This window comes from Streptomyces sp. NPDC020379, assembly GCF_044387105.1.
In the GTDB taxonomy this organism is placed as follows: domain Bacteria; phylum Actinomycetota; class Actinomycetes; order Streptomycetales; family Streptomycetaceae; genus Streptomyces.
Genome location: NZ_JBIRVR010000012.1, coordinates 113532 through 226793, shown reverse-complemented (window position 1 = coordinate 226793; position 113262 = coordinate 113532). Strand labels below are relative to the sequence as shown.

General features: G+C 72.3%; 101 protein-coding genes, 1 pseudogene and 1 riboswitch (2 of these 103 running past the window's edge). Of the genes and pseudogenes, 50 read left to right on the top strand and 52 right to left on the bottom strand.

Translation table 11 applies throughout. The features are described 5' to 3' along the window. Both ACH427_RS18250 and ACH427_RS18245 read right to left on the bottom strand, forming a co-directional pair. Window positions 1–409, bottom strand: partial view of a polysaccharide deacetylase family protein gene (locus ACH427_RS18250; RefSeq protein ID WP_398870489.1) — the 5' portion only. It extends 398 nt beyond the left edge of the window; 409 of the gene's 807 nt are visible here — the first part of the coding sequence; it begins with the start codon at window positions 407–409; the stop codon falls past the left edge of the window. Window positions 410–559: 150 nt separating this feature from the next. Continuing rightward, complete coding sequence (locus ACH427_RS18245) at window positions 560–1693, bottom strand: ferritin-like domain-containing protein (protein ID WP_398870488.1); 1134 nt, start codon at window positions 1691–1693, stop codon at window positions 560–562. Between the two features lie 211 nt (window positions 1694–1904). Between ACH427_RS18245 and ACH427_RS18240 the strand changes: the two genes are divergently transcribed. The 5 genes from ACH427_RS18240 to ACH427_RS18220 all read left to right on the top strand — a co-directional run bounded on the left by ACH427_RS18240 (window position 1905) and on the right by ACH427_RS18220 (window position 6071). Continuing rightward, entirely contained in the window at window positions 1905–2840 is a 936-nt protein-coding gene (locus ACH427_RS18240) for a diiron oxygenase (protein WP_398870487.1), read from the top strand. A gap of 45 nt (window positions 2841–2885) precedes the next feature. Then, a complete protein-coding gene (locus ACH427_RS18235) occupies window positions 2886–3665 on the top strand; it encodes a TetR/AcrR family transcriptional regulator (RefSeq protein WP_398870486.1) in 780 nt (259 codons plus the stop codon). Window positions 3666–3675: 10 nt separating this feature from the next. Then, complete coding sequence (locus ACH427_RS18230) at window positions 3676–4431, top strand: AAA family ATPase (protein WP_398870485.1); 756 nt, start codon at window positions 3676–3678, stop codon at window positions 4429–4431. 59 nt (window positions 4432–4490) lie between these two features. Beyond that, window positions 4491–4760, top strand: a complete 270-nt coding sequence (locus ACH427_RS18225) for a hypothetical protein (protein WP_398870484.1) — start codon at window positions 4491–4493, stop codon at window positions 4758–4760. 165 nt (window positions 4761–4925) lie between these two features. Beyond that, the gene (locus tag ACH427_RS18220; RefSeq protein WP_398870483.1) at window positions 4926–6071 is read left to right on the top strand and encodes an NlpC/P60 family protein; all 1146 of its coding nucleotides are present in this window, start codon (window positions 4926–4928) and stop codon (window positions 6069–6071) included. A gap of 196 nt (window positions 6072–6267) precedes the next feature. On the opposite strand, the gene ACH427_RS18215 is transcribed toward ACH427_RS18220, so the two are convergent. From ACH427_RS18215 to ACH427_RS18195, 5 genes are read right to left on the bottom strand one after another with little or no spacing between them, the layout of a single operon-like run. Beyond that, window positions 6268–7551, bottom strand: coding sequence for a styrene monooxygenase/indole monooxygenase family protein (locus ACH427_RS18215; protein ID WP_398870482.1), 1284 nt, complete (start codon window positions 7549–7551; stop codon window positions 6268–6270). Window positions 7552–7608: 57 nt separating this feature from the next. Then, entirely contained in the window at window positions 7609–8235 is a 627-nt protein-coding gene (locus tag ACH427_RS18210) for a GTP-binding protein (protein ID WP_398870509.1), read from the bottom strand. A gap of 28 nt (window positions 8236–8263) precedes the next feature. Continuing rightward, window positions 8264–8704 carry a DUF742 domain-containing protein gene (locus tag ACH427_RS18205; protein ID WP_398870481.1) on the bottom strand — a complete coding sequence of 147 codons (441 nt, stop codon included), beginning with the start codon at window positions 8702–8704 and terminating at the stop codon, window positions 8264–8266. Beyond that, the gene (locus tag ACH427_RS18200) at window positions 8701–9216 is read right to left on the bottom strand and encodes a roadblock/LC7 domain-containing protein (protein WP_398870480.1); all 516 of its coding nucleotides are present in this window, start codon (window positions 9214–9216) and stop codon (window positions 8701–8703) included. Before ACH427_RS18200 ends, ACH427_RS18205 begins: the two co-directional genes overlap by 4 nt. Beyond that, window positions 9213–11858, bottom strand: a complete 2646-nt coding sequence (locus ACH427_RS18195; protein WP_398870479.1) for a nitrate- and nitrite sensing domain-containing protein — start codon at window positions 11856–11858, stop codon at window positions 9213–9215. Before ACH427_RS18195 ends, ACH427_RS18200 begins: the two co-directional genes overlap by 4 nt. A 235-nt stretch (window positions 11859–12093) precedes the next feature. Between ACH427_RS18195 and ACH427_RS18190 the strand changes: the two genes are divergently transcribed. Beyond that, complete coding sequence (locus ACH427_RS18190) at window positions 12094–12864, top strand: hypothetical protein (RefSeq protein ID WP_398870478.1); 771 nt, start codon at window positions 12094–12096, stop codon at window positions 12862–12864. Window positions 12865–13144: 280 nt separating this feature from the next. Here the strand turns inward: ACH427_RS18190 and ACH427_RS18185 are convergent, their stop codons facing one another. Further along, window positions 13145–13618, bottom strand: a complete 474-nt coding sequence (locus ACH427_RS18185; RefSeq protein WP_398870477.1) for a MarR family winged helix-turn-helix transcriptional regulator — start codon at window positions 13616–13618, stop codon at window positions 13145–13147. A gap of 215 nt (window positions 13619–13833) precedes the next feature. On the opposite strand from ACH427_RS18185, the gene ACH427_RS18180 reads away from it, so the two are divergent. Further along, window positions 13834–14703 (top strand): lysozyme, encoded by an 870-nt coding sequence (locus ACH427_RS18180; RefSeq protein WP_398870476.1) that lies wholly within the window; start codon window positions 13834–13836, stop codon window positions 14701–14703. Window positions 14704–14785: 82 nt separating this feature from the next. On the opposite strand, the gene ACH427_RS18175 is transcribed toward ACH427_RS18180, so the two are convergent. From ACH427_RS18175 to ACH427_RS18160, 4 genes and pseudogenes are all read right to left on the bottom strand, one after another. Next, window positions 14786–17554 carry a M4 family metallopeptidase gene (locus ACH427_RS18175; protein WP_398870475.1) on the bottom strand — a complete coding sequence of 923 codons (2769 nt, stop codon included), beginning with the start codon at window positions 17552–17554 and terminating at the stop codon, window positions 14786–14788. Between the two features lie 196 nt (window positions 17555–17750). Next, window positions 17751–18164, bottom strand: a pseudogene (locus ACH427_RS18170) (Uma2 family endonuclease); the annotation flags it as partial. Window positions 18165–18881: 717 nt separating this feature from the next. Beyond that, window positions 18882–21323, bottom strand: a complete 2442-nt coding sequence (lon, locus tag ACH427_RS18165) for an endopeptidase La (RefSeq protein WP_398870474.1) — start codon at window positions 21321–21323, stop codon at window positions 18882–18884. 850 nt (window positions 21324–22173) lie between these two features. After that, the gene (locus ACH427_RS18160) at window positions 22174–22950 is read right to left on the bottom strand and encodes a rhomboid-like protein (protein WP_398870473.1); all 777 of its coding nucleotides are present in this window, start codon (window positions 22948–22950) and stop codon (window positions 22174–22176) included. 196 nt (window positions 22951–23146) lie between these two features. Here ACH427_RS18160 and ACH427_RS18155 point away from each other — a divergent pair, with 196 nt between their 5' ends. The 4 genes from ACH427_RS18155 to ACH427_RS18140 all read left to right on the top strand — a co-directional run bounded on the left by ACH427_RS18155 (window position 23147) and on the right by ACH427_RS18140 (window position 29844). Then, on the top strand, window positions 23147–23836 hold the full coding sequence (locus ACH427_RS18155; RefSeq protein ID WP_398870472.1) for a spermidine synthase: 690 nt from the start codon (window positions 23147–23149) through the stop codon (window positions 23834–23836). 90 nt (window positions 23837–23926) lie between these two features. Beyond that, a complete protein-coding gene (locus ACH427_RS18150; RefSeq protein WP_398870471.1) occupies window positions 23927–24664 on the top strand; it encodes a response regulator transcription factor in 738 nt (245 codons plus the stop codon). Next, window positions 24661–25836 (top strand): ATP-binding protein, encoded by a 1176-nt coding sequence (locus ACH427_RS18145; RefSeq protein ID WP_398870470.1) that lies wholly within the window; start codon window positions 24661–24663, stop codon window positions 25834–25836. Before ACH427_RS18150 ends, ACH427_RS18145 begins: the two co-directional genes overlap by 4 nt. A gap of 240 nt (window positions 25837–26076) precedes the next feature. Continuing rightward, the gene (locus ACH427_RS18140; RefSeq protein ID WP_398870469.1) at window positions 26077–29844 is read left to right on the top strand and encodes a multifunctional oxoglutarate decarboxylase/oxoglutarate dehydrogenase thiamine pyrophosphate-binding subunit/dihydrolipoyllysine-residue succinyltransferase subunit; all 3768 of its coding nucleotides are present in this window, start codon (window positions 26077–26079) and stop codon (window positions 29842–29844) included. Window positions 29845–29929: 85 nt separating this feature from the next. Here the strand turns inward: ACH427_RS18140 and fxsT are convergent, their stop codons facing one another. The 7 genes from fxsT to ACH427_RS18105 form a co-directional block, all read right to left on the bottom strand. Then, complete coding sequence (gene fxsT, locus ACH427_RS18135; protein WP_398870468.1) at window positions 29930–32956, bottom strand: FxSxx-COOH system tetratricopeptide repeat protein; 3027 nt, start codon at window positions 32954–32956, stop codon at window positions 29930–29932. A gap of 60 nt (window positions 32957–33016) precedes the next feature. Then, the gene (locus ACH427_RS18130; RefSeq protein WP_398870467.1) at window positions 33017–34348 is read right to left on the bottom strand and encodes an aKG-HExxH-type peptide beta-hydroxylase; all 1332 of its coding nucleotides are present in this window, start codon (window positions 34346–34348) and stop codon (window positions 33017–33019) included. Window positions 34349–34392: 44 nt separating this feature from the next. Further along, the gene (locus ACH427_RS18125; protein ID WP_398870466.1) at window positions 34393–34620 is read right to left on the bottom strand and encodes a hypothetical protein; all 228 of its coding nucleotides are present in this window, start codon (window positions 34618–34620) and stop codon (window positions 34393–34395) included. 102 nt (window positions 34621–34722) lie between these two features. Then, window positions 34723–37767 carry an SAV_2336 N-terminal domain-related protein gene (locus ACH427_RS18120; RefSeq protein ID WP_398870464.1) on the bottom strand — a complete coding sequence of 1015 codons (3045 nt, stop codon included), beginning with the start codon at window positions 37765–37767 and terminating at the stop codon, window positions 34723–34725. Window positions 37768–37773: 6 nt separating this feature from the next. After that, window positions 37774–38790, bottom strand: coding sequence for an AAA family ATPase (locus ACH427_RS18115; protein ID WP_398870463.1), 1017 nt, complete (start codon window positions 38788–38790; stop codon window positions 37774–37776). 148 nt (window positions 38791–38938) lie between these two features. Further along, window positions 38939–41071, bottom strand: a complete 2133-nt coding sequence (locus tag ACH427_RS18110; protein WP_398870462.1) for a trypsin-like peptidase domain-containing protein — start codon at window positions 41069–41071, stop codon at window positions 38939–38941. Continuing rightward, on the bottom strand, window positions 41068–41466 hold the full coding sequence (locus ACH427_RS18105; RefSeq protein ID WP_398870460.1) for a CU044_2847 family protein: 399 nt from the start codon (window positions 41464–41466) through the stop codon (window positions 41068–41070). The genes ACH427_RS18110 and ACH427_RS18105 overlap by 4 nt, the downstream gene beginning before the upstream one ends. Before the next feature lie 171 nt (window positions 41467–41637). On the opposite strand from ACH427_RS18105, the gene ACH427_RS18100 reads away from it, so the two are divergent. Further along, the gene (locus ACH427_RS18100) at window positions 41638–41823 is read left to right on the top strand and encodes a DUF6104 family protein (RefSeq protein ID WP_301892376.1); all 186 of its coding nucleotides are present in this window, start codon (window positions 41638–41640) and stop codon (window positions 41821–41823) included. Between the two features lie 30 nt (window positions 41824–41853). Here ACH427_RS18100 and ACH427_RS18095 read toward each other — a convergent pair whose 3' ends face one another. Next, window positions 41854–42666: a hypothetical protein gene (locus tag ACH427_RS18095; RefSeq protein WP_398870459.1), complete on the bottom strand. Its 813-nt coding sequence runs from the start codon at window positions 42664–42666 to the stop codon at window positions 41854–41856. Between the two features lie 187 nt (window positions 42667–42853). Here ACH427_RS18095 and ACH427_RS18090 point away from each other — a divergent pair, with 187 nt between their 5' ends. Together ACH427_RS18090 and ACH427_RS18085 are read left to right on the top strand one after the other, a co-directional pair. Further along, window positions 42854–43711 (top strand): DUF4097 family beta strand repeat-containing protein, encoded by an 858-nt coding sequence (locus ACH427_RS18090; protein ID WP_398870458.1) that lies wholly within the window; start codon window positions 42854–42856, stop codon window positions 43709–43711. Continuing rightward, a complete protein-coding gene (locus tag ACH427_RS18085) occupies window positions 43711–44631 on the top strand; it encodes a helix-turn-helix transcriptional regulator (RefSeq protein ID WP_398870457.1) in 921 nt (306 codons plus the stop codon). The genes ACH427_RS18090 and ACH427_RS18085 overlap by 1 nt, the downstream gene beginning before the upstream one ends. A 295-nt stretch (window positions 44632–44926) precedes the next feature. Here ACH427_RS18085 and ACH427_RS18080 read toward each other — a convergent pair whose 3' ends face one another. The 3 genes from ACH427_RS18080 to ACH427_RS18070 form a co-directional block, all read right to left on the bottom strand. Continuing rightward, window positions 44927–46294: a glycoside hydrolase family 5 protein gene (locus ACH427_RS18080; protein WP_398870456.1), complete on the bottom strand. Its 1368-nt coding sequence runs from the start codon at window positions 46292–46294 to the stop codon at window positions 44927–44929. 17 nt (window positions 46295–46311) lie between these two features. Beyond that, window positions 46312–47274 carry a zinc-binding dehydrogenase gene (locus ACH427_RS18075; protein WP_398870454.1) on the bottom strand — a complete coding sequence of 321 codons (963 nt, stop codon included), beginning with the start codon at window positions 47272–47274 and terminating at the stop codon, window positions 46312–46314. A 380-nt stretch (window positions 47275–47654) separates the two neighbouring features. Beyond that, entirely contained in the window at window positions 47655–48866 is a 1212-nt protein-coding gene (locus tag ACH427_RS18070; protein ID WP_398870453.1) for an NADP-dependent malic enzyme, read from the bottom strand. Between the two features lie 502 nt (window positions 48867–49368). Between ACH427_RS18070 and ACH427_RS18065 the strand changes: the two genes are divergently transcribed. From ACH427_RS18065 to ACH427_RS18050, 4 genes are all read left to right on the top strand, one after another. Next, entirely contained in the window at window positions 49369–50331 is a 963-nt protein-coding gene (locus tag ACH427_RS18065) for an ABC transporter substrate-binding protein (protein WP_398870452.1), read from the top strand. 137 nt (window positions 50332–50468) lie between these two features. Continuing rightward, entirely contained in the window at window positions 50469–51419 is a 951-nt protein-coding gene (locus ACH427_RS18060; RefSeq protein WP_398870451.1) for an amino acid ABC transporter permease, read from the top strand. Continuing rightward, complete coding sequence (locus ACH427_RS18055) at window positions 51416–52177, top strand: amino acid ABC transporter ATP-binding protein (RefSeq protein WP_398870450.1); 762 nt, start codon at window positions 51416–51418, stop codon at window positions 52175–52177. The genes ACH427_RS18060 and ACH427_RS18055 overlap by 4 nt, the downstream gene beginning before the upstream one ends. Window positions 52178–52343: 166 nt before the next feature. Beyond that, a complete protein-coding gene (locus tag ACH427_RS18050) occupies window positions 52344–52991 on the top strand; it encodes a CGNR zinc finger domain-containing protein (protein WP_398870449.1) in 648 nt (215 codons plus the stop codon). Here ACH427_RS18050 and sodX read toward each other — a convergent pair. Further along, a complete protein-coding gene (sodX, locus tag ACH427_RS18045) occupies window positions 52877–53347 on the bottom strand; it encodes a nickel-type superoxide dismutase maturation protease (RefSeq protein WP_398870448.1) in 471 nt (156 codons plus the stop codon). The genes ACH427_RS18050 and sodX overlap by 115 nt on opposite strands. Window positions 53348–53505: 158 nt before the next feature. Here sodX and sodN point away from each other — a divergent pair, with 158 nt between their 5' ends. After that, a complete protein-coding gene (sodN, locus tag ACH427_RS18040; RefSeq protein WP_398870447.1) occupies window positions 53506–53901 on the top strand; it encodes a superoxide dismutase, Ni in 396 nt (131 codons plus the stop codon). An 84-nt stretch (window positions 53902–53985) separates the two neighbouring features. Here sodN and ACH427_RS18035 read toward each other — a convergent pair whose 3' ends face one another. From ACH427_RS18035 to ACH427_RS18025, 3 genes are read right to left on the bottom strand one after another with little or no spacing between them, the layout of a single operon-like run. Next, window positions 53986–55212, bottom strand: coding sequence for a beta-ketoacyl-[acyl-carrier-protein] synthase family protein (locus ACH427_RS18035; RefSeq protein WP_398870446.1), 1227 nt, complete (start codon window positions 55210–55212; stop codon window positions 53986–53988). Continuing rightward, on the bottom strand, window positions 55209–55469 hold the full coding sequence (locus ACH427_RS18030) for an acyl carrier protein (protein WP_398870445.1): 261 nt from the start codon (window positions 55467–55469) through the stop codon (window positions 55209–55211). The genes ACH427_RS18035 and ACH427_RS18030 overlap by 4 nt, the downstream gene beginning before the upstream one ends. After that, a complete protein-coding gene (locus ACH427_RS18025) occupies window positions 55466–56905 on the bottom strand; it encodes a condensation domain-containing protein (RefSeq protein ID WP_398870444.1) in 1440 nt (479 codons plus the stop codon). The genes ACH427_RS18030 and ACH427_RS18025 overlap by 4 nt, the downstream gene beginning before the upstream one ends. Window positions 56906–57200: 295 nt before the next feature. Between ACH427_RS18025 and ACH427_RS18020 the strand changes: the two genes are divergently transcribed. After that, on the top strand, window positions 57201–57785 hold the full coding sequence (locus ACH427_RS18020) for a DUF3592 domain-containing protein (protein WP_398870442.1): 585 nt from the start codon (window positions 57201–57203) through the stop codon (window positions 57783–57785). Between the two features lie 120 nt (window positions 57786–57905). Then, window positions 57906–58289 carry an ATP-binding protein gene (locus tag ACH427_RS18015; RefSeq protein WP_398870441.1) on the top strand — a complete coding sequence of 128 codons (384 nt, stop codon included), beginning with the start codon at window positions 57906–57908 and terminating at the stop codon, window positions 58287–58289. A 59-nt stretch (window positions 58290–58348) separates the two neighbouring features. Here the strand turns inward: ACH427_RS18015 and ACH427_RS18010 are convergent, their stop codons facing one another. Then, window positions 58349–59221: an RNA polymerase sigma factor SigF gene (locus ACH427_RS18010; RefSeq protein ID WP_398870508.1), complete on the bottom strand. Its 873-nt coding sequence runs from the start codon at window positions 59219–59221 to the stop codon at window positions 58349–58351. A 254-nt stretch (window positions 59222–59475) separates the two neighbouring features. Here ACH427_RS18010 and ACH427_RS18005 point away from each other — a divergent pair, with 254 nt between their 5' ends. Next, window positions 59476–59901, top strand: coding sequence for an ArsR/SmtB family transcription factor (locus ACH427_RS18005; protein WP_398870440.1), 426 nt, complete (start codon window positions 59476–59478; stop codon window positions 59899–59901). Beyond that, window positions 59885–62611 carry an HAD-IC family P-type ATPase gene (locus ACH427_RS18000; RefSeq protein WP_398870439.1) on the top strand — a complete coding sequence of 909 codons (2727 nt, stop codon included), beginning with the start codon at window positions 59885–59887 and terminating at the stop codon, window positions 62609–62611. The genes ACH427_RS18005 and ACH427_RS18000 overlap by 17 nt, the downstream gene beginning before the upstream one ends. A 456-nt stretch (window positions 62612–63067) precedes the next feature. Here the strand turns inward: ACH427_RS18000 and ACH427_RS17995 are convergent, their stop codons facing one another. Both ACH427_RS17995 and ACH427_RS17990 read right to left on the bottom strand, forming a co-directional pair. Beyond that, window positions 63068–64423, bottom strand: coding sequence for a hypothetical protein (locus ACH427_RS17995; RefSeq protein ID WP_398870438.1), 1356 nt, complete (start codon window positions 64421–64423; stop codon window positions 63068–63070). 153 nt (window positions 64424–64576) lie between these two features. Continuing rightward, window positions 64577–66082, bottom strand: coding sequence for an LCP family protein (locus ACH427_RS17990; protein WP_398870437.1), 1506 nt, complete (start codon window positions 66080–66082; stop codon window positions 64577–64579). A gap of 188 nt (window positions 66083–66270) precedes the next feature. Here ACH427_RS17990 and tatA point away from each other — a divergent pair, with 188 nt between their 5' ends. From tatA to ACH427_RS17975, 3 genes are all read left to right on the top strand, one after another. Next, window positions 66271–66534 (top strand): Sec-independent protein translocase subunit TatA, encoded by a 264-nt coding sequence (tatA, locus tag ACH427_RS17985; RefSeq protein WP_398870436.1) that lies wholly within the window; start codon window positions 66271–66273, stop codon window positions 66532–66534. 97 nt (window positions 66535–66631) lie between these two features. Continuing rightward, entirely contained in the window at window positions 66632–68011 is a 1380-nt protein-coding gene (locus tag ACH427_RS17980; RefSeq protein ID WP_398870435.1) for an alkaline phosphatase, read from the top strand. 176 nt (window positions 68012–68187) lie between these two features. Next, on the top strand, window positions 68188–69126 hold the full coding sequence (locus ACH427_RS17975; protein WP_398870434.1) for a beta-ketoacyl-ACP synthase III: 939 nt from the start codon (window positions 68188–68190) through the stop codon (window positions 69124–69126). Between the two features lie 239 nt (window positions 69127–69365). On the opposite strand, the gene ACH427_RS17970 is transcribed toward ACH427_RS17975, so the two are convergent. Continuing rightward, window positions 69366–69578 (bottom strand): hypothetical protein, encoded by a 213-nt coding sequence (locus ACH427_RS17970; RefSeq protein ID WP_398870432.1) that lies wholly within the window; start codon window positions 69576–69578, stop codon window positions 69366–69368. A 54-nt stretch (window positions 69579–69632) separates the two neighbouring features. Then, the gene (locus ACH427_RS17965) at window positions 69633–70544 is read right to left on the bottom strand and encodes a glutaminase (RefSeq protein WP_398870431.1); all 912 of its coding nucleotides are present in this window, start codon (window positions 70542–70544) and stop codon (window positions 69633–69635) included. A gap of 166 nt (window positions 70545–70710) precedes the next feature. Between ACH427_RS17965 and ACH427_RS17960 the strand changes: the two genes are divergently transcribed. Further along, complete coding sequence (locus ACH427_RS17960; RefSeq protein WP_398870430.1) at window positions 70711–71301, top strand: N-acetylmuramoyl-L-alanine amidase; 591 nt, start codon at window positions 70711–70713, stop codon at window positions 71299–71301. Between the two features lie 31 nt (window positions 71302–71332). Continuing rightward, window positions 71333–72250, top strand: a complete 918-nt coding sequence (locus tag ACH427_RS17955) for a 1-aminocyclopropane-1-carboxylate deaminase/D-cysteine desulfhydrase (RefSeq protein ID WP_398870429.1) — start codon at window positions 71333–71335, stop codon at window positions 72248–72250. 251 nt (window positions 72251–72501) lie between these two features. Here the strand turns inward: ACH427_RS17955 and ACH427_RS17950 are convergent, their stop codons facing one another. Further along, on the bottom strand, window positions 72502–74103 hold the full coding sequence (locus tag ACH427_RS17950) for a Na+/H+ antiporter (RefSeq protein WP_398870428.1): 1602 nt from the start codon (window positions 74101–74103) through the stop codon (window positions 72502–72504). A gap of 56 nt (window positions 74104–74159) precedes the next feature. Here ACH427_RS17950 and ACH427_RS17945 point away from each other — a divergent pair, with 56 nt between their 5' ends. From ACH427_RS17945 to ACH427_RS17930, 4 genes are all read left to right on the top strand, one after another. Further along, window positions 74160–74420, top strand: a complete 261-nt coding sequence (locus tag ACH427_RS17945) for a UBP-type zinc finger domain-containing protein (protein ID WP_398870427.1) — start codon at window positions 74160–74162, stop codon at window positions 74418–74420. A 63-nt stretch (window positions 74421–74483) separates the two neighbouring features. Then, the gene (locus ACH427_RS17940; RefSeq protein WP_398870426.1) at window positions 74484–75029 is read left to right on the top strand and encodes a GNAT family N-acetyltransferase; all 546 of its coding nucleotides are present in this window, start codon (window positions 74484–74486) and stop codon (window positions 75027–75029) included. A 209-nt stretch (window positions 75030–75238) separates the two neighbouring features. Beyond that, a complete protein-coding gene (locus ACH427_RS17935; RefSeq protein WP_361524905.1) occupies window positions 75239–75652 on the top strand; it encodes an anti-sigma regulatory factor in 414 nt (137 codons plus the stop codon). 16 nt (window positions 75653–75668) lie between these two features. After that, the gene (locus ACH427_RS17930; RefSeq protein ID WP_398870425.1) at window positions 75669–76604 is read left to right on the top strand and encodes an RNA polymerase sigma factor SigF; all 936 of its coding nucleotides are present in this window, start codon (window positions 75669–75671) and stop codon (window positions 76602–76604) included. Between the two features lie 43 nt (window positions 76605–76647). Here the strand turns inward: ACH427_RS17930 and ACH427_RS17925 are convergent, their stop codons facing one another. Then, entirely contained in the window at window positions 76648–77142 is a 495-nt protein-coding gene (locus ACH427_RS17925) for a hypothetical protein (RefSeq protein WP_398870424.1), read from the bottom strand. Between the two features lie 125 nt (window positions 77143–77267). Here ACH427_RS17925 and ACH427_RS17920 point away from each other — a divergent pair, with 125 nt between their 5' ends. Continuing rightward, window positions 77268–78236 (top strand): diacylglycerol/lipid kinase family protein, encoded by a 969-nt coding sequence (locus ACH427_RS17920; protein ID WP_398870423.1) that lies wholly within the window; start codon window positions 77268–77270, stop codon window positions 78234–78236. Window positions 78237–78556: 320 nt separating this feature from the next. Further along, window positions 78557–78814: a WhiB family transcriptional regulator gene (locus tag ACH427_RS17915; protein ID WP_004937597.1), complete on the top strand. Its 258-nt coding sequence runs from the start codon at window positions 78557–78559 to the stop codon at window positions 78812–78814. Window positions 78815–79126: 312 nt separating this feature from the next. On the opposite strand, the gene ACH427_RS17910 is transcribed toward ACH427_RS17915, so the two are convergent. After that, complete coding sequence (locus ACH427_RS17910; protein WP_398870507.1) at window positions 79127–80596, bottom strand: sensor histidine kinase; 1470 nt, start codon at window positions 80594–80596, stop codon at window positions 79127–79129. A 532-nt stretch (window positions 80597–81128) separates the two neighbouring features. Between ACH427_RS17910 and nagB the strand changes: the two genes are divergently transcribed. Continuing rightward, window positions 81129–81914: a glucosamine-6-phosphate deaminase gene (gene nagB, locus ACH427_RS17905; protein ID WP_398870506.1), complete on the top strand. Its 786-nt coding sequence runs from the start codon at window positions 81129–81131 to the stop codon at window positions 81912–81914. A gap of 379 nt (window positions 81915–82293) precedes the next feature. On the opposite strand, the gene ACH427_RS17900 is transcribed toward nagB, so the two are convergent. The 4 genes from ACH427_RS17900 to ACH427_RS17885 form a co-directional block, all read right to left on the bottom strand. Further along, the gene (locus ACH427_RS17900; protein ID WP_398870422.1) at window positions 82294–83769 is read right to left on the bottom strand and encodes a glycoside hydrolase family 3 protein; all 1476 of its coding nucleotides are present in this window, start codon (window positions 83767–83769) and stop codon (window positions 82294–82296) included. Window positions 83770–83780: 11 nt separating this feature from the next. Next, on the bottom strand, window positions 83781–84611 hold the full coding sequence (locus tag ACH427_RS17895) for a carbohydrate ABC transporter permease (protein WP_398870421.1): 831 nt from the start codon (window positions 84609–84611) through the stop codon (window positions 83781–83783). After that, window positions 84608–85579: a carbohydrate ABC transporter permease gene (locus tag ACH427_RS17890; protein ID WP_398870420.1), complete on the bottom strand. Its 972-nt coding sequence runs from the start codon at window positions 85577–85579 to the stop codon at window positions 84608–84610. The genes ACH427_RS17895 and ACH427_RS17890 overlap by 4 nt, the downstream gene beginning before the upstream one ends. A 91-nt stretch (window positions 85580–85670) precedes the next feature. After that, window positions 85671–86942, bottom strand: a complete 1272-nt coding sequence (locus ACH427_RS17885; RefSeq protein ID WP_398870419.1) for an extracellular solute-binding protein — start codon at window positions 86940–86942, stop codon at window positions 85671–85673. 240 nt (window positions 86943–87182) lie between these two features. On the opposite strand from ACH427_RS17885, the gene ACH427_RS17880 reads away from it, so the two are divergent. Next, window positions 87183–87959: a GntR family transcriptional regulator gene (locus ACH427_RS17880; protein ID WP_398870505.1), complete on the top strand. Its 777-nt coding sequence runs from the start codon at window positions 87183–87185 to the stop codon at window positions 87957–87959. A gap of 40 nt (window positions 87960–87999) precedes the next feature. On the opposite strand, the gene ACH427_RS17875 is transcribed toward ACH427_RS17880, so the two are convergent. Next, complete coding sequence (locus ACH427_RS17875) at window positions 88000–88545, bottom strand: Uma2 family endonuclease (RefSeq protein WP_398870418.1); 546 nt, start codon at window positions 88543–88545, stop codon at window positions 88000–88002. A 240-nt stretch (window positions 88546–88785) separates the two neighbouring features. Here ACH427_RS17875 and ACH427_RS17870 point away from each other — a divergent pair, with 240 nt between their 5' ends. Next, complete coding sequence (locus ACH427_RS17870; protein ID WP_398870417.1) at window positions 88786–88935, top strand: hypothetical protein; 150 nt, start codon at window positions 88786–88788, stop codon at window positions 88933–88935. A gap of 39 nt (window positions 88936–88974) precedes the next feature. Here the strand turns inward: ACH427_RS17870 and ACH427_RS17865 are convergent, their stop codons facing one another. Continuing rightward, window positions 88975–89106, bottom strand: coding sequence for a hypothetical protein (locus ACH427_RS17865; RefSeq protein WP_398870416.1), 132 nt, complete (start codon window positions 89104–89106; stop codon window positions 88975–88977). Window positions 89107–89192: 86 nt separating this feature from the next. Beyond that, a complete protein-coding gene (locus tag ACH427_RS17860; RefSeq protein ID WP_398870415.1) occupies window positions 89193–89396 on the bottom strand; it encodes a hypothetical protein in 204 nt (67 codons plus the stop codon). A gap of 656 nt (window positions 89397–90052) precedes the next feature. Between ACH427_RS17860 and ACH427_RS17855 the strand changes: the two genes are divergently transcribed. The 7 genes from ACH427_RS17855 (at window position 90053) to ACH427_RS17825 (ending at window position 98947) form a co-directional block, all read left to right on the top strand. Continuing rightward, a complete protein-coding gene (locus ACH427_RS17855; protein ID WP_398870414.1) occupies window positions 90053–90922 on the top strand; it encodes a hypothetical protein in 870 nt (289 codons plus the stop codon). A gap of 111 nt (window positions 90923–91033) precedes the next feature. Continuing rightward, window positions 91034–91312, top strand: a complete 279-nt coding sequence (locus ACH427_RS17850; protein WP_398870413.1) for a DUF3311 domain-containing protein — start codon at window positions 91034–91036, stop codon at window positions 91310–91312. Further along, a complete protein-coding gene (gene mctP / locus ACH427_RS17845) occupies window positions 91309–92934 on the top strand; it encodes a monocarboxylate uptake permease MctP (protein WP_398870412.1) in 1626 nt (541 codons plus the stop codon). The genes ACH427_RS17850 and mctP overlap by 4 nt, the downstream gene beginning before the upstream one ends. Window positions 92935–93445: 511 nt before the next feature. Continuing rightward, a riboswitch (cobalamin riboswitch) is annotated at window positions 93446–93587 on the top strand. A gap of 156 nt (window positions 93588–93743) precedes the next feature. Further along, window positions 93744–96122, top strand: coding sequence for a ribonucleoside-diphosphate reductase subunit alpha (locus ACH427_RS17840; protein ID WP_398870411.1), 2379 nt, complete (start codon window positions 93744–93746; stop codon window positions 96120–96122). Next, a complete protein-coding gene (locus ACH427_RS17835) occupies window positions 96122–97135 on the top strand; it encodes a ribonucleotide-diphosphate reductase subunit beta (protein ID WP_398870409.1) in 1014 nt (337 codons plus the stop codon). Before ACH427_RS17840 ends, ACH427_RS17835 begins: the two co-directional genes overlap by 1 nt. Before the next feature lie 122 nt (window positions 97136–97257). Continuing rightward, window positions 97258–97686, top strand: a complete 429-nt coding sequence (locus tag ACH427_RS17830) for a YciI family protein (protein WP_398870408.1) — start codon at window positions 97258–97260, stop codon at window positions 97684–97686. Between the two features lie 19 nt (window positions 97687–97705). Then, window positions 97706–98947 (top strand): RNA polymerase sigma factor, encoded by a 1242-nt coding sequence (locus ACH427_RS17825; RefSeq protein WP_398870407.1) that lies wholly within the window; start codon window positions 97706–97708, stop codon window positions 98945–98947. A 258-nt stretch (window positions 98948–99205) separates the two neighbouring features. Here the strand turns inward: ACH427_RS17825 and def are convergent, their stop codons facing one another. The 8 genes from def to ACH427_RS17785 all read right to left on the bottom strand — a co-directional run bounded on the left by def (window position 99206) and on the right by ACH427_RS17785 (window position 106823). Further along, window positions 99206–99835 carry a peptide deformylase gene (gene def, locus ACH427_RS17820; RefSeq protein ID WP_398870406.1) on the bottom strand — a complete coding sequence of 210 codons (630 nt, stop codon included), beginning with the start codon at window positions 99833–99835 and terminating at the stop codon, window positions 99206–99208. 70 nt (window positions 99836–99905) lie between these two features. Continuing rightward, window positions 99906–100892, bottom strand: a complete 987-nt coding sequence (locus ACH427_RS17815; protein ID WP_116215906.1) for a hypothetical protein — start codon at window positions 100890–100892, stop codon at window positions 99906–99908. A gap of 257 nt (window positions 100893–101149) precedes the next feature. Next, window positions 101150–102421 carry an HD-GYP domain-containing protein gene (locus tag ACH427_RS17810; RefSeq protein ID WP_398870405.1) on the bottom strand — a complete coding sequence of 424 codons (1272 nt, stop codon included), beginning with the start codon at window positions 102419–102421 and terminating at the stop codon, window positions 101150–101152. Next, window positions 102418–103746, bottom strand: a complete 1329-nt coding sequence (locus tag ACH427_RS17805; protein WP_398870404.1) for an HD-GYP domain-containing protein — start codon at window positions 103744–103746, stop codon at window positions 102418–102420. The genes ACH427_RS17810 and ACH427_RS17805 overlap by 4 nt, the downstream gene beginning before the upstream one ends. A gap of 204 nt (window positions 103747–103950) precedes the next feature. Then, window positions 103951–104298, bottom strand: coding sequence for a mycothiol system anti-sigma-R factor (rsrA, locus tag ACH427_RS17800; RefSeq protein ID WP_398870403.1), 348 nt, complete (start codon window positions 104296–104298; stop codon window positions 103951–103953). Next, window positions 104295–104975 (bottom strand): sigma-70 family RNA polymerase sigma factor, encoded by a 681-nt coding sequence (locus tag ACH427_RS17795; protein WP_361531846.1) that lies wholly within the window; start codon window positions 104973–104975, stop codon window positions 104295–104297. The genes rsrA and ACH427_RS17795 overlap by 4 nt, the downstream gene beginning before the upstream one ends. A gap of 279 nt (window positions 104976–105254) precedes the next feature. Beyond that, on the bottom strand, window positions 105255–105881 hold the full coding sequence (locus ACH427_RS17790) for an alpha/beta family hydrolase (protein WP_398870402.1): 627 nt from the start codon (window positions 105879–105881) through the stop codon (window positions 105255–105257). A gap of 129 nt (window positions 105882–106010) precedes the next feature. Continuing rightward, window positions 106011–106823, bottom strand: coding sequence for an SOS response-associated peptidase (locus ACH427_RS17785; RefSeq protein WP_398870401.1), 813 nt, complete (start codon window positions 106821–106823; stop codon window positions 106011–106013). A gap of 41 nt (window positions 106824–106864) precedes the next feature. Between ACH427_RS17785 and ACH427_RS17780 the strand changes: the two genes are divergently transcribed. The 4 genes from ACH427_RS17780 (at window position 106865) to ACH427_RS17765 (ending at window position 110399) form a co-directional block, all read left to right on the top strand. Continuing rightward, complete coding sequence (locus ACH427_RS17780) at window positions 106865–107578, top strand: M50 family metallopeptidase (protein ID WP_398870400.1); 714 nt, start codon at window positions 106865–106867, stop codon at window positions 107576–107578. Window positions 107579–107606: 28 nt separating this feature from the next. After that, complete coding sequence (gene aroA / locus ACH427_RS17775) at window positions 107607–108965, top strand: 3-phosphoshikimate 1-carboxyvinyltransferase (protein WP_398870399.1); 1359 nt, start codon at window positions 107607–107609, stop codon at window positions 108963–108965. 18 nt (window positions 108966–108983) lie between these two features. Then, window positions 108984–109988 (top strand): ribosome small subunit-dependent GTPase A, encoded by a 1005-nt coding sequence (gene rsgA / locus ACH427_RS17770; protein ID WP_398870398.1) that lies wholly within the window; start codon window positions 108984–108986, stop codon window positions 109986–109988. An 87-nt stretch (window positions 109989–110075) separates the two neighbouring features. Next, on the top strand, window positions 110076–110399 hold the full coding sequence (locus ACH427_RS17765) for a multidrug efflux SMR transporter (protein ID WP_361531828.1): 324 nt from the start codon (window positions 110076–110078) through the stop codon (window positions 110397–110399). A 162-nt stretch (window positions 110400–110561) separates the two neighbouring features. Here ACH427_RS17765 and ACH427_RS17760 read toward each other — a convergent pair whose 3' ends face one another. Then, on the bottom strand, window positions 110562–111221 hold the full coding sequence (locus ACH427_RS17760; RefSeq protein ID WP_398870397.1) for a TetR/AcrR family transcriptional regulator: 660 nt from the start codon (window positions 111219–111221) through the stop codon (window positions 110562–110564). Between the two features lie 125 nt (window positions 111222–111346). Here ACH427_RS17760 and hisN point away from each other — a divergent pair, with 125 nt between their 5' ends. Together hisN and ACH427_RS17750 are read left to right on the top strand one after the other, a co-directional pair. Continuing rightward, window positions 111347–112141 carry a histidinol-phosphatase gene (gene hisN / locus ACH427_RS17755; RefSeq protein WP_398870396.1) on the top strand — a complete coding sequence of 265 codons (795 nt, stop codon included), beginning with the start codon at window positions 111347–111349 and terminating at the stop codon, window positions 112139–112141. A gap of 199 nt (window positions 112142–112340) precedes the next feature. Next, the gene (locus tag ACH427_RS17750; protein ID WP_398870395.1) at window positions 112341–112742 is read left to right on the top strand and encodes a cyclic nucleotide-binding/CBS domain-containing protein; all 402 of its coding nucleotides are present in this window, start codon (window positions 112341–112343) and stop codon (window positions 112740–112742) included. Window positions 112743–112887: 145 nt separating this feature from the next. Here the strand turns inward: ACH427_RS17750 and ACH427_RS17745 are convergent, their stop codons facing one another. After that, on the bottom strand, window positions 112888–113262 hold the end of the coding sequence (locus ACH427_RS17745) for a catalase (RefSeq protein WP_398870394.1). 1101 nt of this gene lie beyond the right edge of the window; 375 of the gene's 1476 nt are visible here — the last part of the coding sequence; the start codon falls outside the window, past its right edge — the gene reads right to left on this strand; its stop codon occupies window positions 112888–112890.

Here is a 113262-nt window from a genome sequence, read left to right as displayed (position 1 = left end):
AGAGCCGGTGACCGGCGGCGACCACCTTTTTGACGAGCTCGGGATACTCCTTCGCGCGCGAGCCGATGATGCAGAAGGTGGCCTTCACGTCGTACTTCTTCAGTACGTCCAGCACCTTGGACGTCCAGATGGGTTCCGGACCGTCGTCTATGGTCAGGTTGACGGCCTTGCCCGGGGTCTCCGACTCGTGAGTGATCGCGTCCGACACCCGGGCCGGTGCGGCCGGTGCGGCCGGCGGCCGGGGCGAGGACGCCGCCCGCGCCGGGCTCCGCTCGCCGTCCTGGCGGTGTGCCGGTTTCCCCGGATCCTCCGTGGCCATGGCCACGCAACCCGGTATGGTCGCGGCGAGCGCCAGGATCGATACCGCCGTCATCACGACGTGCCGCGCGCGGGCGTTGAGACGTGCCATGAACTTCCCCTCCCTCGGTGCGAGTTGCCCCGCTGGTGCACAGCAAGGACGCCCATACCGAAAAGAAGGTTCCAACCGGTCACAAGACCTACACATCGCGTTATCGGCCCCAACGTCCTCCCCGGGCAAAGTGGAGTGACATCTTCCGGATCAGCTCCCCGCCGTCTCCCCCGCACCGTCGGCGATCACCGCCGCCACCTCCGCCCGGCGCGCCGCCTCCTCGGCGGCGAAGCGCCGGGCGTCGAGCCGCTCGGCCGCCTCCTCGTCCTGGGCCATGAGGAGGTCGAGGCTGCTGTCGCCGAGTTCGAGCACGCCCATGTCGACGTACGCGCGCTGGAGCCGCTCGCCCCACAGGCCGATGTCCTTCACACAGGGGACGATGCGGCTGAAGAGCAGCTTCCGGAAGAGCCGCAGGAATTCCGACCGTTCGCTGAGCTCGACGGCGTCGGCCTGCGGTATGCCGAAATCGGTGAGCACCACCTCTCCGCGCAGCCGGTCCCGCATCAAGTAACAGCCCTCGATGACGAATTCCTCGCGCTCGCGGCGCTCGGCATCGGTCAGCTGCCGGTAGTGGTCGCGCAGCGCCATGCGGCCGAAGGCGACGTGGCGGGCCTCGTCCTGCATGACGTACGCGAGGATCTGCTTCGGCAGCGGCTTGTCCGTGGTGTCGCGCAGCATGCCGAAGGCGGCGAGGGCGAGGCCCTCGATGAGCACCTGCATCCCCAGACAGGGCATGTCCCAGCGCGAGTCCCGCAGGGTGTCGTCCAGCAGCGAGGCGAGGCTGTCGTCGATGGGGTAGAGCAGCCCGACCTTCTCCCGCAGGAAGCGGCTGTAGATCTCCGCGTGCCGGGCCTCGTCCATGACCTGGGTCGCGGAGTAGAACTTCGCGTCCAGGTCGGGCACGGACTCCACGATGCGCGCCGCGCACACCATGGCGCCCTGCTCGCCGTGCAGGAACTGGCTGAACTGCCAGGAGGCGTAGCGGCGGCGCAGCTCGCGCTTGTCGGCCTCACTCATCCGCGCCCAGTAAGGGGTGCCGTGGACGGGCAGGTTCTGGTCCGGGACGCCGAGCGGGTCGCAGGGGTCGACGGGCAGGTCCCAGTCGATCCGGGTGACGGCGTCCCACTGCTTGTCCTTGCCCTTCTGATAGAGGGCCAGGAGGTTGTCCCTGCCGCCCCCGTAGTCCCAGGCGAAGCGGGCGGCGCCGGTGGCGGGCACCGCCCAGGTGGAGTCTTCCGGGTCGTGGGCGTAGGAGTTCCGCTGTGTGAGATCCCGCGTCGTCATGACGCCTCCCGTCCCTGATGTGGCCCGCATGTCCCTTGCGCGGGTGGACAGTTGGCAGGCTCACACGGTGGTTACCGCCGGGTCAATGACCGGGTGGCCGGTCCTGTGCGCGTAAGCCGGAAGCTTGCGCGAGGGGGATTGACGTCCTTGCTGACAAGCAGTCTCATAAGCGGGTGACCGCGGGTAACCGACAGACGAGGTGTCCTCAGCCATGACCACCGAGACCGCACGAGAGCCGCTCCGGGACGCGCTCGGCCTGCTCAAGGACCGCGAGAGCACGGCCGAACGCCTGCTGGAGTCCTCGGCGAAGCACTCCTTCGACCCCGACACCGAACTGGACTGGGACGCGCCCCTCGAAGAGGGCAAGTGGTTCTGGCCGCCCGAGCTGCTCTCCCTCTACGGCACCCCGATGTGGCGGAGAATGCCGGAGGAGCAGCGCCTGGAGCTCTCCCGGCACGAGGCCGCGTCGCTCGCCTCGCTGGGCATCTGGTTCGAGATCATCCTCATGCAGCTGCTGGTCCGGCACATCTACGACAAGCCGGTCGGCAGCGCGCACGTCCGCTACGCGCTCACCGAGATAGCCGACGAGTGCAGGCACTCCAAGATGTTCGCCCGCATGGTCGAGAAGTCGGGTGCGCCCACCTATCCGGTCTCCGGGCTGCATCACAATCTGGCCAGGATTCTCAAGTCCGTCTCCACCACGCCCGGTTCCTTCGCCTGCACCCTCCTCGGCGAGGAGATCCTCGACTACATGCAGCGCCTGACCTTCCCCGACGAGCGCGTGCAGAGCGTCGTCCGCGGCGCCACCCGCATCCACGTCGTGGAGGAGGCGCGCCACGTCCGCTACGCGCGCGAGGAACTGCGCCGCCAGATGGTGACCTGCCCGCGCTGGGAGGCGGGCCTGACCCGGCTGAGCTCCGGCGAGGCGGCCCGCGTCTTCTCCCTCGCGTTCGTCAACCCCGCCGTCTATACGAACGTGGGCCTCGACCGCCGCGAGGCCGTCGCCCAGGTGCGGGCGAGCAGCCACCGGCGGGAGGTCATGCAGGCGGGCGCGAAGCGGCTGACGGACTTCCTGGACGAGATCGGGGTGATGCGCGGGGTCGGGCGACGGCTCTGGCAGAGCTCCGGCCTGCTCGCGCGGCCCTGACACGGCCCGGCCCGCCGGCGCGGACGTGCGGATACGCTGCCGTACATGAACGGCAGCGGAACCGCACCGACTCCGTCCCCCCGCTCCACCTACCGCAGGCTCAGCGTCGAGGAACGCCGCACCCAGCTGATCGCCGCCGCGCTCGCGCTCTTCGCGCACCGCGCGCCCGAGGACGTCTCCCTGGACGAGGTCGCGGCCGCCGCCGAGGTGTCACGGCCGCTCGTCTACCGCTACTTCCCCGGCGGCAAGCCCCAGCTCTACGAGGCCGCGCTGCGCAGCGCCGCGGACGATCTCCAACTGTGCTTCGCCGAACCGCAGTCCGGCCCGCTCACCGGCCGGCTGTCCGCCGCCCTCGACCGCTACCTCGGCTTCGTCGACCAGCACGACGCGGGCTTCAGCGCCCTGCTCCAGGGCGGCAGCGTCGTCGAGACCTCCCGCACGGGCGCGATCGTCGACGGCGTCCGCCGGGCCGCCGCCGAGCAGGTCCTCACCCACCTGCGGGTCCGCCGGCCGGGCCCCCGGCTGCGGATGATGGTCCGCACATGGATCACGGCGGTCGAGGCGGCGTCCCTGATCTGGCTGGACGAGGGCAAGCAGCCGCCGCTGCCCGAGCTGCGCGACTGGCTGGTCGACGAGTTCCTGGCCCTCCTGCTGGCCACCGGGGCGGGCGACGAGCAGGTGGGCCGGGTGGTCGAGGCCGTCCTGTCCCTGGAGGCACCGGACGGCCGCGCGGGAACGCTGGCGCGCCGCGTCACGCCGATGCTCTCGGCTGCGGAGCACCTGCTGCGGCGGCGGCCCCGGGCCGATGTCAGACCCCCCTCGTAGGCTCGTGAGCATGCTCGTGAACCGCGCTTTCGTACCGCCCGAGCTCGTCGACGGCCGCGAGGGGGGTGGCTGGCCCTGGACCGTGCCGTGTGTGAAGGAGCTCGTCGGTGAGGGGATCGCCTTCGACGCCCCGGTCACCTTCCTCGTCGGGGAGAACGGGTCGGGCAAGTCGACCGTCGTCGAGGCGATAGCGGAGGCGTACGGGCTGGACGGGCGCGGCGGCCGGGCCGGGCGGAAGTACGGGAACGACCGGCCGCCGTCGGTGCTCGGCGGCGCCGTGCGCCTGGACCTGACCTCGGCCGGCACCCGCATGATGACCGGCCCGCGGACGCGGAAGAAGGGCTATTTCCTGCGGGCCGAGACCGCGTTCGGCCTGATGGAGACGGTGTGGGGGCTGCCGGGCTACTGGGAGGAGAACACCTCGGAGATGAGCCACGGCGAGGGCTTCCTGACCGTCTTCGAGGCGATGTTCAAGCAGCCGGGGCTCTATGTGATGGACGAGCCGGAGGCGGCGCTGTCCTTCGCCTCCTGCCTGCGGCTCGTCGCGCTGATGCACCGGCTGGGCCGTTCGGGTGCCCAGGTGATCTGCGCGACCCACTCCCCCGTGCTCGCGTCGACGCCCGGCGCGCGGATCCTGGAGGTCGGGGAGCACGGCATCACGCCCGTGGAGTGGAGCGAGCTGCTGCTCGTCGACCACTGGCGGCGGTATCTGAGCGAGCCGGAGGCGTATCTCCGGCACCTCATACCGCGCGACGAGCGCGACTGACCCGCGCGGGCGGCCCTACGGACGCGGGACCCCGGCCGGGGCTGACGCAGACTGGTGGTGTGAGAAGCGAAGATACGCCCTTCGTGGGCGGCCCCCTGGACGGGCGCGTACTGCCGGTACTGCTCGGGCTCTCCGGGCACCCGCCGAAGACCTATGAGATCCCCGTGCCGGACGGAAACGGGGGGACCGAGGTCGTACATGTGTACAGACGTGTCCAGGCGGGCACGACGAAGCGGCTGGGGCTGCACAAGGGCTGGAAGTACGAGTACGACCCGGATGGCACCCCCGGCGGCGGCCTCACATGGCCCTGGTCGCGCCCCGGCGCGTAAGGCGGCCCGGACGGCGGTGGCGCGCGCCCGCCGAACGGGTGACGGCAGGGGAACCAGGGGGTGAGCAGGTTAGGCGGATTCGCCCACCCCACTGCCGTAACGGCGGCCACCATGGCACGATCCTCCTTGGGCTGACGATCACGCCCACGCATCGGAGGTGTGCCTGTGTCAGGACGGTTCGTGCGCGCTGTCTGCACGGCGGCGCTGATAGCCGGCGCCGCGTCGGTCGCGCTGCCCGCGCCCATGGCGTCGGCGGCCCCCGCCGACCCGCCCGACCAGCCCGTGAGCTCCCTGCTCTCCCAGCTCCAGTCGCTCTACCGCAAGACCGAGGAAGCGACGGAGAAGTACAACGCCACCGAGGAGCGCCTGAAGAAGCAGCGCGACCAGGTGAAGAAGATAGACGAGCAGCTGGCCGACGCGCGGATCGCGCTCACCGGCAGCCGGGACGCCGCCGGGCGGCTCGCCCGGGAGCAGTACCAGGGCAGCAGCGGCACCCTCTCCCCGTACATGGGCTTCCTCTTCAGCGCCGACCCCCAGCAGGCCCTCGACCGGGGCCACCAGCTCCAGCGGGCCGCCGGGCAGCGCGCCGCGACCGTCGGCCGGCTCACGGAGAACGAGAAGCGGGCCGCGGACCTCGCGGGCAAGGCGCAGGACGCCCTCAACGCCCAGCAGACACTCGCCGCCCAGCAGAAGCAACAGCGCGACGATGTGCGCAAGAGCCTCGACCAGGTCGAGAAGATGCTGGCCTCGCTCACCGGTGAGCAGCTCTCCGAGCTCCGCAAGCTGGAGCAGAAGGACATCGGCGAGGCCCAGCGCAAGCTGCTCGCCTCCGGGCGGCTCGGGAGATCGGCCATGCCGTCCGCCCTCGGCGGGAAGGCGCTGGAGTACGCGTACCAGCAGATAGGCAAGCCCTATGTGTGGGGCGCGGCCGGCCCCGAGTCCTTCGACTGCTCCGGCCTCACCTCGCAGGCATGGGCCCACGCGGGTGACATCATCCCGCGGACGAGCCAGGAGCAGTGGAAGTCCCTGCCGAAGGTGCCGCTGGACCGGATCCGCCCCGGTGACCTCGTGGTCTATTTCGAGGGGGCGACGCATGTCGCGATCTACATCGGCAACGGCCTCGTCATACAGGCACCCCGTCCCGGGGCGACGGTGAAGGTCTCGCCGATCGCGGCGAATCCGCTGCTGGGGGTGGTGCGGCCGGACGCGGATGCTCCGCCGTTGCGGGCCTACGATCCGCCGGCCGCCCTGCCGAGGGGTTCGGCGGGCGGGTCCGATGCGGGGTACGGGGGGTCGGGGGCGCCGTCCTGAGCGCTGGGGTGCGCGCGCCTGCGGCGGGCTTTTCCCCGGCCCCGCCCCTTCCCGAAACCGGGGAGACCCCGGACCCCCAGCAACACGCTTCGCGCGTTGTCCTCAAACGCCGGACGGGCTGAGTGTGCTGGTTATGGTCCGCACCATCAGCCCGTCCGGCGTTTGAGGACGCGCCCCCACGCGGCGGAGCCGCACATCAGACGCGGCCGGGAAGGGGCGGGGCCGGGGAAATGCCTCCCGCCACGCTCGCCACGTACCGCTCCGCCCGTTCCGCGTCGAAGAAGAAGCCTTCCAGATCCGACGGATCGTCGTAGCCACGGGCCAACCGGTCCGCCACGGCGTCGAAGCTGGCGGCCGCCGTCATCAGCGTCAGCACATGCTCCGGCACCGGGCCGAGCATCGCGTTCGTCCAGCGGGTCGTGTGCCGGGCGGATGCCCAGTGGCGGTCGAACGTGGCCCGCATCCACGCCTCGTCGAAGGGCGCCTCCCCCCGCTCCACGATCGACGCGAGGTAGGAGGCGGCGCACTTGGCGGCGGAGCTGGCGCCCTGGCCGGTGACGGGGTCGTCGGCGACGACCGTGTCCGCGACGCCCAGGACGAGGCCGCCCGAGGGCAGCCGGGCCACGGGGTGCCGGACGGTCGGGACGTGACGGGCTGCCAGCGTGGCGTTGGCGTCGGTCAGTTCGACCTCCGTGGCGCGCGCGTATTCCCAAGGGGCGAACCGTTCCAGCAGCTCCAGCGAGCGGGCCAGGTGCCCGCTCGGGCCCGCCGTCTCCCGGAAGACGTCCAGCGGGCCGCCGGGCAGGCCCTCCCAGAGCAGGAGGTCGGCGCGGCCGGAGAGGGTGAGGGTGGGGATGACGAAGAGCTCGCCGACGCCGGGGACGAGGGTGCAGCGGACCGCTTCGAGGGCGGGGTGCTCGGGGCGGGGGGCGAGCCCGTGCACACAGGCGACGGCGAGGGCGCGCTGCGGGGTGGAGTGCGGGGAGCGGGCCGCGTCCCGGCCGAACAGGGACGCCAGCTCGCCCCGGCCCACGGCGGCCAGCACCAGGTCGTAACGCCCGGCGAGGACGTCGAGGTCGGAGACGGTCGCGGCGTGGATGACGAGCCGGCCGCCGCGCTCGGCGAAGGTGTCCAGCCAGCCGGCCGTCTTGACCCGGCGGTCGACGGACTGCGCGCAGCCGTCGAGCCTGCCGAGCCAGTCGACCAGCCGGGTGCGGCCGCCGCTCTCCGTCTCGGGACCGGCCACCGAGACGCCGAGCCCCTCGATGCGCGGGGCCCGGTCCGTCCAGAAGTCCAGCCCGAGCTCGCTCTCGTGGCGCAGCGCCGTCGGGAAGAGGCACTGGGGTGCCATGATCCGGCCGGCCCGCACCTCGTCGGCGGTGCGGTGGGACATCAGGGTCACGTCGTACCCCTTGGCCTGGAGGCCGAGGGCCAGTTGGAGTCCGGACTGGCCCGCTCCGACGATGAGGATCCGGCGCATGGGTGAAGCTCCTTCGTACGGGCGTGGCGCCGCGCCGCACCGGGCGGGGTGTGGCGGTTATCCGGGTGTGGCGTCGAGGGCCCGGCCGACGAGGATCAGCAGGGTGTCGACGACCGCGACCCGCTGCCGGGCGTCCATCTGGATCAGGGGCACCTGGCGGGGCAGGGCGAGGGCCTCGCGCACCTCTTCCGGTTCGTGGCGCTCGGCGCCCTCGAACTGGTTGACGGCGACGATGTAGGGCAGGCCCGCGCTGTCGAAGTAGTCGAGGGCGGGGAAGCAGTCGGCCAGCCGCCGGGTGTCGGCCATGACGACCGCGCCGATGGCGCCGCGCACCAGGTCGTCCCACATGAACCAGAACCGCTCCTGGCCGGGGGTGCCGAAGAGATAGAGCACCAGGTCGGTGTCGAGGGTGATGCGCCCGAAGTCCATGGCGACCGTGGTCGTCGTCTTCTCCGGGGTGGCGCTGCGGTCGTCGACGGACTCGCCCGCGACCGTCATGACCGCCTCGGTCCGCAGCGGGGTGATCTCGGAGACGGAGCCGACGAAGGTCGTCTTGCCGACGCCGAAGCCGCCCGCCACGACGATCTTCGTGGCGTGCGGGGCGCGGCTGCGGTCGGTCTGCCAGCCGCGGGGGGTGTCGGGGGCGGCGGGCGGTCCCCCGCGCGTCGGGTCCTCGCTGCGCACGGCGAGGGCCGCCCTCCGGGGATCGGCTTCAGAGCCTGTGAAGTCCACCCAGCACCCTTTCCAGCAGCGCGCGGTCGGGCCGGCCCGTGCCGTGGCCCGTGTCGAAGACGCGGATCCTGCCCTGGTCGGCCAGTTCGAGGAGCAGCACCCGGACCACCCCCAGGGGCATTTTCAGCAGTGCGGCGATCTCCGCCACCGAGCGCAGCCGGAAGCAGAGTTCGACGATGGCGCGGGCCTCGGGCAGCGGCCGCACCTCAGGGACGGAGCGGGGCGGCAGCGGCGCGCCGCCGCCCGGTGGCTCCGGCTCGGGCGGTAGGTCTGGCGGTGCGTCGCCCGGGGCATCGTCCGGGGCGTCGAGCGCGGCCACGAACGTCTCCACGAGCAGCACCCGGCACCGGCGCGGCCGGCTGCCGGTGAGGGAGTAGGGGCGTACGCGGGCGGGTTTGCGGCAGAGCACCGCCTGGCTCATTCGACCGCCTCCACCGACTGCCGTAGCTCCCTGCGGAGTTCGGGGGTGAGCACGTGTCCGGCCCGGCCGACGAAGAGCGCCATCTGATAGGCGATGACGCTCATGTCGCAGTCGGGGTCCGCGTGCACGCCCAGGAGCGAGCCATCGCTGATCGTCATCACGAACAGGCTCCCGTCTTCCATGGCGACCATCGTCTGCTTGACGACGCCGCCGTCCATCAGGCAGGCGGCTCCCGTCGTCAGGCTGCCCAGGCCCGCCACGATCGTGGCGAGGTCGCCGGTGGAGCCGCGGGGTCCGGCGGGCCGGTCGAGGCCGGGCCGGGGGGTCCGCTCGGGGTCGGAGGAGAGCAGCAGCAGGCCGTCCGAGGAGACGACGGCGACGGACCGTACGCCCGGCACCTCGTCGACGAGACCGGCCAGCAGCCAGTGCAGGTTGCGGGCTTCGTGGCTCAGCCCGTAGACGGCGGGGCCGACAGGTGTGACGGGAGTCGCCTCCCGGGAAAATGCAGTCAACCGCGTGCCTCCTCGACAGTGCCGCCCTGAGCAGACGGCCCCGCTTGGTTCGATTCAGTGGTGCGTCCCGCGAACTCCGCCACGGCGTCGCGGCGTCCCTCGGCCGCGCCCCGCTGGAATCCGGCGAGCTTGCGCCGCAGGGCCTCCGCGTCGACGCCCTGGCGCAGCTGGGGCGCCTCGGCCCGCTGCGGTACGGACTGGGGGGTGCGGCGGGGCAGGCCGTTGCCGGTGACCTGGGCGGAGCCCTGGCCGGGGACGGTGGGCGCGAAGGCGGCGGGGTCGCCGAGCGCCGACGGCCGGGCGTGCCGTCCCACCACGGGTGCCGCGGGCGGCGGGCCGGTGGGCCGTATCCCGTCCGGGAGGTGGCCGGTGGGCGGATCCGCCGGGTGGACGGGCAGGGGGGAAAGGGGCGGCAGGGAGGCGGGGGCGGCGTGCGCGCGGTGCCGGCTCCCGGGCACCGGGGGCGCGCTGGTCTCGGCGATGGAGCCGGGGAGGTGGATCGGGGGTGCGGCCGCGGCGCCCGGTACGGGCGGGGTGTCGCCGAGGCCGGTGACGGTCGGGGGCCCGTCGGCCAGGAGCGCGGCGGGCAGCACGACGACGGCCGCGATGCCGCCCGTGGTCTGCTCGCGCAGCTGGACGCGGATGCCGTGCCGGGCGGCGAGCCGCGCGACCACGTACAGACCGAGGCCCGGCGCCTGGCCGGTGTCGGCCGGGTGGGCGTCCATGCCGCCCCGGGAGCGCCCCGCCCGTGCGGCCCCGCCCGCCGGGGCGGTGGGGGGCGGGCCGTCCGGGTCGGGGGCGGCGAGCAGGGCGTTGAACTCGGCGAGCCGGTCGGGGGCGATGCCGATGCCCTCGTCCTGCACGGACAGCGCGATGTCGCCGGTCTCCAGGAGCCAGCCGGAGAGCTGCACCTGGGCATCGGGCGGGGAGAACGTCGTGGCGTTCTCCAGGAGTTCGGCCACGAGGTGGCTGACGTCCTCGGACGCGTGGCCGAAGAGCCGGGCGTGCGGGGGCAGCGACTGGATACGGACGCGCTGATACCGCTCGATCTCGCCCGCCGAGGCCCGCAGGACGTCGAGCAGCGGTACGGGCTCGGGCCGCCCGGTGACGCTCTCGGTGCCCGCGAGGACGAGGAGATTCTCGCTGTTGCGGCGCATGCGGGTGGCGAGGTGGTCGAGCGTGAAGAGGGTCTCCAGGCGCTCGGGGTCGGTCTCGTGGGTCTCCATGCCCTCGATGACGGCGAGTTGACGCTCGACGAGGCCGAGGGTGCGCAGGGAGAGCCCGACGAAGAGGCCGCGGGCCCGCTCGGCCGCGTCACCGGGGTGCTCGGCGGTGCGGGCGGCCGCCTCCTCCGCCAGCTGCCCGGCGAGCTCCTGGTGCCGCTCACGCAGGGCGTCGTGCTCCTCGGCGAGCAGATGGCGGGCGGCGATGAGGCGGGTGCGCTCGCCTTCGAGGACGGCGATGCGCTCCTGCTGGCGGACGGCCGTCTCGTGGAGGAGGTCGACGGCCCGCGCGGTCTCGGCGAATTCGTCGTCGCGGCCCTTGAAGCCGATCGGCTTCTCGGCGACGGGGTCGGCGCAGACGCGGCGCGCGCCGAGCCGCAGCGAGGTGAGCGGCCGGGTGATGGAGCGGGCCGTCCGTACGCCGGTGAAGAGGGCGACGATCAGGCACGCGAGGAACAGCCCGGCGCGCAGCTCCAGCGCGGCGAGCGCGTCATGGCGCTGTGCCGCGGCGCGGTCGGCCTGATTGGCGGCGAGGTCGGACTCGGCCTGGCGCATCAGGTCCAGGCGGGAGCTGAGCGCCGAGCGCACGGGCTCGACGGGCTCGGCGGCCAGCTCCGCGGCGGTGACCTGGGGACGGGTGAGCCGCGTGGTGTGGTCCGCGGCGGCGGTGACATCGGGGCCGCTGACCGTACCGGCGTACGCCTCGCGGGACTTGGCGCTCGCCTGCCGGTCGAAATCGGCGAGCGCGTCCTTCTCCGCGGCGGCGGTGTGCTGGGCCGCGAAGACGAGGGCCGCGTCGCCGTGCGCGGCGATGGCGCCCAGCAGCAGGGCGCGGGTGGCGGAGTCCTCCTCGACGGCGCGGCCGAGGGCGGGGAGGGCCGCGGCGTCGCCCCCGGCGCCGCCGTGCAGGGCCACGGTGTCGGCGACGCCGTGCAGCGCCTGGACGATGCCGGTGTAGGCGGTGAAGACGGCCAGGGCGTCGTCACTGTCGAGCGCCTGGTGGCGTGCGGCGGTGAGGGCGTCGAGCCGGTCGCGCAGGGAGGCGGGGGCGGCCGGCCGGAAGTCCTCGATCTCCTGGTCCACATGGGCGCGTTGGGTCTTGATCGCGGCCGCTTCCGCCTTGTCGGACCGGCCGCCCGCGACGTACTGCGTCGCGGCGTCGCGCTCGTCCGCGAGGGAGTGGGCGAGGCCGAGGGCCGGTCCGTCGGCGTCGGCGAGGGCCGCGAGCCGCTCGGCGCGGCCTAGTTCGCGGGTGGCGTCCACGGCGCCGAAGGTGCTCGCCGCGAGCACGGTGAGGGCGGTGACCGCGACGGAGGCGGTCAGCCGGTTACGCACGCGGGCGGTGCGCTCCCGCACCGCCGAGGACTGCCGCTCCCGCTCGCCGCCCCGCGGCCGCTTCTTCCGCACCGGTGCTCTCATTCCACTCTCGCCTGCCCCACCCCTGGTACGGATTTGACCCTTTCAGCACCTCTGAGGAGAGGGTGCCCTTCGCCCACCCGGCCACTCGAACGAGTGAACCCAGTCCGGGAATTGACTCGCGATGCTTCACTCATCGCATACGGGCCAGGTCAGCACGTCACCTGGAGAACGCGGCATGTGCCTCCAGGATGCGCACCCGCACGACTTGATTTCCGGCATCCGGCACACTGGCCCCATGCGCATCGAACTCGCCACCCAGCCGGGGGATCCCCACCACCCGAACGAGGACTTTGCCTCCGTCGCCCTGCCGGCCTCGGGGCACGGTGGCGCGCTCGTACTGCTGGACGGGGTGACCCCGCCGCCCTCCGGGGACACCGGCTGCGCCCACGGTGTCCCCTGGTTCACCGCGCGGCTCGGCGGCGCCCTCCTGGAACTCGCCGTCTCACGCCCCGGTCACGCGCTCGCCGACTGCCTCGCGGAGGCGATCTCCCGCACGGCGGACGCCCATCGCGCCACGTGCGACCTCGCCCACCGCCGCACGCCCCAGGCCACCGTCGTCGTGGCTCGCTGGGACGACGAGCGCGTGGAGCATCTCGTCCTCTCCGACTCCGTCCTCCTCGTCGAGGCACCCGACGGCACGGTGAGGGCGGTCCTCGACGACCGCATCGACCGGCTGCGCGCACGGGGCCCCGTGACGGACGCGCAACGCAACGCGCCCGGCGGCTTCTTCACCGCCGCCGCCTCACCCTCGGTCGCCGAGCTGGCGGTGACGGGCGCCACCCCGCGCGCGTCCGTACGGTCGCTGGCGGCGCTCACGGACGGGGCGGGGCGATGGGTGGAGGTCTTCGGGGAGGGGGATTGGCCGGCGTGTTTCGGGCTGCTGTCGAAGGAGGGGCCGCAGGCGCTGATCGACGCGGTTCGCTGTGCGGAGTCGGATCCGGTGCGGCGGGGGTTGGTGCGGGGGAAGGGGCATGACGATGCGGCGGTGGTGTTCGCGGAGCTCTAGCCGTTGGCGGCGGTTCGGTCCCGGGGTGCGGCTCGGCTGCGCCTGCGGCGGGCTCTTTCCCCGGCCCCGCCCCTTCCCGAAACCGGGGCACGCGCCCCGGACCCCCGGCTGCGGATCCGTTGCCGCCTGCGGCGGAGAGCGCCCTTCGGGCGCGTCCTCAAACGCCGGACGGGCTGATTGTGCGGACCGTAGCCAGCGAATTCAGCCCGTCCGGCGTTTGAGGACGCGGCCGCAGGCCGCTCCCGCCGCAGGCGCAGCCGACCCGCACCCGAACGCCGCCCTACCCCTCCGCGCTCGCGTTCAACTGACGGAGCAGACGCGCCAGTTCGGCGATCTCCCGGGGATCCCAGTCCGAGAGCTTGCGCACATGATGAGCGCGTCGCGCGTCGCGGACGCGCGTGAAGCGGGCGCGGCCCTCGTCCGTGATGCGGACCAGGGACGCGCGGCCGTCGGCGGGGTCGGGGGTCCGGGCGACGAGCCCGAGGTCGCCGAGGGCGCGCAGCTGCCGGCTCATGGTCGCCTTGCCGACGCCGAAGTACGCCGCGAGATCCGTCGCACGCTGCTCCCCCGCGTCCTCCAGCCGGACGAGGAGGCCATAGGCGGCCGCCTCCAGTTCGGGGTGGACGGCGCGGGCCATCTCGCCGGAGGAGGCGCGGGCGCGGCGGAGGAAGACGGCCAGTTCGCGTTCCAGTGCGAGGTAAGCCTGGTCCACACCATTGCCGTCCTCGGGGTGCGGGGGAGTCGTCTGGTGCACGTCGAGGCCCTCTCCGGCTTTCCGGCTGCTGAAAATTTTCGTGGACCGCGGCACATAGCCGCAGCTCCGTAAGTATTTCGCAGGATGGGACCGGCAACAGCACCGCGTCCCTGTGAGGCCGACGCGTCCGTGCTCGATATTTTGGGTATGACATGGTCACACCAACGTAGTCGTGTCCTACGGCACTCCCCCCACACAGCTCCCCGGAGTCCGCCATGCCCGAGCTCAGACCCGCTCCGCCGCGCCGGCAGTCCCCCACGGCTGCCGGCGTCCGCATCCCCCTGCTCTCCCTGCTCACCGCCCTGCTGACCCTGGTCGTCGCACTGCCCGGCACCGCGCTCGCCGCCTCCCCCACGCCGGGCGGCAAGCGCCCCGCCCACCCCGAGCGGGACTGGCTCGGCTCCACCGTCCGCCGCCACGAGCCGCAGCCGGGCCGCACGCCTCCCCCCTCGCTCACCGCCTCCGTCGAGGGCGTCGACGTCAGCAGCCACAACGGGAACGTCCCCTGGTCCACGCTCTGGGACAGCGGCAACCGCTTCGCCTATGTGAAGGCCACCGAGGGCACGAGCTACACCAATCCGTATTTCGCCCAGCAGTACGACGGCTCCTACGACGCCGGAATGATCCGCGGCTCCTATCATTTCGCTCTGCCCGACAATTCCAGCGGCGCCGCCCAGGCCGCCTATTTCGCGACGCACGGCGGCGGCTGGTCCGGTGACGGCAAGACGCTGCCGGGGGTGCTCGACATCGAGTACAACCCCTACGGCTCGGTCTGCTACGGCATGAGCGGGAGCGCGCTGAGGAGCTGGATCGCGGACTTCCTCCGTACGTACCGCGCGCGCACCGGCCGCGACGCGATGATCTACACCGCGACGGGCTGGTGGAAGCAGTGCACCGGCAACTACGGCGGCTTCGGCTCCGTCAACCCCCTGTGGATCCCGCGCTACGGCTCGTCGGCCGGCGAGCTCCCGGCGGGCTGGGGCTTCCACACCGTCTGGCAGTACACCGACACCGGACCGACCGTCGGTGACCACAACCGCTTCAACGGCTCCTACAGCCGCCTCCAGGCACTGGCCGGCGGCTGAACCGCACCACCATCCGCCCGCAAGAGCGCCGGGCCCCCGCACATCGGCGGCGGGGGCCCGGTTCGTTGTCCCACCTCACGCGTCAGCCGCAGGAACCCGCCGGGCGGGTGCGGGTGACCAGGTCGGTGTAGCCGGTGGTGCCGTCGAGCCACACCACCTGCTTGCCGCCCACCGCCGCGGCCGACGACTGCTCACCGCGGTTGCAGGAGACCCGCGCCCGCGCGGGATCGGTCGAGCCGTCCGCCGCGAACTGGTAGAGCTTCGGCAGCGCCTCGTTGCCGGTCGCGGTCTCCGGCGGCAGCGAGGTGACCGTCACGGCGCTCTCCGAGGCCGTCAGGTCGAGGGGGAAGAGCGACTGCGGGCCCTGCTCCTTGCTGAGGTCGGTCACGCCCGTACCGTCGAGGTTCGCCCGCCGCACCGCCGAGCTCCCCTTGCCCTGGGCGTCGAACTCGTGCGCCAGCCAGAAGACGTGCGTGCCGTTGATGCCGGTCTGGCCGATCGCCGAGGGCCTGCGGTTCCCGCCCGTCCGCGTCACCGTGCCCGTCTTCGGGTCCAGCACCTCGGTGACGGACTGGAAGTCGTCGCCCTGCGAGGTGATCCGGGCATAGGCGATCCGGCCGCCGCCGACCGACGGCATGGCCGTCTCGGTGTCGTCGCGCCGGCCGTCCACCCAGGTCGGGGCCTTGTCACCGGGGCGCAGGTAGCCGACGTGGCGGGCACCGAAACCGCTCTGCTCCTCCAGGACCACGACGTCGCCCTCGACGCGCACCGCGTTGATCCCCGCGCTGGAATAGAGCTTCTTGACGGGTCCCCCCGCGAGCGGGCGGGACAGCACGTCCATGCCGTCCTTGCCGACCGCGACCCACACCACGGTCCTGCCGTCCGTGGCCGGGTAGGCGTGGTAGCGCCCGTCGTTGGGGCTGATCAGCTTCGGGGAGCCCGAGCCGTCCGCGCGGCCCGCCCAGATCGAGTACGCCTCGGAGCCGTCGTCGTTGGACCGCGACGCGGCCCACCAGCCGCCGCCCGCGCCCACGCCGGTGCCCGCGGTGTTCAGCCTGCCGGACAGCACGTCGGTGTCGACGCCGAGGGCCTGCTCCCAGTTGGGCACGATGCCACGGGCGTTGAAGGAGCGTGTGACGGTGTTCAGGTCCTTGGCAGAGACCCCGAGCGACTTCGCGGCGGCGATCACCGCCTCACGGCCCTCGGTGAAGCCGTCCAGCGGGGTCATGTACTCCGTGAGCGCCTTGTAGACGATCCTGTCCGCGAGCGTGCGGCCCACGTCCCGGCGGATGTTCCACAGCGCGCCGGAGAAGAGGGTGGAGTTCATGTGCACGCCACCGTTGTCGGTGGAGAAGCCCACGCCGACGAAGTTCTTGGACGTCGTCTTCCCGTCGTTCAGGTCACGGAAGGCGCACTGCCGCGGGGTCTTCGTACGGCAGAGGTCGCCGCCCAGCAGACCCGCGTCCGGGTCGTCCATGGACATGCCGGCGGCGTCCACGGCGATGGAGTTGCCGAAGTAGTCGGCGAGCGCCTCGTTGAGGGCGCCGGACTGGCCCGCGTAGACGAGGTCGGCGGAGTTCTCCACGACGCCGTGCGTCATCTCGTGGCCGACGACGTCGAGGTCGGCGGAGAGCGTCTTGTACTCCTCGTCGCCGCCGCCGTACACCATCTTGGTGCCGTCCCAGAAGGCGTTGACGTACGCGCCGCCGAACCGCGTCACGCCGACCAGGGAGTTGATGGCCATGCCGCGGCCGTCCAGGCTGTTCCGGCCGTGGACCTTCTTGTAGTAGTCGTAGACCTTGCCCGCCGCCCAGTGGGCGTCGACGGCGCCCGACTCGGTCGCGTCCTTGCCGAAGTTCGGGCCGGGCGAGCCGAACTCCTTGATGCCGGCGGGCCAGTTGCCGGACGCCTCGCTGACGTCCTTGCCGCGCGCGTCCCAGGTGGAGATCAGGTTCTTGGTGGAGTCCCACATCCGGGAGTAGTCGCGCATGACGTACTCGTTGCGGGCGGTGTCCTTGAAGAGCCCGAGCTCGACGGTGGTGCCGTCGTACTTCACGCCGGAGCCCGCGATGCCGGGGCTCACGCCGTCCGCGGGCTTCGCGGGGCTCTTCGCCGCGGCCGCGGCGGTCTTCGCGGACGCCGTGGCGGCGGACCTGCCCGTGCTTTCGTCCCCGAAGGTCTTGATGCCGCTGTACTGGAGCACCGGGAAGCCGGCCCTGGCGTCGATGTAGACCTCGCGCAGCACGGGCCGGCCGTCGGCCGGGTCGGTGCCGCGCACGGTGACGTGGTGTGTGAGGACGCCGGGCCCCTTGGGCACGACCACCAGGCCGCGCGCGGTGCCGCTCAGGGACCGCGCCGCCTTGGGCCCGGTGCCGAGCCAGGTGCCGCCGAGCTCGCGCAGCGTCGCCTCGACGGCCCGCCGCACCGCGAGCTCCTCGCTCACCTCGGCCTTGGTGCCGGCCTTCAGACCGGTGAAATACTTCCCGGAGGTGCCGGTGACGACGCGCTTGCCGTCCTTCTTCTCCATCCGTACGACGTACTGCCCGCCGAGGACGTCCACGCCCCCGTACTTCTGCTGGAGCCGGACGATCTCGTCCCGGCCCGAGGCCGCCGTCCGCACGGGCCGCAGATCGCGCCCCGGGGCCGCGATGTGATAGCGGCTCTGCTTGTCCGCGAGGTGTTCACGCGCGGCGTCGACCGCGCTGCCGCTCGCCCGCACGCCTTCCCGGATGCCGTCGACCAGGGAGGGGGTGGAGGTTCCCTTCCCCGGAATCACCTCACCGGGAGCCTTGGCGGACGCGGCGACGGCCTGCCCCGGCACCGCGCTCACGACAAGGGCGGCAACGCCCATCAGCGCTGCCGCCCCTGCTATGCCGCTCTTCGCGGCCGATCTGCCTGAACGTGCTCTGGATTTGCGCAAGGTTGATCCCCCTCGTACGTCCGGAACATGTGCGGTCGGGGCACATGCAACCGGTGGGACGAGGGTTGAACAATGATGCGTAAGGCCGTGGGGACGGCTTTCGGCCGTGCGGCGATCCGCTCAGTCGCGGGGGAACGATGAGGTACGCCGGAACGCCCGCCAGCGCGAAAGCATCCTTCTTCGGCCCGTAGTCATTCCTCGCGGTGTTCTTGGAAATCACCTCGGCGACGAACTCGACGTCCTCGTAATGCCGGCGCCCCTGGTGGTCCCGGACCGCCCCCTCCTTGAGCGCCGCCACATCACAGCAGAATCCGTTCAGATGGCCAGGGAAGTCGATACGAACGTCGGACGCGATACGGCTCTTGGGATACTGGGCCGACAGCTGCAAGGCGATGCCGAAGATAATCTGCCAGTGGGTTTGCCGTTGCCGCGACATGAAGATGGCCCCCTCGACGATCTCTGCCTTGTAGCGCTCGGGGAGAGGGAACCGCTCCAGCCAGTCGAACAGCATGTCCAGGCTGAGCTCATCGCTGTCGGCCATCTCGATCGCTCCTCCCCGCCACCCACGAACGTGGGCAGCGGGGTAGTGCAACGATATGCACGGGAAACGGACACGCGACCGAGGCCCGGCCCGCCCGCGTCAGCTGCCAGGACCTCCGGGGGAGGGGGAAGTTCACGTCGAACTTGACCGGAAAGCGTTGCGGGGGCGTGCCCGAAGTGAGCGCTGTTGGGCGCGGGTTCGTCGCCGCCTGCGGCGGGGCGCCCTGCGGGCACGGCAGGCGGCACCGCCCGGCATACCAAAGATCACGCCGGCAGAATGCTCGTCACCTGCCCCTGCGGAAAGTCCAGAGGATCGCCCTCCGCCCTGATGTCGCCGGCTCCGCCGCCCCGGCAGGGCGGCGACGGGGAGGGAATCATGGCGCCGGCGCTCGTCGCGGGGCTCGGGGCGGCGCACGCCACCGCGGCCGCTTCCGGCCGCTACGCGGCGCAGGCCGGGCACGCGGGGCTGACGGCCGCGCGGTCCGTCGCGCTCCAGTCCAATGACGCGGCACCTTGGCCCGGATGTACAACACCGGATGTACAGCAAGAGCCACCAACTCGTCTCCTCGACGCCACCGGCTCAGGTGAACGGCGGGTCGCACGACGCCCACGGCAACTGGCACCCGGTCCGGCACGTGAAGGTCCGCTGACCGGGCGGCGCGGGGAAACCGGTGCGGCCCCTGTCACGACGGCAGGGGCCGCACCGGTGCCGCTCGGGCTACGCCGCCATCACCACCTGCGAGGACGCCGGCTGGAGGGCGAGTTCCAGGACCTGGCGGACGTCCGCGACCGGGTGGACGTCGAGCGTGGAGAGGATCTCCTCCGGCACGTCGTCCAGGTCGGGCTCATTCCGCTTGGGGATGACGACCGTGGTCACCCCGGCCCTGTGCGCCGCGAGCAGCTTCTGCTTCACGCCGCCGACGGGCAGCACACGGCCGGTCAGCGAGACCTCGCCGGTCATCGCCACGTCGGGGCGCACCTGGCGGCCGGAGAGCAGGGAGGCGAGCGCCGTCGTCATCGTCACGCCCGCGCTCGGGCCGTCCTTGGGGACCGCGCCCGCGGGGACGTGGAGGTGGACGCCGCGCTCCTTGAAGTCGCCCACGGGGAGCTCCAGTTCGGCGCCGTGGGAGCGGAGGAAGGACAGCGCGATCTGCGCGGACTCCTTCATCACGTCGCCCAGCTGGCCGGTCAGGGTCAGGCCCGCGGCGCCCGTCTCGGGGTCGGCCAGCGACGCCTCCACGAAGAGGACGTCGCCGCCCGCCCCGGTGACCGCGAGGCCGGTCGCCACTCCCGGTACGGCCGTACGCCGCTCGGCCGGGTCCTGGGCGGATTCCGGCGTGTGGTGGGGGCGGCCGATCAGGGCGCGCAGATCGTCGGCGCCCAGGGTCACGGGCAGCTCGCGCTCGCCCAGTTCGTGCTGGGCGGCCACCTTGCGCAGCAGCCGGGAAAGGGCGCGCTCCAGGGTCCGTACGCCCGCCTCGCGGGTGTACTCGCCGGCCAGCTTGCGCAGTGCCTCGTCCGCCAGCCGCACCTCGTCGGCCGTCAGGCCGGCGCGCTCCAGCTGCCGGGGCAGCAGGTGGTCGCGGGCGATGACGACCTTCTCGTCCTCGGTGTAGCCGTCGAGACGGACGAGCTCCATGCGGTCGAGGAGGGCGTCGGGGATGGAGTCGAGGACGTTGGCCGTGGCCAGGAAGACGACGTCCGAGAGGTCGAGCTCGACCTCGAGGTAGTGGTCGCGGAAGGTGTGGTTCTGCGCCGGGTCCAGGACTTCGAGGAGGGCGGCCGCCGGGTCGCCGCGGAAGTCCGAGCCGACCTTGTCGATCTCGTCCAGGAGGACGACCGGGTTCATCGAGCCCGCCTCCTTGACGGCGCGGACGATACGGCCGGGGAGCGCGCCGACGTACGTGCGCCGGTGGCCGCGGATCTCCGCCTCGTCGCGCACGCCGCCGAGGGCGACCCGGACGAACTTGCGGCCCATGGCACGGGCCACGCTCTCCCCCAGCGAGGTCTTCCCGACGCCGGGCGGACCGACGAGCGCGAGCACCGCTCCCCCGCGTCGCCCGCCGATCACACCCAGCCCCCGGTCGGCACGCCGCTTGCGCACCGCCAGGTATTCGGTGATCCGTTCCTTGACGTCCGCGAGGCCCGCGTGATCCGCGTCGAGGACGGCCTTGGCGCCGGGGATGTCGTACGCGTCCTCGGTGCGCTCGTTCCAGGGCAGCTCCAGGACGGTGTCGAGCCAGGTGCGGATCCAGCCGCCCTCGGGGCTCTGGTCGGAGGCGCGCTCCAGCTTCTCGACCTCCTTGAGCGCGGCCTCGCGGACCTTCTCGGGCAGATCGGCGGCCTCGACGCGGGCGCGGTAGTCGTCCGGCTCGCTCTCCGGGTCACCGTTGAGGTCGGCGAGCTCCTTGCGGACGGCCTCCAGCTGGCGGCGGAGCAGGAACTCACGCTGCTGCTTGTCGACCCCCTCCTGCACGTCCTTGGCGATCGACTCGGCGACGTCCTGCTCGGCGAGGTGCTCGCTCAGCCAGGTGACGGCGAGCCGCAGCCGGGCCACCGGGTCGGCGGTCTCCAGCAGCTCGACGCGCTGGGCGACGGTGAGGAACGGGAGGTAACCGGAATTGTCGGCGAGCTGTGCCACGTCGTCGAGCTGCTGGACGCGGTCCACGACCTGCCAGGCACCGCGCTTGCGGAGCCAGCTGGTGGCGAGCGCCTTGTACTCCTTCATCAGCTCGGCGACCGCGCCGGGAAGGGGGTCGGGGGCGGTCTCCTCGATCCGGGTGCCCTCGACCCACAGCGCGGCCCCGGGCCCCGTCGTACCCGCCCCGATCCGGACGCGCCCCAGCCCTCGGATGAGCGCCCCGGGGTCCCCGTCGGAGAGCCGGCCGACCTGCTCCACGCGGCCGAGGGTGCCGGTGCCGACGTACGAACCGTCTACGCGCGGCACGAGCAGCACGAGCGGCTTGCCGGCCCCGTCACCCTCCCCGGCCCCGGCCTTGACCCCGGCCCCCGTCCCGTCCCCGGCAGCGGCTTGCGCGGCCTCGATGGCGGCTCGCACCTCGCTGTCGGAGAGGTCGAGAGGCACGACCATGCCCGGCAGTACGACCTCGTCGTCGAGGGGCAGGACGGGCAGGGTGAGCGGTGTGGACGTGAAAGCCATGATCTCCCCTTCGGCAGGCAAGTTGAGCTATGCCGACTCAATGCGTGAGGGGTGATGAATGTTCCCTCTGTTCGCTCTGGGCGATCGGGCTGGGGGTGGGGTGGGCGGAATCGTCCGTCGGAGGCGGATGCGGGTGCGTTTGCCGGGTGCGGGTTGTTTGCGCCTTGCGGTTCGGGTGGCCTCAAGCGCCGGCCGGGCTGGTTTGTGGGGGTTCGCCGTTGTCTGGTGCGGGTCCGTTGCCGCCTGCGGCGGAAGCGCCCTGCCGGGCTCGCTGTTGTCGGGTGCGGGTGTGTTGTGGTTGCGGTGGGGTGGCCTCAAGCGCCGGCCGGGCTGGGTTGGTGGTGGGTGCCGGGGGCGGGTCTTCCGGGCTGGGGACCTGGAACGCGGTGCGCTGCGGGTCACGCGCATGGAGTGCCCTGAAAACGCACCGCGTTCCAGAACCCCACCCTCCAGCCCCACCCCCTCCCACCGGAGGGCAAGTGCGGGGTGGCGGGGGCGCGCCATTCTTTTCTCTTTTCAGCCCGTCCGGCGCTTGAGGACAACGCGCGAAGCGTGTTGCGGGGGTCTGGGGGCTTGCCCCCAGTTTCGGGAAGGGGCGGGGCTGGGGAACAAACCAGCCCGTCCGGCGTTTGAGGACGCGGCCGCAGGCCGCTCCCGCCGCAGGCGGCGAACCGGCCCGCACGCCGGGGGCCTGGGGCACGCGCCCCCCACGCGGCGGAGCCGCACATCAGACGCAGCCGGGAAGGGGCGGGGCCGGGGAAAAAGCCCGCCGCAGGCGGCCACGCACCCCGCAGCCGGAGATCAGGGGCACACCCCAGCGCGGGGAGCGCGAAGCTGGGCCACAGCCCCCTCAGGCCCCCGCCGCCCCACCCCGGTCGCGGATGAAAGGGCCGCAAGCCATCCCCGTCAGCAGCGCTATCGGATGGCCCCAACTGGCCAGCGGATCCGCGAATTCGATCAAGTCCTGCGCGCAGAGAAGGACCGCGAAGCCGAGCAGCGCCCACCCCACCGGCCGGCGGAGGAGGACGGACAGGGCGCCTACGGAGGCCATCACGCCGAAGCTGATGCCGTAGTCGAGCCGGTGCAGCGATGCCTCCGGCAGGCGGCCCGCCGCGACCGCCCCGGCGACCGGGAGCTCCGTGGCGAGGGTGGCCAGGACATGGCCGAGGAGGAAGACACCCGCCGTGCGGGCGGGGCCTATGCGGCGTTCGAGCGAGCTGAGGACGACGGCGAAGAACAGGCCGTAGAGCGAATAGAGGCCGCCCGCCACCCACAGGGCACTGGCGACGAGGACCACGAGGGGCTGGTCGGCGAGGTGGGCGGCATCGGTGCTGGAGTCGCGCAGGAGCTGGTTGACGGTCGCCTCGTCGCCGAGTTCGGCGAAGAGCGCGGTCCCGAGCAGCACCAGTCCGTAGAGGAAGGTGAACGGCGTGCCGGTGGGGGTCGGCAGGACCCGCCGCGGCCAGCCCGGCCGGCGGAACCGGGGCCTGGTGGCCGTGGGAGCGACCGGCTCGCGTGGCGACGGGAGGCATACGGGCCCGGTGGCGGCCGGCGCGGCGGCCGGCACGGTCTCCGGCTCGGACGCGTGGCCGCCGCCAGGCGACATCGCGGGGTCAACCACAGTCACTCGGCCAGGCCCCTTTCCTGCTGCGCGATGGATCACGGGCGGCCCTGCCCCGGGCCTCACTCTCCGCCCTCACTGTGAACATTAAGGTCCCCAGTGGCCCGGCAAATCAACCTCTGGCCGTGACTCCCCTCACGAGCCTCAACCGAAGATCCGTCCGCTGCGTCCGCCGGGCCCCCGAGCTACGGAAGGCCCTGCCATGACCGATCAGGATGTCCGTCACGCGTCACCCGTCACCGTGGACCGCCGCGAGGGGCCGCACGGCGAGGTCGTCCTGCGCAGGAGGGGCGAGGTCTACGAGATCATCGCCAACGGCTGCTTCCTGATGGACACCTCCGACGGGCGCTCCGAGCGCCTTCTGGTCGACGCGGCCCTGGCCGCCCTGCCCGCCGGGCGGCGGGATCCGGCGGTGCTGATCGGCGGCCTGGGCGTCGGCTTCTCGCTGGCGCGGGCGGCCGAGGAGCCGCGCTGGGGGCGGATCTCCGTGGTGGAGCGCGAGGCGGCGGTGATCGACTGGCACCGGACCGGCCCGCTGGCCGCGTTCTCGGCACGGGCGCTGGCGGATGCCCGTACGGAGATCGTGCACACGGACCTCGTGCGGTACGTACGGACCGCCGCCGTCACCTACGACGCCCTGTGCCTGGACATCGACAACGGCCCCGGCTGGACCGTCACCGAGGACAACGGCGGGCTCTACTCCCCCGCCGGACTGCTGGCCTGCCGCGACCGGCTGGCGCCCGGCGGGGTGCTCGCCGTGTGGTCGGCGCGGCCGTCGGAGGCGTTCGAGGACGCGCTCCGGAATGCCGGGTTCGAAGGGGTAAGAACCGAAGAGATCGCCGTTGCCCGGGGCGTACCGGACGTAGTCCACCTCGCGCTTCGTGCCGCGTAGCCGTCCCCAGCCGCCTGCCCGTACTCTGCTTGCCACAGCCGCAGGACTGTGTGGAGATGCAGGCCACGGAAGACGCTAGGGGCGGGGCGCATGGAGCAGACACACATCGGCCCGAACGGTGCCGCGGCCTCCCCCGGGGCACAGCGCCGGGTGCTCGTCGTCGAGGACGACCGGACGATCGTCGACGCCATCGCGGCCCGGCTGCGGGCCGAGGGCTTCCAGGTGCGGACCGCCGGCGACGGCCCGGCGGCCGTGGACGCCGCCGAGGCGTGGCAGCCGGATCTGCTGGTCCTGGACGTGATGCTGCCGGGCTTCGACGGCCTGGAGGTGTGCCGCCGGGTGCAGGCGCAGCGGCCGGTGCCCGTGCTGATGCTCACCGCGCGCGACGACGAGACCGACATGCTCGTCGGCCTGGGCGTGGGCGCGGACGACTACATGACCAAGCCGTTCTCGATGCGGGAGCTGGCGGCGCGGGTGCATGTGCTGCTGCGGCGGGTGGAGCGGGCGGCGCTCGCCGCGCACACCCCGCGCACCGGCATCCTGCGGCTGGGCGAGCTGGAGATCGACCACGCGCAGCGCAGAGTCCGGGTGCGCGGCACCGACGTGCACCTGACTCCGACCGAGTTCGACCTGCTGGTCTGCCTGGCGAACACCCCGCGCGCCGTCCTCTCCCGCGAGCAGCTGCTCGCGGAGGTGTGGGACTGGGCGGATGCCTCCGGGACGCGGACCGTGGACAGTCACATCAAGGCGCTCCGCCGGAAGATCGGCGCGGAGCGGATCCGTACGGTCCACGGGGTCGGCTACGCGCTGGAGACCCCGGCGGCATGAGCGGCGGGACGGGCGGCGGGCCGGAGCGGGCCGCCGGTGCGGGGGGTGCCGTCCGGAGCCGGGCGGAGGGCCCGCAGGACCGCCATCCGTCGCCCGGGGGCCTGGGCGGCCGGGTCTGGGAGGCGCTGCGGCCCCTGGATCCCTACCGCTCGGTGAAGGCGGCGCTGGGCGCGCTGGTGATCGGGTCGGTGGTGATAACGACCTTCCTGGTCTTCGTGGCGCTCCACTCGGCGACCGAGCTCCGGGTGATCACCGTCTTCTCGATCATCGCCTCGCTGCTGATAACGCAGTTCGTGGCGCACGGCCTGACCGCGCCGCTGGACGAGATGACCGAGGTCACCCGGGCGATGGCGCAGGGTGACTACACCCGGCGGGTGGGTGCCGGGCGGCGGGACGAGTTCGGGGACCTGGCCACGGCCTTCAACCGGATGGCGGCCGACCTGGAGGCGGTGGACACCCACCGCAAGGAGCTGGTCGCGAATGTCTCGCACGAGCTGCGCACCCCGATCGCGGGGCTGCGGGCGGTGCTGGAGAACGTGGTGGACGGGGTCTCGGCCGCCGACCCGGAGACCATGCGCACCGCGCTGCGGCAGACCGAGCGGCTGGGCCGGCTGGTGGAGCAGCTGCTGGACCTGTCGCGGCTGGACAACGGGGTCGTGCCGCTGCACGCCCGGCGCTTCGAGGTGTGGCCGTATCTGGCGGGGGTGCTGAAGGAGGCGGGGATGGCCAACGGCTCGGGCTCCTCGCCGCACGCCCGCAAGGACGTCCATCTGCACCTGGACGTGTCACCGCCGGAGCTCACGGCGCACGCCGACGCGGAGCGGCTGCACCAGGTGGTGGCCAATCTGGTGGACAACGCCGTCAAACACAGCCCCCCGCACGGCCGGGTGACGGTGCGGGCGCGCCGGGGCGAGGGCGCCCAGTCGCTGGATCTGGAGGTGCTGGACGAGGGGCCGGGCATCCCGGAGGCCGAGCGGCACCGCGTCTTCGAGCGTTTCAACCGGGGCGGCTCGGGCCAGCAGGGGCCGGGCAGCGACGGCGGTACGGGGCTGGGGCTGGCGATCGCGCGCTGGGCGGTGGACCTGCACGGGGGAAGCATCGGCGTGGCCGAATCCCCTCAGGGGTGCCGCATACAGGTCACCCTTCCGGGCGGCCCCAGAGATCAAGGTTGACGTAGGGTCGGTGGCGGAGGCACACATTCGAGGGAGTGTGGGGCACGCTCAAGCGAACCCAGAATCCCCCGGGACCTGCGGAACCCCGTGTGTTTCCCGCCAAGTCATGCCTCGAAACCCCCTGACGAATGTGACTTGCGCGACGACTGGCCCGGGTGGCCTGCATCATCGGTACAGACAGGCGTAGCCTTTATTTCCGCTGTCCATCACCTTGTGAAGCGGAAGAGGGCGGTTGCCGCCGTGTCGCCACAGTCCCCCAACACCTCGAGCGTCTCGACCGACCAGGACGGGCAGGGCAAGAGCCCTGCCGACGTCTTCGGTCCCAATGAGTGGCTCGTCGACGAGATCTACCAGCAGTACCTCCAGGACCCGAACTCGGTCGACCGAGCCTGGTGGGACTTCTTCGCCGACTACAAGCCGGGTCAGACGGCGGCCGCGCCGCCACCGGGCCTGACCGGTAGTGCCCCGGCCGCCGCGCCCGCGGCTCCGGCCGCCCCGGCTCCGGCTCCGGCCGCCCCGGCTCCCGCGAGCGCCCCCGCCGCGCAGCAGGCGGCTCCGGCCGCCGCGCCCGCGGCGCCGAAGGCCGCGGCCGCGGCGCCCGCCAAGCCGGTGGCCGCGAAGGCCGCCGCCGAGCCCGCCAAGGGCCCGGAGTACGTCCCGCTGCGCGGCCCCGCCGCCGCGGTGGCGAAGAACATGAACGCCTCGCTGGAGCTGCCGACGGCCACGTCCGTCCGCGCGGTCCCGGTGAAGCTGCTGTTCGACAACCGCATCGTCATCAACAACCACCTCAAGCGCGCCCGCGGTGGCAAGGTCTCCTTCACGCACCTCATCGGCTTCGCCATGGTGCAGGCGCTGAAGCTGATGCCGTCGATGAACTACTCCTTCGCGGAGAAGGACGGCAAGCCGACCCTCGTCAAGCCCGAGCACGTCAACCTCGGCCTGGCGATCGACCTGGTGAAGCCGAACGGCGACCGCCAGCTCGTGGTCGCGGCCATCAAGAAGGCCGAGACGCTCAACTTCTTCGAGTTCTGGCAGGCGTACGAGGACATCGTCCGCCGCGCCCGCGTCGGCAAGCTGACGATGGACGACTTCACCGGGGTCACCGCCTCGCTGACGAACCCCGGCGGCATCGGCACCGTGCACTCCGTGCCGCGCCTGATGCCCGGCCAGGGCCTCATCATCGGCGTGGGCGCCATGGACTACCCGGCCGAGTTCCAGGGCACCTCGCAGGACGCCCTGAACAAGCTGGGCATCTCCAAGGTCATGACCCTGACGTCGACCTACGACCACCGGGTGATCCAGGGCGCCGCCTCCGGCGAGTTCCTGCGGATCATGAACCAGCTGCTGCTGGGCGAGAACGGCTTCTTCGACGACATCTTCGAGGCGCTGCGCATCCCCTACGAGCCCATCCGCTGGCTCAGGGACATCGACGCCTCGCACGACGACGACGTCACCAAGGCCGCCCGGGTCTTCGAGCTGATCCACTCCTACCGGGTCCGCGGCCACGTCATGGCCGACACCGACCCGCTGGAGTACCGCCAGCGCAAGCACCCCGACCTCGACATCACCGAGCACGGCCTCACCCTGTGGGACCTGGAGCGGGCGTTCGCGGTCGGCGGCTTCGCGGGCAAGTCGCTGATGAAGCTGCGCGACATCCTCGGCGTGCTGCGCGACTCGTACTGCCGCACCACCGGCATCGAGTTCATGCACATCCAGGACCCCAAGCAGCGCAAGTGGATCCAGGACCGGGTCGAGCGCGGGCACTCCAAGCCGGAGCGCGAGGAGCAGCTGCGCATCCTGCGCCGGCTGAACGCCGCCGAGGCGTTCGAGACCTTCCTCCAGACGAAGTACGTCGGGCAGAAGCGGTTCTCCCTGGAGGGCGGCGAGTCCGTCATCCCGCTGCTGGACGCGGTGCTGGACGCGGCCGCCGAGTCGCGCCTGGACGAGGTCGTCATCGGCATGGCCCACCGTGGCCGGCTGAACGTGCTGGCGAACATCGTCGGCAAGTCGTACGCGCAGATCTTCCGCGAGTTCGAGGGCAACCTCGACCCGAAGTCGATGCACGGCTCCGGCGACGTGAAGTACCACCTGGGCGCGGAGGGCACCTTCACGGGCCTGGACGGCGAGCAGATCAAGGTCTCGCTGGCCGCCAACCCCTCGCACCTGGAGACCGTCGACCCGGTCGTCGAGGGCATCGCGCGGGCCAAGCAGGACATCATCGGCAAGGCGGGCACGGACTTCACCGTCCTCCCCGTCCAGCTGCACGGCGACGCGGCCTTCGCGGGCCAGGGCGTCGTGGCCGAGACGCTGAACATGTCGCAGCTGCGCGGCTACCGCACCGGCGGCACCGTGCACATCGTGATCAACAACCAGGTCGGCTTCACCGCGCCGCCGGAGTCCTCGCGCTCGTCGATGTACTGCACCGACGTCGCCCGGATGATCGAGGCGCCGATCTTCCATGTGAACGGTGACGACCCGGAGGCCGTGGTCCGCGTCGCGCGGCTCGCCTTCGAGTTCCGCCAGGCGTTCAACAAGGACGTCGTCATCGACCTGATCTGCTACCGCCGCCGGGGCCACAACGAGTCGGACAACCCCTCGTTCACCCAGCCGCTGATGTACGACCTGATCGACAAGAAGCGCTCGGTGCGCAAGCTCTACACCGAGTCGCTGATCGGCCGTGGCGACATCACCCTGGAAGAGGCCGAGCAGGCCCTGCAGGACTACCAGGGCCAGCTGGAGAAGGTCTTCGTCGAGGTCCGGGACGCCGACGCGGCCCCCGCGGCCTACGAGCCGGTGACCGAGCTGCCGCAGTTCCCGGCCCCGGTGAACACCGCGATCTCCCAGGAGGTCGTCAAGCGGATCGCCGAGACGCAGGTCAACGTGCCGGAGAACGTCACGGTGCACCCGCGCCTGGTGCCGCAGCTGCAGCGACGCGCCGCCAGCATCGAGGACGGCACGATCGACTGGGGCATGGGCGAGACCCTCGCCTTCGGCTCGCTGCTGATGGAGGGCGTCCCCGTCCGGCTCGCCGGCCAGGACTCCCGCCGCGGCACCTTCGGCCAGCGCCACGCGGTGCTCGTCGACCGCGAGACCGGCGAGGACTACACCCCGCTGCTCTACCTGTCCGAGGACCAGGCCCGCTTCAACGTCTACGACTCGCTGCTCAGCGAGTACGCGGCGATGGGCTTCGAGTACGGCTACTCCCTGGCCCGCCCGGACGCGCTGGTGCTGTGGGAGGCCCAGTTCGGTGACTTCGTCAACGGTGCCCAGAGCATCACCGACGAGTTCATCTCCTCCTCCGAGCAGAAGTGGGGCCAGACCTCCGGCGTCACGCTGCTGCTGCCGCACGGCTACGAGGGCCAGGGCCCGGACCACTCCTCGGCCCGGATCGAGCGCTTCCTCCAGCTCTGCGCGCAGAACAACATGACGGTCGCCATGCCGACGCTGCCGTCGAACTACTTCCACCTGCTGCGCTGGCAGGTCCACAACCCGCACCACAAGCCGCTCATCGTCTTCACCCCGAAGTCGATGCTGCGCCTGAAGGCGGCGGCGTCGAAGGTGGAGGAGTTCACCAGCGGTTCCTTCCGTCCGCTGATCGGTGACGACACCGTGGTCACCGAGGACGTCCGCAAGGTCGTCTTCTGCGCGGGCAAGGTCTACTACGACCTGGTCGCGGAGCGGGCCAAGCGGGGCGCCAACGACACGGCGATCGTCCGTATCGAGCGGCTCTACCCGCTGCCCGGCGAGGAGCTCCAGGCCGAGTTCGCGAAGTACTCGGCGGCGGAGAAGTTCGTGTGGGCCCAGGAGGAGCCGGCGAACCAGGGTGCGTGGCCGTTCATCGCGCTGAACCTGATCGACCACCTGGACCTGGCCGTCGGCGCCGACATCCCGGCCCGGGAGCGGCTGCGCCGGATCTCCCGGCCGCACTCCTCCTCCCCGGCGGTCGGCTCGGCCAAGCGCCACCAGGCGGAGCAGCAGGCACTGGTCGCCGAGGTCTTCGACATCTGATCCCGGCGCGCTCGCGCGAAGCGGTAAAGGACAGGGCCCCCATCGCGGAAGCGGTGGGGGCCCTGTCCCGTGTGTGCGGCGCGGCTCAGCCGAGGTAGGGCTCGAAGTCCCAGTACGGGCGGGTGCGCTGGCGGGCGGAGAGGGCGTGCGGGTGCTGGGCGCCCAGGGTGCGGGTGAGCCGCTGGAGGGCGTCCCGCTCGACCTTGGACGCCTCCTCGTGCTCGCGCAGGGCCCGCAGGTCGGCGGCGAGGGCGACCTCGCAGGACAGGGTCAGGGGGTGGTCCTCGCCGAGGGCGTGCCGGGCCCGGTGGAGGGTGTCGCGGCTGAGCTCCAGCGCGGCGTCGAGGCGGCCGTTGAAGTTGCGCCCGGCGGCGGCGTTGAGGGCGCAGCCCAGCACCCAGGGGTGCTCGGCGCCGAGGGTCGCGGACAGCCCGGCGTGGGCGGCCTCGAACATGGTGAGCGCCTCGGCCCGCTCCCCGGCGGCCTGGAGGACGAGGCCGGTGTTGGTGAGCATGCCCGTGGTGACGGGGTGGGCGGGGCCGAGGAGGGCGCGGAATCCGGCCTCGCCCTCGGCGATGAGGTCACGGGCGTGGCCGAGGTCGCCGTGCTCGCGGGCGTGGTTGCCGTGGTCGACGACGAGGCCGAGGGTGGCGTAGTGGCCGCGGCCGTGGACCTTCTCCATCTGTTCGAGGAGGCTGGCCATGGCGGCGCCCACGTCCTGGAAGCCGCCCGCGCGCCGCTCGCACAGGACGAGGTTGTGGTGGGCGCGCAGGGTCTGCGGGTGCTGGGGGCCGAGCACTTGGAGGTGCAGCCGCATGCCGAGCTCCTGGCGGGCCAGCGCGTCGCGGTAGCGGCCCATGAGCCGCAGGTCGCGGGCGCAGGAGATGCCGGAGACGAGGGTGGCGGCGTGCCGGGCGCGCAGCAGGGACTCCCGCTTGCGCAGGGTCTCCAGGTCGGTGTCGTACGCCTCGGCGTAGCGGCCCAGCAGTCTGAGGCCGACGCCGAGGTTGTGCTGGGCGTTGAGGGTGAAGTAGTCGTCGGGGCCGAGGAGTTCCCGGGCGGTGTGCAGGACCTCGCGCTGGAGCTGGAGGGCCTCGGTGTACTGGCCGAGGTAGCGCTGGTCGGCGGCGAGGCAGCTGGTGGCGGTCATCAGGGCGGTGCCGCTGCCGGGGCGGGGGCCCGTGGGGGCGCAGGCGCGCAGCCGCTCCAGCAGTTCCCGGTCGAGCTCATAGGCGGAGCGGAAGACTCCGTACGCCCGGAGGATGTTGCCCTGTCGGACGGTGAGGTCGAGCATGCGGGGGTGCTCGGGCGGGAAGAGCTCGGTCCAGCGGGCGCGGACCTGCTCGGCGAGTTCGATGCCGGTGCGGAACTCGCCGCTGCGGTGGCAGTAGTGCAGGCAGTTGAGGACGGTCTCCTGGACGCGCGCGTCGCGGCTGCCGAGGGCGCCGGAGGGCTCCAGGTGCGGGAGGAGCTCGGCGTAGCGCGGCCAGAGCCGGGTGTCCTGGGGGTTGCCGGGGTCGGCGGCGGCGAGCATCCGGCGGACGACGCGCTGGTGCGCCTGCCGCTCCTGGGGGGAGGTGAGGCGGGCGACGATGTCGTGGACGAGCCGGTGCATGTGCACGGACTCCTGCTCGGGGCCCGGCTCGCCGGGGACGGTGCCGCGGGTGTCGCGGGTGAGGACCGAGTAGTTGACGAGGGTGTCCAGCGCCCTGGTCCAGCTGGGCAGGTCGGTGGCGAGCCAGCCGAGGCTCTCCACCAGCTCGGCGGGCGGGAGGTGGCGGACGAGGCCGATGGGGATCCGGCCGGGGGCGAAGGAGGTGCACAGGGTGAGGAGTTCCACCGCGTGCGGCTGGGTCTCGCGCAGCCGGTTGATCAGTATCGACCAGGAGGTGAGGGAGGAGCGCGGCACCCCGTCGAAGGCGCCCTGTTCGGCGAGGCCGGAGAGCTCGCCGTCGCGGACCAGGCGCAGATAGTCGCCGACGGCCATGTCGGACTCGCCGAGCCAGGCGGCGGCCTGGACGAGGGCGAGCGGGATGTCGCCGAGCTCGGTGGCGACCTCGGTGGCCTCCTCGGCGGTGATGCGGGGCGCGCGGCGCATCAGATAGCCGGTGGACTCGTGCCGCTGGAAGCCGGGGACCTCGACCGGGGTGGCGCCCTGGGCGGTCCAGCTGCGGTTGCGGGAGGTGATCAGCACATGCCCGGGGCCCTCGGGGAGCAGCTCGTGGGCGCCGTCGATGTCGTCCCAGCCGTCGAAGATCAGCAGCCAGCGGCCGTACGGCTCGCCGCGGCGCAGGGCCTCGCGGACGGCGCGGATGCGCTCGCCGGGCTCGGAGCCGCTGGGCAGGTCCAGTTCGGCGGCGAGCTCGCCGAGGCGCTCGCGCTGGGTGCCGCGCATGTCGGAGTTGACCCACCAGATGACGTCGTAGTCGGCGCTGAAGCGGTGGGCGTACTCGGCGGCGAGCTGGGTCTTGCCGATGCCGGACATGCCGAGCAGCGCGCAGACGGCGGTGCCCCGCTCGGCGTCGGTCAGCCGCTCCTGGAGCTGGTTGAGGAGGTCGTCGCGGCCGGTGAACCGGGGGTCGCGGCGCGGCACCTCGCCCCAGACGGCCGGCGGGTCGCCCGGATAGCGGGAGCCGGGGCCCTCGGGGATGCCGCGGGCCGGCGGGCCGGGCGGCAGGCCGAGCCGCGCGAGGAGGCGGCGCTCGGCCTCCTGGGCGCCGATGCCGTAGAGGTCGGCGGGCTCCAGGACGGCGGTGGCGAGCGGCAGGGCGCGGTTGGTGAGGCTGACGGCGGCGAACCGCTCGGCGTTGGCGGCGACGACGCCGCGCAGCACCTCGTCCCACTCGCCGTCGCGGCGCGGGCCCAGTTGGAAGAACCAGTCGCTGAGGACGAGCAGCAGCCGCCCGGAGGCCAGCAGCAGGTCGCCCAGGGCGCTTTCCAGGGGGACCTCCCGGCGGGGGTCCCAGCGCTGCAGGGCCACCCGGTGTCCGTGGCTCTCCAGCCGGTGGCGGATCCAGGTGGCCCAGGGCCGGTGGAAGCCGGCGAACACGACGACGAAGCGCTCGCCCTCGGGCCCCGGCCGGCTCCGCGCGGCACCGGTTCGGTCACTCATGCGCACGTCCCCTCACTGCTCCGCGCCGCGGCGGCCGGGTGGACCGGCACAGCGCCAAGATTACCGTACGTCACCGAACGGTGACGGCCCGCCGAGTGCCGTGGCAGGCCCGGTGGTCCGCCCCAGGCCCGCGTGGTGCGCTCGCATTCCTGTCGCGAACTCGACGCCCGCGGGGGTGAGTTCATTGGATTCAAGCAGGAGGGGCAGGGCTTCCGCGACCTGTCGGCGATAGGAATCGTGCCGGGCCCGCGCGGTGGACCGGGTGCCCGCCGGGAGCCCGGCGCGCTCCGCGACACGGCCCCAGAAGTCGGCCAGCGCCAAGTGGGCGTAGGTGCCCTGGAGTACGCCCGCGAGCGGGCGCGGATCGGTGCGCCAGGCGACCCGGTAGGCGGCGTACGGCCCCGCGTGGTGCAGCGGCAGCAGATCGTGCAGCACCGCCAGCTTGCTGTGCTGCGTCTCGTGGACGAGCACGGCGGCGAGTTCGGCGGCGGTGCCCGGCAAGGTGGCGAGGACGGCGCCGGGGGCCGCCCGGAAGGTCGCGCTCACCCCGCGCGCGCCCTGCCCGTGCGGCCCGGCGCGGGCGAGCGGGACCAGGCAGCGCAGCAGGGCCGTGGTCTCCGCGGCGCGCGACGGGTCGGTGGCGCGCAGCAGGGCGAGCGCGGACCGCCACAGCCGGAGCCAGGGTTCGGCGGCGGTCGCGGAGCGGAGCGCGGGCGGCAGCGCGGCGCGGCCGATGCCCTCGGGCGGGGCGCGGTAGGGGTCGAGGTCGTCCAGGAGCGCGGTGGTGCCGGGCAGCCGGCGCAGGCCGTGCCAGCCGGGGCCGGTGCCGTGGATCCGCCCGCCGGTGCGCAGCAGGACCGCACCCGCGCCCCGTCCCTCGGGCCGCAGGTGCGCGGTGTGCGCGCGGGCGGTGAGCCGGACGGCCGGCGCGGAGGTGGCGAGGACGCCGATGCCGGGCAGGGCGAGCAGGCCGCCCCGGGGGGCGAGGGTGAGGGCGCAGGGGGTGCCGGCGCGGAGCGCGGCCGCGGCGGCGACGGCCCCGAAGTGGCCGAGGGGGCGGGCCGGTCCGGGGCCCGCGGCGGGGGCGAGGGCGCGGGCGAGCCAGGTGCCGACGGACGGATAGTCGAGGGTCTCGCGGACGGCGGCCGGGTCCCGTTCCTCGGCGCGCTCCAGCAGCCGCCAGTGCTCCTCGAAGCGCGCGCGGACCGCGGCGGGCACGGCGTACGCGCTCCGGTCCAGCCCGGTCAGCAGGGACTTGAGCAGGATCAGGCGGCGGCTGTGCAGGCCGCGGAGCAGGAGGTCGAGGTCGGCGGGCGCGGAGCGGGTGCGGGCGAGGCGCGCCAGGGCCGCGGGGGCGGGCGCCCCGTTCGCGTCGACGCGCCGCACGGTCATCCCGGCTTCCCCGCTCCCCCATGTCGTCCGGATCCGGCTCCGCTTCAGTCCCTGTCGGGCGCCTTCCCTCCGGTCGCGTCGTCGCCGCTCGAATACCAGGTCTCCTCGAATTCACCCGGGTCGAGCAGGACTTCCTCGACGGCGGCGCCGAGGGCGGGGTCTTCGGTGTGCCGCAGCGTCCGCAGGTCGACGCCGGTGAGGTCGGGCACCGGCGGCACCCGTTCCGCCGTGTGCGCCTGGTGGGCCGTCGCGGTGCGCTTGAGCTTCGGCACTCTGTGCTCCTCCCTGCCGCCCTCCACCGGCCCGTGGCCCCCGCGGCTGCACGGTTCTTCCCGGGGGCCGTCGGGCGGAAACCCGTTCGGGTGGCGTTCCGGTCACGGCTCGCTCAGGCGGGTCGCGCACTCCCGTGTCGCCTGGACCTCGGCCCAGGGGACGTCGGCGTGCCGGGCCGTGAGCTCGCTCCACTCGCGCGCCGCCTCGCGGTAGGCGGCGAGGGCCGCGCGCGGCCGCGCCATGCGTTCGAGCACTTCGCCGTGGCGGTGGGCGGCGCGCGCGGCGAGCACCGAACCGGGCGCCCCGCCAGGGGCGTCACGGGCCTCCCTCAGCGCCGAGGTGAACGCGGTGACCACGCTGTCGAGGGCCACGGGCCCGCGCGCGTCGTGGAGCGTGAGCCGGGCCGAGCCCAGCTCCAGCCAGGACTCGGCGCGGGTCCGGGCGTCGGGGGCGTGGCGGGCCGCCTGTTCGAGCAGGTGGACGCTCTCGTAGAGGTCGGGCGGGAAGCCCTGCCGCTCGAAGCGCAGGACGAGCGCGCGCCCGAGGAGCAGCTGGACGCGGGGCCGTCCGGGGTCCTTGCCCGGGCTGATCGCGAAGGCCTCCCGGAGCACGGACTCGGCCCGGGCGAGCGTCTCGGAGGCGGGGTCGAGCCGCGCGCGGTGCAGCAGCGATGCGCCCCATTCGGTGAGGAGCGCGCAACGCCAGGGGCTGTAGGAGCCGGTGAGGTCGATCGCCTCGGTATAGGCGCCGTCCGCCCCGGCCCACGCCTGTGCCGCCGTGCGCGCCCGGGCCAGTTCGGTGAGGCGGCGCAGCCGGAGCGGGTCGTCGGCGGCGAGGCGGCCGGCGCGGTCGAGTACGGCGAGGGTGTCGCCGGTGGGCGCGGCGGCCAGCCGCAGCGCCGTGGCGAGGTCGAGGAGGGCCGCGCACAGCTGGGGTTCGGGGGCGTCCCCGGCCTCCAGGAGGCCGCAGGCGGCGCGGAGTTCGGCCGCGGCGTCGAAGGCGTACGCCCGTGGGTCGGGCGCCGCCTGGGCGAGGGCGAGGAGGACGCGGCCGAGGCGCAGCGTGCCGGTGGGGTCGTCGGCGGGGAGGGCGCGCAGGACGCGTTCGGCGGCGAGCAGGTGGGCGGTGTCGCCGTCGTCCTGCCAGCGGGCGTGGTGGGCCGAGGCGAGTTCGAGCGCGGCGTCGGTGTGCGCGGTGCTGCCGGGTTCGGCGTGGTCGTGGGCTTCGGTGAGCAGGGCGACGGCCTCCGTCAGGGTCGCGGTGCGGGCGGTGGCGTCCCGGCGTACGGCTTCGGTGCCGGCGAGGGCCCGGAGGATGCCGCCGAGCACGAGGCGGCCGCGGATGCCCTCGGGGGTGCCCGCGGGCTGCCGCGCGCCGGGGGTGGCGCGTTCGCGGGCGTCGTGGAGGAGGGTGGGGTCGGCCTGGAGGTGCCAGAGCCGCAGCAGGCGTTCCGCCTCGCCGAGTCCGCCGTGCTCGCCCGTGCCCGGGGGCAGGGGCTGGTACCAGCGCACCACGCGGGCGGGGACCTCGGCGAACAGCTCGGGCTCGGTGCCCCCGCCGTCCTCGGCGGTGTCCGGGGGCGCCGCGTCGTCGGCTTCGGCGGACGGGCCCGCGAGGCGGGCGACGGCGAGCGCGGAGAAGTTGCGGGCGCTCTTGCCGAAGTGCCGCTCGACGTATTCGGAGCAGTGCTTGAGGACGAGCGCGGCCGCGCCCTGGTCGAGCGATTGCAGCAGCATCTCCCGTACGCCGTCGACGAATTCGTACCAGTGGCCGGGTCCCTGGTCCGGGTCGGGCAGCTGCCACAGGAGCCCGCTGAGCAGCACCTCGGCCAGCTCCATGGGCCCGGTGTCGGGCAGCATGGCGCGCTGCACCACCTGCATCACGGGCAGGGCCAGCGGCACGGCGGCCAGGTGCACGGCGAGCCGCAGGGCCCCCGGGGAGGCGGAGGCGCGGAACGCCCGGAGCAGTTCGTCGGCGGTCGGCGCCGGGCCCGTGGCCGGGGCGGGGGGCCGGAGCGCGGGGTGGCCGGGCAGCACCCAGCCCGCCGCGCCGCGGACGGTGGTGCGGCCGGGGCCGGAGAGCAGCCGGGCCCAGGTGCCCAGCGCCTCGCGGGTGGGCAGCAGGACGGGGACGGGCAGGGCGCCGGGCGGCGGTGGGGGCCCGTAGCCCCGGGGGTCGAAGCCGAGCCTGCTGCCGGGGCCGGGGTCGCGGGTGAGCAGCCCGGCGTCGGCGGGCAGGGCGGTGCGCGGCCACAGGCGGGGCGGCAGCGGCTGCACGACGGCGAGCGGCGCGGTCAGCGACCAGTGGTGCAGGAGGCGTTGGGCGCGGCCCTCCTGCCACAGCGGACCCACGCAGTCGCTGATCACGAGCGTGAGGCGGCGGCCGGTGGGGTCGCGGAACTGGTCGGCGGGGCGCGGGTGGAGGGCGCTGCCGGGCGCCCGGCCGGGGACGGCGGAGGTGCCGACCAGCGGGGTGCCGTCGGCGGCCCGGTGCAGATAGCGCACCTGCACGTCGCTGAAGACGCCCAGCTGGGCGCAGGTCTGCCGCAGTTCCTCCAGCATCCGCTCCCACACGACCATGGACGGGGAGACGTCCATGAGCAACTGCATGGCGGCGGCCCGGCGTTCACCCCGGCGGTAGAGCGGGTCGAGGACGCCGGTGCGGGCCGCGCGGTCGGCGGTGGCCTCCTCGTCGAGGGGGCCGCGCGGGGGCTCGGCGAGCGGGCGGTAGCCGCGCAGGGGGCGCATGGCCCGCTGGAGGCCGAGCAGGCCGGGCAGGGACGCGGCCATGGGCACGCGTACGGGGAAGGCGCCGTCCCGGGCCCGCGCCCGCCGCGGCCGGTGCGGCTCCCCGGCGTACAGCGACACGGGACCCGAACGCTCGGCGTGCCGTACGGGCCGGTGGTCCGCCGGCGCGGGCGGTGTGCCCGGCGCGGCCGCGGGGGCCGTGGTGTCCGCGGCGGGCGACGCGCCGGTGCCCGGTGCGCGGGCGGGCTCAGGCTCTGGGCCGGCGCCGGCGCGGGCGGCCGGGGTGATCCACTGGGCGAGCCAGACCGCGTCGGCGATCTCCTCGGGTGTGAGGTCCCAGGCCGAGGCCCGCAGGCGGGCGACCAGTTGCCCCAGCCGTGGGTCGGGGGGCGCCGTCATACCTCATCACCTCGGACGGTCCAGTGGCTGCATCAGCATGTCGGCGAGCCGGTCTCGCGTGACCCGTTCGGCACGGGGGGTGTGCTGGGTGAGGAAGAGGGCGTTGAGGAGCTGGTCGGCCGCGATGACCTCGCCGGGCTCCCGGTCGAGGAACCGCTGGATGAGCTCGTCGCCGTCGCTGACCGCCTCGTCGCCGAGGTGGGCTCTGACCATCGCGGTCAGCTGCTCCTCGCCGGGCGGTTCGAGGTCGAGCTGGATGCAGCGGCGCAACAGGGCGGCGGGGAAGTCGCGTTCGCCGTTGGACGTCAGCACGATCAGCGGGAAGGTGGTGCAGCGCACCCGGCCACCGCTGATCACGGCCCGCCCGCCGTCGTCGGTGAGCACCTCCACCTCGGGCTCGCGGTCGGCGATGCGCTCCAGCTCCGGCAGCGTGAACTCGCCTTCCTCCAGGGCGTTGAGGAGGTCGTTGGGCAGGTCGAGGTCGCCCTTGTCGAGCTCGTCGACGAGCAGCACCCGCGGCCGGTCGGCGGGCAGCAGCGCGGTGCCGAGCGGCCCGAGGCGCACGTACGACCCGATGGACGGGCGCTCGCCGTCCGCCGTGCCCTCGGCGGCCCCGGCGCGCTCCAGCTGGACGTCCTGGAGGCGGGCGATCGCGTCGTAGCGGTAGAGGCCGTCGCGGAGGGCGGAGCGGCTCACGATGGGCCAGCGGAGCACCCGGCCGAGGCCGAGCTCGTGGGCGACGGCGTGGGCGAGGGTGGACTTGCCGGTGCCGGGGTTGCCGGTGACCAGGAGCGGGCGGCGGAGGTAGAGGGCGGCGTTGACGGCCTCGACCTCGTCGGGGCGCGGGTGGTGGTTCTCCACCAGCCGGCGCAGCACGCCGAGCCTGCGGGCGGCGCTCGGGTCGGTGTCCGCGCCCGTGTCGGGGCCGGAGGCGGCGAAGTCCCGCCAGGGCGGGGGCGGCGGGAGGCGCCGTATCCCGTCGTGCGGCAGGCCCGCTCCCCGGTAGATGCGCCAGTCGTTCACGCCGGTCTCCTCACAGCTGGTGTCGTCGCCCCGGGGCCTGCTGTGCCGGGTACCCCGTCGGTCCCGGGTCCCCGCTCGAAGGTACCGGCACGGCCACGGGCCGCCGGTTCCCGGCACAGTCTCCTGTCATGTGCTTGACGGTCCGTCATCACGGCGGTCCGGGGCGGAGTACGGGGGCGTACAGCGGGAGGTCCGGCGGGGACGGGCGGTCCGGCGCGTCGAAGAGCAGGGCAATCGACCGTGCCCAGAGGACCTCGGGGTCGGGGTATTCGGGATCGGCGCAGCGGATGCGGAGGCTGCGGATGCGCCGGTGGAGTCCGGCCGCCGTCTTCGCCTCGCACACGAGTGCCGAGACGTGGCGATGGAATTCGGCGCAATCCGTATGCCCGGTGGCGCATCTGCGCCAGATCACGACGGCGTGCCCGGCGGCCAGGGCGGCGTCCATCGCGGCGGCGCCGGGGCCCGCCGCGACCGGCCCGCAGTAGACGGGCACGGCGGCGTCCTCGGCGCCGGACAGCCGGTCGTAGGCGACCTGGACGCTCTCCCGGCCCGGCCCGTCGTGGCCTCGTGGCAGGGTGTCGCCGCGCAGCGGCACGGCGGACAGCGGGCCGCGCGCGGTGCCGCCCCAGCGGCGCCGCCACTCGGGGCTCGCGGGGTGGTCGCGCCGCCGCCGGTCGCGCAGTACGACGACCCGGCGCTGGCCGAGGGGCAGGGTCTCCGGGTCCATGAAGGAGGGGGCCGAGGTGCCACCCACGGCGGGCAGGGCGAGCTGCCAGGAGTCCACGGGTTCGTCGAGGAGTTCGCGCGGCACGACGACCTCGACGGCGGCGAGGTGCTCGCCCACGTCGCCCTGGCGCACGGCCTGGGCGATCGGCTCGCGCAGTGTCTCCTCCAACTTCGCGCGGGGCACGCCGCGTTCGCAGCCGCGCAGGGTGACGACGTCGTCCTCCCGGAGCAGTTTGACGCGCCAGGGGTAGTGGTCGTCGTAGAGGAGCTGGTCTATCTCCACGAGCACGTCGGCGCGGGCCCGGGCGTCCGGCACATCCGGCTCGACCTTCCGGCGCTCGGGCTTGCGCAGCTCGACGGTGCCGGGCACCGGCTCCTCGCGCGGCGCCTCCGGACCGGTGGCGCCGCCGTGCAGGATCTGGTCGATCTCGTCGCGGATGACGGGCTCGATGGGCTCCTCGCGCCCGGTCAGCCAGCCGCTCAGCTCGCGCAGCGGCGCCTCGTCGGCGGGGTTCCCGGCGCGGCTGACGGCGGCGGCGACGCGCGCCGCGTAGAGCAGCACGGCCTCCAGCTCCAGATCCCGCTGGGGGGCGCGCGCCTCCTCGTCCCTGAGGTCGTAGAGCAGGCCCACGCCCTCCCGCCAGGTGCGCGGGTCGTGCTCGGTGCCCGGCTGGTACGGCGCCTGGAGCATCCGGCGCTTGACCTCGTCGACCAGCGACATGACCTCGCCGGGCGTGCCGGGCGGCGACAACTCGGCGAGCCGGGCGAAGAGATGCGTGCGCAGGACGGGCGTGAAGCCGCCCGCCCCGGCGGCCCGCAGCGCGTGCTGGAAGCCGGTCCAGCTGCCGCCGGTGCCGACGGTGCGGTAGCGCCGCAGGTGGTGCAGGTCGTGGGCGCGGACGAGCGCGTGCAGCCGGTCCCGGCCGGGCCGTTCGTTGGCTATCCGGCGCAGCGCGGTGACGGGGACGGCGAGCCCGGCGGTGTCCTGGCCGCGCCCTTTGCACACCCCGACGACCGCGCCGCGCGCGACGTCCACGACGGGCCCGCCGGAGCACCCGGCGACGGGTATCTCGCCGCGCAGCAGCATGGCGCTGCCCTCCGGGCCGTCGGTGCCGCTGGCCGTGCCGGTGCCGGAGCGCAGGGAGGGCGCGCCGAACTCCGTCGACCAGCCGTGCAGGCTGATCCTGGCGGGCACGACGGCCGAACGGTCGCTGAGCCACAGGCACTCGGCGTCCTCGGCGCCCTCGACCTCGACCAGGGCCAGGTCGGGCAGCTTCCAGCTGCGGGGCGGGCGGCCGGGGTCGTCGGGCGGCGGCAGCACCAGCGCGACGCGGCCCTCGGTGGCGCGCTCGCGCCAGTCGGTGATGGCGATGGCCCTGCCTCCGCCGAGCACGTCACCACCCCCCATCCCCACCACATGGGCGCAGGTCAGCACCCAGCCCGGGGCGACGAAGAAGCCGCTGCCCCAGAAGCGGGCACCGCTCGGGTCATACCCGCTGCCCGGCGCGGAGATGCGCACGACGGACCGGCGTACGGTCCCGTCCAGGGCGCTCAAGGAGTGCTGGGGGTAGCGGGCGGCTCCGCGGTCGCGGACCGTGGCTCCCCGCGCTCCGACCAGGTGAGCGAGACGCTGATCGACGCCCTGCCCTCCCCGTCGGCGAGGAGGCTGATGACGTGGCCGGCCTTGGCGGACAGCTCGATGCCGAACTCGACCGTGACCTCCTGCGGCGCGACGGCGGCGAGCGCCGGGCGCAGGGAGCCGACGACGCCCCGCACGACGTCGGTCAGTCCGCCCGCGAGGCCCGCGACGCGCCGGACGGCGTCCCCGGTGCCGGTGTCCACATATCCTCCGGAGCCCTCGCCGGGCCCCGCCAGCTCCTGTGCCTCGCTGATCCGCGCCCAGACGACCGTGCCGTCGTCCAGGCGGACCTCAGTGATCCCGTCGGCCACGCCGCCACCCCCGATCCCCGCGTCGTGTTGCAGCAGGCTAGTCCTCGGGCGGGACGGGCGCGAGAGGCCGCGGCCGAAGCCCCGCCTATCCTGGACAGGAATGCAGTTATGCCCCTGGCAGGCGCCGGGCACTCCTGCTGCCGACCCCGACTATCCCTGACGGAGAGCACGTTGTACTTCACCGACCGAGGCATCGAGGAACTGGAGAACCGGCGCGGCGAGGAAGAGGTCTCCCTCGGCTGGGTCGCCGAGCGGCTGCGCGAGTTCGTCGACCTCAACCCGGACTTCGAGGTCCCGGTGGAGCGCCTGGCGACGTGGCTGGCCCGGCTGGACGACGAGGACGACGACGACCTGTAAGGCCCGCCGGCGGTGGCCGGGAGCGGGCGCTCAGACCCGCTCGCGCCACCAGTCGTAGGCGAGGGTGAGCGCCCCGTCCAGCGCCAGCACCCCGCCCGCCGCCGCCCAGCCGCGCCGCCCGGAGCGGCGGCCCCAGCAGGCCAGCGACACCCCGGCCACCAGCTCCGCGGCGCCCAGCGCCCGTGCCCGGGGCCCGCGCGTCCACCTCCCGAGGACACCGAGCTCTGCCGCGTCGAGACCCGCCCGTACGGCCTCGCGCCAGCCGGGCCAGTCCACCGCCTCCGCGACGGGCAGCGCGGCCGCGCGCAGGCGGGCGGCGCCCGCCCCCGGGGCGAGGCCGGGCGGCAGCGTGAGACCCGTACGGGAGAGCACCGCGATCACCCCGAGCACCCGCGCGGCGGCGTCCGCGTCAACGTCGTGCCGGGTGAGCCCGTCGAGCGCGGCACCGTCGAGCACCGGGTCGAGGCCGACCCTGGCGCGCAGGGCGGTCATGGCGCTCTCCTCGCCGATCGGGGTGCCGTCGGCGGCCCAGGTGTAGCCGGCCGTACGGCGGAAGCCCGCCGCCACCACGAAGCCCGCGCCGGTCGCGTCCCACCACAGCCCGACGACGGGCCAGCTCTCGGCCACGGCCAGCGCGTGCGCCCAGCCCGCCGCCGCGGCGGCCGGGTCGGTGCCCTCGGTGCGCCAGGAGTCCTCGCCGGGGATCAGCGCGCTCCACCCGTCGCCCGCGGGGACGAGGAGCAGGGGTTCGTTCAGGAGCTGCGCGGAGGGACGTACGCGGTCGGGCTCGGCCCGGCAGAGCAGCAGGACCCCGGCCGCGCGGCTGTGATCAGTTGCGGACATGCGACAACGCTATGCCAAGCCGCGCCCTCGCGACGTCCGCGGCACTTGACGTGACGAGAGCGCGATATATCGTGTTTGAAGAGAGACGCGATAGGTTGCGTTCGGCCGGGCTCCCGTGCCCGCCTCGCGCCATGTCGCGACCGATGATCCCAGGATCGCCGTATCCAGCCCGTCAAGGAGGCCCGGCATGCCGGCCCAGTCGAAGTGGTCACTGTCCACGCCACAGAAAGTCACCTTCGAGGAGCCGGTGACGGCCCTTGCCGTGCGGATCGTCGGTGGCACGGTCAACGTCGTCGGCGACGCCACCGGGCCCGCCCGGCTGGAGCTCTCCGGGATCGACGGCCCGCCCCTGACCGTCACCCTCGAAGCGGGCACGCTCACCGTGGCCTACGACGACCTCCCCTGGAAGAACTTCACCAAGTGGTTCTCCCGCAAGAGCTGGGAGCGCACGGTCACGGTCACCCTCACCGTGCCGACCGGCACTGATGTCGAGGCCGGCGTCGTCGGGGCGAGCGCCGTCGTCTCCAACGTCTCCGGGCGCACGGCCGTCCGCGGCGTCAGCGGCGACGTCACCCTCGTGGGCCTGACCGGCCCGGTCCGGGCCGAGACCGTCTCCGGGCGGCTGGAGGCCCAAGGGCTGGGCGGTGACCTGCACTTCACGTCCGTCTCCGGCGACCTCACCCTCGTCGAGAGCTCGGGCGGCACGGTCAAGGCCGACTCCGTCAGCGGCGACATCGTCGTCGACCTCGCCCCCGCGGCCCCCGGGCCGGACCTCACGCTCGGCACCGTCTCCGGCGAGATAGCCATCCGCCTGCCGCACACCGCGGACACCGAGGTGGACGCCAACACCACCAGCGGGCCGCTCTCCTGCGGCTTCGGGGAACTGCGCGTCGACGGCCAGTTCGGCGCCAAGAAGATCACCGGCCGGCTCGGCGCGGGCCGCGGCAGGCTCAAGGCCACCAGCGTCTCCGGCGCCCTCGCCCTGCTGCGCCGCCCGGACACCACCGACTGGACCGACAGCACCACCCAGGGAAAGGTCCTCTGATGCCCCCCGTCTTCGCCCACGGCCGGCTGCGGCTCTATCTGCTCAAGCTGCTCGACGAGTCGCCCCGCCACGGCTACGAGATCATCCGGCTGCTGGAGGAGCGCTTCCAGGGGCTGTACGCGCCCTCCGCCGGCACCGTCTACCCCCGCCTCGCCAAGCTGGAGGCCGAGGGGCTGGTCACCCACTCCACCGAGGGCGGCCGCAAGGTCTACTCCCTCACCCCCGCCGGCCGGGCCGAACTCGCCGACCGCCAGGGCGAGCTGGCCGAGCTGGAGCTCGACATCCGCGAGTCCGTCTCCGCGCTCGCCGCCGATATCCGCGAGGACGTCCGCGGCGCCGCGGGCGACCTCCGGCGCGAGATCCGCGAGGCGGCCCGCCAGAACCGCACCACGAACAGCGGCTTCGGCGACAGCGAGGCGTGGCGGCAGGCCAAGGAGGAGTTCCGGCACGCGAAGGAGGAGTGGAAGGAGCAGGCCCGCCGGGCGAAGGAGGAGAGCCGCCGCGCCCGCCAGGACGCCCAGCAGGCCCGCCGCCAGGCGAAGCAGGCCCAGGACCACGCGCGCGAGGAGGTCCGCCGCATCTCCCAGCGCGTGCAGGAAGAGGTCCAGGAGCACGTCCGCCACGGCGACTGGCCCAAGGGCATCGTCGAGGGCATCACCGCCCTCACCCAGGAACTGGGCGGGCTGGCCGGGGGCCGCGCGGCCACCCCTCCCCCCGCTCCGGGGTGGGCCTCGGCTCCCGACTCGCTCTCCAAGGATCCGGGGCGCGATCTGGATCGCCTTCTCGACCGCTTCCGCGACGAGATTCGCGATGCGGCGCGGGACGGCGGGGTGACGGTGGATCAACTGTCCGCCGTGCGGGCCGTTTTGGCGGAGGCGGCGGGGCGGATCGCGTCCGAGCTCGCGCCGCCGCGGGCTTGAGCGGAGGCATGCGCCTCGGCCCCCGACTGCGGATCCGTTGCCGCCTGCGGCGGGAGCGCCCTGCGGGCGCGTCCTCAAACGCCCGACGGGCTGGATATCCAGCCCGTCGGGGGCACCTCCCAGCGGTAGCTGGGGGAGTTTGAGGACAACGCGGCGAAGCCGTGTTGCGGGGTCTGGGGCGACAGCCCCCCACGCGGCGGAGCCGCACATCAGATGCGGCCGGGAAGGGGCGGGGCCGGGGAAAAGCCCGCCGCAGGCCGACGAACCCGCACCCGGAAGGCCGGCGCACCCGCCGTCACGCGCCCCGCACCGTCACCACCACCCGGCCCCCACCCCACGCCCGGACGAAAAGCCGCCGCCCCACCCGGTCCGCAGAAGCCCCCGCCACAGACACCCGCCACCTCCACGAAGCGCCCGGCAAGGACACCACGGAAACCCCCGCCCCCACCCCCTCGTACACGAGCCGGTACCCACCCGCCCCGTAGGACTCCCCCGACACCCGCCCCGCCACCGCCTCCGCGTACGGCCGCACCAGGCGGCCCTTGCTCGCGGGGAAGCGGCCGGCCCCGTCGACGGCGCAGTATCCGCCCCCGTAGCACCACACATAGGCCGCCCACCCGGAGGCGTAGCGCGAGAGGGAGGCCAGCGCGTCGTCGTAGAAACGCGGCATGTTGGGGAGGGCGGAGTTGAGCGGCCCCCACTCTCCGATCACGACGGGGACGTGCTGCTCACGGGGGTAGCGGGTCACCGCGGACTCGTACGCCTCGATCCAGTGGGCGGACGGGTCGTAGTCCTGGCCGGACTCCATCGCGGTGTTGTAGAAGTGCGGGGCGTAGACGACCTTCGGGTCATGGACGCGGCCGAGGCCGGTGGGGACGGCCTCGCCGACCGCGGGGGTCGGTTCCACGAAGAGGTGGTGGCGCCGGTCGGCGCGGCGGACCGCCGCCGCGAGACGGTTGTACATCGGGGTCAGCTGGTCCCGTTCGATGCGGCGGGCCGCAGTCGGCGGGTCCTCCCCGGAACGCGGCTTGCCCATCGGCTCGTTGATCAGGTCGTAGCCGAACACGGCGGGGTGGCGGCCGAACCGGCCGGCGAGCAGCTGCCACATCCGGGCCTGGGCGAGGCGCAGGTCGGCGTCCTCGTAGAGGTGCTCGAAGGCGGCCTGCACGGCGGGCTCGTAGTATTCGCTGAACCAGTCGCCGGGGTGCGGGACGTACGGCAGGCCGTCGGTGCGCGTGGCCCACTCGGGGATGCCCCGGTGGCCGCCGAAGGCGGGCCCGAAGACGTCCTGGTGGGCGTCGATCACGACCCGGACGCGGTAGCGGTGCGCCCAGTCCAGGATCCGCTCGATCCGGCGGAGGCAGCGCTCGCTGTACTGCCCGGGCCGTGGCTCCAGGTCGTCCCAGAAGACCAGCAGCCGCGCCAGGCCGAACCCGGCGGCGGCCATGTCGCGGAAGTGCCGTTCGGTGATGCCGGTGAGGGCGTCGGCGCCGCGGTGGGTCTTGTCCTCGACGTTCCAGCCGCGCAGGTCGAGGACCCGCCCGCGCTCGTCGGTCAGCCTCGGGACCGCGTCCGCGTCCGGCGTACGGGCCCCGGCGCTGCCCGGGACGAGGAGGCCCAGCACCGCGGCGAGCGCGGTCACCGTCGCTCGCAGCCTGCGCACGGGCCTCCCCCATGGGGCTAGACGGTCAGGACCACCTTGCCGAACAGATCGCCGCCGGCCATCTTCTCGAAGCCCTCCCGCGCCCGGTCAAGGGGCAGGACGGAGTCGATCACCGGCCGTACGCCCGTGGCCGCGCAGAAGCTCAGCAGACCGGCCAGCTCCTCCTTGCTGCCCATGGTGGAGCCGACGACCTTCAGTTCGAGGAAGAAGATGCGGTTGAGCTCGGCCGACGCGGGGCTCTGGCCGCTGGTGGCACCGGAGATGACGAGCGTCCCGCCGGGCTTGAGCGACTTGACGGAGTGCGACCAGGTGGCGGCGCCCACCGTCTCGATGACGGCGTCGACGCGGTGCGGCAGCCGGGCCCCCGGCTCGAACGCGCCCTCCGCGCCCAGCTCCACGGCGCGCCGCCGCTTGGCCTCGTCACGGCTGGTGGCGAACACCCGCAGCCCGGCCGCGGCCCCGAGCGCGATCGCCGCGGTGGCCACGCCACCGCCCGCGCCCTGGACGAGGACGCTGTCGCCGGGGCGTACGTCCGCGTTGGTGAACAGCATGCGGTACGCGGTCAGCCACGCCGTCGGCAGGCAGGCGGCCTCCTCGAAGGAGAGCTCCTTCGGCTTCGGCAGGACGTTCCAGGCGGGGACGGCCACGCGCTCGGCGAACGTGCCCTGATAGCGCTCGGTGAGGATCGTGCGCGGCTCGCGCGGGCCCACGCCGTGCCCGGTCTGGCCGATGACGGAGTGGACGACGACCTCGTTGCCGTCCGCGTCCAGACCGGCGGCGTCGCAGCCGAGGATCATCGGCAGCGCTTCCGCACCGAGCCCGACGCCGCGCAGCGACCACAGGTCGTGGTGGTTGAGGGAGGCGGCCTTGACGTTGACCACGGTCCACCCCGGGGGCGCCGCGGGCTCGGGGCGCTCGCCCAACTCCAGGCCGTTGAGGGGGGCGTCGCGGTCGATGCGGGTGGCGTAGGCGGCGAACATGATCCGAACCTAGCGCCGGGGGTGGGGCCGGTGGAACCACGCGGGGCTGTGACACGCGCCCCAGCGGACGTTGCCGCGTGCGGGTCGGTTGTGCGGGTGAGCCCCCGGACCCCGCAACACGCTTCGCGCGTTGTCCTCAATCGCCGGACGGGCTGAATGTGCCGGCCGCGGTCCACACATCCAGCCCGTCCGGCGATTGAGGACGCGTCCGAAGGACGCTCCCGCCGCAGGCGGCAACGAAACCCGCGGCCGGGGGCCTGGGGCACGCGCCCCCCACGCGGCGGAGCCGCACATCAAATGCGGCGGGACGGGGCGGGGTGGGGAAAGGCCCGCCGCAGGCGCAGCCGAGCCGCAGCCCACGGCGGGCCCCACGCCGCAGATCAGCCCCGGGCCACACCCTCCGCCCGAGCCGCCGCCGCGACAGCCGCGGTCACAGCGGGAGCGACCCGCTCGTCGAACGGCGAGGGAATGACGCACTCGGCACTGAGCTCATCCGCCACCACCGCGGCCAGCGCCTCCGCCGCGGCGAGCTTCATGCCCTCGGTGATCCGCGAGGCCCGCACCTGGAGCGCACCCGCGAAGATCCCGGGGAAGGCGAGGACATTGTTGATCTGGTTGGGATAGTCGCTGCGGCCCGTGGCGACGACGGCCGCGTACTTGCGCGCGACATCCGGGTGGATCTCCGGCGTCGGGTTGGCCATGGCGAAGATCAGCGCGTTCTCGGCCATGGTGGCGACGGCCGGCTCCGGGACCGTACCGCCGGAGACGCCGATGAAGACGTCCGCGCCCGCCAGCGCCGTCTCCAGGGAGCCGGAGAGCCCGGCCTTGTTGGTGAAGCCGGCGAGTTCGCGCTTGACCGGGTTGAGGTCCTCGCGGTCCGTGGAGACGATGCCCTTGCGGTCGCACACCGCGACGTCGCCGATGCCCGCCTCCACGAGGATCTTGGCGATGGCCACACCGGCCGCGCCGGCGCCGGAGATGACGGCGCGCAGGCGGCCGAGCGGACGCTCGGTGAGCGTGGCCGCGTTGCGCAGCGCGGCGAGGGTGACGACGGCGGTGCCGTGCTGGTCGTCGTGGAAGACCGGGATGTCCACCCGCTCCTGGAGCCGGCGCTCGATCTCGAAGCAGCGCGGCGCGGAGATGTCCTCCAGGTTGACGCCGCCGAAGGAGGGCGCGAGCCGGGCGACGGTCTCGACGATCTCGTCGACCTCCCGGCAGTCGAGCGCGATCGGCACCGCGTCGACGCCGCCGAACTGCTTGAAGAGGATCGCCTTGCCCTCCATCACGGGCAACGACGCCTCCGGCCCGATGTCACCGAGCCCGAGCACCGCGCTGCCGTCCGTGACGACCGCGACGACCTTGGACTTCCAGGTGTAGTCGTGGACGAGCTCCGGCTGTTCGGCGATGGCGCTGCAGACCTTGGCCACGCCTGGTGTGTAGGCGAGGGACAGGTCGTCCCGGTCGCGCACGGGCACGGTCGCCTGGATGGCCATCTTGCCACCACGGTGCAGCGCGAAGGCCGGATCGAAGAGCTCGTCCTGAGCTTCGTCCGCACCGTGGGCGCCGCGAGGATTCACAATCTCCGCTGCCACTTTTATTGACCCCTTTGTCGAATAAGTGTCGAGGGTAGCCGCCCGAGGTAGCGGACCGCCGGGCGCGCCGCACATGCGCCCTGGAGCCCCGGGTCCGGGGGTATGGCTGATCTTTCTACCCGATGAGCGCCGCGGCCGCCGTGTGAGTTCCGGGACTCCGTCGGGTCGCGGCACCGCACAAGCACGTCGAAAGCGTGTCGACTGGTGCCGGAAGTCCATGGGGTGAGACAAGGGGTGCGTGATATGGGTCTCGCACCGCAGAGGCAGGCCGAAGCCCGGTAGTGCGAACCGGCCTGGTAGCGCACGGGGATCGCCCGTTATCCGATTTTGACATAGCAGGCCCCCCGAACGGTGCAGTCCAGATGGCAAGATGCCCAAATCACACGAGGTCGCGAACACCCGATGGTGTGTGCTTGCGCCCCCGTATGTCTCCCCGTGTGAAACCCGTGTGACCAGCAGTGTGACCAGTCGGCTATCCCCTCACCCGCAGGAGGAACCAGCAATGACCGCAAGCACCACCCCCCGCCCGGCTGCCGCCAGGAGTCGTTTGGCCGCCGCCGGCGCGATCGCGGTCGTCGGCGCCCTGCTGCTGACCGGCTGTGGCGACCAGCGGAACAAACACGGCGGGTCCGGGCAGGGCGCCGCGGGCTCCACGGCCCCGCTCTTCGCCGAACTCCCCAAGGAGATCCAGGCGTCGAAGGTCATCAAGGTCGGGTCCGACATCGCCTATCCGCCGGTGGAGTTCAAGAAGGACGGCAAGACCGTCGGGATCGACCCGGATATCGCCGACGCCCTGGGCAAGGAACTCGGCGTGCGGTTCGAGTTCGACAACGGCACCTTCGACGCGCTGCTGACCGGTCTGCGCTCCAAGCGTTACAACATCGCGATGTCGGCGATGACGGACTCCAAGGACCGGCAGAACGGTGTGGACCCGAAGACGGGCAAGAAGGTGACCGAAGGCGTCGACTTCGTCGACTACTTCACCGCCGGCGTCTCCATCTACACCAAGAAGGGCGACACCAAGGGGATCTCGTCCTGGGACGACCTCTGTGGCAAGAAGATCGCCGTGCAGCGCGGCACCGTCTCCAACGACCTGGCGAAGTCCGAGTCCGACAAGTGCGACAAGGCGGGCAAGGGTGGCATCAGCATCGAGGCGTTCGACACCGACGTGGAGGCGCAGACCCGCCTGAAGGCCGGTGGCGTCGACGCGGTCTCCAGCGACTTCCCCGTCGCGGCCTACGCGGTGAAGACCGCGGGCGGCGGCAATGACTTCGAGACGGTCGGCGACCAGGTGCAGGCGGCGCCCTACGGCATCGCCGTACCCAAGGAGGCCGCCCAGCTGCGGGACGCCCTCAAGGCCGCCCTTGACGCGATCATCAAGAACGGTACGTACGAAAAGGTCCTCAAGACCTGGGGCGTCGAGGCCGGCGCGGTCAAGGAAGCCAAGATCAACGGCGGTTCCTGACCCGGCCGCCCCGGGCCGTCGCCGCCGCGCCGCCGCCCCTCCCCCTGGGCGGACGGTCTCCCCCGCCGCACGCGCGGCGGACGGCCCGCCCGGCGCCCCCTCTCCTCCCCCGATACGGACCGCTGAAAGGCCATACCGTGACTGCTGCACCCGAAAAGACGGGGCCCGCCGACGCCCCGCCCCCCGGTCGTGAACCGGAGACCATCAAGGCCATTCCGGTGCGGCACTACGGGCGGTGGATCTCCGCCGTCGTGGTGCTCGCGCTGCTGGGTCTGCTGGTCAACGCCTTCGCCGGCGCGAAGGTGAACTACCACGCCATCCCGGACTACTTGTTCAACTCCTCGGTCCTCACCGGCCTCGGCAAGACCGTCCTGATCTCGGTGCTCGCCATGCTGCTGGGCCTGGTGCTCGGCATCGTGCTCGCGGTGATGCGGCTGTCGAAGAACCCGGTGACCTCGTCGGTCTCCTGGGCCTACATCTGGTTCTTCCGCGGCACCCCGGTCTACGTCCAGCTGCTGCTCTGGTTCAACCTCGCGCTGATCTTCCCGGAGATCAACCTCGGCTTCATCTACCGCGACTACACGAGCTCCTTCATGACGCCCTTCATGGCCGCGCTGCTGGGCCTCGGGCTCAACGAGGCCGCGTACATGTCGGAGATCGTCCGGGCCGGCATCCAGTCCGTCGACGAGGGGCAGACCGAGGCGTCGCACGCGCTCGGCATGAGCCAGGGCAAGACGCTGCGCCGGGTCGTGCTGCCGCAGGCGATGCGCGTCATCGTGCCGCCGACCGGCAACGAGTTCATCAACATGCTCAAGACCTCGTCGCTGGCGGCGAGCGCGGCGCAGTACCTGGAACTGCTGCGCTCCACCTCCGACATCGGGCAGACCACGGGCGCCACGGTGGAGATGCTCTTCCTCGCCGCGACCTGGTACCTGATCCTGACCAGCGTGTTCAGCGTCGGCCAGTTCTATCTGGAGCGGTACTACGCGCGCGGCTCGCTGCGCAGCCTGCCGCTCACCCCCTGGCAGAAGGTCAGGGCCAATCTGGCGGCGATCGGCCAGCGCTCCACGGAAGGCGTCAGCGCATGAACGCGATGGTGAAGGCCGAGGGCGTGCACAAGTCCTTCGGCGCAGCGCACATCCTCAAGGGGATCGACCTGGAGGTCGCCCAGGGTGAGGTGTTCTGCCTGATCGGCCCGTCCGGCTCGGGCAAGTCCACCTTCCTGCGGTGCATCAACCACCTGGAGAAGATCAACGCCGGGCGGCTGTACGTCGACGGCGAGCTGGTCGGCTACCGGCAGAAGGGCGACAAGCTCTACGAGCTCAAGGACAGCGAGGTGGCCCGCAACCGCCGGGACATCGGCATGGTCTTCCAGCGCTTCAACCTCTTCCCGCACATGACGGCGCTGGCCAATGTGATGGAGGCGCCGATCCAGGTGAAGGGCGAGTCCAAGGCGGCGGCCAAGGAGCGGGCCGTGCGGCTGCTGGACCGGGTGGGCCTGGCCGACAAGGCCGGGAACTACCCCTCCCAGCTCTCCGGCGGCCAGCAGCAGCGCGTGGCGATCGCCCGCGCGCTGGCCATGGAGCCGAAGCTGATGCTCTTCGACGAGCCCACCTCGGCCCTCGACCCGGAGCTGGTGGGGGATGTCCTGGACGTCATGCGCGGGCTCGCCGAGGACGGCATGACGATGATCGTCGTCACCCACGAGATGGGCTTCGCCCGGGAGGTGGGCGACGCGCTGGTCTTCATGGACGACGGCGTGGTGGTGGAATCCGGCCACCCGCGCGACGTGCTCACCAACCCCCAGCACGACCGCACGAAGTCGTTCCTGTCGAAGGTGCTGTAGGGGCTCCGGGGGTCCTGGAGGCGGTGGTGCGGGCGGCCCGTAACCACCGCCTCGGCTTTTGCTCCGAGCTTTGTAATACCCTCGACAGAGAGACGGCTATTACGTTTGCCGGGCGCCCGGAAAAAGCCCGTCGGACCGCCGCCCGCACCACCCATAAGGACCAAAAGTGGAACTGGCCTATTACTCGGACTATGCCGTGCGGCTGGTCAACACCGAGGAGCCCGCACGCGGCACCGACACCCTCACCTCCGTCGACGCGGTGCGCGAACTCTTCGGCGCCGGGGCCCAGGCCGCGCGCCGCGCGTCCGACAGCGACGTCACCCGGCTGCGGTCCGTACGGGCCCGGCTGCGCGCGGTCTTCGAGGCCGCCGACGCGGGCGAGGAGGTGCGGGCCGTGGACCTGCTCAACGCCCTGCTGATGGAGTTCCCCGTCAGCCCGCAGATCTCCGGCCACGAGTACCGCGACGCGGACGGCCGCCCCAAGTGGCACATGCACATCGCCGACCACGCGGCCAACGCCAGCGCCTCCTACACCGCGACCGCCTGCATGGGCCTGGCCGTCCACCTCACCGAGCTCGGCGTCGACCGGCTGGGCATCTGCCAGGCCGCCCCCTGCCGCAACGTCTACCTCGACACCTCGACCAACCGCTCGCGCCGCTACTGCTCCGACCGCTGCGCGACCCGCGCCAACGTCGCCGCCTACCGCGCCCGCAAGCGCCTGGAGAGCCGGGAGGCCGAGGCCGCGACGGGCACCGCCCGCACCGGCCGCAGCGCGGACGCCAGCCACGACAGCAGCGCCCCCACCGACCGCTGACCCGCCCCCGGCGGGCGCCGCAGCCGCACCCAGGCGCGGGCCACCACGAACTCCTCGGGCACCGTGCCGAACTCGCGGCTGTCGTTCTCCACCAACGGGTTGTCCCCCATCACCCACCAGCCGCCCTCGCGCCGCTCGACCGCCCGCTTGACGATCAGCAGGTCCTGCCGGAACGGATGCCGCAGCACCACCACGTCCCCCGGCCGGACGGCTGCCCCGTACTGCACGACGAGTTGGTCACCGGGGTTCAGCGTCGGCACCATCGACGGGTTGTAGACCTCGGCCAGCCCGATCCGCAGCAGTCCGCGACGCTCGCGGTCCTGCTCCTGCCCGCGCTCGTCCACTTGCTCCTGCACCTCGGCACCTCCCGGTCCGTTTTTCCTCCACCTGTCACGGCGGCAGTTCCAGACTGTCACCGGACTTTTGTCCTAAGCCCCCCGGGGCACCCGAGAAAAGCCTTCCCACACCGAGTAATCTCGCACCTGAGAAGACGATCACGAGGAAGGACAGTTTTATGCTCTCCCGCCTGTTCGCCCCCAAGGTGCAGGTCAGCGCGCACTGCGACCTGCCGTGCGGCGTTTATGACCCCGCCCAGGCCCGTATCGAGGCCGAGTCGGTCAAGGCAGTCCAGGAGAAGTACCAGGCCAACCAGGACCAGGACTTCCGCACCCGCGCGCTCATCATCAAGGAGCAGCGCGCCGAGCTGGCCAAGCACCACGTCTCGGTGCTGTGGAGCGACTACTTCAAGCCGCCGCACTTCGAGAAGTTCCCCCAGCTGCACCAGCTGGTCAACGACACCCTCAAGGCCCTGAGCGCGGCCAAGGCGTCCAACGACCCGAAGACGGGCGAGAAGGCGCTGGAGCTCATCGCCGAGATCGACCGCATCTTCTGGGAGACCAAGAAGGCCTGACCCGGTCTCCTCACGCGCCCGCACCCGGTCCGCCGCTTCCCCCTTCAGGGGCGCCGCGGGCCGGGTGCGGGCGTTTCGGGAGCGCTAGGAAGAGGGCCGGAAGGCCAGGACCTCGTTGTGGCCGCCGAAGCCGAACGCGTTGCTCACCGCGAGGGTGACCTCCTGCTCACGCGCGGTCTTGTGGACCAGGTCCAGCTCGAAGGCCGGGTCGGCCGTCTCCAGGTTGGCCGTCGGCGGGACGAGGCGGTGCTGGAGCGTCAGCACGGTCAGGGCCGCCTCGACCGCGCCGCCCGCGCCGAGGCAGTGGCCGAGCGCCCCCTTGGCCGAGGTGACGCTGGGGGCGTGCGGGAGGACCCGGGTGAGCAGGGCCGCTTCGGTGGAGTCGTTGATGCGGGTGGAGGTGCCGTGCGCGTTGACGTGGTCCACCTCCCGGGGGGCGGCGCCCGCGTCGGCGAGCGCGGCGCGCAACGCGGCCTCGGCGCCGCGGTGTTCGGGGTGCGGGGCCGTGACGTGGTAGGCGTCGCTGGTGGAGCCGCAGCCGGCCAGGACCGCGCGTGGCACCGCGCCGCGCCGCCGGGCGGCGTCCACGCGCTCCAGCACCAGCACCGCGGCGGCCTCGCCGAGCACGAAGCCGTCGCGCGTGGCGTCGAAGGGACGGGCGGCCGTCGCCGGGTCGTCGCGGCGCCCCGAGAGGGCGCCTATGCGCTGGAACCCCACGGCGATCAGGGGGGTGACGGCCGCGTCGGCGCCACCGGCGACCACGACGTCACAGGCGCCTGACAGCAACAGGTCCCGGCCCAGGGCGATGGCGCCGGCCCCGGAGGCGCACGCCGTGGACACGCTCAGGCTCACCCCGCGGGCCCCCAGGTCCATGGAGACCTCCGCCGCGGGCATATTGGGGATCATCTTCGGCACGAGCGCCGGAGAGACCCCCTCGTACCCGTCCCGGAGCAGGTCGCGCTGGCCGTCCTCGCACGCCCGCTGACCGCCGAAGCAGGTGCCGACGACCACGGCCACCCGGGCGCCGTTCCAGCCGCCGGGGTCGAGTCCGGCGTCGCGCACCCCCTCCCGGGCGGCGGCGACCGCCAGTTGGGAGCACCGGTCCGTACGCCACAGGGCCCGGCGCCCGAGGTACGCCGCGGGGTCGAAGTCGGGGACGCGGCAGGAGAAGTCGACGGGCAGGCCCGTGAGCCCGGGGTCGGGCGACGCCGTCGCCCGACCGTCGCGTACGCCCGCCCAGGTGGCCTCCGCCCCGACCCCGGCCGGGGTGACCATGCCGAGGCCGGTCACCGCGACCGCGGGACGGGTCACGGCATCACCCCCAGGGCCGCCCGTCGCGCGCGCTTGTCCTCCAACAGGGCCACCAACTGCGGGAGGGTGTGGTGCGAAGTCACCTCGTCCTCGCCGACCTTGACGTCCAGCTCCCTCCCCAGGGTGTAGAGCAGCTCGATCACCGCGAGCGAGTCCAGGTCCATGGACGCCAGCGTCCCGTCGGCCGCCATCTCTTCGGGAAGCACCTGGAACTTGCTCGCCAGAATCGCTTCCACGGTCTCCCTCACTGGGATCATGCAGTCTCTCCTGTGGCACTCGATGGGTCGGCGAAGACGTAGTCACCTGTCTTCGCCACGCTGTGGAGCACGTCCCGCACACGGTCGACGAAAAAGGCGACGTTGGTTCCGGCGAGCTCGGTATCGGGATGGCGTGCGGTGAACCGCACGCCATCATGGGTGCGGTTCACCCAGATGTTGGCCTTGTTGCCGCAGGTCATCCGGAACAGCGCCCGGGCGTTCCATTCGGTCCACCGCCGCGAACCGGGGACCACCCGCATGTCGGTGAAGGAGACGAACGGGAAGAACTCCGGCATCGCGCGCTCCACGTCCCCTTCCAGGCCGAGGAGTTCCATGACCCGGAGGAACGGCACCCGGGTGAGGCGCATCGCCGTCCTGGCGGCCCGGTGCGCACCGGGCACGACCTCCTGGAACGTCTTCGCCGTGCCGAGGCCGATCTCGACCGGGCCCAGCCCGATGTACCAGCCCATCGAGCGCACCCACTCCGGCCGCGAGCGGGTGTGCATCGGCATCACGGTCCGGTAGACCTGTGCACCCGTGAGCTGGTGGGCGGCGATGGCGCAGGCCGCGAGCAGTCCGGCGAGGAAGCCGCCGTCCGCCGCGTGGCAGATCTCCTCGACCGCCTCGGCCTCGGCCGCGTCCACCAGCCAGGTGTCCAGCAGGGTGTGCGGCACCCGGTCGCCCTCGGCGACCCCGAGGTCGAGGGGGAAGCCCGGCATCCGCCCCCCGCCGTTCTCGACGAAGCGGCTCCAGTCCGCGACGGCCGGATGGCCGGCGCCGACCTGCTCGGCGGTGGCACGCTCCACGGCGCTGTAGTCCGCGTAACCGCCGATGCCTTCGTGCACGACCGTTTCTCCGGCGGCGATCACGGCGTACAGGTCCTGGAGTTCCTGGACGGCCATCGCGACGGAGTAGCCGTCGGCGTGCGCGTGGTCCAGTCCCACGACGACGGTGGTGGAATCGGCGCGCTCCACGGTCTCCACCACGAAACTGGGCAGCTGGAAGGCCCCCGCGGCGCCGTCGATCCGCTCCTGGAGATACCCGCGGATCTCCTCGCCGTCCGCGAAGTCACCCTGGGGCACGTCCCGCACGGCCACCGCGCGGCTGTCGACGGTGAACCGCTCGGGCCTCCCGCCCTCCAGCCGGAAGCCGCTGCGCAGCGTCTCGTGCCGTTCGACCCAGGCGCGCACCGTCTCGCGGAACACCTCGGCGTCGAAGGGGCCGGGGATCTCGAACCCGAAGCCCAGCCAGGCCGGTGTCCGGAGGTCACGTTCTTCGAGCTTCAAGGAGAATCGCAGATGCAGTTCCTGGTTGTACGACAGGGGCGTCGCGTTGCCGGCCGCCCGCGCCGCCTCGTGGAAGGGGGCCGGGTCGAGCGTCCATTCCCTGATCGCGCCGGGGGGCACGTGGTAATCGGCGAGCGTCGTCATCAGCATCCGCGGACCCCGTCCCCGGCGCGACGCCGATCCCAGGGGCCGGTTCCGACAACCCTCGCCACACCCACGTGAAGCCCCCAGATCTCGCCGTCCGCCATATCTCCGCGTTGAGTGCCCAGCGGCGGTCCGGCTCATGGCCTGCGGACCGCCCCCGTACACGGATTGGCGAACTGGCTGCGAAAGCGGTGGCAGGGTGCGCCGCGGTGCCCTATGACATGCCGCGTTTCAACTCATTCGCGCGGAAGACCCGCACCCGCTTGGATACGGGGACACGCATCCGTTCAGTGGGGGATTCATGTTCGACGCATTCGTCCTGGCCGTGCCGGGGCTGATGGCGGCCATCGGCATCGCGGGAATGGTGTGGGCGGTGCTGCGCGTGCGCCGGCTGCGGGCCGCGTGGCGCGGTGGCATCGAGGTGCGGGGGCGCTGCCTGCGGCTGTACGCGACCACGACCACGCGGCGGCAGGGCACGCACGTCTCCTCCTCGACGACGCTGAATCACGTCTACGAGTTCACGACGCCCGAGGGCCGGGTGACGCGGTTCGAGGAGGCGGGCGGGCGCGCCACTGTCGTCGAGGGGGACACGGTGACCGTCCGCTATCCGCCGGGGCGGCCGGACCGGGCGACGGCGCTGCCGCCCGGGGACTCCCGCACGCTGCTGGGCACGGTCGTCCTGCTGGCGTTCCTCACGGTGTTCGTGACGGGGTGCGTGGGCTTCGGCGTCTTCTATCTGTCGGTGTTCAAGCCGGCGAAGGACAAGGTCGTGGAGAAGGTCGAGCACGTCGACGGCGGCGCGGACGGGGTCCCGCACATGACACCGCCGCCGCTGCCCGCGCTGCCGACGGGCCCGCCCGACGGCTTCCCGACCGCGCTGCCGTAGAGCTCCGCGGCAGGACTCCTCCGCAGGCCGGACGCCCGTACAACGGACCCGCGCTTTTCGGTCATGAGTCGGCGATCCATGGGTAGACGCCCTGCGAGGAAGAGATGAGGAGCCGTACAGATGGTCGTGATCGAATTCCCTGACGGGGATGCCGCCGGAGCCCGCCACGCGACGGCGGAGTTCCTGGCCAGGAACTGCCCGTGGGCGGATCTCGACGCCGTGGTGCTCGTGGTGTCCGAGCTGGTGGCCAACGCGATCCGGCACACCGGTGGCTGGTGGCGGCTGTGCGTGCGGGCCGTGCAGGGGCGGCTGGTGGTGGAGATCGCCGACGCCAGCCCCCGCCCGCCCGAGCCGCGCACCCCGGACCTGGCCGGGGGCGGCGGGCTGGGCTGGCACATGGTGGAGCGGCTGGCCCCCCGGCTGGAGGTGGTGGACCGCCGGCCGGAGGGCAAGACCGTACGGGCCACCTGGCTGCGACCGGCTCCGCTGCCGATCGGCATCTGATCCTCTGATCCGGAGCAGGTGATCCGAAGCGGGCCGGTCGCGGGGCTGCGGTGGCGGGGTTATTTCAGCCCGAGCAGGCCGAGCCGCAGCCGGCCGAGGATGCGGGAGAGCAGCCGTGACACATGCATCTGCGAGATGCCCAGCTCGGCGCCGATCTCCGACTGCGTCATCTCCGCGCCGAAGCGCATGCGCAGGATCTGCCGTTCGCGGTCGCTCAGCTCGGCGACCAGCGGCTTGAGGGCGTGGAGGTTCTCCACGCCTTCCAGGGCCGGGTCGATGTCGCCGAGCCGGTCGGCGTAGCTGGTGCCCCCCTGGTCGGAGCTCTCGTCCACGGGCACGTCGATGGACCCGGCGGTATAGCCGTTGCTGGCGACGATGCCCTCGACGACCTCTTCGCGGGTGATGCCGAGGTGCTCGGCGAGCTCGGTGGGGGTCGGCGCGTGGTCCAGCTCCTGGGAGAGCTCGCTGGTGGCCTTGGCCAGCTCGACGCGCAGCTCCTGGAGGCGGCGCGGCACATGCACCGACCAGCTGGTGTCCCGGAAGTGCCGCTTGATCTCACCGACGATGTACGGCACGGCGAAGGTGGTGAACTCCACCTCGCGCGAGAGGTCGAAGCGGTCGATCGCCTTGATCAGCCCGATGGTGCCGACCTGGATGATGTCCTCCATCTGGTCACCACGGCTCCGGAAGCGGGACGCGGCGAAGCGCACGAGCGAGAGGTTGATCTCGATCAGCGTGTTGCGCGCGTACTGGTATTCGTGGGTGCCTTCCTCGAGTTCGGCGAGGCGGTCGAAGAAGAGCTTGGACAGCGCCCGGGCGTCCCGCGGCGCCACCGTCGTCGCGTCCTCGATATACGGCAGCCCTCCGACCGACTCTTCGAACTGCTGCGCAACAGCCGTCGAATGCTCTGTCGTAACCGTGGATGCCGTGATGGTCACGTCGTCCTCCCCAGATCCGTTGCTGACGTCCGCCGCCTACCCGGGAGACCGGCGGGCATGCCTCCTCTTTTTTTCTCAGGGCGAAAACGCTCGCCGTGCGGGCGCGGGGAGGGACGGGAGGGACGGGGGGAACACGGCCGGAACGGGGCGAACGGGCCCGCGGCGCATGTCCGCCCGTCCCGCCCCGCGGCCCCGCCTAGACTGGTCGTGCCGGGCGCCGGATGCCCGACAGGGACGGGAGAGCGACAGTGGCCGCAGGAGTCGGAAGCGTCGGAGGCTTCGAAGGGAGCTTCGGTGAAGGCTTCAACGACCCCTCGACGGAGGTGCTGTCGGAGGCGGCCGCGGCGTTCGGGCTGCTCGCCTCGTCCGCCCGGCTGCATCTCGTGTGGGCGCTGTCCCAGGGCGAGAGCGATGTGAGCGGGCTCGCCGAGCGGGTGGGCGGGGCGCTCCCCGCGATCAGCCAGCACCTGGCGAAGCTGAAGCTCGCGGGCCTGGTGCGGTCCCGGCGCGAGGGGCGGCGCGTGGTGTATCTCGTGGACGACCCGAACGTCGTCACGATCGTACGGCTCATGGTCGGCCAGCTCGTCGACCGCAGGACCGGTGCGGAGGCCGTTCCCGGCGCGGCCGCCGGGTCGCGTGCCGGTTCCGGGCGCCTCCGTGGTCTGGGCGCCTGAGGACCCTGCCGCGGGCGGGTCAGCGGCTGAGGAGAACGCCCGGGAGCGCGCGCGAGGGGAGCACGGCACCGCCCTCGAAGTCCTGCGCACGGTGCGGAGCGGCCCGCGCGGGCTCGTGGAGGCGGAGGCCGAGGAACGCCTCGCGCGGCACGGCGAGAACACCTTCGCCGGGCGCCGCCCGGCCTCCTGGCCGCGCCGCTTCGCCCGCAGCCTGCGCGACCCCTTCACCGCCGTCCTGATCTGCCTCGGGCTGGTCTCGGCGGTCATGTCCGCCTGGGGCACGGCCTGTGTGATCGCGGTCCTGGTCACGGTCAGCTGCGTCCTGCGGTCGACCGGCGAGCACCGCGCGGACCGCTCGGCCGCCGCGCTGCGCGACATGATCGCGACCACCGCGACGGTCCGCCGCCGGCCGAGCGCCGACGCGCCCGCCCTGACCCGCGAACTCCCCGTCGACCAGCTCGTCCCGGGCGACGTCGTGCTGCTCGCGCCGGGCGACCTGGTCCCGGCGGACCTGCGGCTGCTGCGGGCCACGGGACTGACGGTCCATGAGGCGGCGCTGACGGGCGAGTCGACACCGGTGGTGAAGCACGGGCTCGACGTACCGCGGGCCGACGAGCACGCGCACAGCCGTACCCACAGCTGCTTCCAGGGGAGCAGCGTCGTCTCCGGCACGGGTACGGGCGTCGTGGTGGCGACCGGCGCGGACACCATGCTCTCGGGCGCGCTGCCCGACCGGGGCCGTGAGGCGTACGGATGGGGGCGCCGCCCGTCCGCGGCGGCCAGCCCGTTCGACCGGTCGGTGAACGGCATCGCCTGGACGCTCGTACGGTTCATGCTGCTCACCGCCCCGCTGGTGCTGATCGCGGGCGCGCTGCTGCGCGGGCGCGGCCTGGAGACCCTGCCGTTCGCGGTGGCCGTCGCGGTGGGGCTCACCCCCGAGATGCTGCCGGTCGTGGTGACGACCGCGCTGGCCCGCGGCGCCGCGCTGCTCGCCCGGGGCGGCGAGGTCATCGTCCGGCGACTGCCCGCGCTGCACGACCTCGGCGCGGTCGACGTGCTGTGCGTGGACAAGACCGGCACGCTCACCCAGGATCTGCCCGTCGTGACCTGCGCGGTCGACGGCGAGGGGCGGGACGACCCGGCCGTCCTGCACTGGGCCGCGGTCAACGCCCTGTGGACGCTCCAGCTGGCGGAACTGCCCGCGCCCGACGCGCTGGACGAGGCGATCCTCGACGCGGACGAGGAGCGCGGCGGCGGGGTGCTCGGCGCGGACAGCGTGGAGGGGGTGGCCGCGCTGCCGTGCGGGCCGGGCCGCACCCTCGCGACAGCGGTCGTACGCGGCCCCGCCCACTACGCACCCGGCCTGCTCGGCACGCCCGGCAACGTCCGCACGCTGACCGGCGGTCCCGCGCCGGCGAAGCTGCACACGCTGGTGGTCAAGGGCGCGCCGGAGGACGTGCTCCGGCGCTGCGCGCGCGAGGGCCACGCCGGGCTCCCGCTCGGCGACGAGGAGCGGGAGCGGCTCGCCGGACGGGCCGCCGCGCTGGCCGCCGACGGGCTGCGGGTGCTCGCCGTCGCGGTCGCGGAACGGCCCGCGCGCGGGCGGCCGTACACCCCGGCCGACGAGCGCGACCTGACCTTCCTCGGCTTCGTCGGGCTGCGCGACGCGCTCGCGCCCACCGCCGCCGAGGCGCTCGGCGCGCTCGCGCGGCGCGGCGTCACCGTGAAGGTGCTCACCGGCGACCACCCGGGCACCGCCGCCCGGATCTGCCGTGAGCTGGGCCTGGAGCCGGGCGAGGTCGTCACCGCCGACCGGATCGAGGACCTCGGCCCGCCGGAGCTGGCCCGCCTCGCCACCCGTACGACGGTCTTCGCGCGGTGCGCGCCCGAGCACAAGGCCCGGATCGTGCGGGCCCTGCGCGAGGGCGGGGGCCACACGGTCGGTTTCCTGGGCGACGGGGTCAACGACCTGTCCGCGCTGCACGCCGCCGATGTGGGGATCTGCCCGCGGGACGGGGTGGACGTGGCGCGTGAGGCGTCCGACGTGGTGCTCGCCTCGAAGGACCTCACCGCCCTGGAGCGGGCGATCCTGGCCGGGCGCCGCAGCACGGGCAACATCGCCGCCTATCTGCGCATCACCCTCTCCTCCAACCTCGGCAACGTCATCGCGATGCTGGCGGCCGGGCTGCTGCTGCCGTTCCTGCCGATGCTGCCCGCGCAGGTGCTGGTGCAGAACCTCTGCTTCGACGCGGCCCAGCTGGCCCTGGCCTTCGACCGGCCCGGGGCGCACGCGCTCCGGCACCCGGCGGTGCTGCGGCCGCGCGCGCTGTTCCGCTTCATGACCGGCTTCGGCCTGCTGAACGCGGTGGCCGACCTGACGACCTTCGGGGTGCTGGCACTGGCCGTGCACTCCTTCTACGACGAGCGGGGGCAGGCGGCCTTCCACGCGGGCTGGTTCACGGAGAACCTCCTGACGCAGGCGCTCGTGATGCTCCTGCTCCGCTCGGGCCGCCGCCTGGCGGAGGGCGGCGCTCCGGCTCCGATCCGGCTGGCGGCGACGGCGCTGGCGGTGGTGGGTCTGCTGCTGCCGCTGTCGCCGCTGGGGCCTGTGCTGGGGATGACGGCGTTGCCGCCGCTGTATTACGGGCTGATGGCGGGGGTGCTGGCGCTCTACGGTGTGGCGCTGGGGGTTGCCCGACGGCGGGTGTAGGCGGGGTGTTCTTCCCCAGCCCCGCCCCTTCCCGGCTGCGTCTGATGTGCGGCTCCGCGGCGTGGGGGGCAAGCCCCCCCAGACCCCCGCAGCGTTGTGCGCCCCAGACCCCGCGACACGCTTCGCCGCGTTGTCCTCAAACGCCGGACGGGCTGACAAGAAAGGCGCACCCGGGCTGGGAGGAAAGACCGGCGCACCCCACAACCTGGTGTCGCCCTCCGGCGGGAGGGGGTGGGGCTGGAGGGTGGGGTTCTGGAACGCGGTGCGACGTCACGGCACCCAACACGAAAAACGGCAACCGCACCGCGTTCCAGGTCCCCAGCCCGGAAGACCCACCCCCGGCACCCACCGAGGGTCTGGGGCACAAGCCCCACTCAGCGGAGCCGCACAAGCCCCGCCCACCGGACCCGCACAAGCCCCCACCGAGCGGAGCCGCACATCAGACGCACCCCGCCCTCACCAATCGCCACCCCCGAAGCCCCCGTCACCACCGCCACCGAAGCCGCCGCCGTCCCCCCAGCCCCCGCCGGAGAAATCGTCGGAGTTGAAATCGGAGCCGGTGTAATCCCCGCCGTCAGGCCCCGCGTCCGGCGAAGCCGCGTACGCGGGACCGCTGAGGACACTCCCGAGCATCGTCCCGACGAGGAGGCCCGGCAGCAGGCCGCCCCCGAAGTAGCCACCGGCCCACGGGGCGTACGCGGGCCCCGCGTTCCAGTACGGCTGGGGTCCGCTCATGGTCTGGACCTCGCGGGACAGCGGCTCCTGGCCGTCCGCGATCCGGGCGGCGTCGGCGGCACAGGCCGGCACCGTGCGTACGGCACCGCCGGGCGGGGCCCATGCGACGTCCTGGACGGAGGGCCCGTGGCGCGGGTCGAAGAAGCAGGGGACGCGGCGCTCGGGCAGCGGGGACTTCGTGCGGCGGGCGGCGAGGGTGGCCAGGGCGAAGCGGCCCTTGTCGAGGGTCTCGGTCACCGCCGTGACATCCGTCGGCTTCGCGGCGGCGGCCATCTTCGACTTGGCCTCCTCATAGGCGTCGAGGGCCTCCTCGTAGTCCTTGCGCATCGCGTCGTCCGCGCCGGGCTCGGACGGGGAGAAGTCGAGCCGGTCGAGCTCCTCGCCGAAGGCGGTGATGTCCTCGTCGACCACGACCCGCAGCGCGTCGAGCTCGGCGCGCTCGCGCTCCTCCCGCTTCTTGCGGTTGCGGCGGTAGAGGGCGTACGCCCCGGCACCACCGGCGACGATCACCGCGCCGCCGGTGATCAGCCCGGTCGCGCCGACCCCCGTGGAGGCCGAGCCGCCCCAGGAGCCGGGCTCGTGCCCCTTGGCCTGCCGGTCGGCCTGGTCGACGAAGCTGTTGAGCTGGGTCCTGGCGTCGCCGCCGGACCGCTTGACGGAGCCGATCAGATTGCGGGTGGCGTTCCTGGACATCACGCGCGAGTCGGAGGCCGCGTTGATGGCGTCGCCCAGGTGGACCACGTAGACACCGGCGACGCCGACCTTGGTGCGGAGGTCCTGGAGGACGGTGGCCCTGGGATATTCGGAGGCGGCGGGCAGCACGGCGACGAAGACCGGCTTGCCCGCGTCGCGGATCTTCTTCGCGAGCGCCTGGGCGTCGCCCGCGGGCAGCTGGTCGGTCGCCCGGGGGTCGACATAGACCGGGCCCTTGGTCAGCACCGCCGCCGCGGCGTCCAGGCCGGTGGCGCTCGTGTCGGCGCGGGCGGACGGTGCGTACAGCGCCGCGCCCACCAGCACGAACAGGGCGGCGATCAGGGCCGGCAGCGACCTGGGCAGCGCCCGGGGGAAGGCGGGCATGGCGTTGCTCCTCGGGGAAGGACTGCTCATGGAACTCTTCGGGCTCACGGGACTCACTCTGCGCTTACCACCAAAACGGAATATTCAGGCACGGGGTTCCCCCTCGGCCGCTCCTCCTCCCCTTCTTTCCGCCTTTCCCGTCCTTCCCGCGGCTCAGCCGTAGGAGAGGTTGGCGCAGGGGTCGTCGTCCGCCGACCGGGCCTTCTCGGCGACGTCGGGCGAGAGCGTGCCGCTGCCCGACTGTGCCGGGGACGGCGAGCCGGCCGACGCCGACGGGGCGTCGGCCGGCCCGTCGGCGTAGTCGTGGCCGAGGACGATGGAGATGCCGGGCGCGGACGCCCCCCGTACGTACGAGCCGGGGAAGAGCCGGGCCACGGTCCGGGCGTGGTCCACCTCGCCCGGGCCGAACTCGATCACGGTGGTGCCCTGGTCCCGCTCGGCGGCGGTCGAGGTGCCGGTGACGGTGTAGCCGTGCTCTTCGAGGGCGCTGGTGGCCCGCGCGGCGAGGCCCTTGACGGTGGTGCCGTTGGCGACGGCGACGCGCACGCCCTTGCCGGAGACCGGGGCGTCCGCCTGCATGGCCTGCTGCGGCCGCTCCGACGGCGCGGGGCTCGCGCCGCGCTTGCCTCCCGCGTCCTTGCCGTCGATCGTGCGGTCGGCCTTGAGGGAGGCCCACAGGGCGTCGGCGTCGGGCTGCACGATGTCGACGCGGTTGCCCGCGTAACGCCAGGGCACGGTGATGAACTTGATGTTGTGCAGGTCGATGTCCTTGAGCGACATCGCGAAGGACAGCAGCTTGTCGGCCGAGCCGAGGCCGGGGTCGACGGTCATCGACTTGGTGGCCGCGTCGGCGAGCGGGAGCAGGGTGGTGGGGCTGAAGCCCTGCGCACGCACCTTCTTGATCATGCTGGAGACGAACGCCTGCTGCCGCTGTATGCGTCCTATGTCGGAGCCGTCGCCGATGCCGTGCCGCACGCGCACGTAGTCCAGCGCCTTCTGGCCCGAGACGCTCTGCTGCCCCTTGTGGAAGAGGAGGTCGCCGCGCGAGCCGAGGTTCGGGTTGAGGTCGCCCTGATAGACGTCCTTCGGCACGCACACCTGCACGCCGCCCACGGCGGAGGTCATCGAGGAGAAACCGGCGAAGTCGACGACGAGCGTATGGTCCACCCGCAGCCCCGTGAGCTTCTCCACCGTGTTCTGGGTGCAGGCGGGGTTGCCCTTGGCCGTATCGCCCACGGAGAAGGCGGAGTTGAACATCGCCCGGGTCTGCTCGGTCGTCCAGCTGCCGTCGGGCATCTTGCACGGCGGGATGTCCACGAGGGAGTCCCGGGGTATGGAGACGCCGATGGCGTGCTTGCGGTCGCCGTAGACGTGCAGCAGGAAGGCGGTGTCCGAGCGGCCCACGTCGCCCTCGCCGCCGCCGAGGTCCTTGTTGTTCCCCGCGCGCGAGTCGGAGCCGATGACCAGGACGTTCTGCCCGGCGGCGCCCGCGGCCGGGCGGTTGTCGGAGAGGCCGTCCGCACCGAAGGTGCTGATGTTGCCGTTGAGCTTCAGATAGAACCAGCCCATGCCTCCGGCCAGCAGCACCACGAACCCCAGGGCCACCAGGCCGATGGTCCGCATCCGGTGATGCGTGTGCCTGCCTCGGGTGCCAGTCATATGCGAGCCCTCATCCACTCCCCCGCTCCGCGCGTCTCCCCATCGGAGTAGACGGACGAGCACGGCCTTAGGTTGTCCAGTTGCGCAATCTAGCAAGTATGGTGAAGACGGCCGTCATGCAGAAGGCCGTGGAAGTCGGCTCGATAATCGACTCGGCAATCAACGCGGAAGAGAGAGGTGGATCCGTCATGTTTCGCAATGGCCTGGAGCCCTGGCACATCATCGTCGTCGTACTCGTCGCGGTCCTTCTGTTCGGGTCCAAGAAGCTGCCCGACACCGCCCGCGCGCTCGGCAAGTCCATGCGCATCCTCAAGAGCGAGGCCAAGGCGATGAAGGACGAGGGCGGCATCGAGGCCGACCCCGTGGTGACCCCCGCCCCCGCGGCCACGGTGACCACGGCCAACAACGTGACCCCCACCACCACCGCGCACCCCGCCGACAGCCCCAGGTGACCCACGGGCCACTCGGCCGCCTCCTCCGGTACACCCGTCCCTGGTGAGCTTCCCCCGGGCCCGGCGACCCCGCCGGGTCACCGAGGGAGGAAACACCATGGGTTCTCGTCCGTACGGACGCCGTCTCGTCTGGGGCGCCGCCGCCCTGCTCGTCGCCGGGGCCGCGGTGCCCGCGGCGGCCTCCGCGTCGCGGCCTGGCGGCGCCGCGGACGTCTCCGCGCTCAGCGCCGGCCACGGCGCCAAGAAGGCCAAGAACGTCATCCTGCTCATCGGTGACGGCATGGGCGACTCGGAGATCACCCTGGCCCGCGACTACACCGTGGGCGCGGCCGGCCGGCTGAACATGGACGCCTTCCCGCTGACCGGCGCGTACACCACGTACTCCGTCGACAGATACGGCAAGCCGGACTACGTCACCGACTCCGCGGCCAGCGGCACCGGCTGGGCGACCGGGCAGAAGACGGTCAACGGCCGGATATCGAAGTCGCCCGGCACGGACAAGCCGATGACGACGATCCTGGAGCTGGCCCAGAGGAACGGCCTGGCCACCGGCAGCGTCACCACCGCCGAGCTCACCGACGCCACCCCCGCCGTGCTCGCCTCGCACGCCACCGACCGCAGCTGCCAGGGCCCGGCCGACATGAAGGCGTGCCCGGCCGACACCATCGCCAAGGGCGGCCCCGGCTCGATCGCCGAGCAGAGCGTGAACCACAAGGTGGACGTGCTGCTCGGCGGCGGCAGGGCCCGCTTCGACCAGAAGATCACCGAGGGCCCGTACCGGGGCATGACCGTCACCGAGCAGGCGCGAAAGCTCGGCTATCAGGTGGTGACCGACGGCAAGAGCCTCCAGGGCGCCCGCCCCGGCCGGCCCGTGCTCGGCCTCTTCGCCCCCGGCAACGTCCCCGTCGAGTGGACCGGCAAGCCCGCCGCCCAGGGCGGCACGGACCCGCAGCGCTGTGTGACGGGCAACCCCGAGCGCGCGGCCGGCACGCCGAGCCTGGAGGCGCAGACCCGCAAGGCGCTCCAGTTGCTGGAGCGGAAGCAGAAGGGCTCGGGCGACCGGAAGAAGGGTTTCTTCCTCCAGGTCGAGGGCGCGTCGATCGACAAGCGCGACCACGCGGCCGACCCCTGCGGCCAGATCGGCGAGACCGCGTCCCTGGACCGCGCGGTGAAGGTCGCCCGCGCGTACGCCGCCGAGCACCCCGACACCCTCGTGGTCACCACCGCCGACCACGCCCACACCAGCCAGATCGTCCCGCTGGAGGCCAACCCGCCCGGCCTGTCCTCGACGCTGATCACGAACGAGGGGCAGCCGCTCAAGGTGAACTACTCCACCAACACACCCGGCGCCTCGCAGGAGCACACTGGTACGCAGGTGCGCATCGCCGCGCAGGGTCCGCAGGCGGAGCATGTCCTCGGGGTCACCGACCAGACCCAGTTGTTCACCACGATCCGCACGGCGCTGTCACTGCGGTGATTACCGCTCGGTAGGAAGGTGGGCCCGTTCGCCGGTGGCGGCCGGGCCCCTGCGGGTTGTGCCAGTTATACGGGCGGAACATTGGTGGATCACATACCCCCGAGCGGCCCCGGAGCGTCGAGACTGGCAATCCCGTACCACCACCGTCCGTCCGCCCCGCGCAGGAGGAACCGTCGATGACCGGGTCCCGCATCCTCGCCCTCGGCCACTACCAGCCCGCCAAGGTGCTGACCAACGACGAGCTGGCGACCATGGTCGACACCAGCGACGAGTGGATCCGCTCCCGCGTCGGGATCCGTACGCGCCGCGTCGCCGAACCCGGCGAGACCGTCGCGGCGATGGCGACCCAGGCGGCGGCCAAGGCGCTCGCGAACAGCGGGCTCGACGCCGACGACATCGACCTCGTGCTCGTCGCCACCTGCACGGCCGTCGACCGCAGCCCCAACACGGCCGCCCGCGTGGCCGCCGCGCTCGGCCTGCCCTCCCCCGCCGTCATGGACGTCAATGTCGTCTGCGCCGGCTTCACCCACGCGCTCGCCAGCGCCGACCACGCGATCCGGGCCAAGGCCGCCACGAACGCGCTGGTCATCGGCGTGGAGAAGTTCACCGCCGTCGCGGACTGGACCGACCGCACCACCTGCGTCCTGGTCGGCGACGGCGCGGGCGCCGCGGTGATCACGGCCTCGGCCACCCCGGAGATCGGCCCGGTCGTCTGGGGCTCGGTGCCGGACATGGGACACGCCGTACGGATCGAGGGCACACCCTCGCGCTTCGCCCAGGAGGGGCAGGCCGTCTACCGCTGGGCCACGACGCAGCTGCCGCCGATCGCGCGCGGCGTCTGCGAGCGGGCCGGGGTGGCGCCGGAGGATCTCGCCGCGGTCGTGCTCCACCAGGCGAATCTGCGGATCATCGAGCCTGTGGCGCGGAAGCTCGGCGCGGTCAACGCGGTGATCGCCACGGATGTCACCGAGTCCGGCAACACGTCCGCCGCGAGCATCCCGCTCGCCCTCTCCAAGCTGGTCGCCCGAGGCGAGGTCGCCTCCGGCGAGCCGATCCTTCTCTTCGGCTTCGGTGGCAATCTCTCTTACGCGGGGCAAGTGGTGCGCTGCCCGTAGGGGGTGCGGGTCCGGGCGCGGCACCGCCGCCGGGCACGCCTGCGGTGCTTTGTTCCCCTGCCCCGCCCCGCCCTGCGGGAGCGTCCTCAAGCGCCGGACGGGCTGAATTCGTCGGCTACGGTCCGCGAAATCCAGCCCGTCCGGCGCTTGAGGACAACGCGCGAAGCGTGTTGCTGGGGGTCTGGGGGCCTGCCCCCAGTTTCGGGAAGGGGCGGGCCCGGGGAACAAACCCCGGCACCCTACGGCGCTTCGCGCAGATACAGCGCCCCACACGCATGGCACAGCGCCACCCCCGGCGTCCCCCAGTCCTCGGCGGAGCGCACCTCCGCCCCAGGCAGAAGCTCACGCCCGCACATCGCCGTCGCCGCGTCCTCCCGGACCACGTGCCACGTCTTGACCGCCGCCCCGGGCGACCCGCCGTCCACGTACTCCGCACGCAACTCGTGTTCCATGAAGCACACCTCCTCGCCCCACGATGGGGCACGGCGGCGGCGTGCGCCACCGCGTCAGAAGACCGACCAGCCCGTGAGCGTCGTGAAGTGGTCGAGGGCCGCGACGCCCGCCACGGAGTTCCCCCGCGCGTCCAGCCCGGGACTCCAGACGCACAGCGTGCAGCGTCCCGGTATGACGGCGACGATGCCGCCGCCCACGCCGCTCTTGCCCGGCAGGCCCACGCGGTAGGCGAAGTCGCCGGCGGCGTCGTACGTCCCGCAAGTGAGCATGACGGCGTTGACCTGCTTGGCCTCACGGCGCGGCAGCAGCCGCGTGCCGTCGGCGCGCAGGCCGTGGCGGGCGAGGAAGCCGCTCGCCAGGGCGAGGTCGCGGCAGCTCATCTCGATGGAGCACTGCCAGAAGTAGTGCTCCAGCACGGTGGGCACGGGGTTGTCGAGGTTGCCGTAGCTGGCCATGAAGTGCGCGAGGGCCGCGTTGCGGTCGCCGTGCTCGGTCTCGGAGGCGGCGACGGCCGGGTCGAAGGAGACGTCCGGGTTGCCGCTCTCCGCGCGCAGGAACTCCAGCATCGTGGTGCTGGCGTCGCCGGTCAGGGTCTGGAGCCGGTCGGTGACGACGAGGGCGCCCGCGTTGATGAAGGGGTTGCGGGGGATGCCGTTCTCGTATTCGAGTTGCACCAGGGAGTTGAAGGGGTTTCCGGACGGTTCCGTTCCGACGCGGTCCCAGATCCGGTCGCCGCCCTCGGCCAGCACAAGCGCGAGGCTGAACGCCTTGGAGATGGACTGCACGGAGAACGGCCGCTCCCAGTCGCCGACCCCGTGGACCCCGCCGTCGACGTCCACGACGGCCATCCCGAACCGGCCGATGTCGACGCCGGCGAGGGCCGGGATGTAGTCGGCCACCTGGCCACGGCCGACCAGCGGCCGCGCGAAGGCGGCGACCTCTTCGAGAACGGTCTGGTAGTCCACTGTCCCGGGTCTCGCGCTTCCGTGTCGACGATGAGATTTTCGGCCTGAGGCCGGATCGGCTCGCACGATATCCGAACGCCCGGCCCACCTGCGAACTTTTGGGTACAAGGGGGTCATTCGGCCTACGCGTCCGGCGTGCGCCACCTGGTTTCGCAAGGAGGGCGGCGTGGCCCCACCCATGTCCGCGAACGAGTTCCTGGCCGCGCTCAGACGCGAGGGCGCCACGGTCGTCGAGGTCGACGGCTGGCGCAACCACAACCGTGCCGGGCACGGGCCCTGGGGCCCGGTCAACGGCGTGATGATCCACCACACGGCCTCCTCGGGCACCGACAGCACCGTACGCCTCTGCTGGAACGGCTATGACCAGCTCCCCGGCCCGCTGTGCCACGGCGTCATCGCCAAGGACGGCCGGATCCACCTCGTCGGCTGCGGCCGCGCCAATCACGCGGGCGGCGGCGACGGCGAGGTGCTCCAGGCGGTGATCGCCGAGAAGCGGCTGCCGCCCGTCCGCTGGGCCGACACCGACGGCAACGTCCACTTCTACGGCTTCGAATGCGTCAACCTCGGTGACGGCAACGACCCCTGGCCGGAGGAGCAGCTGCTGGCCGTCGAGCAGGTGGCGGCCGCGATCTGCCGCTTCCACGGCTGGACCGAGCGATCGGTGATCGGGCACCTCGAATGGCGGCCGGGCAAGCTCGACCCCACCGGCTTCTCCATGGAGCGGCTGCGCGAGCGCGTCGGCGAGCGGCTCAAGTGACGACCGCGCGCGCCACGGCGAGAATGGGGGCGTGACCAGCGACCTCCCCACCGCCTCCGCCGCCCTCGCCGCGCTGCGGCCACGGCTGCCGTCCCCGCTCGAAGAGCTGCGGGACGAGCGGTTCACCCGCCGGGGCGTACGGCTGCTGCTCAAGCGCGACGACCTGATACACCCCGAGCTCCCGGGCAACAAGTGGCGCAAGCTGGAGCCCAATCTGCGGGCCGCCGCCGAGGCCGGCCGGCGCACGCTGCTGACCTTCGGCGGCGCGTACTCCAACCACCTGCGGGCGACCGCCGCCGCGGGCCGGCTGCTGGGCTTCGCCACGGTCGGCGTCGTCCGGGGCGAGGAACTCGCCGACCGGCCGCTCAACTGGTCGCTCACGGCCTGCGTGGCCGACGGCATGCGGCTGCGCTTCGTCGACCGCGCCACGTACCGTCGCAAGGCCGAGCCCGACGTCCTCGCCGAGCTGGCCGGCGGCGACTGCTTCGTCATCCCCGAGGGCGGCAGCAACGCGGCCGCCGCGCGCGGCTGCGCCGCCCTCGGCCGGGAGCTGCGCGGCACGGCGGACGTCGTCGGCATCGCCTGCGGCACCGGCGGCACCCTCGCCGGCCTCGCCGCGGGCCTCACCGCTTCGCAGCGCGCGATCGGCTTCCCCGTCCTCAAGGGCGGCTTCCTGGGCGCGGAGATACGCGACCTGCAACGGGCGGCCTTCGGTGGCCCGCGAGGTGCCTGGACCCTCGACGAACGCTTCCACTGCGGCGGCTACGCCCGCCTCTCCCCGGAGCTCCTCGCTTTCGCCTCCGATTTCACCTCTCGGCACGGTCTGCGGGTGGAGCGGTTGTATGTGGCGAAGATGCTCTTCGGCCTGACGGCCTTGGCTTCGGAGGGGGCGTTCGCTCGGGGGACGACGGTGGCGGCGGTGATCACGGGGGCGGATCCGGGGCTCTGACAGCTGGTTCGCTTCCCCAGCCCCGCCCCTTCCCGAAACCGGGGCGAGACCCCCGGACCCCCAGCGCCCTTCGGGCGCGTCCTCAAACGCCGGACGGGCTGATATTCAGCCCGTCCGGCGTTTGAGGACAACGCGCGAAGCGTGTTGCTGGGGTCTGGGGCGAAGCCCCGGTTTCGGGAAGGGGCGGGCCCGGGGAAAAGCCCGCCGCAGGCGCAGCCGACCCGCCCCCAGACGAAAGGGGCAGCAGCCTGCTACCCCGCCTCTTCGCGGTACGCCGCCGCCTCCTCGAGGTCCAGCCGCCGCAACAGCGTCCGAAGCATCTCGTCGTCGATACGCCGAGCGTCCCGCAAGGACACGAACACCTCCCGCTCCGCCCCGATCATCTCCCGGGCCAGCCGCCGGTACGTGTCGTCCGCCGATTCGCCCGTCACCTCGTCGACCGCGCCGAGGCGCTCCCAGACGGCGTTGCGGCGGCGCTCCATGACGGTGCGGAGGCGGTCGGCGAGGGGTTCGGGGAGGGCGTTGCGGTCGTCGGCGAGGAGTTCGTCGAGGCGGCGCTCGGCGGCGGCGGACGCCTCGCTCTGGGCCTGGGCCTCGGCGAGGGTCTCGGCGGTCGGGTGGGGCGCGGGCAGCCGCAGCCGGCGGATGAGCGGGGGCAGGGTGAGGCCCTGGACGACAAGCGTGCCGATGACGGTCGTGAAGGTCAGGAAGAGGACGAGGTTGCGGGCGGGGAAGGGCTGCCCGTGGTGCGTGGTCACGGGGATCGAGAAGGCGATGGCGAGGGAGACCACGCCGCGCATCCCGGCCCAGCCGACGACGAGCGGCGCCTTCCACGTGGTGTCGGGCTCGCGTTCGCGGATGCGGGCGGAGAGGGCGCGCGGCAGGAATGTCGCGGGGAAGACCCAGACGTAGCGGGCGGCCACGACGGCGGCGAAGACCGCGGAGGCGTACCAGAGGGCGGCCTGCCCCAGGTCGTACTCCCCCAGTCCACGCATCACCACGGGCAGTTGGAGCCCGATGAGCGCGAAGACCGCGGACTCCAGCACGAAGGCGACCACGCGCCAGACGGCGGCCTCCTGGAGGCGGGTGGCGAAGTCGACCTGCCAGGAGTGGTGGCCGAGGTAGAGGGCGACGACCACGACGGCGAGCACCCCGGAGGCCCCGACCACCTCGGCGGCGGCGTAGGCGGCGAAGGGGATGAGGAGGGAGAGGGTGTTCTGCAGGAGCGGTTCGCGCAGCCGCTTGCGCAGCCAGTGCAGCGGCACCATGAGGATCAGCCCGGCCCCGATGCCGCCGAGGGACGCGACGGCGAATTCGCGGAAACCCTCGCCCCAGGTCGCGCCCTCGCCCACGGCGGCGGCGAGCGCCACCTTGTAGGCGGTGATCGCGGTGGCGTCGTTCACCAGGGACTCGCCCTGGAGGATCGTGGTGATGCGGGAGGGCAGCCCCAGGCGGCGCGCGATGGCGGTGGCCGCGACGGCGTCGGGCGGGGCGACGACCGCGCCGAGCACCAGCGCGGCGGTGAGCGGCAGTCCGGGCACGACCAGATATGCCACATAGCCGACCGCGAAGGTCGCGAAAAGGACATAGCCGACCGACAACAGCGCCACCGGGCGGATGTTGGCGCGGATGTCGAGGTACGAGCTGTCGAGCGCGGCCGTGTGCAGGAGGGGCGGCAGGATCAGGGGGAGCACGATCGCGGGGTCGAGGGTGTACTCGGGCACGCCGGGCACGTAGGAGGCGAGAAGTCCGACGGCGACGAGCAGCAGGGGCGCGGGCACCGGGGTCCGCCGGGCGGCGCCCGCGACCGCGGCACTGGCCGCGATCAGCATGAGCAGTGGCATGACATCCATCGGTCCCGGCGCTCTCCGTTTCGAAGCCCTCGGCAGTGCGAACTAGTCTGGCAATCATGAGCGAGTGCCCGCATGTTCCCGAGCTGCCGCGCCCCGAGCCCGCGCCGCTGCACCCGACCTGCCCGGAGTGCGAGGCCGCCGGCAGCAACCCGGTGCAGCTGCGGTTGTGCCTGGTCTGCGGGCATGTCGGCTGCTGCGACTCCTCGCCGTACCGCCACGCGACGGGACATTTCGAGGAGACCGGGCACGCGGTGATGCGCAGCTTCGAGCCGGGCCAGACCTGGCGCTGGTGCTATACGGACCGCCGGATCGTCTGAGGGAGCGCGGCGGGTGCCCGCGGTTGCCGCGGCGCGCTCACCCCCGACCGCTAGCATGCAGACATGATCCGACCCGCCACGCCCGACGACGTCCCCGTCATCCACGCCATGATCCGCGAACTGGCGGAGTACGAAAGGGCGCTGGGGGAGGCGAAGGCGACCGAGGAGCAGCTGCGCGAGGCCCTCTTCGGCACGGCCCCGGCGGTCTTCGCACTGATAGCGGAGAGTGACGAGGAAGGCGTCGAGGGCGGGATACCGGCGGGCGAGGCGGTCGGCTTCGCGCTCTGGTTCCGCAACTTCTCCACCTGGACGGGTACGCACGGTATCTATCTGGAGGATCTCTACGTCCGCCCGCGGGCGCGCGGCGCGGGCCACGGCAAGGCCCTCCTCGCCACTCTCGCGCGGATCTGCGTGGACCGGGGCTACCAGCGTTTCGAATGGTCAGTGCTGGACTGGAACGCACCCTCGATCGCGTTCTACAAGTCGCTGGGCGCCGAGCCGATGGAGGAGTGGACGGTGCGACGGATGTCCGGAGAACCGCTCCACACTCTTGCGGCGCTCGCGCAGAGTGACGAAAATCCCAACAGGGCGACTGCTCTTTCGATTTGAGACCGCAAGGCCCTAGCCACTGTCCGTGCTCATGGGTTTACCATGAGTGACAGTCGCGGGGCTGCTCCACAGAACCCCAGATCGCGATAGCGTCGCAGCCGAACCACGTGCCGCACCGGGCCGTGCCAAAGCCCTTCACCCGAGGGGCGGTCAGCGCGGGGCCGGTGCTCGTAACAGCTCAAGAAGCTTGTGCCACCTTGGAGGTGAGGGTGTCCCAGATCGCAGGCGAGCCCGGGACCCAGGACTTCGTGGAAGTCCGGCTGCCCGCTGCGGGTGCCTACCTGTCGGTGCTGCGGACGGCTACGGCCGGTCTCGCGGCCCGCTTGGACTTCACCCTCGACGAGATCGAGGACTTGCGTATCGCCGTGGACGAGGCGTGCGCGATCCTTCTGCAACAAGCCGTGCCCGGCTCCGTTCTCAGCTGCGTCTTCCGCCTGGTGGGCGACGCGCTGCGGGTGACCGTCTCGGCGCCCACGACGGACGGCCGCGCGCCCGAGCGCGACACCTTCGCCTGGACGGTGCTCTCCGCCCTGGCCGGCGAGGTCGACTCGACGGTCGCCGCCGACCGTACGGTCAGCATCAGCCTGCACAAGAAGCGCGGCGCCGGCCCCGGACAGCCGTGACGGAAGAGGGGGCTCCGTGAGTACTGCATCGTCGCGGGGAGTGCGTGCCCCGGCCATCCCGCAGCAGCCTGCCCGGCCGCTTCCGGCGGAACCGGGTGACCCGGTGACGCCGGCGCCGGGCGAGGCGAGCGACCCACCAGAGCGGGCGGACCACATGGAACAGCACCAGCATCAACAGTGGCACCAGCACCCCACCGCGCACGACCGCAGTGGAGCCCGTGCCCTGTTCATCGAGCTGCGGGCGCTGCCGGACGGCTCGCTCGAGCGGGCTCAGCTGCGCAATCACCTGGTGCAGATGCACCTGCCCCTGGTGGAGCACCTGGCCCGGCGGTTCCGCAACCGCGGGGAGCCGCTCGACGACCTCACCCAGGTCGCCACGATCGGTCTGATCAAGTCGGTCGACCGCTTCGACCCCGACCGCGGGGTCGAGTTCTCCACGTATGCGACGCCCACGGTCGTCGGCGAGATCAAGCGGCACTTCCGTGACAAGGGCTGGGCGGTGCGGGTGCCGCGCCGCCTCCAGGAGCTGCGGCTGGCCCTGACCACGGCCACGGCCGAGCTCTCCCAGCGGCACGGCCGCGCCCCCACCGTCCACGAGCTGGCCGAGCAGCTGGGGATCTCCGAGGAGGAGGTGCTGGAGGGGCTGGAGTCCGCCAACGCCTACAGCACGCTCTCCCTGGACGTCCCCGACACGGACGACGAGTCCCCGGCCGTCGCGGACACCCTGGGCGCGGAGGACGAGGCGCTGGAGGGCGTGGAGTACCGCGAGTCGCTCAAGCCGCTGCTGGAGGATCTGCCGCCGCGCGAGAAGAAGATCCTGCTGCTCCGCTTCTTCGGCAACATGACCCAGTCCCAGATCGCCCAGGAGGTCGGGATCTCGCAGATGCACGTCTCCCGGCTGCTGGCGCGCACCCTCGCCCAGCTGCGGGACCGCCTGCTCATCGAGGAGTAGCCGGCGAGGACCGCACCGGACCGGGCCCTCCGGGGCCCGTGCGTCAGCTTTCGCGCGGGCCGATGCCGAGCGCCTCGGTCGCGGTGGGGTTCACCAGCAGCACCATGGCGGCCACGGCCACCAGCGCGAGCACCACGCCCGCGGCGATCAGCGCGCCCCCGGCGTTGCCGAGCGTCCAGGCGACCGGCAGCGCCATGAGCTGGGTGATCATCGCGGGGCCCCGGCTCCAGCGCTTGCGCTGCCACAGCCCCCGGGCCGCCGCGAGCGGCAGCGCGGCGAGGGCGAGCACGGTCACCGCGAGCGTCTCCGCCTGCTGCGGGCTGTCCGGCTTCCCGGCGAAGCCCATGATCAGCAGATACACCCCGCCGATCAGCAGGGTGACGCCCTCCAGCGCGGCGAGCACGGCCGCCGCCGTCAGCCGCGCCGGCCGGGGACCGGCGGGCTCGGGCGCGGCGGGGGTGTGACTCTTCTCGCCGCCGGCCCGGGCGTCGCGGGTGCTCTTACGGGCGGACTTCTGCGCGGACTGCTTGCTGCTCACCCCGTCAGGGTAGCCCTGGCCCCTGCCGTACGGGGTCCGGCGGGCGCTCGGCGTGACCGACGGGACACCGGTGGACCGCGGGCCGGGGATGGGGCGTGTACCGACAGGTAGGTAGGCTGGCGCGCATGCGTGCGCTCCTTGTGGTCAATCCGTCGGCCACCACCACCAGTGCCCGTACCCGTGATGTCCTGGTGCACGCGCTCGCCAGCGACCTCAAGCTGGAGGTCGCCACCACGGAGTACCGGGGGCACGCCCGGGACCTCGCGCGGCGGGCCGCGGAGGACGGCAACACGGGCCTCGTGGTCGCGCTCGGCGGCGACGGCACGGTCAACGAGGTGGTCAACGGCCTCCTGCACGGCGGCCCCGACCCGGAGGGCCTCCCCCGCCTCGCGGTGGTGCCCGGCGGCTCGACGAATGTCTTCGCCCGCGCGCTGGGGCTGCCCAACGACGTGGTGGAGGCGACGGGCGCCCTGCTCGACGCGCTGCGCCAGGGCACCGAACGCACGGTCGGCCTGGGCCTCGCGGGGGGCACCCCGGGCACGGCGGACGAGGGCGTTCCGGCCCGCTGGTTCACTTTCTGTGCCGGATTCGGATTCGACGCCGGTGTGGTGGGCCGGGTGGAGCAGCAGCGCGAGCGCGGCAAGCGTTCGACACACGCTCTGTATGTGCGACAGGTGATGCGTCAATTCGTCGGCGAACCGAATCGGCGGCACGGCACGATCACCCTCGAACGACCGGGCGAGGACCCACTCGAGAATCTCGTCATGTCGATAATCTGCAACACCGCGCCATGGTCATACCTGGGCAACCGCCCGCTCTACGCCTCGCCGCAGGCATCCTTCGACACCGCCCTTGACGTGCTGGGATTCACCAAGCTGTCCACGGCGGCGGCCGGCCGTCACCTCGCTCAGCTGATGCGGTCGACGCCCGAACGAGGGCCGCATGGAAAGCACGCCGTATCCCTGCACGACCAGACCGCCTTCACCTTGCATTCGCAGGTCCCGCTGCCCTTCCAGATGGACGGTGACCACCTCGGGCTGCGTACGAGCGTGACGTTCACAGGCGTACGCCGTGCACTGCGTGTGATTGTGTGAGCGGTAGGGCCGAAAGTCCTTCCACTCGAACGTTTAGGCTGGGTTCCACCCCCTGGAAGTACGGCTGTGACCTAGCCGACACCGAGGAATCAAAAAAAACTTTCCAGAAGGGGTTGTATCCGCCGCCGAGGTTTGCGAGTCTCTTCATGGCGCTCGGGACGGCCGCTCAACAAGGCTCCCCGACACAGCCCGAACCCCCTCCCTTTTTCCTGGACTGCCCCAGTTTCGACTGGGCGTCAGCCCTTCCCTTGCGGGGGGATTCGTGAAAGCGTTCACATTCACAAGCAACGTAGCCGCAATAACGAGGAGATGGAGCAGCCATGGACTGGCGTCACAACGCCGTTTGCCGCGAGGAAGACCCCGAGCTGTTCTTCCCCATCGGCAACACCGGTCCTGCGCTGCTGCAGATCGAGGAAGCCAAGGCCGTCTGCCGCCGCTGCCCCGTCATGGAGCAGTGCCTGCAGTGGGCGCTCGAGTCCGGCCAGGACTCCGGCGTCTGGGGTGGACTCAGCGAGGACGAGCGCCGCGCGATGAAGCGCCGTGCCGCTCGCAACCGGGCGCGTAACGCGACCGCCTGAGCCGACACCCCTTCGGCCACCCGAGCCGCAGCGCGCAGTACCCCCCGATGCGCATAGCTTTGAGCCCCGGACCTTTGTCAAGGTCCGGGGCTCGTTGCGTGGTGCGGGTCAGTTGCCACCCGCGGCGAGAGCGCTCTTCGGGTGCGTCCTCGATCGCCGGCCAGGCTGAACCTGGCCGAGGCCGGCCCTCGGCTTCAGGACTGCGGTCCGGACCTGCCGGCCCGGCCGACCGTTTGAGAGCGACCACCGCCGGGGGCACCTCCCAGCGGCAGCCGGGGCAGACAGCGGTCCCGCGCCCAGGAACGCCACGAGCTACGGCTTGTCCGCCCTGACCGGCAGGTCGAGAACGACCTTCGTACCGCCCCCCGGTGCCGGCAGCATGCCGAACGTGCCGCCCATCTCGCCCTCCACCAGCGTCCGCACGATCTGGAGGCCGAGATTTCCCGCGCGCTGGGGGTCGAAGCCCTCCGGCAGGCCGCGCCCGTCGTCCTGGACGGAGATCAGCAGGCGCGCCTCCTTGCGGGTGCCGCTGCGGACCGCGGTGACCTCGACCGTGCCCGTCTCCCCCGGCCCGAAGCCGTGCTCCATCGCGTTCTGGAGCAGTTCGGTCAGGACCATCGACAGCGGCGTCGCGACCTCGGCGTCGAGGATGCCGAAGCGCCCCGTGCGCCGGCCGGCGACCCGGCCCGGGGAGATCTCGGCGACCATGGCCAGGACGCGGTCGGCGATCTCGTCGAACTCCACCCGCTCGTCCAGATTCTGCGACAGCGTCTCGTGGACGATCGCGATCGAGCCGACCCGGCGGACCGCCTCCTCCAGCGCCTCGCGCCCCTCGGCGGAGCCGATCCGGCGGGCCTGGAGGCGCAGCAGCGCGGCCACGGTCTGGAGGTTGTTCTTCACCCGGTGGTGGATCTCCCGGATGGTCGCGTCCTTGGTGATCAACTCACGCTCGCGGCGACGCAGTTCGGTGACATCGCGCAGGAGTACGAGTGAACCGATGTGATTTCCCTTGGGTTTGAGGGGAATCGCCCGGAGCTGGATGACGCCGTCGCTGCCCTCGACCTCGAACTCGCGCGGTGCCCAGCCGCTGGCGAGCTTGGCGAGGGACTCGTCCACCGGTCCACGCGAGGGCGCCAACTGAGCGGTGGTCTCGCCCAGATGATGCCCCACGAGGTCGGCGGCGAGGCCGAGCCGGTGATAGGCGGAGAGCGCGTTGGGGCTGGCGTACTGCACGATGCCGTCCGCGTCCAGCCTGATCAGGCCGTCACCGGCGCGGGGCGAGGCGTCCATGTCGACTTGTTGCCCGGGGAACGGGAAGGTGCCGTTCGCGATCATCTGGGCGAGGTCCGAGGCGCTCTGGAGATAGGTGAGCTCCAGCCGGCTCGGCGTCCGCACGGTCAGCAGATTGGTGTTGCGGGCGATGACCCCGAGGACCCGCCCCTCCCGGCGTACGGGGATGGACTCGACCCGCACCGGGACCTCCTCGCGCCACTCCGGGTCGCCCTCGCGGACGATCCGGCCCTCGTCGAGCGCGGCGTCGAGCATGGGGCGGCGGCCGCGCGGGACGAGGTGGCCGACCATGTCGTCCTGGTAGGAGGTGGGTCCGGTGTTGGGCCGCATCTGGGCGACGGACACATAGCGGGTGCCGTCGAGGGTGGGGACCCACAGGACGAGGTCGGCGAAGGACAGGTCGGAGAGCAACTGCCACTCCGAGACCAGCAGGTGGAGCCACTCCAGGTCGGAGTCGCCCAGGGCGGTGTGCTGGCGTACGAGGTCGTTCATGGAGGGCACGGCTGTGAGCCTACCCGCGCCCGGCGGCCTCATTTTGTTCCACCTGGCGCCCGCACGGGCATGGACACCGGCGAATGGTCTAGTCCACAATGAGTAAGCAAAGTTTCCGCCTTCCCCGCACAGGAGGGTGGATCGAGGCCCGGCGTCTTCTGCCCTGATCGCGCCGCGGCCTCCGATCGGCCGCACCGCGCCCGGGGACCGCACACCCCGCGCCCGGTGGGCCGATGCCGGCTCCGGGCTGCGGTGCCGGCCGGGCCGAGGGTCCCGGCCAGGCGCCGCGGCCCGTAGTGGCGCGTCCCCCCTCGGCTCTCACCTCCGGCCACCACCCCCGCCGATATCCCCGGCCGCGCTTCGTCCTCAAACTCCGCGGGCCCCGTATTTACGGCTCGGTAATCACGGCTCGCCGACCGCTCTCCCGGTACGCGGGCGGACCGGGAGGGGAAGCATCTTCCGGACAGCCCACTCTGTTAGATTGGTCTATACCACAACCCCACAGCCCACTCTCCAGATCGGCAGGCACAGCGTGGAAGTTGTCATCGTCCCGGACGCCAAGGCAGGCGGCGAGCTCATCGCGGAGGCCATGGCCGAGCTCCTGCGTCGCAAGCCGGACGCCCTGCTGGGCGTGGCCACCGGCTCCACCCCGCTGCCCATCTACGAAGCGCTGGCGGCCAAGGTCCGCGCGGGCGCGGTGGACGCCTCGCGCGCCCGCGTCTGCCAGCTCGACGAGTACGTCGGCCTGCCCGCCGACCACCCCGAGTCCTACCGCTCGGTGGTGCTGCGCGAGGTCGTCGAACCGCTCGGGCTGACCGAGGACTCCTTCATGGGCCCCGACGGCACCGCCGAGGACGTCCAGGCCGCCTGCGAGGCGTACGACCGGGCGCTGCCCGAGGCCGGCGGCGTGGACCTCCAGCTGCTCGGCATCGGCACCGACGGGCACATCGGCTTCAACGAGCCGTGCTCCTCGCTCGCCTCCCGCACCCGGATCAAGACGCTCACCGAGCAGACCCGCGTCGACAACGCGCGGTTCTTCGAGGGCGACATCGACCAGGTGCCCCATCACGTCATCACCCAGGGCATCGGCACCATCCTGGAGGCCCGCCACCTGGTCCTGCTGGCCACGGGCGAGGGCAAGGCCGACGCGGTCGCCGCGACGGTCGAGGGGCCGGTCTCCGCGCTGGTCCCGGCTTCCGCGCTACAGCTCCACCCGCATGCGACGGTCGTCGTGGACGAGGGTGCGGCGTCGAAGCTGAAGCTCGCGGATTACTTCCGGCACACGTATGCCAATAAGCCGGGCTGGCAGGGGCTGTAGGCGCGCCCTGCCAGGGGTTTCTTCCGGGCTCGGCCCGCTGCGCCCGCGGCGGGCCTTTTCCCCGGCCCCGCCTCTTCCCGGAACTGGGGCTGCGCCCCGGACCCCCGCAACACGCTTCGCGCGTTGTCCTCGACCGCCGGACGGGCTGAATGCGCTGGCTACGGTCCGCACATTCCAGCCCGTTGGGGGTACCTCTGGGGACCCCCGGACAGAGTCCGGGGGAGGTAGCTGAGGAGTTTGAGGGCGCGGCCGCAGGCCGCTGGGGGTCCGGGGGCCTCCCCCCACGCGGCGGAGCCGCACATCGGACGCAGCCGGGAAGGCGCGGGGCGGGGGAAAAAGCCCGCCGCAGGCGCAGCCGACCCGCACCCCGACACACACATCAGCCCCCAGCGATAACCTCCGCCGCGGCCACCCCGCAGACCCGCCCCGCCCCATGCGTGGCCACATGCAGCGCCCCCGCCGGAGGCGCCACGTTCAGGCCCATTTCCACGACCACCGCGTCCGGCCGCGCGGCGAGAAGAGCGTCGAGCGCCTTCGCCATCCACGGATGGCGGTGGACGTCCCGCACCACGGCCACGATCCGCCGGGGGCCCGCGTCCCGGAGCACCCGGTCGGCACCGGCCTCGCCGGAGGCGTACGCGCCGGTCGTCGTCCCCGGCAGCAGCCGGGTCAGCTCGGCGGCGACGCCCCATGGGGTCTCGTCGCCGACGGCAATGTTCGCGACGGGGGTGAAGGCGGCGACGTGCGCGGGGCCGGTGAGCGGCTCGTGGTCCGCCGAGCGGGTCACCCGCAGGGCGCGCCGCGCGGCCGCCAGGCCGATGCCGGGGTCGGGCGCGCCCGGCTCCGGCCGGCGGGCCACGTCGCGCGCCAGCGCGCGTACCCGCGCGGCCGCGTCGGCGAGCCGCTCCTCCGGCAGCGCCCCGGAGCGCACGGCGCCGACCAGCGCGTCACGCAGCCGCAGCACCGTCTCCTCGTCGGCCAGGCCGCCGCCGACGCAGATCGCGTCGGCGCCCGCGGCGACGGCCATGACGCTGCCGCGTTCGATGCCGTAGGTCGCGGCGATGGCCCGCATCTCCATGCCGTCGGTGACGATCAGGCCGTCGAAGCCGAGGCCGCCCTCGGCGGCGGGGGCACGCAGCAGGCCGTGCAGCGCGGCCGGGCTGAGGGTCGCGGGGAAGGCGGGGTCGAGCGCGGGCAGCAGGATGTGCGCGCTCATCACGGCCTTGGTGCCCGCGGCCACGGCCGCCCGGAAGGGCACCAGTTCCCGGGTGTGCAGCGTGGCGAGGCCGGCGTCGATGCGCGGCAAGTCGTGGTGGGAGTCGACGGCCGTGTCGCCGTGGCCGGGGAAGTGCTTGGTGCACGCGGCCACGCCCGCGGCCTGCATCCCCTCGACGTAGGCGGCGGTGTGCCGGGCGACCAGCGCCGGGTCGGCGCCGAAGGACCGTACGCCGATGACCGGGTTGTCCGGGTCGGAGTTGACGTCCGCGGAGGGCGCCCAGTTGAGGTTGACGCCGCAGGCCGCGAGGCGGCGGCCGAGTTCCCGGGCGACGGCCCGGGTCAGCGCGGTGTCGTCGACGGCGCCGAGCGCGAGGTTGCCGGGGAAGGAGGAGCCCGTACGTGCCTCCAGGCGGGTGACGTCGCCGCCCTCCTCGTCGATCGCCACGAGCACGTCGGCGCGCTCCGCCCGCAGTTGGGCGGTGAGGGCGGCGAGCTGTTCCGGCGAGGCGATGTTGCGGCCGAACAGGCCGACGGCGGCCAGCCCTTCGCCGAGTCTGCGCAGCAGCCAGCCGGGGGCGGTGGTGCCGGTGAATCCCGGCTGGAGGACCGTGAGGGCGTCCCGGGTGAGCGTGTCCATGGAAGTAAGTGCTAGCCCTTCACTGCGCCGGACGTAAGGCCACCGACCGCCTTGCGCTGGAGGATGACGAAGAGGATGAGGATCGGCAGGGCGAAGAGCGAGGAGGCGGCCATCGTGGCACCCCAGTCGTCGCCGAAGGCGGAGCGGAAGCTGGTGAGCCAGAGCGGGAGCGTCTGCGCGCCCGGATCCTTGCTGAGGATCAGGACCATCGGGAACTCGTTCCAGACGGTGATGAAGCCGAAGAGCGAGGTGGCCATCACGCCGGGGGCGAGCAGCGGGAAGATCACCTTGATGAACGCCTGGGTGCGGGTGCACCCGTCGACCATCGCGGACTCCTCCAGCTCCTTGGGCACGGCGGCCACGTAGCCGCGCAGGGTGAGCACGGTGAAGGGCAGCACCATGACCGTGTAGATGGCGATCAGCGGCGGGAGGCTGTTCAGCATCTCGGCGTCGCGCACGATCATGTAGTACGCGATGACCATGACCTCCCAGGGGGCCATCTGGGCCATCATCATCACGAGGATGAAGCTCTTGCGGCCCTTGAAGCGCATCCGTGCCACGGCGAACGACGCCAGCAGCGCGATCACCAGTGACAGCGCGACGGCGACCAGCGTCACCGTGAGGGAGTTGCCGACGAGCGTCCAGAAGCCGTCCGCGTCCATCGCCTTGGTGAAGTGCTCGAAGGTGGGGCTCATGGGGAACCACTGGGGGGTGTCGCCGACGATGTCCTTGTTGGCCTTGAAGGCCGTGGAGAACATCCAGTAGACGGGGAAGGCGAAGACCGCGAAGAGGACGACGGCCGCCGCCCCGGGCCAGGCGCGGCCGAGAAGCGAGCGGTTCACAGCTCGTCCCCCTCTTGCTTGAGGACAAGGCGCAGGTAGTACGCCGTCAGGGCCAGCAGGATGACGATGGTGAGGATGGAGATCGCGGCCCCGGCGCCGAAGTGCTGGTTGCCCATGCCCTCGACGAACGCGTAGACCGGCAGGGTCTCGGTGAGCCGGTCGGGCCCGCCCTCGTTGATCGCGAAGATCTGGGTGAACGACTTGAAGACCCAGATGACTTCGAGGAACGTCGTGGCGAGGAAGAACGGCTTGAGGAAGGGGAAGGTCACCGAGGTGAACTGCTTCCAGCTGCCCGCGCCGTCCAGCGAGGCCGCCTCGTAGAGCTCCTTGGGGATCGTGGTGGTCGCCGCGTAGAGGTTGATCGCCACGAAGGGGATCGACTGCCACACGATCAGCACAGTGACCACGAAGAAGGTGGAGAGCTGGCTGCTGGTCCAGTTGTAGTCGGCCATGGAGTGCCAGCCGAGGTTGTCCAGCACGTAGTTGACGACGCCGAACCGCTGGGCGAACAGCCACTGGAAGACGGTGGTCGCGGCCACGACGGGCATGGCCCAGGCGAGGACGAGGCCGAGCGACAGCAGCAGCCGCAGCTTGGTGCCGAGGCGGGCGAGCAGCAGCCCGATCAGACAGCCCAGGAGCATGATCAGGACGACGTTGGCCGCGGTGAAGACCACCGAGCGGACGGCGACCTTCCAGAAGTCGGAACTGCCGAGCTGATCGCTGTAGTTGTCGAATCCGGTCCACTCGGTGACGCGCCGGATCAGCTGTCGCTTGTTGAGGTCCTGGAAGGACAGCAGCCCGTTCTTGACCAGCGTCCAGCCGAGCAGCGCCACCGTGACGAGGGCGGCGGGGAGGATCAGGAGGTACGGGAGGCCCCCCGCGGTCCGGCCGCGGCGGGGTGGCGGGGCGCCGCCCCGGCTGATCCGGGCGGCGGACTCGGCCGTCGCCTCTTCGATCTGCGCTGACATCGTCGTCCGCCTTCTCCCCTGTCGAACGGTATTGCGTGGTGCGCGGTGGTGCAGGGGCCGGTGCGGGCCGGCCCCCGTACCACCGGACGGGTCACTGCTTCTTGCTGAGGCGCTTGTTCATCTCGCCCTCGACCTGCTTGGCCGCGTCCTCCGGCGACTTGCCGTTGAGGACAGCCGTCATATACGCCTTGATCGGGTTCGGGGCGTTCTCCACCTCGGCCCACTCGGGGATCAGCGGGGTGGTGCCACCGCCCTTGACGGCGGGGGCGGCGGCCTCGGCGGCCGGGTTGCCCTTCACATTCGCCAGCAGCGCTTCCTTGTTGGGGATGTTGCCGACCTCCTTGGACAGCGCGGCCTCGTTCTTGTCGGACAGCGCGATCTTCAGGAACTCCCTCGCGAGGTCCTGCTTCTTGCTGCCCTCGGCGACGGCGAGGTTGGAGCCGCCGAGGAAGACGCCCTCGGGCTTGTCGGCACTCTCACCGGGGATGGTGAAATAGCCGATCTCCTTCTCGATGGCCGGGTTCGCCTTGATGGCGGTCTGCGCCTCGTAGCCCATGCCGATGAACGCGCCGGTCTTGCCCTTGGCGAAGATGTCGGCCTGCTGCGGAGTGGCCTCGTCCTTGTCCTTGGGCGCCTTGCTGAACGCCTGGTACTGCTTGTAGATGTCCATGGCCTTGGCGACCTTGGGGTCACCGAGGTTGGAGACGTACTTCTTGCCGTCCTTCTTCACCAGGTCGGCGCCGGTGCCGATGGTGAGGCCGTCGAGGAAGTACCAGTTCTGGCCGGGCAGGTAGAGCGGCTCGGCGTCGCCCTTCTTCTGGATGGCGTCCAGGTCCTTGAAGAATTCGTCGCGGGTCTTCGGGACGTCCTTGATGCCCGCGTCCGCCCAGATCCTCTTGTTGTAGATCACGACGCGGTTGGCGGCGTACCAGGGGGCCGCGTACTGCTTGCCCTCGAAGACGGAGGGCTTGTTGAGGGACTCGGTCCAGTCCCCGCCGATCTCCTTCTTGAGGTCGCCGAGGTCGGCGAGGCCACCGGTCTGGGCGTACGAGGGGGTCTGGGTGTTGCCGATCTCGATGACGTCGGGCGGGGAGGACTCGGAGAGCGCGGTGGTCAGCTTCTGCTGGATGCCGTTCCACTGCTGGACCTGGACGTTCAGCTTGGCGCCGGTCCGCTGCTCGAACTCGGCCTGCACCGACTTCGTCCAGCCGGGCGGGTTCGAGCCGTCCATGAACCACACGGTCAGGCTCTTGTCCTTGGAACCGTTTCCGTCCGATCCCTTGTCACTGTCGCTGGACCCACAGGCAGCAACACTCACCAACATGGCCGCGACACCCGTCGCCGCTATGAGCCCACGCTTCACAGCACTCTCCTCAAGGACCGAATGTGGTCTTTAATGGTTTAGACCAGTGCCCGCAGCTTGGCCTAGACCTTTTGGGGTGTCAAGGGTGTATAAGAGTCGCTGTCGGCTCCGTTACCGGACCGACACCTCGAGGTCCACCTGGCGTCCCAGGGCTCCTCGGGCGCTGCCCGTGCCACGATGTGACCGCGACAGACGGAGGAGCCGGTGACAGCAGCAGGATCGGAGTCGGGAAGGCACACGATGGTGACCGAGGGTGGTACGGCGGGTGCGGCGGACAGCGGTGGCGCGTCGGGCGGCGCGCGGGTCGCGCGCGTTCCCAAGTACTACCGCCTCAAACGGCACTTGCTGGAAATGACCGAAACCATGCCCCCCGGCACGCCCGTGCCGCCGGAGCGGACGCTGGCCGCCGAGTTCGACACCTCTCGTACGACCGTCCGCCAGGCCCTCCAGGAGCTGGTGGTCGAGGGGCGCCTGGAGCGCATCCAGGGCAAGGGGACATTCGTCGCGAAGCCGAAGGTCTCCCAGGCGCTGCAACTGACCTCCTACACGGAGGACATGCGCGCCCAGGGCCTGGAGCCCGCCTCGCAGCTCCTCGACATCGGCTACGTCACCGCCGACGACCGGCTCGCCTCGCTCCTCGACATCACCACGGGCGGCCGCGTCCTGCGCATCGAGCGCCTGCGCCTCGCCAGCGGCGAGCCGATGGCGATCGAGACCACCCACCTGTCCGCGAAGCGGTTCCCGGCGCTGCGCCGGAGCCTGGTGAAGTACACCTCGCTCTACACCGCCCTGGCCGAGGTCTACGACGTCCGTCTCGCGGAGGCCGAGGAGACGATCGAGACGTCGCTGGCCACCCCACGGGAAGCGGGCCTCCTCGGCACGGACGTGGGCCTGCCCATGCTGATGCTCTCCCGCCACTCCCTGGACGCGCAGGGGGAGCCGGTGGAGTGGGTGCGGTCGGTGTACCGGGGGGACCGCTACAAGTTCGTGGCACGGTTGCGGCGGCCGGCGGAGTAGCGGCCCCGGCTTCAGCAGCCCGTCTCACGCGTGCGGAGGGTCAGTAAGGCCGGAGTCCACCGGTGTCGAGGACGAACCCGAATGGCTCGGGGATGTGCACGGTCTCGCCGAAGTCGGCGTCTTCCCGGAGTCGGTAACGACCGTTTTCCACCTCGCTGAACAGCGTTACCGTCTTCTGCCGGGCGTCGACGACGAGGTACAGCGGGATATTCATCAAGGGATAGTCGCGGAGTTTACCGACCCAGTCGTTCTCCGGATTCGAGGGAGAAACGACTTCCACGGCGATCAGTGCGAGCTCGGCGGCCACGCTGCTGTCCGTGGTGAGCATGGCTTCCTCAGGCAGATAGGTCAGGTCGGGATTGCGGACCTTCGCCGTCTGGGGGGACGCGAGATCCGTGTTGCCGGTGTCGACGTACCCCGTCGGGGTGTGCGCGTCGAACTGGCGGCGGATCTTGCTGAGGTTGAGCTGGTGGATGGCCGAGGGAGACGCCTGCATGACAAGGATGTCGCCGGACAATTCCGCTTTGAACCCTTCCGGCAGGGCGCGGCGGACCTCTTCGAGCAGTTCGAAGTGCTGCGGATCCATCGTGTGCTCCTTGGCAGGCGGTGAGCGTCTGTCGTCGGGAGGCTGGTGCGGGTTGTTTCTACGGACCCGAGGGCCGGGAACTGGTGGACCAGCCATCGCGCACGAGCCTCGGCCGATGTGACAGTGCCATTGTGGAGCAAGCCCCGGAAGCATTCCAATGCCGAGCGGTCAGGGCTCGTCGGGAAAATCGCGGCCAGGCTGCGGCGGCCGACGGAGTAGCCGCCCCCTACGCTCGCCCGTATGACGCCCATCGAGCACGCCGTGGTGACCACGGCGACCGACACCGAGGCCAAGGCCCCCTCCCTGGCCGCCGGGATCATCGACGCCGAGCTGACCGCCTGCGCCCAGGCCGTCCCGGCCATGGGCGGCAGCGCGGCGTATCCGACGTGAGTGACGGCGGGGACGGCAGGCTGAGGGCTGCCCCGGTGATCAGCCGCCGGTACGCGCAGCTTTCCGCCGACCGCCGGAAAGCAACTTCACGCCCGGCTTCTCCACCCATTCGTGCAGAAGCACGGCGGCGACGACGGACATCGCCAGAAGCAGAAACGCGTGCAGGGACACGGGAATCAGCAGGTGGTGCTTCTTCAGGAAGTGATTGGCGCTGAAATGATGATTTCGTGCACGAGGTAGAGCGCGAACTTCGCGTCTCAGCCGGTAGCCTGTCCGACGGTGGCCGCGAAGGCCGGCAGTACGCCCACGAACAGATTCCCCGCCACCACCGTCACCCACAGCCCTCGGGTCGGCAGCCCCTTCACCATCTTGATGATGAAGGGGAATGAGAGATGGAAGAGCGCCTCCGCCCAGGCCGCGGCCGCGCGGAGGGCCCCGCAGCGGGACCTCACAGAGGTCAAGGAAATGAAATGCAGTCCCCCTCCCTTCCCCTGTCTGTCTGGTGGATCATCTCCGTCGCGGCAACAGCGGCATTCATCGCCTTCTACGTCCCGGCCATGCCAACTCGGCAATACAAGATCCAGATCTCTCTCGGGTGTATGGGTACAACTGATACTGACCGTGGCAGCAATGGGCACGCTCGGGGTGTGGCTGGCCTCTGCGGCCCGCTGAGACAGTTCCGCGACATGCGTCGGCTGCGCATCGATCCGGCCGAAGGGGTACGGAAAGGTCGCCCATGGATGACGACGTGCGCCTGGAACCCCCATGCCGCATCTGCGGCTTCGTCGACGGCCAGTGCTTCCAGGAGAACGGAGTACTCAACTGGCCGCCTCCGAATGGCGCTGACAGCGTCTATCGCGAGGGGGCGCGGGTCCGGCACCCCTGCCCCCTCGCCGTACGGCAACTGAAGCCGAACGGGCCCGACGGGTCTCCCTGTCACAACTCCATCGGAATACAGGCCAGTTAACCCGTAAGAGGGACTCCGCCCCACCATGCCCTCGCGATACGGTGGCCAGGATTCTCCGCTTCGTGCCACGACGAGACGAAGCGACCCCCAACGCCGGCGGCAACCAGCGAAGGGGGTCTGCACCCACCAGGAGTCAGGAGCTCCCAGCAAATGCTGAAGCATGTTAGCGCCCCCGCGCGCTTCTTCTCGCAGGTGCCCAACGAGATCATCCGCCACCCCCACCTCTCCTCCGACGCCGTCCGTCTCCTCACCTGGCAGCTCTCGCTCCCCGACGGTGTCGATCAGCCGCTGTCGAAGACCGCCGAGCAGGCCGGGATCAAGAAGACCGCGTTCACGCGGGCCAAGCGGGAGTTGGCCGCCGCCGGGTATTTCCACGAGTGGCGGGGGCAGGGCGCCGGTGGGCTGTGGAGGACCAGGCAGTTGGTGTCGAACGTGCCGCTGACCGCCGAGGAGGCCGTGGCCGTACGGGATGGGGGCGCCCCACCGAGTGCCGTGCCACCGGCCATCGGTGAGCCGGGCCGTCCGGCCGTCGGTCGCTCCCCGAAAGAGAACACCGGGGAGAACACCTCCCACCCGCTCGCCGAACGCGGCGCGCGGGCGATCGTCGCCGTGTGCCACGCGGAGCGGCGGTTGCGGCTCGCCGGGCGGGAGGTCGAGCGGCTCGCGCCGCTCGCCGGGGAGTGGCTGTCGCGCGGGGCGACGCTCCAGGAGCTGCGGGAAGCGCTCACCGACGGGCTGCCGGAGCGCGTCCACTCCCCCGTCGGGATCCTCCGCGACCGGCTGACGCGCAAGATGCCGGATCCCGCTCCCGAGCCCGCTCCACGGCCGCAGCCTCTGCGCGCCTGCACCGGCACCTGTGGCCGCATGATCCGGCCCGTCGCCGACGAGACCACGTGCCGCGACTGCCGGCTGGAGGCGGCCGGAAGCGACTCTTCCGAGGCGGAAGGAGCAACTCAGCGCGGCATGAATGCCGTTCGAGCCGCGCTGGAGGCTTGCGTACGGCCGAGGCCCGCCATCTGACCTCAGATGACGTTGCCATACCGATATGCGGACAGGGGGTGACTCCCAGCAGGACCCTGACCTAGATTTCCTGCGCATCACGCAGTGATCACCTAGGGGGGAGTCGCCACCATGACAGAACCACCGATGGAGCCACCGGAGCGCGGGCGCGGGCCCGTTGTCACGGTGCCGATGGTCGTGGCCGGGGTGTGTCTCGCCATTCCCTTCGTCGCCATGCTGTGGGTCGACTCCTACGCGCGGCTCACGCCCGCGTTCATCGGGATCCCGTTCTTCTACTGGTACCAGATGCTGTGGGTGCTGATCTCGACCGCGCTCACCGTCATCGCGTACACGCTCGTGCGACGACACGAGCGGAACGAGCGGATCCGTAAGGCGGGTGAGCGGGCGTGAAGGACGGCGTCAACGGCGTGGCGCTCGCCGTGTTCATCTTCTTCTTCCTCGTCGTCACGGTGATGGGGTTCGTCGCCTCCCGGTGGCGGCGCGCGGAGAACGCGGACAACCTCGACGAATGGGGGCTGGGCGGGCGTTCGTTCGGCACCTGGATCACGTGGTTCCTGCTGGGCGGCGACCTCTATACCGCCTATACCTTCGTCGCCGTGCCGGCGGCCATCTACGCGGGCGGCGCCGCGGGATTCTTCGCGGTGCCCTACACGATCCTGTGCTATCCGCTGGTGTTCACCTTCCTGCCCCGGCTCTGGTCGGTGGCGCACAAGCACGGTTATGTGACGTCCTCGGACTTCGTGCGCGGCCGGTTCGGGTCGAAGGGGCTCTCCCTGGCGCTCGCGCTGACCGGGCTGCTCGCGACCATGCCGTACATCGCGCTCCAACTCGTCGGCATTCAGGCCGTGCTGGACGTGCTCGGGGTCGGTGGCGGGTCCAACTGGTTCATGAAGGACCTGCCGCTGCTCATCGCGTTCGGCGTGCTCGCGGCCTATACCTATTCGGCCGGACTGCGGGCTCCCGCGCTGATCGCCTTCGTCAAGGACGCGCTGATCTACATCGTGATCATCGTGGCCATCATCTACATCCCCATCAAGCTGGGGGGTTTCGAGCACATCTTCGCGAAGGCCGGGGACGCCTTCGCCGAGAAGAATCCGGCGACGGGCAAACCGCGCGGTTCCCTGGTGAGCGGTCCGGACGCGCAATGGGCGTACGCGACGCTCGCGCTCGGTTCGGCGATGGCGCTGTTCCTCTATCCGCATTCGGTGACCGCGGTCCTCTCCAGCAAGAGCCGCGACGTCATCCGCCGCAACACCACGATCCTGCCGCTCTATTCGCTGATGCTGGGCCTGCTGGCCATGCTCGGCTTCATGGCGATCGCCGCGGGCGTCAAGGTGAAGAACGGCCAGCTGGCCATCCCGCAGCTCTTCGAGGACATGTTCCCGGACTGGTTCACGGGCGTCGCCTTCGCGGCGATCGGGATCGGCGCGCTGGTGCCGGCGGCCATCATGTCCATCGCCGCGGCGAATCTCTTCACCCGGAACATCTACAAGGACTTCATCCGGCCGGACGCCTCGCCCGAGCGCGAGGCGAAGGTCTCCAAGCTCGCCTCACTGCTGGTGAAGGTCGGCGCGCTCGTCTTCGTCCTGACGATGGACAAGACGGTCGCGATCAATTTCCAGCTGCTCGGCGGCATCTGGATCCTCCAGACCGTCCCGGCGCTCGTGGGCGGGCTCTTCACCCGCTGGTTCCACCGGTGGGGGCTGCTGGCGGGGTGGGCGGTCGGCATGGCATACGGGACGTGGCGGGCATATGACACACCCAGTGCGACTCAGGACCATTTCGGGAATACGAACCTTATTCCATTCATCGGAGAGAAGGGGTATATCGGGCTTACGGCATTCGTCCTGAATGTGCTTGTCGCGGTGGTGCTCACGGTGGTGTTCAAGGCGGTGGGTGTCCCGGACGGGGTGGACGAGACGAAGGCGTCCGATTACACGGCGGATGTGGGTGATCCGGGGGTGGTGGAGGAACTGCCTCCCGCGACGGCGGGGGCACCAGGGGGCCACTGACGCCTGCGGCGGGCTTTGTTCCCCTGCCCCGTCCCTTCCCGGCCGCATCGATGTGCGGCTCCGCCGCGTGGGGGGCAAGCCCCCGGACCCCCGCAACACGCTTCGCGCGTTGTCCTCAATCTCCCCCAGCTACCGCTGGGAGGTGCCCCCAACGGGCTGAATGTGCTGGCTACGGTCCGCACATCCAGCCCGTCCGGCGTTTGAGGACCCGTCCGCAGGCCGCTCCCACCGCTGGGGGCACCCCCGGACGAGGTGTCTGGGGGGAGGCAGCGGAACTCGCGGCCGGGGACCCAGGGCACGCGCCCCGGCAGAGGAAAAGCCCCCGCCGACACCCCCAGGCACCCCCCAGACGCACCGCCGCACCCCCACCCACCCCGCGCCCCACCCAGGGCCGCGGCGCGCCCGACAGGGCGCGTGGCGGCCCTTCGCCATGCCCCTTGCGGGCAGGCCCTGTTAGCACATTCCGACCCGCGCGATTACCGCGCGACACAAGATGTGGTGGTGCGTGCGACGGCCAGCACTAGATGTATGCTCGTCCTCGCTGTCGTCGCAGGGGAATCCGGTGGAAATCCGGAACTGTCCCGCAACGGTGCATGTATGCCGTAATGACGCATGCAGGAGTCCGAGTACCTGCCGACAGCACGCCCACCGCTGAGCCGCACCGGCTCGCACCGGGCGTTTTGTATTCGTCCGGGCCTCGCGGGTTGGGCCGATGGACGCTACGAGCATGCCCTGATGCCTCAGGCATGCCCGTACGCGCCCGTCGCGCGCCACCCGCCCGGCCCCTTGCCGAGCGAGGGAGAGCCTCAGTGACCATCGCGCCCGCCGATCCGGTCTCAGCATCCGCGGAAGCGACCGGCGGCCCCGGGACCGCGCTGCTGCGCACCCTGACCGACCTCACCGCCGATCTGTCCGCCACCGACCCCGGAAAGGTCGCCGCCGCCGCGCTGCGGGGCCGCCACCCGGGCTCGGACGAGGCCGAACTGCGGTCCCTGGCCACCGAGGCCGCCGCCGGCCTGATCGCCGAGGAGCCCGAGTACTCCAAGCTCGCGGCCCGCCTGCTCACCCTCGCCATCGCCGAGGAGGCCGCCGGACAGGGCGCCGTCTCCTTCTCCGCGTCCGTCGCGACCGGCCACCGCGAGGGCCTGATCGCCGACGACACCGCCGCCTTCGTGGCGACCCACGCCGCGCGCCTCGACGAGCTCGTCGAGAAGGCGCTCGCCGACGGCGCCGACGACCGCTTCGGCTACTTCGGCCTGCGCACCCTGCACAGCCGCTACCTGCTGCGCCACCCGATCACCCGGCAGGTCATCGAGACCCCGCAGCACTTCCTGCTGCGCGTGGCCTGCGGCCTGGCCGAGGACCACTCGGTGCGGGCCCTGGAGGACGTCGCCGAGCTCTACGGGCTGACGAGCACCCTGTCGTACCTCCCCTCCTCCCCCACGCTCTTCAACTCCGGCACCCGCCACCCGCAGATGTCGTCCTGCTATCTGCTGGACTCGCCGCTGGACGAGCTGGACTCGATCTACGACCGCTACCACCAGGTGGCGCGCCTGTCGAAGCACGCCGGCGGCATCGGCCTGTCCTACAGCCGCATCCGCTCGCGCGGCTCGCTGATCCGGGGCACCAACGGGCACTCCAACGGCATCGTGCCGTTCCTGCGCACGCTCGACGCCTCCGTCGCGGCGGTCAACCAGGGCGGCCGGCGCAAGGGCGCGGCCTGTGTCTACCTGGAGACGTGGCACGCGGACATCGAGGAGTTCCTGGAGCTCCGCGACAACACCGGTGAGGAGGCCCGCCGCACGCACAACCTCAACACCGCGCACTGGATCCCGGACGAGTTCATGCGCCGCGTCGAGGCGGACGCCGACTGGTCGCTGTTCTCCCCGGCCGACACGCCCGAGCTGGTCGACCTGTGGGGCGACGAGTTCGACGCCGCGTACCGCAAGGCCGAGGCCGAGGGCAAGGCCGTCCGGCAGATCCCGGCGCGCGTGCTGTACTCCCGGATGATGCGCACCCTCGCGCAGACCGGCAACGGCTGGATGACCTTCAAGGACGCGTCCAACCGCACCGCGAACCAGACCGCCGAGCCCGGCAAGGTCGTCCACTCCTCGAACCTGTGCACCGAGATCCTCGAGGTCACGGACGACGGCGAGACGGCGGTCTGCAACCTCGGCTCGGTCAACCTGGCGCAGCACCTGGGTACCGACGGCGAGATGGACTGGGAGAAGCTCGACCGTACGGTCCGTACGGCCGTGACGTTCCTCGACCGCGTCGTGGACATCAACTTCTACCCGACCGAGCAGGCCGGCAACTCCAACAGCCGCTGGCGCCCGGTGGGCCTGGGCCTGATGGGTCTCCAGGACGTCTTCTTCCGGCTCCGGCTGCCCTTCGACTCCCCCGAGGCGAAGGAGCTGTCCACCCGGATCTCCGAGCGCATCATGCTCGCGGCCTACGAGGCGTCCGCCGATCTCGCCGAGCGGCACGGCCCGCACCCGGCCTGGTCCGCGACCCGCACCGCCCGCGGCGTGCTGCACCCCGACCACTACCCGAACGCCGAGCAGCGCTGGGCCGACCGCTGGGAGGCGCTGCGCGCCCGCATCGCCCAGGTCGGCATGCGCAACTCGCTGCTGCTGGCGATCGCGCCGACGGCCACCATCGCGTCCATCGCGGGCGTCTACGAGTGCATCGAGCCGCAGGTCTCCAACCTCTTCAAGCGCGAGACGCTCAGCGGGGAGTTCCTCCAGGTCAACACCTATCTGGTGGAGGACCTGAAGAAGCTCGGCGTGTGGGACCGCACCACCCGCGACGCGATGACCGACGCCAACGGCTCGATCCAGGACATGCAGTGGATCCCCCAGGAGGTGCGCGACCTCTACCGCACCGCCTGGGAGATCCCGCAGCGCTTCCTGATCGACATGGCCGCGGCGCGTACGCCGTACCTGGACCAGAGCCAGTCGCTGAACCTCTTCATGGCGTCGCCCACCATCGGCAAGCTCAGCTCGATGTACGCGTACGCCTGGAAGCAGGGCATCAAGACGACGTACTACCTGCGCTCGCGCCCGGCCACCCGGATCGCGCGCTCCGCCGGTGCCGCCGCCACCATCCCCGTACAGCAGGCCACCCCGGACGCGGACGCCGTCGCCTGCTCCCTTGAGAACCCCGAGTCCTGCGAGGCCTGCCAGTAATGAGCTCCACCGAGAAGAACCTGCTCGACCCCGGCTTCGAGCTCACTCTGCGGCCGATGCGCTACCCGGACTTCTACGACCGCTACCGCGACGCCATCAAGAACACCTGGACCGTCGAGGAGGTCGACCTCCACTCCGACGTCGCCGACCTCGCCAAGCTGTCCCCGGGTGAGCAGCACATGATCGGCCGCCTGGTCGCGTTCTTCGCGACCGGTGACTCGATCGTGGCGAACAACCTCGTGCTGACGCTGTACAAGCACATCAACTCCCCCGAGGCGCGGCTGTACCTCTCGCGGCAGCTGTTCGAGGAGGCCGTGCACGTCCAGTTCTATCTGACGCTGCTGGACACCTACCTCCCCGACCCGGACGACCGCGCCGCCGCCTTCGCCGCGGTGGAGAACATCCCGTCCATCCGCGAGAAGGCCCAGTTCTGCTTCAAGTGGATCAATGAGGTCGAGAAGCTGGAGCGGCTGGAGACGAAGGCCGACCGCCGTCGCTTCCTGCTCAACCTGATCTGCTTCGCGGCGTGCATCGAGGGGCTGTTCTTCTACGGCGCCTTCGCGTACGTCTACTGGTTCCGCTCGCGCGGTCTGCTGCACGGCCTGGCCACCGGCACCAACTGGGTGTTCCGTGACGAGACCATGCACATGAACTTCGCCTTCGAGGTCGTGGACACGGTCCGCCAGGAGGAGCCCGACCTCTTCGACGACGAGCTCCAGCAGCAGGTCACCGACATGCTGAAGGAGGCCGTCGAGGCGGAGCTGCAGTTCGGCCGCGACCTGTGCGGCGAGGGCCTGCCGGGCATGAACACCGAGTCCATGCGCGAGTACCTCCAGTGCGTCGCCGACCAGCGCCTCCAGCGCCTCGGCTTCGCCCCGGTCTACGGCTCGGAGAACCCGTTCTCCTTCATGGAGCTGCAGAACGTCCAGGAGCTGACCAACTTCTTCGAGCGCCGCGCGTCCGCGTACCAGGTGGCGGTCGAGGGCTCGGTCTCCTTCGACGACGAGTTCTGAAAAATCTTCGTGCGGCGTGTCGATCCGCGCGTCTGCCGTTCGACGTATAGGTGAAGGGCCGGGAACGGCCGGGCGGAAACCCCCGCCCGGCGTCCCGCCCCCACCTGGACAGGAGACGCGCGATGGCACGCTTCATGATGATCGTCAAGGCGACCGAGGAGTCCGAGGCCGGCGTACTGCCGACCAAGGAAATGCTCGCCGAGATGGGGCAGTACAACGAACAGCTGGTCAAGGCCGGGGCACTGCTCGCGGCCGACGGCCTGCGGGCCTCCTCCGAGGGCGCGCGGGTCTCGTTCTCGGGCGGGAAGCCGACCGTCACCGACGGGCCCTTCGCCGAGACGAAGGAGCTCATCGCCGGCTTCTGGATCATCCAGGTGAAGGACCGCGACGAGGCCCTCGAATGGGCCCGGCGGGTGCCCTTCCAGGACGGGGAGATCGAGGTCCGGCCGGTCTTCGAGATCACGGACTTCCCGGAGGACGTCCTCTGTGCCGAGGACGCGGCGCGCGAGGCGGCCATGCGCGAGGAGCTGCGCAAGCAGACGGGGCAGTAGCTTCGTACGATGGGTGGTCGTGACGACCTCCGACACCCATCGCGCGATCGAGGCGGTGTGGCGTGTGGAGTCGGCCCGGCTGATCGCCGGGCTGACCCGCATCGTGCGCGACCTCGGCATCGCCGAGGAGCTCGCGCAGGACGCTCTGGTGGCCGCACTGGAGAAGTGGCCCGAGTCGGGTGTCCCGGACAATCCGGGTGCCTGGCTCATGGCCACGGCCAAGCACCGCGCGATCGATCTGATCCGCCGCAACGAGACCTACGCGCGCAAGCTGGCCCTGCTCGGCCACGACCTGGAGACGGAGTGGCCGGCCCCGGAGCCGGCCGCCGTCGAGGACGACCTGCTGCGGCTGGTGTTCGTCGCCTGCCACCCGGTGCTGTCCACCCGGGCCCGGGTCGCGCTCACGCTCCGGCTGCTCGGCGGGCTCACGACCGGGGAGATCGCCCGCGCCTTCCTGGCCTCCGAGCCGGCCGTGGCCCAGCGCATCGTGCGCGCCAAGCGGACCCTCGCCACGGCGGAGGTGCCCTTCGAGGTGCCGGGCGCCGACGAGCTCGCCGACCGGCTCTCCTCCGTGCTGGAGGTCATCTACCTGATCTTCAACGAGGGTTACGCGGCCACGGCGGGCGACGACTGGATGCGGCCGGCGCTGTGCGAGGAGGCGATGCGGCTGGGCCGGGTCCTGGCCACGCTGATGCCGAAGGAGGCGGAGGTCCATGGGCTGGTCGCGCTGATGGAGCTCCAGGCGTCACGCTCGGCCGCCCGCACGGGCCCCTCGGGCGAGCCCGTCCTGCTCCTGGACCAGGACCGCGGCCGCTGGGACCACCTGCTGATCCGGCGCGGCCTCGCGGCTCTGGCCCGCGCGGAGGAACTGGGCGGCGCGTACGGTCCGTACGCCCTCCAGGCCGCGATCGCCGCGTGCCACGCACGGGCGCACACCCCGGAGGCCACGGACTGGCCCCGCATCGCCGCCCTCTACGCGGCCCTCGCCGAGCGCACGCCGTCCCCCGTCGTGGAACTCAACCGCGCGGTCGCCGTGACGATGGCGAAGGGACCGGAGGCGGGCCTGCGTCTGGTGGACGCGCTCTCCTCCGAACCGGCTTTGCGCGACTATCACTTGCTGCCGAGTGTCCGGGGCGATCTCCTTTTCCGGCTGGGCCGGCGGGCGGAGGCCCGGGCGGAGTTCCTGCGGGCGGCGGGACTTACGCGGAATGAGAGGGAGCGGGTTCTTCTGCGTCAGCGGGCGGAGGATTGCGGCACCTGACGCCCGCGGCGGGCTTTTCCCCCAGACCCCGCAACACGCGTCGCGCGTTGTCCTCAATCGCCGGACGGGCTGGATCGTGCGGACCGTAGCCAGCACATTTCAGCCCGTCCGGCGATTGAGGACGCGGCCGAAGGCCGCTCTCCGCCGGAGGCGGCGACGGCGGGTCAGTCGGGGGCCTGGGGCACGCGCCCCAGTTCGGGAAGGGGCGGGGCTGGGGAAAAAAACCCGCCGCAGGCGCCGGCCGACCCGCACCCCGAATCAGTCGTTGGCCACCACCGGATACCGCGGCGTCCCCTCCGCCATCTGGCGAAGAGCGTCCTTGCGGTCCCGCTTCGAGAGCCGGTCGATGTAGAGGTAGCCGTAGAGGTGATCCGTCTCATGCTGGAGGCACCGCGCGAAATAGCCCGTGCCCTCGACAGCGATGGGGTTCCCCTTGGCGTCCTGGCCGCGGACGACCGCGTAGTCCGGGCGGGCCAACGACGCGTAGGCGGTCGGGACGGACAGGCAGCCCTCGTTGGAGTCGTCGAGGACGCGGCGGTCGGCCGGGAGCTCGTCGAGGACGGGGTTGCAGACGGCGCCCACGTGCCGTACGCCCTCGTCGTCCATGCAGTCGTAGACGAAGACCTTCAGATCGACGCCGATCTGGTTGGCGGCCAGGCCCACGCCCTCGGCGGTGCGCTGGCTGGCGAACATGTCGTCGATGAGCTGCGCGAGCTCGTCGCCGAACTCGGTGACGTCCTTGCACTCCTTGTGCAGCACGGGGTTGCCGACGACGGTGATCGGACGGGACGTGCCGCGCTCACGGTGCGCGCGCTCGCGCTCCTCGCAGTCCTCGGTGTCCACGATGAACTCGTCGTTCACCGGCTGCTGAGTCTCTTGCTGCGCCATTCCGCCGTACGCCTCTCTCAAAACCCGAAAAAATGATGCCTTTACAGTGTAAGGGAGCCGCGGGGCGCCCTCAGCAGACTTCCTCCAGATCGCGCCACTCACGCGTGTCCGGGCTGTCGGCGACCCAGCCGTCGAGCAGGCCGCGGACGAGCCCTGCGGGGGCGGCGATGCCGCATTCGCGCTCGGGCACCCAGAGCGAGCCGGAGCCGGCCGTGCGGTGGCCGAGCGGGCCCGGGTGGCCCGGCTCGCTGTGGTCGTGCGGGTCGAGGTGCTCACCGTCGCCCTCGTCGCTGGGCATCCGGCTCTCCGAGCAGGTGCGGCACAGCAGCCGCACGGAGGAGGACCAGTCCTCGGCGGCGAAGCCCGCGTCGGCGGCGAGCCGCTCCAGGGCGTCCCGGTCGGCCTCGGTGGCGGCCTCCAGGAGGACCACCCAGGTCGGCACGGGTGAGGGGGCCCACAGCTCGATCTCGTCGAAGACGGGGTAGGAGGGCCCGGCCGCGGTGACCCGCTCGCCGTGCGGGACGCCGTCGTGCAGCACGACCTCGCCCCAGCGCCGCCCGGAGGAGGGCAGCGGGATGGAGAGGACCTCCATCCGGGCCGGGTCGAGCCGGCGGCCCCAGACGACCTCCGCCTCACCCTCCGGCGAGAGCCGTACGGCCGCGCTGCCGAGCTCCATGCCGACCGGCTCGCCCGCCGGGGCCGCCTCGCCGGGCACCCGAAGGCCGTACGCCTGCCAGGCGCGGCGGGCCAGCGGCCAGTCCTGGAGGGCGGTGGCGGCGATGCCCACGTTCCACCAGTCGGGGGCGCCCGCCTCGCGGTCCAGCAGGGCGACCGCCCGCAGCCCCGCGGCGCGGGCCTGCTCCCAGTCGTGCCGGAACTTGTGCAGCAGGGCGAGGTTGAACCACGACTCGGACAGCCACGGCTCCATGTCGGCGGCACGGGTCAGCAGCGCTCCCGCGTCCTCGTACCGGCCGTCGCCGATCAAAGTGAAAGCACGGTCGGTGGCCTGCCGCCACGAGGCGGAAGGCCGATGCCGTACCTTGCCGAAGATCCTCACGATTCCCGCCTGCCGGTTTCTGCGTGCGACCACGCCGGATGACCCAGGTGACGGTCGCCGTCCTCCCTGACGACAACCTGCCACATCTCTCTTGCTCCGGGAAGCTGCGCCCGCCACTCCTCGATGGCGACGCGCGCGGCACCCCCCGTAGTCCGCGCTCTGTGTGTCGTTTTCTTCTCTTCGCATCCAACCATGCCCCTTTGGACGCCCGCTCATTACCCGTGGGTTCAGCGGCCGCACGGGCTTCGGCGGGACTCCTACGGCTCCGGGGGCGGGGTCCGGGGCGGGCAGGGAGCCCGTGCCAGCACCCGGGCCAGGGCCTCCACGACCTGGGGATCGTGGTCGTGGGCCGTGGCCAGCCGCAGCCGTTCCAGGGCGCGCAGCGGGCCGCACGCGGCGGCCCCCGCGAGGTCGTCGTAGGCGTTGACCGTGCGGACGATCCGGGCGGTGAGCGGCTGCTCACGGTAGGGGTCGGCCTGGCGCTCCACGACCACCGCGACCTCGGCGGGCACCCCGGTCTGCCGGACGACCGCGCCGCCCAGCAGGGCGATGCGGCGGCGTTCGGCGGGCGGCAGGAGCTCGGCCGCCCCGGCGGGCACGGGGTCCAGCAGCGAGAGCCGGCCGATGTCGTGCATCAGCGCCGCGTACTCCACCACGGTGAGATCCGCCTCGGCCAGGCCGAGCTCCCGCCCGGTGGCGCGGCTGAGCGCGGCCACACGGCGGGCGTGCCCGGCCGGGGTGTGCCCGGCGATCTCGGTGGAGCGCGCCAGGGAGGCGATGGTCTGGTGGCAGGTGGCGCGCACGGCGGTGTAGCGGTGGAAGGACAGCTGGGTGAGCAGCAGCGGCAGGCAGAAGACCGGCAGTGCCCAGAGCCCGGCGACGGCCACGGCGAGGGCCATGACCACGCCGGTCGCGCAGATCGCCGTGCCGATGCCGGGCAGGGCGCGCAGCTCGTCGCGCAGGGCCGGGCCGTACGGGCCGCCGGTGCGGGCCCGGGACAGGGCGGCGGCCAGGACGGCGTCGCACAGGGCGGTCAGCGCGAGCAGGAGCAGCAGGAACGGCGCGTAGTACGGGCTGTGGCCGGGCCAGCGGTCGAGGGCGCCGGAGCTGTGCAGGGGCTGGAAGCAGACGGCGGCGAAGCCGGTGGTGAGCAGGCGGCGCGCGAGGTGGTCGCGCGCGGGCGGGCGGCCGAGGGCGCCGGCGAGCGTGGCGGCGAGGACGACGGCGACGGCCTGGGCCGGGCCGTGCGTGGTGGGCCGCCCGCCGACCTCGCCGAGCAGGGCGTAGGCGAGCGCCCCGGCGGCGCCGACGGGCGCGGGCTCGCGGGCCTCCGCGGCGGCGGGGCGGCGCCGGACGGCCTCGCCGAGGGTGATCAACACGCCGAAGGCGAGGGCCACTTGGGGCTGGGCCATCCCCTGCCGGGCGGTCCACACGAGCGCGGTCACAGCGGCGGCCGCGGCGGCGGTGTGCACCCAGCGGACGATCAGGGTGCCGTCCGGACATGTCGCTGATGTCGAAGATGCGATCATCCCTCGCCGCCGTGACGGATCGCTCCGGTGACCGAATCCCTCACAGAAGGGACGTTTCCGCTGGGCAGAATTATGCATTCCGTGAGCAGGGAGCCCTCCGAGGTGACGGCCGGGTGCCAGCCGTGCCGGTCGAGCGCGGCCTCCAGCGCGTCGACCATGTGCGGGTCGAACTGGGTGCCGGAGCAGCGGTGCAGCTCCGCCATCGCGACGGCGACCGGCCGGGCGCGGCTGTAGCTGCGGGTGGAGGTCATCGCGTCGAAGGCGTCGGCGACGGCGACGATCCGCGCGAACTGCGGGATCTGCCGGCCTCGGAGCCCGTACGGATAGCCGCTGCCGTCCAGCCGCTCGTGGTGGTGGAGGATCGCGGCGCGCGCCTCGTCCAGGAAGCCGATGCCGCGGACCATCTCGTGGCCGTACTCCGGGTGGAGCTCGATGAGGCGCCGCTCCTCGGGCGTCAGGGGGCCGTCCTTGCGCAACAGCCGGGTGGGGATGCCGAGTTTGCCGATGTCGTGCAGGATGCCCGCGAAGCGCAGCGCCTCCAGCCGCTCCCCCGCCAGGCCCAGCTCGCGGGCGATCAGCACGGACGCGCGGCCGACGCGCTCGCTGTGGCCGCGGGTGTAGCGGTCCTTGAGGTCGACGGCCTGCACCAGGGCCCGGATGGTGGCCTGGTGGGCGCCGCGCTCGCGCTCGTAGCGGTCCAGGAACCAGGACGAGACCCACATGGGCAGCAGCACGAGCAGCGCGGCCAGCGGGCCGTACGCGCTGCGCCAGAGCACTGCCGTCATCAGGCCCGTGGGCCCGTGCACCAGCGCGGGCAGCAGCGGCCCCGGCAGCAGGCCGCGCCAGGCGGCCCGCGGCGAGCGGCGCTCGGCGGTGAACCGGATGACGCCGTCGAGGACGGCGGTGACGAGGCAGAAGGCGAGCGCGGCCGCGAGGGCGGGCGCGAGCGCCACCGTGAAGGCGGCGCGGCCGGGGGCCGTGGCGGCGAAGACGCACGAGGCGGCGCACGCGGCGAGCGACAACTGGGCGGCGTGCCACCAGCGCCGCACCCACACCGGCCGCCGCTCGACGCGGCCCGCGAGCGCGCCGGGCACGGCGACGAGCGCGGCCGCCGCCGGAGGCAGCAGGAACGCCCCGGCGAGCAGGACGGGGAGGGTCAGCGTGCGGCGGGGCAGCCGTTCGCAGACCGCGCAGACCGCGGCGAGCAGGGCGATCGCGGTCCAGGGGGCCGCGGTTCCGGCCCGCACGGCGGGCGCGGCGCACAGGGCCGCGGCGACCACGGCACACGCGACACAGCCGCGTGCCACCGCCGGAATTGCCCACATGGCGCGTCCTCCCCGTCCCGTACGAAGCAGGCCAGCTTGCCGTCAGGATGGGGAGAATAGGCTGAGGGGACGCCCAGGAACGGCGCATTCGGGTATTACCCCGGCCGAACCGACCGGTTGCACACCTTCGGGTGATGTTCCCCGGGGAGGGTGTTTGCTCTGCGGCCCTGAAGAAAGAGCGCAGGCGGGAGGGGGTGGCCCGGCTCAGTCCTGCGCGAGCTTGCCCGCCGCCTCGGCCGACCTGGCGGCCTCCGCCGCCCTGGCCTCGGCCACCACGTCGTGGTCCGGCACCGACTGCCCGGAGCGGATCAGCTCGATGCGGCCCATGACCTTGGAGCGGAGGTCGGCGGGGACGTCGTCGTGGCCGCAGCAGCGCTTGACGAGCTTCTTCACCGCCTGCTCCAGGCCGTACTTCTCCAGGCAGGGGGAGCACTCGTCGATGTGCACCTCGAACTTGGCGCAGTCGCCGTCGGGCATCTCGTGGTCGAGGAACTCGTAGAGATGGTCGAGGACTTCAGAGCAGTCCGTCTCGTGCGGGTCTCCGCAGCTCATGAGTCCGAGCCTTTCCGATTGTGCGACTCGTCGGAACCGTTCGGCGCCGGGGCCGTACCCGCCGGGACCAGACCGCGCTCGCGGGCGTAATCCTCCAGCATTCCGCGCAGCTGGCGGCGGCCCCGGTGCAGCCGGGACATGACCGTGCCGATGGGCGTACCCATGATGTCCGCGATCTCCTTGTACGCAAAGCCCTCCACATCCGCGAGATAGACCGCTATGCGGAATTCCTCGGGAATGGCCTGAAGGGCCTCCTTGACGTCGGAGTCCGGGAGGTGGTCCAGAGCCTGGGACTCGGCCGAGCGCAGGCCGGTCGACATGTGCGACTCGGCGCGGGCGAGCTGCCAGTCCTCGATCTCCTCCGACGCGCTGCGCAGGGGCTCACGCTGCTTCTTGCGGTAGGAGTTGATGAACGTGTTGGTCAGGATGCGGTACAGCCACGCCTTGAGGTTCGTACCGTCGCGGAACTGATGGAAGGAGGCGTACGCCTTCGCGTACGTCTCCTGGACCAGGTCCTCCGCGTCAGCGGGATTGCGCGTCATGCGCAGGGCGGCCGAGTACATCTGGTCGAGGAAGGTCAGCGCGTCCCGCTCGAAGCGGGCGTTGCGTTCGGCGGCGCTTTCGGCGCCGACGACTCCGTCATCGGTCCCCTCGTCGGTCCCAGCGACCGGACCCACCTCCTCCGACAGCCTGGCGGAACCGGAAACGGACCCGCTCGAATCGGAGAATAGACGACGATCCGGCCCGTCCGCCGCTCCAGGAGAAGCGGGCTGCGCCACATGCAGCGCCGACCATCCCAGGTCAGGCGTCTGCGGGCGGGACAGGCATGCGGTCGAACCCATGCTGCGAGCTCCCATTCCTCTGTCGTGCCAGTGCGTGGTGACGTTGTGCACAACAGCGGTGCCCGGCCGCGCATTCCCGGGCGGCGGGACGTGATCGAACGGCGGCCGAAAGGGTCAGCCGGGCAGCCCCGCGAGCCACTCGGCGACCGCCTCGGTGATCACCGCGAGGGCGCCGTCCTGGCCGATGGCCGCCTTCTTCGGCACGGCGAAGCCGTGGTCGCCGTCCGGCACCGGGACCAGGCGCGTGCCGGGCGGGAATTCCTCGGGACGGCCGAACGGGTCCTTCGCGCCCTGGACGACGAGAGCCGGCAGGGCGGCGCCCGTCAGCTCCTCCGCGCGGGACTTCTCCGGCTTGCCCGGCGGGTGCAGCGGGAAGCTCAGCGCGAGGACGGCGACGGCGCCCAGCTCCTTCGCCGTACGGCAGGCGACGCGCGCACCGGCGCTCCTGCCCCCGGCGACGACCGGCCCGCCGCGCCCCGCGATCACGGGCCACAGGGCCGTCCACGCGGAGTCGAGCGTCTTCGGCGCCGGGGCGACCTTCTTACCGGCGACGCGCCAGGGCTGCTCCACGAGGGCGACGGTGACGCCGCGCTCCGGCAGCGCGGCGGCGAGCGCTCGCAGGTCCCGCGCTTCCACGCCGCCGCCGGCGCCGTGGCCGAGGGCGAGGGTGAGCTTCGCGTTCCCGGCGTCGAACCAGTGGATCCTGGCGTCGCCGGCGGGGGTGGGGGCTGTTTGGATCACGGGTCCATCTTGCCGGTAGGTACGGCGGGGCGGGGTGGCGCCCGCGGCGGGCTTTTCCCCCGGCCCCGCCCCTTCCCGCCGCACACCGGACGCGGCCGGGAAGGAGCGGGGCCGGGGAGAACACCCCTCTCAGAACAGCGTCGACTCCTCCGGAGCCGGAAGCTCCTCGACAAGCTCGGGCCCGTTGTTGCGCACATCACTCACCGACGTCCGCACCGGATAGGCCCGTACAGCCGCGGCCCCGGACGCCAACACCCCCCGCAGCGCACCGGCATCCGTACAGGACGGATCCAGCCAAGCCCCCCACCGCTCCCGCGGCAGCACCACCGGCATCCGCGGATGGATCTCCGCCAGGGACCGCGGCCCCTCCCCGCCCGCGGCGGCGAACGGCTCGGCGGACGCCTCCGTCGTGATCACCGCGCAGGTGGCCCACCACGCCTGGGGGTGGTCGGCGGGCAGCGCCGGGTCGCGCCAGAACTCGTACAGGCCGGCCATGGCCAGGACCGAGCCGTCCTCCGGGGTCACGAAGTACGGCTGCTTGCGGGCCCGCTTCCGGCGGCCGCGCTCCTCCAGCTCGCGCTCGTCCGCGCCGGTGACCCACTCGTAGTAGCCGTCGGCGGGTATCAGGCAGCGGCGCGACTCGAAGGCCCGCCGGAAGGACGGCTTCTCGTGGACCGTCTCCGCCCGCGCGTTGATCATCTTCGCGGCACCCTCGGGCGATTTCGCCCAGGACGGAACCAATCCCCACCGCAGTGCGCGGAGCTGGCGAACCGGACCGCGCTCCCTGGCGTCTTTCAGAGGACGTTCGAGCACCACATGCACGCTCTTCGTCGGCGCGACGTTCCAGTCCGGGGCGAGCGTCTCCGCCGGTTCCCACTTCTCGACGCCGAAGAGCCCCACGAGGTCCTCGGGACTCCGGCTCGCCGCATATCGACCACACATGTTCGCCACCCTGTCACGGACCCCCGAGGAGCCGCGCACAAATGGACAGCACCAACGCCACCGCCCTGTGGGACCGGGTGGTCGGGACCCAGCCCGACCCCACGCTGTGGCTGGTGGTCGCCACCGGGGTCGTCGCGCTCGCCGCGGTCGTCCCGCGCCGCGTCTGGCTGATCACCCGCAACGCGATAACCATCGCCCACGAGGGCGGCCACGGCCTCGTGGCCCTGCTCAGCGGCCGGCGCCTGGACGGCATCCGGCTGCACTCCGACACCTCCGGGCTGACGGTCTCCCGGGGCAGGCCCACCGGTCTCGGCATGATCCTGACCGCCGCCGCGGGCTACACCGCCCCCTCGCTGCTCGGCCTCGGCGGCGCCTGGCTGCTCGCCGCCGGCCACATCACGGCCCTCCTGTGGGGCGCCACCGCACTGCTCGCCGCACTGCTGGTGATGGTCCGCAACGCCTTCGGCGTGCTGACCGTGGTGCTGACCGGCGCCGCCTTCGTCCTGGTCTCCTGGCTCGCGGGCCCGGCGGTGCAGGCGCTGTTCGCGTACGGGGTCGTCTGGTTCATGCTGCTCGGCGGCGTCCGGCCGGCCTTCGAACTCCAGGCGAAGCGGCGGCACGGCCACGCGGGCGACTCCGACGCCGACCAGCTCGCCCGCCTCACGAACGTGCCCCCGTTCGTCTGGCTGTTTTTCTTCCATGTGGTCTCGCTGTGCGCGCTGACCGGCGGGGGCCGCTGGCTGCTCGGGCTGTGACCGCGTTCGAGCCACTAAGGTAAAGAGCATGACCGAGAGCCCTGCACACACCGACCTCTGGCCTGCCCCCCTCGCGAGCGGGGCCGTCAACGCGACCGTCACCGTGCCGGGATCGAAATCGGTCACCAACCGCGCACTGGTCCTCGCCGCGCTGGCCGCCGAGCCCGGCTGGATCCGCCGCCCGCTGCGCTCGCGGGACACCCTGCTGATGGCCGAGGCGCTGCGCGCCATGGGCGTGGGCATCGAGGAGACCGTCTCGTCGTCCTCCACGGGCGCCGGTTCGGGCGAGGCGTGGCGCGTGATCCCCGCGCGGCTGCACGGCCCGGCCACCGTCGACGTCGGCAACGCCGGCACGGTCATGCGCTTCCTGCCGCCCGTCGCGGCCCTCGCCGACGGCCCGATCCGCTTCGACGGCGACCCCCGCAGCTACGAGCGTCCGCTGCACGGCGTGATCGACGCGCTGCGCGCGCTCGGCGCCCGCATCGACGACAACGAGCGGGGCGCGCTGCCGCTGACCGTGCACGGCGGCGGTGCGCTGGACGGCGGGACGGTCGAGATCGACGCGTCCTCGTCCTCGCAGTTCGTCAGCGCCCTGCTGCTGTCCGCGCCGCGCTTCAACCAGGGCGTCGAGGTGCGGCACACCGGCACCGCCCTGCCGTCGATGCCGCACATCCGGATGACCGTGGACATGCTGCGCATGGCGGGCGCCCAGGTCGACACCCCGGAGTCGGGCGGCGAGGCCGATGTGTGGCGGGTCTCCCCCAGCGCGCTCCTGGGCCGCGACATCGTCGTGGAGCCGGATCTGTCCAACGCGGCGCCGTTCCTGGCGGCCGCCCTGGTCACCGGCGGCCGGGTCACCATCCCCGACTGGCCCGAGCGCACCACGCAGCCCGGCGACGCGCTGCGCGAGATCTTCACCGCGATGGGCGGCAGCTGCGAACTGTCCGACGCCGGGCTGACCTTCACCGGCACCGGCCGGATCACCGGCATCGAGGCCGATCTGCACGACGTCGGCGAGCTGACCCCGGTGATCGCGGCGGTCGCCGCGCTCGCCGACTCCGAGTCCGTCCTGAGCGGCATCGCGCACCTGCGGCTGCACGAGACGGACCGGCTGGCCGCGCTCGCCAAGGAGATCAACGAGCTCGGCGGCGACGTCACCGAGACCCAGGACGGCCTGCGCATCCGCCCGCGCCCGCTGCACGGCGGCGTCTTCCACACCTACGAGGACCACCGGCTGGCCACCGCGGCGGCCGTGATCGGCCTCGCCGTCGACGGCGTCCAGGTGGAGAACGTCGCGACGACCGCCAAGACCCTGCCGGACTTCCCGGAGCTGTGGACCGGGATGCTGGGGCCCGTCGCGGGGGCGACGACGGTGTCGAGAGCCTGAGAAGAGCGGAAGAGCACCATGCGCCGCTACGGCAAGAACCCCGACGAGGACGACATCCGCGTCCGCCCCAACCGCAAGGGCAACCGGCCCCGGACCAACATCCGCCCGAAGCACGAGGACGCCGCCGAGGGCTTCGTCCTCACCGTCGACCGGGGCCGGCTCCACGTCCTCGTCGAGGACCGCACCATCATCGCGATGAAGGCGCGTGAGCTGGGGCGCAAGGGGGCCGTGGTCGGGGACCGGGTCGCGGTGGTCGGTGACCTCAGCGGCGCCAAGGACACCCTCGCGCGGATCGTCCGGGTCGAGGAGCGCTCCTCCGTGCTTCGCCGTACGGCCGACGACGACGACCCCTTCGAGCGGGTCGTCGTCGCCAACGCCGACCAGCTCGCGATCGTCACCGCCCTCGCCGACCCCGAGCCGCGCCCCCGCCTGATCGACCGCTGCCTGGTCGCGGCGTACGACGCGGGCCTGGAGCCGCTGCTCGTCCTGACGAAGTCGGACCTGGCCTCGCCGGACAAGCTGCTGGAGTCGTACGGCGCGCTGGGCGTGCCGCATGTGGTCACCAGCCGCGAGGAGTTGGCGAGCGGCGGGGCCGCCGAGCGGGTCCGGGAGCGGCTGACGGACCGGGTCACCGCCTTCGTCGGCCACTCCGGCGTCGGCAAGACCACGCTCGTCAACGCCCTCGTCGAACGGCAGCGGGCCACCGGCCACGTCAACGCCGTCACCGGCCGGGGCCGGCACACCACGACCTCGGCGCTGGCCCTGCCCCTGCCCGACGGCACCGGCTGGGTCATCGACACCCCGGGCGTGCGGTCCTTCGGCCTGCATCACGTGGACCCCTCCCGCGTCATCCTCGCCTTCCCCGACCTGGTGCCGGGCACCGAGGACTGCCCGCGCGCGTGCAGCCACGACGAGCAGGACTGCGCACTGGACCAGTGGGTCGAGGACGGACACGCCGACCCGCAGCGGCTCTACTCCTTGCGACGACTGCTTGCCACGAGGGAGCGGCGCGAAGGCGATTGATCGCCTACGTTTGCGAGTGACCGCCGATGGCAAGTGCAACAAACACACCGGTACGAGCGGCGGTCACAAAGACTCGGGAGGCAACTGATGGCGTGGCTGCTGGTCGTGGTCGCGGGCCTGCTGGAGACCGGCTTCGCCGTCTGTCTCAAGCTCTCGCACGGTTTCACGCGGCTGTGGCCGACGATCGCGTTCGCATGCTTCGCACTCGGCAGCTTCGGGCTCCTGACGCTGTCCCTGAAGAAGCTCGACGTGGGCCCGGCGTACGCGGTGTGGACGGGCATCGGCGCGGCGGGCACGGCGATCTACGGCATGATCTTCCTCGGCGACCTGGTCTCGACGCTGAAGCTCGTGTCGATCGGCCTGGTGATCCTGGGCGTGATGGGCCTCCAGCTCTCGGGCTCGGCGCACTGAGCGGTCCGCCGCCCCTGACGCGGGGCTCCCCGCCGTCGCCGGCCGCGGCCGCCCCCGGCGCGGGGAACAGCGCGACAAGCCGCGAACGCCCCGCGGCCACGGACCGGACCGTCACCCCCGTAGGCGCGAGCCGCCGGATGGCGAGAACCTCCTCCGCACCGGTCAGTTGGCTGAAACAGTGCGGTCGCCCTCCGTGGTGCCCCCCTCGTCGCTCAGAAGGGCGCGGACCAGACGGGCGACTTGGCCGGCCGCCTCCTCGTGCGAGGCCGCCGGGGCGAGCACGTAGGACAGCGTCAGCCGGACGGCCGCCTCGCAGGCCCAGAGCACCGTCTCCGCGGCGGGCCCCGGCCCCAGGTCCGCCGTGACCGCGCGGGCCGCACGGTCACGGATCCCGTCGGCCAGCGCCCAGGGCGTGGGAGTGCCGCGCGCCTGGGCGGGCCCGGACGGGCCGCGCGGGGCGGGCACCGCGGGGGCCGCGACGGCGGGGAGCCGCTCGCCTCGGCAGCCGGTCAGCGCGGCCCGTACGAGGGGGTTGGCGCGGGCCGTGCGCAGGATCCAGCCGGCCGCCGCGGCGCAGCGGTCACCGGCGTCGGCGGCGGTGCCCGCCTCGGCCAGGGCCCGCTCGACACCGGTGAGCAGGGCGTCCGCCTCGCGGCGCACCAGGGCGCGCGCCAGACCGGCCTTGCTGCCGAATTCGTTGTAGAGCGTCTGCCGGGACACCCCAGCCGCGGCCGCGACGTCGACCATCCGGACCCCGCTCCAGGGCCGTCTGTCGAGCGCCGCGTAGGCCGCGTCCAGCAGGAGTTCTCGTGCCGCGGGCATCGTCGCCTCCCCGGCCGTGCGGCCGCACGGCGGTAGTGGCCACAGAATTGACGTGCGTCCGGACGGTGTCAAGAGCCCGGGCGGGCCGTCGAGGTCCTGAGGGTGCCCACAGGTACTGTTCAGCCATGTCCGACTACCACGATGATCTGCGCCTGGCCCACGTCCTGGCGGACGCCGCCGACGCGGCGACCATGGACCGGTTCAAGGCCCTCGACCTCAAGGTCGAGACGAAACCGGACATGACTCCGGTGAGCGAGGCGGACAGGACCGCCGAGGAGCTGATCCGCGGTCAGCTCCAGCGCGCCCGGCCGCGCGACGCCGTGCTGGGCGAGGAGTTCGGCAGCGAGGGCACGGGCCCGCGCCGCTGGGTGATCGACCCCATCGACGGCACCAAGAACTATGTGCGCGGGGTGCCCGTCTGGGCCACCCTGATCTCCTTGATGGTGCAGGTCGAGGGCGGTTTCGAGCCGGTCGTCGGCGTGGTCTCGGCGCCCGCGCTGGGCCGCCGCTGGTGGGCGGCGAAGGGCTCGGGCGCCTTCACCGGGCGCAGCCTGCTCTCGGCGAGCCGGCTCCAGGTCTCGCGGGTCGGCCGGATCGAGGACGCGTCGTTCGCGTACTCCTCGCTGACCGGCTGGGAGGAGCGCGGCCTGCTGCCCGGCTTCCTGGACCTGACGCGCGACTGCTGGCGGACGCGCGGCTACGGCGATTTCTGGCCGTACATGATGGTGGCCGAGGGCTCGGTGGACATCTGCGCGGAGCCGGAGCTGTCGCTGTGGGACATGGCGGCGAACGTGGTCATCGTCGAGGAGGCGGGCGGCCGCTTCACCGGCCTGGACGGCCGGCCGGGCCCGCACAGCGGTGACGCGGCGGCGTCGAACGGACTGCTGCACGACGAGCTGCTGGGCTATCTGCGTACGTAGGTCGCGCCCCAGGTACAAACCTGGGCGGTTCAAACCTGGGCGCGGGAGCGGGGAGAAGCGGAATTCCGGCTCCACGCGCCTCTTGTTGTGTCCCCGCGAACATGTGACGATGAGGAGCCCCACGCTTGTGAACTTGTGAACGCCTTCTCGAGGGAAGGGCGTTCACCAATTCACAGTCGCCAAGGAGGTGGCTCCGACCATGCTCGTCCGCGACGCCATGAGCACGGTGGTCCTCACCATCGGCCCCGCGCACACCCTTCGGCAGGCCGCGCGGCTGATGTCCGCGCGCAGGATCGGCGCAGCCGTCGTACTCGACCCCGACACCTGCGGGCTCGGCATCCTCACCGAGCGCGACATCCTCAACTCCGTCGGCGCGGGCCAGGACCCGGACCGCGAGACGGCCCACGCCCACACCACCACCGACGTCGTCTTCGCGGCCCCCGAGTGGACGCTGGACGAGGCCGCGTCCGCCATGGCGCGCGGCGGTTTCCGACATCTGATCGTCCTCGACGGCCAGGGTCCGGTCGGCGTGGTGTCGGTGCGCGACATCATCCGCTGCTGGGCGCCCGCGCGGGCCCGGGCGGACGCGCTGACGCGCTGACGGCCCCGCCGGGGCACCGCGAGCGGGCAGCCGGAGAGGCCGGAGCCCATTGGCGTCCGGCCTCTCCGGTTCTTTCGGCAAGCCACTGGTCGGGACGACCCCGGCCGGCGCACCGCCGTGACGGCGGATCAGCCGGCCGACGGGGTCAGCCGCGCAGGGCCTGGACCGCGGCTTCCAGCCGCTTGCCGAAGTCGGGGTCCGCCTGGCGGAAGTTGTTGATCGCCCGCTCGGCGATGTCCTCGCGCGACACCTTGGCGATGAAGCCGGCGAGGTTGTCGACGAGACGGCCCTTCTCCTCCTCCGACATCAGCCGGTAGAGGTTGCCCGCCTGGACGAAGTCGTTGTCCTCGGCGTGCGAGGGGGTCTCGATGGTGCCCGTGGCGCCGGTGACGGTCAGCGGCTGCCACAGCGGACGGCCGGTCTGCGCCGGGCCGCCGAAGCTGTTGGGCTCGTAGTTCTTGGCGCGGCCGTGGCGGCCGTCGTACGCGTAGCCGTCGCGGCCGTATGTGCGCGCCTCGGT

What these genes read in the sequence shown, in the direction of transcription:
- ACH427_RS18245 (WP_398870488.1), bottom strand. Translation starts at nt 1,693, where the DNA reads ATGACGACGCGGGATCTCACACAGCGGAACTCCTACGCCCACGACCCG.
- ACH427_RS18240 (WP_398870487.1), top strand. Translation starts at nt 1,905, where the DNA reads ATGACCACCGAGACCGCACGAGAGCCGCTCCGGGACGCGCTCGGCCTG.
- ACH427_RS18235 (WP_398870486.1), top strand. Translation starts at nt 2,886, where the DNA reads ATGAACGGCAGCGGAACCGCACCGACTCCGTCCCCCCGCTCCACCTAC.
- ACH427_RS18230 (WP_398870485.1), top strand. Translation starts at nt 3,676, where the DNA reads ATGCTCGTGAACCGCGCTTTCGTACCGCCCGAGCTCGTCGACGGCCGC.
- ACH427_RS18215 (WP_398870482.1), bottom strand. Translation starts at nt 7,551, where the DNA reads ATGCGCCGGATCCTCATCGTCGGAGCGGGCCAGTCCGGACTCCAACTG.
- ACH427_RS18205 (WP_398870481.1), bottom strand. Translation starts at nt 8,704, where the DNA reads ATGAGCCAGGCGGTGCTCTGCCGCAAACCCGCCCGCGTACGCCCCTAC.
- ACH427_RS18195 (WP_398870479.1), bottom strand. Translation starts at nt 11,858, where the DNA reads ATGAGAGCACCGGTGCGGAAGAAGCGGCCGCGGGGCGGCGAGCGGGAG.
- ACH427_RS18190 (WP_398870478.1), top strand. Translation starts at nt 12,094, where the DNA reads ATGCGCATCGAACTCGCCACCCAGCCGGGGGATCCCCACCACCCGAAC.
- ACH427_RS18180 (WP_398870476.1), top strand. Translation starts at nt 13,834, where the DNA reads ATGCCCGAGCTCAGACCCGCTCCGCCGCGCCGGCAGTCCCCCACGGCT.
- ACH427_RS18175 (WP_398870475.1), bottom strand. Translation starts at nt 17,554, where the DNA reads ATGGGCGTTGCCGCCCTTGTCGTGAGCGCGGTGCCGGGGCAGGCCGTC.
- lon (WP_398870474.1), bottom strand. Translation starts at nt 21,323, where the DNA reads ATGGCTTTCACGTCCACACCGCTCACCCTGCCCGTCCTGCCCCTCGAC.
- ACH427_RS18155 (WP_398870472.1), top strand. Translation starts at nt 23,147, where the DNA reads ATGACCGATCAGGATGTCCGTCACGCGTCACCCGTCACCGTGGACCGC.
- ACH427_RS18150 (WP_398870471.1), top strand. Translation starts at nt 23,927, where the DNA reads ATGGAGCAGACACACATCGGCCCGAACGGTGCCGCGGCCTCCCCCGGG.
- ACH427_RS18145 (WP_398870470.1), top strand. Translation starts at nt 24,661, where the DNA reads ATGAGCGGCGGGACGGGCGGCGGGCCGGAGCGGGCCGCCGGTGCGGGG.
- fxsT (WP_398870468.1), bottom strand. Translation starts at nt 32,956, where the DNA reads ATGAGTGACCGAACCGGTGCCGCGCGGAGCCGGCCGGGGCCCGAGGGC.
- ACH427_RS18130 (WP_398870467.1), bottom strand. Translation starts at nt 34,348, where the DNA reads ATGACCGTGCGGCGCGTCGACGCGAACGGGGCGCCCGCCCCCGCGGCC.
- ACH427_RS18120 (WP_398870464.1), bottom strand. Translation starts at nt 37,767, where the DNA reads ATGACGGCGCCCCCCGACCCACGGCTGGGGCAACTGGTCGCCCGCCTG.
- ACH427_RS18095 (WP_398870459.1), bottom strand. Translation starts at nt 42,666, where the DNA reads ATGTCCGCAACTGATCACAGCCGCGCGGCCGGGGTCCTGCTGCTCTGC.
- ACH427_RS18090 (WP_398870458.1), top strand. Translation starts at nt 42,854, where the DNA reads ATGCCGGCCCAGTCGAAGTGGTCACTGTCCACGCCACAGAAAGTCACC.
- ACH427_RS18085 (WP_398870457.1), top strand. Translation starts at nt 43,711, where the DNA reads ATGCCCCCCGTCTTCGCCCACGGCCGGCTGCGGCTCTATCTGCTCAAG.
- ACH427_RS18075 (WP_398870454.1), bottom strand. Translation starts at nt 47,274, where the DNA reads ATGTTCGCCGCCTACGCCACCCGCATCGACCGCGACGCCCCCCTCAAC.
- ACH427_RS18065 (WP_398870452.1), top strand. Translation starts at nt 49,369, where the DNA reads ATGACCGCAAGCACCACCCCCCGCCCGGCTGCCGCCAGGAGTCGTTTG.
- ACH427_RS18055 (WP_398870450.1), top strand. Translation starts at nt 51,416, where the DNA reads ATGAACGCGATGGTGAAGGCCGAGGGCGTGCACAAGTCCTTCGGCGCA.
- sodN (WP_398870447.1), top strand. Translation starts at nt 53,506, where the DNA reads ATGCTCTCCCGCCTGTTCGCCCCCAAGGTGCAGGTCAGCGCGCACTGC.
- ACH427_RS18030 (WP_398870445.1), bottom strand. Translation starts at nt 55,469, where the DNA reads ATGATCCCAGTGAGGGAGACCGTGGAAGCGATTCTGGCGAGCAAGTTC.
- ACH427_RS18025 (WP_398870444.1), bottom strand. Translation starts at nt 56,905, where the DNA reads ATGCTGATGACGACGCTCGCCGATTACCACGTGCCCCCCGGCGCGATC.
- ACH427_RS18020 (WP_398870442.1), top strand. Translation starts at nt 57,201, where the DNA reads ATGTTCGACGCATTCGTCCTGGCCGTGCCGGGGCTGATGGCGGCCATC.
- ACH427_RS18015 (WP_398870441.1), top strand. Translation starts at nt 57,906, where the DNA reads ATGGTCGTGATCGAATTCCCTGACGGGGATGCCGCCGGAGCCCGCCAC.
- ACH427_RS17995 (WP_398870438.1), bottom strand. Translation starts at nt 64,423, where the DNA reads ATGCCCGCCTTCCCCCGGGCGCTGCCCAGGTCGCTGCCGGCCCTGATC.
- ACH427_RS17990 (WP_398870437.1), bottom strand. Translation starts at nt 66,082, where the DNA reads ATGACTGGCACCCGAGGCAGGCACACGCATCACCGGATGCGGACCATC.
- tatA (WP_398870436.1), top strand. Translation starts at nt 66,271, where the DNA reads ATGTTTCGCAATGGCCTGGAGCCCTGGCACATCATCGTCGTCGTACTC.
- ACH427_RS17980 (WP_398870435.1), top strand. Translation starts at nt 66,632, where the DNA reads ATGGGTTCTCGTCCGTACGGACGCCGTCTCGTCTGGGGCGCCGCCGCC.
- ACH427_RS17975 (WP_398870434.1), top strand. Translation starts at nt 68,188, where the DNA reads ATGACCGGGTCCCGCATCCTCGCCCTCGGCCACTACCAGCCCGCCAAG.
- ACH427_RS17970 (WP_398870432.1), bottom strand. Translation starts at nt 69,578, where the DNA reads ATGGAACACGAGTTGCGTGCGGAGTACGTGGACGGCGGGTCGCCCGGG.
- ACH427_RS17950 (WP_398870428.1), bottom strand. Translation starts at nt 74,103, where the DNA reads ATGGATGTCATGCCACTGCTCATGCTGATCGCGGCCAGTGCCGCGGTC.
- ACH427_RS17945 (WP_398870427.1), top strand. Translation starts at nt 74,160, where the DNA reads ATGAGCGAGTGCCCGCATGTTCCCGAGCTGCCGCGCCCCGAGCCCGCG.
- ACH427_RS17940 (WP_398870426.1), top strand. Translation starts at nt 74,484, where the DNA reads ATGATCCGACCCGCCACGCCCGACGACGTCCCCGTCATCCACGCCATG.
- ACH427_RS17920 (WP_398870423.1), top strand. Translation starts at nt 77,268, where the DNA reads ATGCGTGCGCTCCTTGTGGTCAATCCGTCGGCCACCACCACCAGTGCC.
- ACH427_RS17915 (WP_004937597.1), top strand. Translation starts at nt 78,557, where the DNA reads ATGGACTGGCGTCACAACGCCGTTTGCCGCGAGGAAGACCCCGAGCTG.
- ACH427_RS17910 (WP_398870507.1), bottom strand. Translation starts at nt 80,596, where the DNA reads ATGAACGACCTCGTACGCCAGCACACCGCCCTGGGCGACTCCGACCTG.
- ACH427_RS17900 (WP_398870422.1), bottom strand. Translation starts at nt 83,769, where the DNA reads ATGGACACGCTCACCCGGGACGCCCTCACGGTCCTCCAGCCGGGATTC.
- ACH427_RS17890 (WP_398870420.1), bottom strand. Translation starts at nt 85,579, where the DNA reads ATGTCAGCGCAGATCGAAGAGGCGACGGCCGAGTCCGCCGCCCGGATC.
- ACH427_RS17880 (WP_398870505.1), top strand. Translation starts at nt 87,183, where the DNA reads ATGGTGACCGAGGGTGGTACGGCGGGTGCGGCGGACAGCGGTGGCGCG.
- ACH427_RS17875 (WP_398870418.1), bottom strand. Translation starts at nt 88,545, where the DNA reads ATGGATCCGCAGCACTTCGAACTGCTCGAAGAGGTCCGCCGCGCCCTG.
- ACH427_RS17870 (WP_398870417.1), top strand. Translation starts at nt 88,786, where the DNA reads ATGACGCCCATCGAGCACGCCGTGGTGACCACGGCGACCGACACCGAG.
- ACH427_RS17855 (WP_398870414.1), top strand. Translation starts at nt 90,053, where the DNA reads ATGCTGAAGCATGTTAGCGCCCCCGCGCGCTTCTTCTCGCAGGTGCCC.
- ACH427_RS17850 (WP_398870413.1), top strand. Translation starts at nt 91,034, where the DNA reads ATGACAGAACCACCGATGGAGCCACCGGAGCGCGGGCGCGGGCCCGTT.
- ACH427_RS17835 (WP_398870409.1), top strand. Translation starts at nt 96,122, where the DNA reads ATGAGCTCCACCGAGAAGAACCTGCTCGACCCCGGCTTCGAGCTCACT.
- ACH427_RS17830 (WP_398870408.1), top strand. Translation starts at nt 97,258, where the DNA reads ATGGCACGCTTCATGATGATCGTCAAGGCGACCGAGGAGTCCGAGGCC.
- def (WP_398870406.1), bottom strand. Translation starts at nt 99,835, where the DNA reads ATGGCGCAGCAAGAGACTCAGCAGCCGGTGAACGACGAGTTCATCGTG.
- ACH427_RS17810 (WP_398870405.1), bottom strand. Translation starts at nt 102,421, where the DNA reads ATGATCGCATCTTCGACATCAGCGACATGTCCGGACGGCACCCTGATC.
- ACH427_RS17805 (WP_398870404.1), bottom strand. Translation starts at nt 103,746, where the DNA reads ATGTGGGCAATTCCGGCGGTGGCACGCGGCTGTGTCGCGTGTGCCGTG.
- rsrA (WP_398870403.1), bottom strand. Translation starts at nt 104,298, where the DNA reads ATGAGCTGCGGAGACCCGCACGAGACGGACTGCTCTGAAGTCCTCGAC.
- ACH427_RS17785 (WP_398870401.1), bottom strand. Translation starts at nt 106,823, where the DNA reads ATGTGTGGTCGATATGCGGCGAGCCGGAGTCCCGAGGACCTCGTGGGG.
- ACH427_RS17780 (WP_398870400.1), top strand. Translation starts at nt 106,865, where the DNA reads ATGGACAGCACCAACGCCACCGCCCTGTGGGACCGGGTGGTCGGGACC.
- aroA (WP_398870399.1), top strand. Translation starts at nt 107,607, where the DNA reads ATGACCGAGAGCCCTGCACACACCGACCTCTGGCCTGCCCCCCTCGCG.
- rsgA (WP_398870398.1), top strand. Translation starts at nt 108,984, where the DNA reads ATGCGCCGCTACGGCAAGAACCCCGACGAGGACGACATCCGCGTCCGC.
- ACH427_RS17765 (WP_361531828.1), top strand. Translation starts at nt 110,076, where the DNA reads ATGGCGTGGCTGCTGGTCGTGGTCGCGGGCCTGCTGGAGACCGGCTTC.
- ACH427_RS17760 (WP_398870397.1), bottom strand. Translation starts at nt 111,221, where the DNA reads ATGCCCGCGGCACGAGAACTCCTGCTGGACGCGGCCTACGCGGCGCTC.
- hisN (WP_398870396.1), top strand. Translation starts at nt 111,347, where the DNA reads ATGTCCGACTACCACGATGATCTGCGCCTGGCCCACGTCCTGGCGGAC.
- ACH427_RS17750 (WP_398870395.1), top strand. Translation starts at nt 112,341, where the DNA reads ATGCTCGTCCGCGACGCCATGAGCACGGTGGTCCTCACCATCGGCCCC.